The sequence below is a fragment of the Vibrio sp. 10N.239.312.D08 genome (assembly GCF_041466145.1).
Taxonomy (GTDB): domain Bacteria; phylum Pseudomonadota; class Gammaproteobacteria; order Enterobacterales; family Vibrionaceae; genus Vibrio; species Vibrio crassostreae_C.
Map to the genome: position 1 here is coordinate 1 of NZ_JBFSSD010000007.1, position 115343 is coordinate 115343.

Here is a 115343-nt window from a genome sequence, read left to right on the forward strand (position 1 = left end):
CGCTTGTACGGTGGTGTGAGAGGACGGAGGCCGTGAGGCCTCCTCCTACTCGATTAATAGATATGTGAGCTTAGTATTTCTAAGTTCTATCCATTCTGAACATTTTCCAGAAATACGTTGAATGATTAGTCAGCGTTACGCTCTGCGAACTTCTCCAGGCCTAAAACCAATGCAATCGCAGCAAACATCATCACAATCGCCATGACCAACTGAGAAGGCTGAGAGGTTACCGCTTCAAAATCAAACGGTGATAGGTTTTCTTGAATCAGAGGAACTTGTTCACCTTTTGAGTTTGTGCGCCAGCTGATGGTCTCTTTCCAAGGCCAGATCTTAGGCAGCGTACCGATCATCAAACCGGTTAAGAATACCAATGTGAAGTCGCGGAATGAACGCAATAGCCAAGACAGTACATGTGAGAAAGTCAGCAGTCCGATCACACAGCCCGCAAGGAATAGCGCAAGTACATCGACTTGAAATGATTTAACGGCGCCAAGCACGGGGCCATACATGCCAATCAGGAGCAGAATAAAGCTGCCTGAAATACCGGGTAAAATCATCGCGCAGATAGCAATCGCACCCGCAATCAATACGTTGATGCTGGTTGGCTCCATTTGCAGCGGCTTAAGCACGGTAATGCTATAAGCGAAAGCAACGCCAAGCAGCAAAAACACGAAGCGAATCATATCGCGTTTCTCTACTTGCTTAAGAATATGGAAAACCGACACCAAGATCAGGCCGAAGAAGAAAGACCACAGTGGAACAGGGTGGGTGACTAATAACCAAGAAATCAATTTTGCGAATGTCGCAATGCTCGTGAATACGCCCGCGAACAGTGAAATTAGGAAGAAACCATTGATGTGATTAAACGCGGCTTTGAAGCCTTCGAGTTTCCATAAGCCAAGTACGCTAGGGTTAATTCTGCGAATGCTTTCTAGCAGCGTATCGTAGATACCAGTGATGAATGCGATGGTTCCGCCCGACACGCCAGGTACAACGTCTGCTGCGCCCATTGCCATGCCTTTGAAAAAAGTACTTAAGTAGTTCATTGCTTCATAGAGTTGAGGATGATTTTGTGCAGTATACAAACTTTAGTGTAAAAAAAGTATGAATATGCTTTTGGGGAAGGGCTTTTATTACTCTATTAATTGTAAGGCAATAAGTTGAAGTGAATATTTGCCTAACATTTAGATAACAACCACTTAGTGATTTGTCATTAAGAGCAGAGATGAAACTGATCCCTTATCGATATTGCATCTTGGTTGCATTATGCAAATGCACTTTGCAATTCGCATGACAAATTCATGGTTTTTATGCGGTGCAGGGCTTATAAAACGTCGAATAAAAGTTGGCACGCTAACTGCATTATATACATTGACCCTTCTTAAGCCGAGGGTCACCTAGCCAACTGACGTTGTTAGTGAACTTATGATTTGTTCACAAATATATAGAGCCAATCGCGATTATTGCGGTTGGCTATTTTTTTGCTTGTCATTTGGTGATTGTCTTTTTTCATTTCCCGTTCCTACACTTTTAGGCTCTAAACTTCAGATGAAAAAAAGCCAGCCACCGTCGGTGACCAGCTTATGTTTTCTCGAATTTCGAATCCGTTTAGTAACCCATTAACTGCAACAAATTCTCTGCTGTGCTTATCGCTTCTTTACGGTTAGCGATGTTGAGCTTCTGATAAAGATTTCGAATGTGAGTTTTGATCGTGGTGCCTGCTACATCCAGTTCTTGAGCGATTTGCTCGTTACTGAAGCCAGAGTAGATCAAGCCCAGTACCTGCCATTCACGCTGGGTGAGTGGGCTGGTACGTACAAGTTCAGGAATGTTTGGGTGATTAACCAAGTTTTCAACAAAGTCTTCATCAAAGTGAACTGAGCGGCTGCGTTGGGTCGCGGAAATATCTTTCATGATTTGTTGTGCGCGGTGACGTTCTAAATCACCTAAGCCTGGCTTGTTGCTCAACTTATCCAAGATATGCCCGATAGTCCCACCGTCTACCAAGAAGTTACCGACCATACCGGTTTGGTTAGTCATATGAAGCGCTTCTTCGAGTAGTATTCGTGCGCTGTCTTCATCGTTAATTTGTGTACGTAACACGGCTTCAACGATCAAGTTGCGGTTGGTGTCTGTAATCAGGTGCGAACGCTGGGCTTCACTCTTAAGGAAGGTCAGCGCTTCTTCTGCGTCTTCATACTGCTCAAGGATGATGTGAGCACGAACGATGTTTCGCCACTGAAGTTGGCAGAAGTGGTTACTTGCCGATTCAGGTCGAACAGCCACACTCAGCCAATCACGGATAGCTTCTTTATCGCCTTTTACTTGCCAGAACAGAATCAAAGAAAGAGAAGCATTTGCCGTCCAATCTACGTGGTAAGTCGATTGACGCAATAGGTGCTGAATCTGGTCGATAAATTTCGACGCTTTATCAATCTCACCACGGCTCAATGAAATACGAGCCAACATAGAATAGCTGTGCAGGTGTTTACTCGGAGAGTGGTGACCAAGGATATCTAAGCCTTTGTAGCAACACTCTTCCGCTTCATCTAGTCGGTTCCAACACCAGAAGATCTGAGCGCGAACACGCAGCAAGAATTCGTGCAGAGGTACGTATTGCAGCTGATGTTCTTCAATCAATTTGAATGCACTGTCTTGTAGCTCAAATGCAGCTTGAACATAACCTTGAGCAATCAAGATTTCGCTTTGTTGCAGAATCGCCCACAGGGCCTGATGGTAAACCTGATACTGACGTGCCAGTTTTTCTGTTTGTTGCATCATCGGTAGCGCACGGCTTAGGTTACCCATTACGTGATTCACTTCGCCCACAACCGAGGTTGCGACAATGCGGCTACGATAAACGGTGGTGTTCAACTGACTCAACGAAAGCTCAGCCAATTCCAATGCTTTCTCAGGCTCATTGCTGTTGATGGCAACTTGTGCGCGTAAGGCGTTGTATTGGCCTTGCTGCTGAGTATCGAGTTCAATGTTTCGCGCTTGATATTGAGTCTCAGCCTCTTCCAACAAAGTACCCACTTGGTCATAACGGTGCTGACTTTGTGCAAGCCAAGCGCGCAACATCGAAAGCTTTGGCTCACTGTATAGTTGATCTGTGGTTAGCTGTTTGATCGCCATTTCTAATGACGAAAGCTCACCTTGGTTGAACATCGGCCAACCGTGCTCAGTCAGGATTTGAATGATCAGTTCTGGATCTTCAGCGCGCTGTGCGTGACGTAGTGCTTGGTGTGGTGTGTTTTGCTTGATCCACGCTTTTGCAGCACTTCGATGCAGTTCAGCTTCTTGCTGAGGAATTCGAGCTTGGCGCTCGTGGGCGAGGAACTCACCAAATAGATTATGGAAGCGGTACCAGTTTTTCTCGCCCTCAAGAGGGTAGATGAACAAACCAAATCGGTTAAGTGATTCGATCATACCGAGCGCGTCTTCACGTTGTGTTAGTGCGCAAACAAGCTCGTCGTTGAAGTGATCAAGCACTGAACACTGCATCAAGAACTGTCGGGTTTCTTTGTCTAGCAGGTCGAATACTTCTTCAACCAAGTAGTCCCAAAGATGGGCGTGGTTAAAGTGAGAGAACGACTCCGCGGACTGTGCAAGAGTGCGTTTTTGGTGTTGTGCTTGTAGCGCGATAAGTTGCAGTGCAGAAGGCCAACCTTCTACATAACTACAAATGCTATCTGCCGTGGTGTCATCAATGCCGTCGGCTACGCGTTGGTTGAAAAAGCGTGTGGTTTCTTCGGTATCAAACGCCAACGAGTCATTACCTAATTCGATCATTAAGTCACGAACGCGCAGGTTTGCTGTACCAAGTGGTGGCGTACCACGACTGGTGACAACCAACGTTAGGTTATCGGGCATGTGTTTGAGGAAGAAGCGCATGGCTTCGTGGATGTCGTCATTGTTGACCAAGTGATAGTCATCCAACACCAGAAAGCACTCGTGATGGAATTCCGACATCTCGGCAAATACTTCACTTAATAAAGAATGCAGCGATGAAAACTGTCGCTTTTCTGCCAGTTTTTGGGCATTCGGACAGGCATTTTGAGTCGCTTTATTAAGTGATTGAAGTAGGTAGTTGATAAAGCGGAAGGCATCATTGTCGCTATCATCAATGCTGTACCAACCCACATTAGGTTTATCTACCAACCATTGTGCAGCCATGGTGGTTTTGCCGTAGCCCGCTGGAGAGCGGAACAACACAAGCTTATAGCAATCTGCATTGTGAAGCAGATCGAGAACCCTAGGTCGTAGGATTGCATTATGTAAGCGGCCGGGACGAGTCAGTTTCGAAGGGATCCACATATCGAAGTTTTACACCTATTCCGTGGCTATGTTCTGGAATATCCCAATCTATCGTTGAGTGCACTCCAATGACATGAGCCTAATTACTTAAGTCTTTACTCATATTACGTGAAGCCAAACGTTACCGACTACGATCCTCCTCAGAAACCTTGCACTCCTGCATGTTTTTGGGTGTCTACGCCCTTTATTTGAGACTTTGCTCACGTTGCGGGTTGGTTTGTGAATGTGACTTCGTTCATCCCTACACGGGAATCAATGCAAAAGATGAGAGTTGGAAATTATTTTCGTGATCTGAAACTCAGATTTGGCAATGACTTTAAATGGGTTAAATAAAAGTCACATCAATTGAAGTTAAGTTATCGAACGGGAGCTTGTGATCTTAGTCACTCCAAGTTTTTGTTCGCAGTCAGAACATGAGAGTCAGATCACTAACCCTAAGTCGGTACGCCCCCTACGCCCTCCCATCTACTCCTAGTCAGTTGCATTAGCGGGAGGATGTTTAGTTTATGGTGACCATGCACGATATGTCACAGATGAATTAGAACTATTAAAAGCGAGATTTCTGAAATGAAACCAACTCAGCAAAAAACTTTCGATAAAGTGTCATTCCAAGAGAGTGTTAAGAAACATTTATCTGCAACCTACGCAACAACGATTGAAAACGCAGATAGCCGCGCATGGTACCTAGCAATGGGGCGTGCGCTAGCAGAACTCACAACATTTGATCTGTTAGAAACTGAAAATGACGAAAAAATTAAGAACGCGAAGAGCGTTAACTACCTTTCATTAGAGTTTTTGATTGGTCGTTTAACCGGTAATAACCTGATCAGCATGGGTCTGTATGAACAGATCACTCATGCAATGGAAGAGCTAGGTCAAAACCTAACTGATCTTCTAGAAGAAGAGCGCGACCCATCACTAGGTAATGGTGGTCTTGGTCGTCTAGCTGCTTGTTTCATGGATTCTTGTGCCGCTCAAGAATACCCAACAGTAGGCTACGGTCTTCACTACGAATACGGTTTATTCAAGCAGTCTTTCCAAGACGGTCGCCAACAAGAAGCACCTGACGCATGGCGCGGTGTTGAAGGTTACCCATGGGAAGTGGCTCGTCCAGAACTAGCACAACACATTGGTTTTTACGGTCATGTAGAAGTTGAATTCATCGACGGTAAAGAAGTACGTACTTGGGTTCCAGGTATGGAAGTGAAAGCAATGCCTTGGGATCTACCTATCGTAGGTTACGAGTCAAACACGGTTTACCCATTGCGTCTTTGGGAATGTCAGGCAATTGCACCATTCTCACTAGCAAGCTTTAACAACGGTGACTACTTCGAAGCGCAACACTCGCTAATCGATGCAGGTAACATCACTAAAGTACTTTATCCGAACGACAACCACGAGAAAGGCAAGACTCTGCGCCTAATGCAGCAGTACTTCCACTCAGCAGCGTCTGTTCGCGATATTCTACGTCGTCACGAAGCAGCAGGTTTCTCTCTAGAAGATCTGCCTAAGCAAGAAACGATTCAGCTTAACGATACGCACCCAACGATTGCGATTCCTGAGCTAATGCGCATCTTGATTGACGAGAAAGGTCTATCTTGGGACCAAGCATGGGAAATCAGTGCTCATACGTTCGCATACACGAACCACACACTACTTCCTGAAGCACTAGAGACTTGGTCTGAATCACTGATCAACCGTCTTCTTCCACGTCACATGGAAATCATTTTTGAAATCAACCACCGCTTCATGCAAGAAGTTCGCAAGATGTGGCCTGGTGATGGTGAGAAGCAAGCGAAGCTTTCTATCATCCAAGAAGGTTTCCACCGCATGGTTCGCATGGCAAACCTATGTGTGATTGGTTCTTACAAAGTAAACGGTGTAGCTGCGCTTCACTCACAACTGGTTAAGAAAGACTTGTTCCCTGAGTTCAACGAAATCTTCCCAGGTAAACTGACTAACGTAACGAACGGCATCACGCCACGTCGTTGGTTGAAGTTCTGTAACCCAGGTCTATCTACGCTAATCACGGGTAAGATCGGCACTGAATGGCCAGCAAAACTTGAGCAGCTAGAAGGCATCGCTAAGTTTGCAACAGACGCGAAATTCCAAAAAGAATTCATGGCTGTTAAGAAAGAAAACAAACAGCGCCTAGCTGATTGGGTTCAAGAGAACATGGGTATCGAGCTAGATACTAACGCTATCTTTGACGTTCAAATCAAACGTCTTCACGAATACAAGCGTCAGCACCTAGATTTGCTACACATTCTATCTCTGTACCACCGTATTCTTAACGAACCTGGTTTCGAGTGTGAGCCACGCGTATGTTTCTTCGCAGCGAAAGCAGCACCGGGTTACCACCTAGCGAAAGAGATCATCTTCGCGGTTAACAAGATTGCAGAGAAGATCAACAACGACCCTCGCATCGGTAACAAACTGAAAGTGGTATTCATTCCTGACTACCGTGTAAGCATGGCTGAAATCATCATCCCTGCAGCAGACGTTTCTCAGCAAATCTCACTAGCGGGTAAAGAAGCATCTGGTACGGGCAACATGAAGATGGCTCTAAACGGCGCGCTAACTATCGGTACGATGGATGGTGCAAACGTTGAGATTCGTGAAGAAGTGGGTGATGAAAACATCTACATCTTCGGCCTAGACGTTGATGGTGTTCAAGCTCTGAAAGCTCAAGGCTACAACCCATACGACTACTACAATGCAGACCCACTACTGAAAGCATCTCTAGACCTACTGACTGGCGATGAGTTCACTCCAGGTCAACCAGGCCTTCTACGTGCAACGTTTGATAGCCTGCTAGACGGTGGTGACCCTTACCTATGTCTTGCTGACTTCGCATCTTACGTGAAAGCGCACGAAGACATGGGCACGCAATACAAAGACCAAGCAGGTTGGGCTAAGAAAGCAATTCTTAACACAGCATTGGTTGGTAAGTTCACATCAGACCGCTCTATCCGCGACTACGTGAACAACATCTGGAAACTTGAAGCGGTTAACCGTTAATACTTCCAAAGTAGCCAAGGCAGTTTCTGCCTTGGCTCAATTAGCTTGTGAGCAAACGAAAGGCTTAAAGGTTTCGTTTATAAACAAGCTGCTTACAAACCGATTGTCACAAGCTAATTGATTAGTAAAAATTAAATTAACAACCCTACAAAATAGAAAGCGTCAGAACGTTTTCGGAGAGAGCGATGAAAGAACAGACCGTATTAAAACAAGTCGCAGAAATGGCAAACATTGCCGACAGTTACGTTAGTGCGTGGGGCGATGAAGCACAAGTATCAGACGAGACGATCACGTCTCTATTGGCTTCGTTGGGCTACGATACAAGCAGCGATGATGCACTGCTTAAGTCAGCAGAAAGAAAACACAAAAAAGATGTACTAGACCCAGTTCTTGTCTTGCGTGACGGTGAGCCAGTAGAAGTGGCGCTTAATCTAGGTGTAAGTGCTCGTGAAAGTGAGTTCAGCTGGCGCTTAGAAACCGAGCAAGGAGAGGTACTTGAAGGCTATCTTCAATCTCAAGTCATTCGTGACGAGCGTGCCGAGGGTGGCCCTTTAGTGTTTGCATTGCCAAGTGATTTGGCATGGGGTTATCACAAGCTCATTGTGAGCCGTAAGCGCCGTAAGAAGCCTTACGAGATGACACTGATTATTACGCCAAAAGCGTGTTTCAAGCAGTCACCAATCGAGCAAGGCAAAAAGCTTTGGGGACCCAGTGTTCAACTTTATACCCTAAGAACTCAGCATAACTGGGGTATTGGTGATTTCGGAGACCTAAAACAGCTTGTTGCGGATATCGCTTCTCGTGGTGGTGACTTCGTTGGTCTAAACCCAATTCACTCATTGTTCCCTGCGAACCCTGAAGGTGCGAGCCCATATAGCCCATCTTCTCGTCGCTGGTTGAACATCTTATACATTGATGTGAGTTCAGTTCCTGAATTTGCACTAAGTGCAGAAGCACAACAAACAGTCGGCAGCGCAGAGTTCCAACAGCGTCTACAAAAAGCGCGTGAAGCACACTGGGTAAACTACACCGAAGTGTCTGAGCTTAAGATGAGCATCTTGCCTCTGCTATTCGCAGAATTTAAGACTCGTCATCTAGACAAAAACAGCGACCGTGCACAAGCGTTCTTAGCCTTCGTAGAAGAGGGTGGCGATAGCCTGATGCATCAAGCGGCGTTTGATGCTCTACATGGTGAACTGCATGCAGAAGATTCTGGCATGTGGGGATGGCCGGTATTCCCTGAGAAGTACCGTACATTCGACAGCCCAGCGACACAGAAATACATCAAAGAGAACTTAGAAAACGTTCATCTGTACATGTACCTGCAATGGCTAGCAGATTGCCAGATCAACGATGCACAGTCTCTTGCAGAAGAGAAGGGCATGGCTGTTGGCCTGTACCGTGACTTAGCGGTAGGTGTTGCAGATTCAGGCAGCGAGACTTGGGCTGACGAAGGCAACCTAGTGATGGATGCGAGCATTGGTGCTCCACCTGATATTCTTGGTCCTTTGGGTCAGAACTGGGGTCTACCTCCGTTAAACCCAGAAGTGCTTCAAGAAACAAGCTACGACGCTTACATCAAGCTACTTCGTGCGAACATGAAGCACTGTGGTGCACTGCGTATCGACCACGTTTTAGGTCTACTGCGCTTGTGGTGGATTCCAAAGGGTGAGAACGCAACTAAGGGCGCGTACATCTACTACCCAGTACAAGATATGCTGTCTATTCTGGCGCTTGAATCTCACCGTTACCAATGTAGCGTTATCGGTGAAGATTTAGGAACGGTACCGGATGAGATTGTCGACATCCTTGCAGATGCTGGCGTGCACTCTTACAAAGTGTTCTTCTTCGAAACATCAGAAGATGACGGTGGTTTCATCTCACCAAAACACTACGCATCACAATCGATGGCGGCACTGTGTACTCACGATATGCCAACGCTTCGTGGCTTCTGGCACTGTGATGACCTGAAAATGGGCCAAGAGATTGGCTTATACCCAGATGAAGAACAATTAGAAACCTTGTTCGATGACCGCCTAGAGTGCAAGCAAGGTATCTTAGATTCAGTAGCATGGCATGGTTTCCTACCAGAAGGTGTGGGCCGCGATGCGAGCCAAGTACCGATGGACTCTTACCTTGCTGAGGCACTTCAACTGCACGTAGCAGCTGGTGGTTCAACACTACTGAGCGTTCAGCTAGAAGATTGGCTAGAGATGGACAAGCCAGTAAACATTCCTGGAACGGTTGATGAATACCCTAACTGGCGTCGTAAACTATCAATGAACTTGGACGAAATATTTGCTCACGAAGGCGTTAATCGTATCGCTTCTAAGCTGACTGACGTTCGAGAAAAAGCCGGTAAGTAATGACGTGAGTGACTTGAAATTAGGTGGTTTTTTGCTTACGCCGTACGAAACTACAACCTCGGTCACTCAATAATGAATGCTCATCTGGTAGAATAAACCGTCGTTATATTGCCCGCACTAATAGCGGGCATTTTTGTATTATGTTTTTTGGATGTTTGGTTAGGGAGAAACGTTTTGGAACTAAGTTCGATTTCAAAGCAAAAACAAATATATACCCAACTATCACAGGCTTGTTTCACAGACCCATTCGCGTTTTTAGGGCCATACCTACCTTCTGAGCAAGGTGCATTACGTGTGTGGATTCCTGGGGCAGATAAAGTAGAGTTGATTGTTGGAAAGGAACCTCGTATTGAGTTAGCGCGAGAGGGTGAAAGTGGTTTCATTCTTAAGCAAGAGAGAGACTTACGTTTTACTCACTATAAGCTTGCGGTTGATTGGGCTGGCGTAGAACAGATCATCGATGATCCTTACCAGTACCACGATCTGTACGCGAGTTATGAAGATCTTCATACACCGAAAGATATGTATCATCACATGGGGGCTCAGTTTATTACGCTAGAGCGTGATGGACAGACGATTTCAGGTACGCGTTTCTTGGTGTACGCACCGCATGCAACTGCGGTAAGCTTGGTGGGTAACTTCAACGCTTGGGATGGTCGCCGCCACCCAATGCAACGCCTAGATTACGGTATGTGGGGCTTATTCATTCCTGAACTGGAAGAAGGCGCTCAATACAAGTTTGAATTAAAAGGACCAAATGGCGAAGGCTTACCACACAAAGCTGACCCATGGGGTTTCTACTCTGAGCAATACCCATCGTTCTCATCTGTAACTTACGATCACGCTCGTTACCAGTGGCAAGATACTCAATGGCAAAATCGCCCGGTAACGCAAAAGCGCAAAGAAGCGCTTTCGTTCTATGAATTGCATGCAGGTTCTTGGAAGCGTAACGCTGAAGGTGAATTCTTAAATTATCGCGAGCTTGCGGCAGAGCTGATCCCATACCTAACGGATCTTGGCTACACGCACGTTGAACTAATGCCAGTTTCAGAACATCCATTCTACGGTTCTTGGGGCTATCAGCCTGTAGGTCTATTTGCACCGACTAGCCGTTTTGGCTCTCCAGATGATTTCAAATACTTCGTCGATCAATGTCACCAAGCGGGTCTTGGCGTTGTTCTGGACTGGGTTCCTGCTCACTTCCCAAGTGATGATCACGGCCTAGCAAACTTCGATGGTACGCCATTATTCCATGATCCAGATCCACGTCGTGGTTGGCATCAAGATTGGAACTCGTACATTTACGATTTAGGCAAAGAGCATGTTCGTCGTTTCTTAGTTTCTAATGCACTGTACTGGTTCGAGCAATTCCACATTGATGGCATCCGTGTTGATGCGGTTGCTTCGATGTTGTACCTCGACTATTCGCGTAGCCATGACCAATGGATCCCGAATGCGGATGGCGGCAACGAAAACTACGACGCTATCGCAACCCTTAAGTGGATGAACGAAGAAGTGTATAAACACTTTCCGAATGCGATGACGATTGCTGAAGAATCAACGGCTTTCCCTGGTGTTTCAGCACCGACTTTTATGGGCGGCTTAGGCTTTGGCTTTAAGTGGAACATGGGTTGGATGCACGACAGCTTGTCTTACATTCAAGAAGACCCAATCAACCGTAAATATCACCACGATACGATTACCTTCCCACTGGTTTACGCACACAGTGAGAATTATGTATTGTCTCTGTCTCACGATGAGGTGGTTTACGGTAAAGGTTCTATCCACAACAAGATGCCTGGTGATGAATGGCAGCAAACGGCAAACCTACGTGCTTATATGGGTTACATGTATGCGCAACCAGGTAAGAAGCTGAACTTCATGGGTGCAGAATTTGGTCAGACGGCTGAATGGAACCATGACGACCAGCTGCAATGGTTTTTGCTGGATTACGAGCGTCATCAAGGTGTTCAGCGTTTAACGAAAGACCTGAACAATCTGTACCGCTCTGAAGCTGCAATGCACGATCTTGATTTTGATCCGAAAGGCTTTGAATGGCGTCTACAGGACTCTGCTGAAGCGAGCATTCTTGCGCACGAGCGCATCAGTGAATCTGGTGAGCGAGTATTGATAGTGTCTAACTTTACGCCAGTGCCTCACGAGCATTTCCGCTTAGGTGTTCCTGCAAAAGGTGAATACGCATTGTTGTTGAATACAGACTCTGTCGACTATGCAGGCAGCGGTTTTGAAGTGAAGCAGACTGCTGAGATTGAATCTGTAGAGAGCGAAGGGCTAGACACATCGATTGAGCTGCGTTTGCCGCCGTTATCGACCGTTTTTTACAAGCTAAATTAGGTCTATAAGTTGAGCAGGTCATCGCTGCTCACTTTTCTGAAAGTCTAAAAAAGGGAACCCTAGGGTTCCCTTTTTCTATTTCAGTAAGCTGGTTAGCGTTACTTGAAGTTGGTGAGATAGAACATTGAGCGTCCTACGACAGTCTCAAGGATTCGAACGGTATCAAGCCCAAAGCTATTAAACATTATCTCGCGGAATTGACCATCTGAACTGATGTTAAACTGTTCAGGGCTCTTGACCTGGGAGGCATGGAAAAACATCAATTTGATCACGAATCGAAATTGATCATTATCTAAAGCGTTTTGCCAAGATTGAATGAATACTTCTTCCGATGAGAACTCTAGATTCTCTATAACAATTGATAGCATGTGTTGGTGTAACGCTGATCGGATAGCGCGGGTCGATGGATAATAGCCCTGAAGCGTCGTCAAACTAATGCCAATTTCTTGAGCAATCCTTGCATAAGTTAGTGCTTCATGTCCTTCAGCCAGAAAAAGGTTTAGTACGATCTCATCGTAGTGCTTTTGATTTTCTAGTTTCTGTACTTGAGTAATTCGAGCCATTACAAATCTCTACTGATTGTAACATTCTGTAAACGAGTATATTAAGAGCTTATGAATTAAATCTCAAACTCCAAGGGTAAATAACTGGTCAATTTATCGTTAAATATAGTCAGTATTGTGTCATTGGTTCAATTATCAATCAGATTTTGGCATAAACAAAAACACCGCCCTATTGAGCGGTGTGTTATTTAAAGTCTTTGTTTATCTATGCTAATTCAGATGACTAGAACGGATACCAAAATAACTGCGGCTCTAGAATGCGTTTCGCAATGGCTAACACCACGATAAAAGCGATGACACCTAAACAAACAAAGTCGATACGTTTCAAAGGTGCATAGCTATACCAAGTGCGTGCTTTGTGTCGACCAAAACCTCGTAATGTCATTGCGTTAGAGATCTCGTCTGCGCGGTCCAAGCTAGAGAAAATGAGCGGGCCTAGAACCTTAGCTACATTTTTGATTCGAGTAATTAGGGGCGCTTTCTTTGAGAGCTCTACACCACGAGCTTGCTGTGCATGCATGATATTGATGAAGTCTTTTTTAACTTCTGGCAAGTAACGCAGTGTTAAGCTGACCGCATAGGCGATCTTGTAGGGAACACCGATACGGTTGAGGCTCGCTGCAAACTCAGTTGGATGCGTTGTGAAGACAAAAATCAACGCTATCGGGAACATGCTCATGTATTTGAGCGTCACAGTAACCAAGTAAAACAGAGTCTCTTGGCTCAACGAGTAGTTACCCGGCAATGTCAGCAATAAGGTTTCGCTGCCGATGAGCTCAGTACCTTGCTGTGGAGCCAATAGATACATGAACAGAGCATTTAGGCTTAATACACTCGCCGTTCCTAATAACAAAGGCTTATACACGCGTACAGGCACATTGGTCAGCTTTAGCAGGTATAAACCAGTCACAATTAGCAGTGCAATCAATCTTAGGTCGAACGTAGTTAATACCACGGTTACCCAAGCTAAGAAGAGTGCAAATTTGGTGATGCCGTTAAGTGCATGAAGCGGTGATTTTGTATCAATGTAATTGATGCCAAATTTTACTTTTGATGCGTTCATTGAGCGCTTTTCTCGTAGTCGATGAAGTACTGCATGAATGCGTTGGTGTCGTCGATTTTCATCATAGTCGCGAGTTCATAAATGCTGGTGGTACAAAGATTTGCGCGTTCTAACAGCGATGGCTGACTGAATACTTCCGTCATCGCGGCATTGGCAATCAGCTTGCTGTCAGCAATGACAATTGAGCGTGTGGTGTACTCTAGAACAAGGTGCATGTCGTGTGAAATGATCACGACGGTGATACCTAACTCGCGGTTAAGCTTTTGGATAAACGCCAGCATTGAGGTGTAGTTGCGGTAATCTTGACCCGCTGTTGGTTCATCCAAGATCAGAAGCTCTGGCTCCAATACTAAGATCGAAGCGATCGTTACGCGTTTTTTCTGACCGTAGCTTAGCGCTTCGATTGGCCAGTGGCGGAACTTGCTCAAGCCACACAGCTCAAGAACGTTTTCCACCTTCTCTTTGATTTCCTGCTCTGCAACCCCACGATTACGCAGACCGAATGCAACTTCATCAAAAATCATATGATGAGAGATCATATGATTTGGGTTCTGCATCACGACACCGACTTTCTGGCTTCTTTCAAAGATAGAAAGCTCAGATAGGTCTTCACCATTTAGATAGGAAGAGCCTGAATCGGCATCGATCACACCCATGATGAGTTTAGTGATGGTAGATTTGCCTGAACCGTTTTTGCCTAAGATTGAAACGAACTCACCCTTACCAATCTTAAAGCTGACATCTTCGAGAGCGTTCTTTTCACCATCGTAAGAGTAAGTCAGGCCGTGGACCTCAAGCAAAGGTTGGTACTGCTTCTCGGCAACTGGAGTCGGGCGCTCTGCAAACCAAGCCTGAACCGCAGGGCGGAATCTTTTGTAATCGAGAGCTTTGAGGTTTGATAGCTTATCTTCACTGGTCAAAGGTGCTTTCGCTGCCTTCAGAGCAGATAAATAAAGTGGTTCACGAATACCGTGTGTTTCAAGCAGTTCAGAAGCTAAGATTTCATCGGGTGTCATGTCCGCGACAATTTCACCGCGCTCCATCAAGATCACTCGATCGATATCGCGATGTAGTACATCTTCAAGGCGATGCTCGATGATGACTATAGTCTTGTTGGTTTCTTTATGAAGTTGGTCGATGATTTCGATAGTCGCTTTACCCGTTTTCGGGTCAAGGCTAGCCAAAGGTTCATCAAACAACAGGATGTCAACGTCATCAACTAAGATGCCCGCTAATGACACGCGTTGTTTCTGGCCGCCGGATAAATCATGTGGCGAGCGATCAAGCATATCTGCTAAGTCGACCATTTTTGCTGTCGACTTAACCAGAGGGTACATATCAATGTTCGACACTAACTGATTTTCCAGTGCGAATGCGATGTCTTCGCCAATACTCAAACCGACAAATTGGCTATCAGTATCTTGTAATACTGTGCCAACCTGCTCGGTATAGTCGTGCATAGAAAAATCAGAAATGTTCTTACCGTTGATCTCTAGAGAGCCAGTCACCTCACCTTTGATAGCATGAGGAATCAGACCGTTAAGGCATTGACCTAGGGTAGATTTACCACTACCGCTTGGTCCAATAATGACGATTTTCTCTCCTTTCTCTATCCTTAGATTGATATTTTTTAGCGTCGGTTTATCCAGCGACTCATATCTAAAAGAGAAGTTCGAAAATGCTATAGTCATTATCGCTTATGCCTCAGTCAGGTTACGGCTTTGTTTGTTGCGTTTAGCGACTGATTTTAGGATCAGTAAGCCAACAACAGCGATCAGAACGGTGTTACCCGCAGCAATGATAGAGAGTTGAGTGAAGACTTTAGTAACCGGTTCTGCATAAAGGATGGTATCTAGGAATGCAGAGCAGCCGTAACCAACCACATTACCGGCAAGGGCAAGTACCACAAACAGCGCGAAGTCCTTCATAGGCAACTCACCTTGCTGAAGGCGGTTCTTGGTCAACATCGGGAATAAGCCGATAACCATGCCTACGATACCTGAGCCTAAAACCCAAGTTAACCACACACCCCAGCCTGCGAACAGATCCGTTACCCAGTGACCGATAAAGCCAACTAAGAAGCCAACAATAGGGCCGAACAAAACAGAAAACAGTGCTAGAACTGCCATTGCTGGTTTCAATGTCGTGTTAGCAAACACTGGGACACCAAACATAGGTAAACCACCAATGCCGTACAGTGCCGCGCCAATGGCGATAACGACCACTGTTTTAGCTGAAAAGTTCATAGATAACCTCGAATTCTGAAAAATAAAGCAAAATAAAGAATAAATATTCGCCATTATTAATATGCGTCTCAATGAGAACGTTTTTTGGGCAAATATAAAAAATAAGGCGCGCATTATACAGTAGAACCCTTCCATAAGGGAAGATAAGTGTCTAGATGTCTAAAATTCCACTTTAGTAGGCTAATGTGGCGTAAAAAGCACAACTTTATGGTTAATCAAGCAACAAAAAAGCCAGAGCGAGTCTGACTTTTTCATTCGTCTTAACAATGTGTTAAGCGGGTTCGTCATGTACCTTTGATCGTTTAGTGGTCTAGGTATAGATAGTTTTGCCAACTCTTCATGCGAATAAGGACCTTGCGCATGATTGAAACGTGGGTGAAGCTGTCAGAATAAACGGCAACTTCAACCGCGGTACCCATAGGTAAATGGTAGTCAGACAGGTCATCAGTGATGCTCAATTTAACAAACACACGACCACTAGTACGCAACGCATCAGTACCTAGAAGCGCGCCTCTAGCTTGGAATTGGCTCTCACCAATAGCTGGAATCACTTCATCAATACGTCCTTTAAATATTTTTCCTGGCAATGCTCTAAACAGGAACTCAGCTTCGTAACCCGGTTGTAGGCGTTGTAAGGAGTTCTGTCTAAATGCAGCGGTATAGAACTGAGCTTCAGTGTGAACAAACGTCATCACGGGAGCTAAAGGAAGTGGTACTGCCATTACACCTGGGCGTAATGCTAGTTGCGTAACGTATCCGTCAGTGGGAGCTCGAACCACGGTTTGTTCTAAATCAAACTGAGCTTTACGTAATTCAGCTAATAAGCTTAAAACCGCTGTATTCTCGCCACCTATTTCAGAGTCCAAGGCGATCTTTGTTTGTTCTAGGTTTGCATCTGCAACTTTCACGGCCGCTTCCGATGCTTTGTAAGCTTGTCTGCGAGTATCCAATTGCTGCTCGGTAAAAGCGCCACTGTCGTAACCGCGCTTGTAACGAGAAAACTCACGTTGAGCTTTATCTCTTTCCGCGATGGCTTTGATTTTTGCAGCCTCAGCTTCAGCCACTTCAGATTCCATTCCAAGCGCACCTTGGCTTGCTTCCTTTACTTTAGCTTCTAATCTTGCAACTTCAGCTTCGAATGGAACTGGGTCGATTTTGAAAAGAATATCCCCTTCCTTCAGAGGTTTGTTTGCCTCTACTGGCACTTCGATAACTTTACCCCTAACGCCTGAAACGACTGGCGTTGTTGAGTAAACTTGATTACCAATTTGCGTGAAAGGGTGGTTGTAGTTCATCAGTAGGATCAAAGTACCTATGATGACGACACCACCAAGAACGGCGGTAGGCACGGTCCATTTATTGAGCGGTATATTGAACACCTTGAAAATGGTGATACAAAGCGCCGCATAGGTCATTATCAGCAGTAAATCCATTACTTAGCCTCCTGATCTTGAACGTTGTTTGTCTCTTTCTCTGGACTGCTTTGCTCAGCACCTGCTTGCTTGAGCTGTGCGATTTCTTCCTGAAGAGTACTCACTTGATCGATGAGAATATCGACGCGATGATGAATATCGTGTTGTTCTTCTTCTAATTTAGCGAAGCCCCAACCACGATCTTTGCGCCATAATGTTGCCCAAATCCAAAGAAATGGCCAAATAGTATGTAAGGTGAATAGGCTAACCCAGCCTGAGACGTGAATAGCATCTTGATGAGGGTGATTGCGTTCTTTCGCAATTTCATAGGGAATATCGTGAATAACGATGATGCCGTAAAAGATTACTAATGCTACGAAAATAAGTAAGCCGAGCGCAAAGTAGTCTAAAAACATAACAGATCCTTGTAATGTTAGATATTAGTTATAAATATACTACGCTATCATCCAAGTAATTGTTATAAAAATGATTTACCGAGTTGAAAATAATGTGTTGTCGCTTCTAATGCGAATAAAAGCATTGATGAATCTTATGAAATCTCATCGCGTTTGAAGAGGCTATTTCGGCTTTCTGGTTGGTATTTAAGCTGAAATGATGACAGTTAAGATTCTGAATGACGGGCATAACCACAAGGGACAAATACGGATGTATATAGGTGAATTGGCGGCCATTGGCGCTGCAATTGTGTGGGCATGTGCGACATGGATCTATGGGCAATTTGGACATCGCTTCTCTGCGATGCAATTTAACATTGTTAAGGGTGTAGTGGCGTCAGGGATGATGTTGCTGGTGATGCCTCTTATTCCGATGCCGGAGTTTGAACTGAGTACCAACCATTTTCTGATATTGGCAATTTCAGGTGTGATTGGCATTGCGATTGGAGATAGCGCCTATTTTGCGGCGTTGAAAAGAATCGGTGCCAATAAGACGCTGTTACTGGAATCTTTAGCCCCGCCTCTTTCTGGTGTGCTGGCATTAATGTTCTTGGGCGCTGTATTGACAGTGCAAAGTTGGCTCGGTGTCGTGATTACAACACTAGCGGTGACCTTCGTTGTCTTCCAGCCATCAAAATCGGCGAGCGGTGAATCGAATAACAAAGCGCAGTGGGGTGGCATTGGTTATGGGCTTGTGGCGAGTGTCTGTCAGGCATCTGGTGTGGTTATTTCTCATTACGCGTTAGTGGCGGGTGATATTCCACCATTGTTAGGTGCTTTGATTCGCCTGACGATTGGCGTGTTTGCTGTGATGCTGATTATCCCTTTCGTTGAAAAGAAGCCGTATTCATCGATAAAAAGAGATTTATGGGAAATGACCAAGCTCGATAAACTGTGGTTACTAGGAGCAATCTTTGTCGGGACGTTTCTCGCTCTATGGCTTCAACAAGTGGCGTTGAAGAATGCTAACCCTGCGATTGCACAAACGTTGATAGCGACCAGCCCGGTCTTTATTTTGGTGATTTATGCGCTGAAAGGGGAGAAGGTGTCAAAGCAAAGCGTCATCGGGACGCTTGCTGCCCTTGCTGGAATATCTCTGTTCTTTTATCAATAAGATGCAGGCTTACCTACAGACCTACAGACCTACAGACCTATATGCCACTACTCTGTACACACTTGATTACGGCCGTTGGCTTTAGCTCGGTATAGCGCTTTATCCGCACGGTAGAAGGTGCGTTGAGTATTCTCTCCGTCACGATGCAAAGTGATACCAATACTCACGGTCAAACCACGCTCCCCAAGTATTTCATGCCATCCAAATTGGAAGATGCGCTCTCGATAATTTTCAGAGTGCATTTCTGCCTTCGGAAGATCAGTGTTCTCTAGAATGACGAGGAACTCTTCTCCACCAAATCTGACACATGACGCGCCTCTAAACTTAAAGTATGAACGTAGCTCTTGAGACACACTAACAATCGCTTTATCGCCCACTAAGTGACTCAGTTCATCATTGATAGACTTGAAGTGGTCAATATCAATAACCATCAGTGCGAAAGAGGTATCGTGCAACAACATGTCTTTCAATTTCACATCTAACCAGCGACGGTTGTGTAACCCTGTTAATGGATCGGTGAATACGTCTTGTTGAAGCTGAGCCACCGCATTCTTGTGTTGTTCCGTTGTCTCTTTCAGCTCTTTGTTCTCTTGTTCAGAGAGAATGAGTTTGAGTTGTAATTCAAAACGGGACAGGCGGCGTAGTTGGCTTGCACCGAGTTCACTGATCGGGATCTGCTTCATCAGATCGGTTTCAATTCGGTAGCCTTTTTTCTCATAGCTTAGCGCTTCTTGAAAACGCCCTTGATTCATACACACATCACTCAGCGAATCGTAGAATCGTTTTGCAAGTACTGGCGACGAGTAGGCTTTCACGCGTTTGTCTGTGCTCGACAAAATCATGCTCGCGTAGTCTTGCTTGCCGGTTGCACTTAGGCAATGTGAGAGCTCTAGACGAGTCATGGTTGCAAGCCAGCTTGCTTGAGTGCTGTTGGCTGGGTATTGAACCTTAGACAGACAGCGTAGCGCTTCATGGTGTTTTTTCTTAGCGCGCAGCACCTTTGCTTGGTAAAGCAGTATTTGAGCTGTGAGCAACTTGTCACTGACCAAAATACTCAGTTCTTCGCACTCATTCAGTAAATCGCTGGCTGCTGTAATGCGATTGAGTAGAAGTAGGCTTGCTACCATATGCAGCTTGAATTTGAGGCGAAGTGAGCGACTGCTTATCGCATGGTCTATGCTGCTGATTTTTTGGTAGTAACGAAGTGCTCTGTTGTGATCGCCATAGGAATCACACAGGTTGCCCATGCCTAAAATAGCTAATACATACTCATCGATATGACCGTGTTCAACCGCGATAGTCGATGAACTGACGAATTCATTGAGTGCTGAGGTGTAATCACCAGTTTCAACTAAGCGGTCACTTAAACTGGTTTTGACTGTCAGAATATCTTCGATATCGGCAGGAAGGTGGAGCAGATCGAGTGCTCGTCTCAACTCTTCGATACTGGTTTGATTTTGTTGTAACTCGGCACGGTATTCAGAGCTAATGATATAGCAGTGCGCTTGCTCTGTTTGCGTTGTCGAAACGTGCTGACGAATGTGGTTCCAGAAGATGATCGCTTCTTCACCTGATACTGATGAAGGGTCTAAACCGGCGTCTGTGATCTTGCTTAATAGAGTTTCCATTATTCTATTACCTCAGCATCGTCTTCTTCTAATTGTTCAAGCGTGAACGGGAACGTCAAAATATCATTGAGGCTGACGGTCGGTTTCGAACCCTTTAGTCCTTTTCTATGCCATGGATAGATATCAAGCATGGTGCTGAGAGTTTGGAAGGTTTGCTCTGCGGCTTCGCCTTTTTCGGAAAGCATAAGGGCCACACGTTCAGAACTTAGCCTTGCGATGAAGTCATTCTGGTTACATAAAGCATGAGCAATCTCGGTACAGACATCTAAGTAATCAGTATCGACATGATGGAACATAATGATGCTGTGGTTTGAACGTTTAAGCTCTGTCTTGAACAGCACCAACTTTTCCCACCAAAAGGTTTCAGAGACAACGTAAGAGAGGTGCTTTTCAGGATCGTACTCGTGCTGACCGCGAATACGATTAATCAGTTTTCGTGCTCTCTGTTCAAGTTGGCGTTTTGAACTGCGTGCTTTGTCCAAACCGACACGTGTCGTTTGCTCTTTGAGCATGCCGATAGAATATTGACGGTACTTTTTAAAGGCGACGAGCGCGGCTTGGAAGTCTTGGTTTTCTTCCGCCACCAAGGATTGTTGGTAACAGATTTGGCTCAGCAACTCGCCATTATCGAACTCGTTTGCGGATTGTTCTGCGAGCCTCAGTAATTCCGCCGCTTGTTCTGGTCTTTTTCTCAGGAGCTCCAATCTAGCTCGGCTGATGTATGAGTGCGCCTTCATCCAAACTAGGTTGTGTTCAACTGCCAGATTGTGCGCTTTGGCCGTGGCGCGCTCCGCGTCATCTAAGCGTTCAAGACCAAGTAGGGCAAGGCCTCGAAAGTCCCATACCTCTGCATGCCAAGTGTTATCTTTATGGTCTTTTAATGCTTCTTCTGCACCGTCCAATACCGACAGCATTTCAACATAGTTGTTGAGCAGGTAGTAATCCCACGCAAGCAGTATTCTGGCTTTACCCTCTAACCAACCAATGCGGCTGTTGTTAGCAACTTTAACGGCAAGCTGGTGGGTAGAACGTGCAAGTTTATATTCGTGGGTCATCCGCCAAATATTGCCAAGGCCAATGAGGCATTCAATTTGAATTTCGACTTCATCAACCAACGCGGACTGCTCTAAAGCATTGATCCAGAAATGTTGGGCGGAATAGTACTTGGCTTGTCCCCAGAACTGGAGCGCGTGTAAATGGAGGATTTCAGGGAGAAAAAGGTCGGTATCTAATCGGCTTTGGCGCTTGTAGGCTTCCTTGATGTATTTTAAACCTTTTTGGTAATCCATCAGGCTCCAGCTACATCTTGCCATTAACATTAATGACTGGATGGCACCCTCTTCAAACAGAACTTGCTCTGATCGGACTAGGCACTGTTGGGCAATCTCTAGGATCACCGATGGCTCAGAGTCGACACGAGTTTTGAGTTTTTCTAATTCTGTTTCAAGAAGGTACTGATTTTTGTCCAAGACTTACATCCATGATTATCGAACATATTGATAACACAATCATTATAAGAGTGTAATTTGAGATAAGCACCAATTATCTTTCGTAGAGCGTCAAAGGAACATCGATCTTTTCTAATTATGGGTGTTACCTCATGTTGTCGCTTTAAAATCAATGAGTTCCCGAATAATTACCTAGAGGCTTTGTTGCTATGAAAGTAGTTGCTTTAGAGTTAATGGCAGCTCCCCTACGCCTAAGCGTTGTGCTGCCGTGAGCCCTTGCTTATCTTGGTAGCACAGATTGTGCCAAGCTCTAAATATGTCGAGCAATGGAAGAATGCCCCCAGGACGAAGCTTACGTCTGGGCTCATTAATAAAGCTATCAAATAACAACTGAAAGCGCTGTTGATAGAACTTAGTTTGTTGAATTGAGGCTGTGTTAAACCACTGTTTTGGTTCTGGATTGTTACCGGTTAGGTAGCAGATACCTTTCTGGTTATCACCCTGATTGGCAATAGCCCAGCGATCTCGCCACCAACTCATGTGAACGATGTCGATCTTTTCAAAACTTTGGTCGTCTTGCCAGCCTGAATCTTCTTCGACATACATGAGGTCAATATTTTGACTCTGAATGCGCGGCAAACATACACTTAAAGCGGCAGATCTTAGTAATGGATCTTGTGGCATATAGATGGCGACATGCTTGTCTTCGTTACACATATCCAACACATGTAAGAAGTGAGCATAAGAGGTATAAGGCGGTCGAATGAGAGCGCCTTTTGAAGGGTAACTAAATGTGGTGAGGTTACCCATAGGGTCCTCAACGTTACCTCTCGCAAGAATCACTTGGTACTGCTGTTCAATGCGCTCTTTTAGTTTGTCAGAGGGCTGAGGCAGTTCGAGATTTGCTTCTGAAGAGTGCTCTTTGGATACAAATCGTGCCACATCATCATAAGGGTTATGGTCGACGTTTCCTGATGGTTCTTCATTTTGAGAGTAGTTAACGTGTTGGCAAAGTATATAGCCAGAATGCGCCTCGCCCGTCGCTATCCACACCACACCGTTGTTACTTTGTGGTTGCAGACGCTGGTAGTGAGATGCGAACTCGTAATCTTTCGCATGGTTAACCCATCGTGCATCGATCATCGCTAATTTACGACGACAACGGCTCGCGATATGGTCAACATGATCATAGAAAGTCTTTGGGTTGATCTCTAATTTTCGGCAGATTTCACGTACGGAATAGCCCATGAACAGTAAGCCCATGAGGTTCTCTTGAAATTGGAGTTTTTTATTGGATCCAGACCATTTATCAACGAAGGTTGTTTGGCAGTCTTTGCATCGATAACGCTGCCTGTCGCCACTGTAGCCGAAGGCATGATAAAGATGTTTATGGGTATGAACCGATAAGCCGAAGTTATCGCAATCATCATTACGACAAGCAGGGAGCCCGTCGCTGTGAAGTTGTCTTAGGCGATGAAGTTCGCTTAACACTTCACGATTGTTAAGTAAGGGGGGGAAAGCTCCACATTCACGACAAACCATCGCTGGACGCTTAGGGTTCGCGTGTTGCAAAACATACCGTTTCGCATCGCTCAAGCCAAAGTTGTCACACGCCAATGTTTTACAAAAGTTGAGTTGCAAACCATCCGCATCTTTTGGCAGCTTGTCGTTAGACACGATCTCCCCCTCGGGATTATTTGAGCAGCCAAGCGAGCCTGGCTGCGGGGTAACGCTTTTCAATGTATCTTTTATCAAATCGTTAGATGTTGATTGCTGTCTCTAGAGCAACTTTCATCATGTCGTTGAAAGACTTTTGACGCTCTTCAGAACTTAGTTTTTCACCACGGATGATGTGGTCAGATACTGTTAGGATAGTTAGTGCTTTAGCACCAAGGTCTGCAGCAACGCCGTAGATACCAGCCGCTTCCATATCAACACCTAGGATGCCTAGCTTTTCCATTTTTTCGAAAAGGTCAGCTTCTGGAGTGTAGAAAAGGTCTGCAGAGAATACGTTACCAACTTTAACTGGAACTTCTTGTGCACGAGCTTGGTTTACTGCTTCTTCTAGAAGACCGAAATCAGCGATAGCAGCGAAGTCGTGGTTGTTGAAACGAATGCGGTTTACTTTTGAGTCAGTAGATGCACCCATGCCGATAACAACGTCCATTAGTTTAACGTCGTCACGTACCGCGCCACAGCTACCTACACGAATAACGTTTTTCACGCCGAACTCAGCGATTAGCTCGTGTACGTAGATGCAGCATGATGGGATACCCATACCGTGGCCCATTACAGAAACTTTCTTACCTTTGTAAGTGCCTGTGTAGCCAAACATGTTGCGAACGTCACAAACTTGCTTCACGTCATCAAGGAATGTTTCTGCAATGTATTTTGCGCGAAGCGGGTCGCCCGGCATAAGTACTGTTTCTGCGAAATCACCAGCTTGAGCATTAATATGAGGTGTAGCCATGGTCGTTCTCCAAAGTTTAAACGGTAATTATAGGAACAGGATTTAATCAATTACCGATTCTGTTGAATTGAATTCGTTTTGTTGAGGCAATATTAGCGAGTTAGAACGTGGCTCCATGAGACTTTAGTCACAAAATAGGTCTGCCATTATAGTTTTATTAATGTTGATAACCAAATATGTTGAAAGCGTAAAGGCAATCGATTTTGTATGGGTAAATTGCAAGTGAATGAGAAGAAAAGGCTTACATATAAACTTGTTGCCTATTAGTTTCGAGACAACAATACGTTGTAGAGACGTTTGATCAGAGATAATCTAAACTTTGATAAAAGACAAACCAAGGATTTGTATGTCGTATTGCGTTAACTCGACGCCTTTGCAGTCAATGAAAACACGACTCCACAGGGCGGCGTCGCTTGTTGTAAGAACTACTTTGCTTGCCAGCGGGATAGCTTCATCGTGGGTGTCTGCTGCAACCTTTGAATTGCCACCAACGGAAAGCCGCATTGTGGGCAGAATCCAGCAGCATGAAGTGGCGGCGGGCGAAACCTTGGCCATCATTGCCAAGCAATACGATATTGGTTTTCTCTCTTTAATGGCAGCCAACAAAGGGGTGGATCCTTTTCTTCCCGCGGAAGGCTATGTGTTAAGCATTCCAAGCCGCTTGATTTTGCCTGACACCCCAAGAAAGGGGATTGTCATCAATCTTGCTGAGTTAAGGTTGTATTACTTTGAGCCTGAGAAAAATCAGGTGCATGTTTTCCCTGTCGGCATCGGTCGAGTGGGGCGTGATACTCCCGAGATGATCACCAAGATAAGCCAAAAAAGACCGAATCCAACATGGACGCCACCAAATTCAATCCGCAACGAGTATCTTGAAAAGGGCATTGAATTACCGAGAGTGGTTCCTGCCGGGCCGGAAAATCCATTGGGAGAGTACGCTTTGAGGCTTGCTTATGGCGCTGGCGACTATTTGATCCATGGTACAAACAAAGATTTCGGGATAGGTTTACGAGTTAGCTCTGGTTGTATCCGAATGGAACCTAAAGACATTGAGTGGCTGTTTGAGCAAGTGAACCGTGGTGAACAGGTCACCATTATCAATGAGCCGATTAAGGTGTCATTAGAGCCTGATAGAAGTGTGTTTGTAGAAGCGCACGAGCCATTAACTCGAAGTGATGGTTCAAAGAAATCATTACAGATCCCTGTGGAACTAAAATGGTGGCTTGAAGACGCAGAACTGCCAAATTCAAAGGCGAAAGCGGTTATCTTTGCTCAAAACGGCGTACCTGTAGAGATAGCACCACCTGTGATTGAGTTTTAATTCGATTGCCTCTTCTGCAACAAGGGGCGGTTTTATCTTGTTTACTCGCATTAGTGTCACCCAAAAAAAGCACCACATCCGATAAGAAGTGGTGCTGTCTATATACTGCTTTTTGCGACTTATTTAATCTACAGCTTAATCGCGATTAGATCTCAAACTACTTAGTGTAAGACTCAGCGATGTTGTCGATGCGTTCGTTAGCACGATCCGCTTCTTCTTTCGCTGCCATAGCGGCTGCTTCTGCTTCTTGAGCCTTCATTTCTGCGGCTGCTTTGTCACTCTTAAGTGCTTCAACTTCGCTTGTAAGTTGAGCCACTTGGTTAGTTAGTTGATCCATTTCTGACACTGCAGCTTCTTCTGGTTCTGAAGAACAACCGGCTAAAATGAAAACTGATGCTGCAGCTGCGATTAACGTCTTATTCATAAGAACTCCTTGCTTATTTATCATCAAAAGATGCGCTATACATTCTTTATCATATAGTCGCTTCATTAATGATTGTAGCGACTAATTTTTTAACTGCAAAAACAATAACTAAAGAAATTGCTAAATTTTTGAGGTAATTAGCTAAGTATCACGTTGTGTCTCATTTATGAGATGAAGGATTTAGAGACGACTTGAAGGTGTTTTTGGAGAGCTATCCCTTTGCTAGCAATGCATACGTTGTTCTAGCTAAAGATAGATAAAGGGATAAATTTACTGTGATCTCTATCCTTATAAAGTACTTTCGCGGTATCATGTCACGTTAAATTAATTTTATTCAATACCATCATGACTGGAGAGTCCTTTGCACTTTAAAGATTTAGGCTTAGATAACCGCTTACTGAAGAACTTAAAACATTACGACTTCAAGAAGGCGACAGAGATCCAATCAAAAGCGATCCCTGTTGCTATTGCTGGTAAGGATCTATTGGCTTCATCAAAAACGGGATCAGGAAAAACATTGGCGTTTGTGTTGCCAATGATACATAAAGCATTAAAAACAAAAGCGTTTTCTGCTAAAGATCCTCGTGGTGTAATTTTGGCTCCTACTCGTGAGCTAGCGAAGCAAGTTTACGGCGAACTGCGTAGCATGCTTGGTGGTCTGTCTTATGAAGCGGCGCTTATCTTAGGTGGTGAGAACTTTAACGACCAAGTTAAAGCACTGCGTAAGTACCCTCGTTTTATCGTTGCGACTCCAGGCCGTCTTGCTGACCACCTAGAACATCGTTCATTGTTCCTAGATGGTGTTGAAACGCTAATCCTTGATGAAGCGGACCGTATGCTTGATCTGGGTTTCGCTCCAGAACTTCGTCGCATTGCCAATGCAGCTAAACACCGTCGTCGTCAAACGTTGATGTTCTCTGCAACGTTAGATCACGCTGAAGTAAATGGCATTGCAAATGAAATGCTAGACGCACCTAAGCGTATCTCTGTTGGTGTTTCTAACGAGCAACACTTAGATATCACACAGAAATTCTACTTATGTGATCACCTAGATCACAAAGAAGCGATTTTAGACCGTGTACTGGAAGAAGCTGAATACCGTCAGGTAATGATCTTCACAGCAACACGCGCTGATACTGACCGTTTAACAGATAAGTTGAACGAGAAGAAGCTTAAAGCGGTAGCACTGAGTGGTAACCTAAACCAAACGCAACGTAATGCTATTATGAGCCAGTTCGAGCGTGCGGTTTACAAGATCTTGGTAACTACCGATGTTGCTTCACGTGGTATTGATATTCCAAACGTGAGCCACGTTATCAACTTTGATATGCCTAAGCACACCGAAGAGTACGTGCACCGTGTAGGTCGTACTGGCCGTGCGGGTAACAAAGGCGATGCGATTTCTTTGGTTGGTCCAAAAGACTGGGACAGCTTCAAGCGTGTTGAACTTTACCTTCAACAAGATTTGACCTTCTCTGTACTTGAAGGCCTAAAAGGTAAATTCAAAGGCATTAAGCCACGTAAACCTGCGTTTGCTAAAGGCGGTCCTGCTAAGAAGAAGACCAACACTCAAGCGAAGAAAACGCCGAAGAAACCAGTTAAGCGCGATAAGAGCTTCCACCAAAATGTGGCCGTGGGTGATACCGTGTTTATCCCTAAGAAGAAAGTCGCACCAAAAGTGGACGACGAATAATCACCAGCCAGTTTTAAAGCGTTTGCTAGTAAAACTGACATAAATAAAAACCGCCAATATTAGGCGGTTTTTTTGTATCTCGACCTTGGCTCAGCCATTACTTTTCGATATTTAGTTAGAAATTGAACGTCGAGAACGAATACGCCAAGATGTGGTCGGCAATGTATTTGTGTGTGGCGGTGGTTGGGTGCGTCACGCCCCAGAATACATAACTGTCTGAACCATAGGTGGCACAGTCATTGGTTAAGCTGTGGCTTCGCAAGTAGTCCGCGGCTGAGCTTCGATTGATATTAAGACAAGCATCACTCGCGTTTCGAAAGCCATGTTGTTCTGGGTTATCGGTAATGCTGGCGAACAACGCACTTGCATCGAACAACACCACGTTTTTCCCCATACCTTGGTAATACTCGGCTTGAGCTTTGATGAACTGGTTGAATTCTAAGATCTTGCCACGAACTTTTATTATCTCTTGTTCGGTAGAGTATTTGAATTGAGGGGCTTTGGTTGCATCGGGTAAGGTGAACAGCAGGATATTGTTCGCACCAGATTCTGTTAAGCGGATCAGCGCGCTGCTAAAGTCAGCCTTTACATCGGCGACTTCTCGGTTGTAATTCATGAAGTCATTGAGGCCAAACTCTAAAGTAAACAGTGAGTTTTCCGGACGATAGTTTTTGGCGACTTTCATGTAGGTCAGATAAGAGGTGACTTGATCATAAACACCAGTCAATGCCACGTATTGGTTGGTACCTGAGGCGCCACCCACAGCCCAGTTATACAGAGGGACATCTTTCGCTTTTGCTAAATACTCCGTCCAGACTAAACCATTCGAAAAGTGCCCTAAAAACCACGAATCTGCGTTCGGAAAAACCCATTGTGAGCCATTAAATAGATTACCAGTGTCGGACAGGCTATCACCAAAGGTGACAATACGATTGATGCTACTGGCTTGAAAAGCGTTGTCGTTGGTCCAGATTGAGTGGTTGTAAGAGAAGCGATTATCTGCGGCAAAGTAGGTGATGTCAGCGGCGTCATGTTGGATGTCGAGCGTCTGTTCGCAACGTTGTTTAATTTCCGATTGCGGGGCATCGCTGTAGAACATGTTTTTGAATGAAACGGAAGACCACCAATATCCGTTGATCGTGTAGTAATCACCATTCTCTTTCTTTGCCCACTTCCAGTCGGTGGCTGGGGAGTCATGAGAGGCATCGGTTCGATACCAACATCTAACATATGAATAGGTCTCTGAGCCTTGTGCACTGAGTACTTGTGCAGATGTAATCGATTCAGGTGTTGGTATTGAGTCTTCAGCGGCATAAGCGCCAAAAGGCAGGGCTAACGTGAGTATTAAAGCCGTATTTTTCATCACTGTATTCTCTTTTATATTTAGATGAGCCAAACAGAAACGCTGTTGCTTGATAAGTGGATAAGTGGATAAGTAAATAACTGGTAAGACCTATATCTAAAATCAATAATTAGCGTCAATATATTCAGGGTTGTGGTGTGTCGTTAATGGAATAAGCCTCAAGTTATCAACGAGTTTTGGTTGAAAAATACCTGTTTCCAAACGGTTATTTGTCGAATAATTTTGGTTTATTGAGAATGTTGAATTGATATTTGAGTCGGGATATTGAAAGAACAATCTCATCAACCTTAGTTAAATGTTAATTTAATCAATTGCTTATGTTTTTTTCTCCTGATTCTGTTTGCCTGATGTTCATCGCACCTGTTTAATTCAAGTTCGCCATCACAAATATCAAGTCGTTACATTCTGTTTTATAAAATCATCATCTACGGTTCTTTTACTCATCAGAGGTCTAATCTGTTTAAGGAAAGAGCATTGAAAAAGATATTAATTTGGACGATAGCCTGCCTATCCAGTTTTGGCGTATATGCCGGAACGAGCGCATCAGCATTAGAAGCCAGCGGATACACTGAAACGAAATACCCCATTATGTTGGTACATGGTCTGTTTGGTTTCGATACATTAGCGGGCGTTGACTATTTCTATGGCGTACCTGAATCCCTAACCAAAGATGGCGCGAACGTATATGTCGCTCAGGTCTCTGCAACCAACAGTTCAGAGGTCCGTGGTGAACAGTTACTCAGCCAAGTTGAAACGCTGTTAGCTGCAACAGGAGCAAGTAAGGTGAATCTGGTTGGTCATAGCCACGGTGGGCCTACGGCTCGTTATGTTGCGTCAGTTCGACCTGATCTTGTTGCTTCAGTGACCAGTATTGGCGGTGTGCATAAAGGTTCTAAGGTCGCTGATCTCGTTCGAGGGAACGTATCTGAAGGCTCTGTCACAGAAGGTATCGCGGTTAAATTAGCAGGTGGATTAACGACACTGATTAACCTTTTATCTGGTGGAACGGATCTCGACCAAGACGGCCTCGCTTCTCTTGAAGCATTGACCACAGAAGGCTCGCTAGCCTTCAACCAGTTTTACCCTGAGGGCGTTCCGACGTCTGAGTGTGGCGATGGTGAGTGGCAAGCAAGTAACGGCGTTTATTACTATTCATGGACAGGGTCTTCCACTTTTACCAACCTTCTTGATCCTACCGACGGAGCGATGACAATCCTAGGCTTAGCCTTCAACGAACCTAATGATGGCTTAGTAGGAGCATGCAGCGCGCATTTGGGCAAAGTGATTGGTGATGATTACAAAATGAACCACCTAGATGAGATTAATGGGTTATTGGGAATTCACCACTTGTTTGAGACAGATCCTGTAACTCTATATCGTCAGCATGCCAATCGATTGAAGTTGGCTGGCTTGTAGTCTGCAAAGCCGTTTAACAAGAAAACAAGGGAAGTATGATGAAAAAGACCGCCATTTTGTCGATAACCACGATAGCCCTGATGAGCACAGCGGCGGTCTTTTTATATCTAAATAATCAAGATACACATACTGACGACGAACAACGCGTCTCCTCATTGAAAGTCACCTCTCAGCAAGATACCGACATCGATAACGCATCAGCAAAAGACATGATGGAATATTTCGTGTCAGGTAATGCAGAATTAACCCTTGAAGATATTCGAGACAACGTGGCGAAACACCACGAACAAGCATCAACAACCGTGGTTGATGAAGCACTGTTTGCCAAATATCTTGAGTATAAGTCGGCACTGACATCGTTGGACGTGCAGTTCGGTACCACATCCATTTCCGCTGATGATCTACGTGCACTCAATCAAGCGCTCCTTGACCTCCAAGCTCAGTTTTTCAGTGAGAGCGAGATAAGTATTCTGTTTACGCACGACAACAGAATGAGAGAAATCGCCTTAGAAAAGTTACTTCTGAAACAGGAGGGATTAGAGGATGAAGAATACCAACAAAGACTCGAATCCTATCTATCTGAGCAACCTGATTATGTTCAGTCGAGTCACCAGAATCAGGTGTTACTCCAACAGCTCTCTAGCTCTGAAGGTCTCGATGAACAGGGTAAATACTTAAAGAGAAGCGAACTTGTCGGTGAAGAAGCAACCCAGAGACTTGAAGCACTTGATAAACAAAGAGCGGCCTTTGAAGACTCGTTAGAGGTCTACTTCGCAGAACGAAATGATGTCTTGAAAGATTCATTCCTATCAAAAACCGAACAACAAGAGAAGATTGCGCAACTTAGGACTGAACATTTCCTACCAGAACAGCTTAGAAGGGTAGAAGCGATTGAAAGAATTCGAGCGGCTGAATCTCGTCAGTAGTGTCTAAAAGCGAAAAACCAGCCATGATGGCTGGCTTTTTGTTTATCGGCGAGTTCTAAAGAGCATACAGCCTGAATCTGTTTGCCTTGAACTTCGTACCTTGAAGCCTATACCTTAAAGTAATCCAACTGCTGCTTCTGTTGTTCTGCTAGGTTAGAAAGCTCGTGGCTTGCTGCAGCGGCTTGAGTAATGCCGGTAACGTTTTGGCTTACTAGGCTGTAGATGTTTGAGATGTTACGGTTGATGTCTGAGGTTACTTGGCTTTGCTCTTCGGCGGCAGAGGCAACCTGAGTGTTAATCTCAGTCATGTCCGTTACCGAGTTAGCAATGCCTGAAAGCGCCGCGCTTACTTCACCTGCAAGAGTTTGGTTGTGTTCCAGCATAGATAATGAGCTGCTCATGCTTTCATTCGCGTTACCGGATTGAACCTGCAAACCTTCTATGATGGTTTGGATCTCTTTGGTTGAATCTTGTGTACGTGCCGCTAGCATTCGAACTTCATCAGCAACCACTGCGAAACCACGACCGCTTTCACCTGCACGAGCGGCTTCGATTGCTGCGTTAAGCGCCAGCAGGTTAGTTTGTTCAGAGATACTTTGAATTACCTCAATCACTTTACCAATCTGTTCAGAGTGCTCTTTTAGCGTGCCCACAACATTTGCGGCTTCGCTTAGCTGAATCGCCATCTGTTCGTTAGCTTTGTTGCTTTCATTAAACAAGCTCATGCTGTGTGTCGCCATTTCGTCAGCTTGCTTAGACGCTGAGTCGGCTTGTACTGCGTTCTCATTAACGTGTGCTGCTGTGCTTTCCAATTGGTTCACAGCAGAAGCAACTTGCTCCACCTCTTGCTTCTCTTGGTCTGAGTTAACGCTGGACTGTGTCATTACAGCCGCTAGCTCTGTCGACGCAGAAGCCACTTCGATACTGATTCGAGACAGCGAGCTTACCGTGTCACGCAGCTGTTCAACAGACTGGTTTACGTCTTGCGCTAGGCGTGAGATTTCGTTGTCGCCATACTCTTCTGCTTTAACTAACAAGTTACCTTTTGCTACTTCCCGCATCGTTTCTTGAATGTTGCTGATCGGCTTAACAATGATACCAGCCAGCGTCCAACTGATAATTAGAGCTACAGACAGGATCACCAACAGTGCAATGGTCGCAGTAGTCAGCGTGCTAGCGTGTTGCTGGCCGTTGATGTCGACCTCTTGAGTGGCAAGCAAGTTCAGCTTTTTAGACAGAGTATTGATCGCTTGCACCATTTCATTACCCGCATGTCGGTATTGGTCGATTGCGATCTGGTAGCGGTTTTCAAAATCTGAAGATAGTGATGCATCGCCGTGTTTCGCTCTTAATAGCGGAAGCATGGTGGTACGAGAAAAATCGACATAGTGATTCATCGCTTTGTTCATCGCGGCCACTTCATCTTGCATGCCTGGCACTGTGTCTAATGAATTCAGTAGGCGAGTATTCTGATCGCGTTTTTGGTTTAGTGTTTCAACCAATGTTTTTACGTCATCAGCATTGAATAGACTGTAAATCGCTTTGATGCGCATGCCATAGTTGTTGTCGACGATTTCGCTAAGTTCTTCTTTATGTAAGATTAACTGGTCGGTTGCTACTGACACATCTTTGAATGCACTTTCTAGTTTTTCACCACCGATAATGACACCGGCTAAAAGTAAGACAACGGAAAATAGTACGGGTATAAGAATTTGTATTTTGATTGATAAGCCACTGAGAAGTTGGCGCATGTAATGTCCTTCTTTGAATAAAATAAAAAGATGAGAATTATTATTATTAGAATTAGTTGGCGATTCTAACTAATGAGACTGACAATTCAATCAGTAAAGGCTTTGATTTCGTTATATGCGATAGGTATTTGATATAGATGGTTGTTTATTGTTCTAAATGGCGATAAAGGTGGATCTTTTTATCCATCGTGTTAGGGCTAATTGATTGATAAATAGAGAAATATATTGGTTAGTATTCGATATAAATAGGGAAGGAAATCTAGCTTTTTGGTGCTCAAACGATGGTGAGACCTGCATTCACTAACTGCATCTGATGGGGGCGCGACTATCAATTCATCGAGTAGGAGAGAAATTAGCCATTAATTTGTAGTTGTCATATAGGCTTCAATTAAGTGAAACACAACTGTCACATTCGGATTCTAAAGTAGGCCTCGTTCAAGCAAAACATTACGGCAATAACGCCACTAAAGGAAATTTGTGATGAAAAAGACAGTTATCGGTGCAATCGCACTACTAGGCGCTCTAACAGTGAATACAGCTTCAGCTAAAGAAACTATCTCTGTAGTTGGCTCTAACAGTGCTTCTCCACTGGTTGAAGTTTTTGCAGAAACCTACATGAATAAAGGCGAACCAGTGTTCATCGAAATTCAAGCACCAGGTTCTTCTGCAGGCATCAAAGCAGCAAAAAATGGAAGTGCTGACCTTGGTATCTCTTCTCGTGACCTAAAAGAAGAAGAGAAAACAGCTGACCTGAAAGAGCTAGTTATCGCTCGTGACGGTATCGCAGTTGTTGTTAACCCGAACAACGAAGTATCTGCTCTTACTGCTGAGCAAATCACTTCAATCTACAAAGGCGACATCACTAACTGGAAAGATGTTGGCGGTGCTGACAAGCCAATCGTAGCAATCACTCGTGATACTGCATCAGGTACACGTGGTGCATTCGAAGACATCATGAAGCTTAAGAAGAAGATTGGCGATAAGAAAGTATCGGCTATCTCTCAACGTGCACAAGTTGCAAACGGTAACGGCGCACTTAAAGTTTCTGTAGCAAGCAACCCATACGCTATCGGCTTTATCTCTCTAGGTACAGTTGACGAATCTGTTCAAGCTCTAACTATCGACGGCGCTGCTGCGACTGTAGACAACGTTAAGAACGGTTCTTACAAAGTTGCTCGTCCATTCCTAGTTCTTTACAAAGCAGGCGCTCCAACAGCTGAAACTCAACAATTCCTAGATTGGATGGTTGCAGATGAAGCTCAAGCTATCGCTGGTAAGAAAGGCTACATCACAGTTAACTAATCTTAACTGACTCAATCTTAATTATTGCTCAGCCTGCTTTAGGCTGAGCCTTTTCTTTCAACTTTGTTTATTTCGAGCTCTTATTGAGCCACAAAGTTTGAGATTTTATATATGACCATCGCAAATAGTGAAAAGCTTATGAATACTGAAGCGACTCAAATCAACAAGCCAAGTCTACGTGCTAAGAAGCGCATCGACTGGAGAGAAAGAATCTTCCACGGCTTGTTCTTATCGAGTGCTGTAATCGGCATCGTATCACTAGCCGTTATCGCTTACTTTATCGTTGCAGAGAGTATCCCTGCATTCCAAGAGGCCGGTGTTTCTGGCATCGTTCTGGGTGTTGACTGGTTACCTCCAGCTCTATTCGGTGTTGCAACTATGATTGTTGCATCGATTGTTTCGACACTTGGAGCTGTAGTTGTTGGTGTACCAGTTGGTGTATTAACCGCTATTTTTATTGCTGAGATTGCTCCAAAGCGTCTTGCAGATATTATTCGACCAGCAGTTGAGCTTCTAGCGGGTATCCCGTCGGTAGTTTACGGCTTCTTCGGTCTAGTAATTATCGTTCCAATGATTCAGAACGTTTTCCAAGTACCAGCGGGTAACACTATCCTGGCGGGTATCATTGTTTTGGGTATCATGATTCTTCCTACCGTTATCACGGTTTCTGAAACTTCGATTCGTGCTGTACCTCGCACATACAAAGAAGGTTCACTTGCACTGGGTGCTTCGAAAATCTACACGATTTTTAAGCTACTCGTTCCTGCTGCACGTTCAGGCATTATGACTGGTGTGATTTTGGGTATCGGCCGCGCACTTGGCGAAACGATGGCAATCATCATGGTTATGGGTAACGCGCCAGCAATGCCAGAAGGCATTTTGGACTCTGCTCGTACGCTAACAGCAAACATTGCAATTGAAATGTCTTACGCAAGTGGCGTTCACGCTAACGCACTGTACGCAACAGGTGTTGTACTTCTAGTGTTCATCATGATGTTAAATGGTGCTCTACTTTATCTTAACCGTGAAAAAGCGAAGTAGGCGAGGATAAGTAATATGGATCGCGTAAAACTAAAACAAGCACGTCAAACCAAAGATAACATCCTAAAAGGTTTTATCTGGGCAGCTGCAGCTGTAACCGTTGGTTTCTTATTCTGGATTATTTGGTACATCCTATCGAACGGTCTGCAATACGTAGATTGGAACTTCATCACTGACGATTACACTCGTACTGGTGAAGAACGTGGTATTTTCCCAATGATCATTGCCACGATCTACATGGTAATCACATCGATTGCGGTAGCCGCGCCACTGGGCATCATGACGGCGATATACTTAACTGAATATGCGAAAGTAGGTAGCCGATTGGTGAAAGTGATTCGATTCTGTACTGAGTCGTTAGCTGGTATCCCATCGATCATCTTTGGTCTGTTCGGTATGACCTTCTTTGTTTCGATTCTTGGTCTTGGCTTCTCGATTCTGTCGGGTGCACTAACGCTAAGTATCCTGATTCTTCCTGTAATCATTCGTACTACAGAAGAAGCATTGATGGCAGTGCCACAAACTTACCGCGAAGGCTCATACGGCCTTGGCGCTTCAAAAATCTACACTATCTGGCGTTTGATCTTACCAAGCGCAATGCCAGGTATCTTAACTTCGGTCATTCTTAGTATTGGTCGTGTAATTGGCGAATCAGCACCTGTATTTTTAACAGCAGGTATGGTGGCACGTGTTCCTGAGTCGGTATTCGATTCTGGCCGTACACTAACGGTTCACCTATATAAGCTGACAACAGAGCTATTTACTATCGATGAGTGGAACCAAGCCTACGGCACGGCGACAGTCCTAATCGTACTGGTTCTCTTGATCAACATGGTTACAAAACTGATTGCGAGACGCTTCAACACGGCAACTTACTAAGCTCATTAGCTGGCTCATAAATAAAGCGAGCCCCCGTGATAAAGAAAGCATCAAGTTAGACACGAATTTAAGAATTTAGAGATTACGAACATGAATAAATTTGATATTGAGAACCTAGATCTGTTTTACGGCGACAACCAAGCGCTTAAATCTATCAACCTGCCAATTCCAACTCGCCAGGTTACTGCTCTGATTGGCCCGTCTGGCTGTGGTAAATCAACACTATTGCGTTGTTTGAACCGCATGAATGACCTAATTGAAGGCGTTACGATTAAGGGTAAGCTGGATATGGATGGCACTGACATCTACGGTAATATCGATGTCGCTGACCTACGTATCCGCGTAGGCATGGTATTCCAAAAGCCAAACCCGTTCCCAATGAGCATCTACGAGAACGTGGCATACGGCCTACGTGCTCAAGGTATCAAAGACAAAAAACACATCGATGAAGTGGTTGAGCGCTCGCTACGCAGTGCTGCACTGTGGGATGAAGTAAAAGACCGTCTTAAAGCGCATGCATTTGGTCTGTCTGGTGGTCAACAACAGCGTCTATGTATCGCACGTACCATTGCAATGGAACCAGATGTAATCCTGATGGATGAACCAACATCGGCTCTAGACCCAATCGCGACACACAAGATTGAAGAATTGATGGAAGATCTGAAGAAAGACTTCACTATCGTTATCGTAACGCACTCAATGCAGCAAGCGCGTCGTATCTCAGACCGCACGGCTTTCTTCCTAATGGGAGAGCTTGTAGAGCATAACGAAACCAGCGTTATCTTCAGTGAACCAAAAGATGATCGTACTAAAGGTTACGTAAACGGTGACTTCGGTTAATCGACGATTTACGTGTGGTATTTAAGCGATTAGATACCTTTACACACTAACTGAAACGCAGGTTAGATAATCGAATAGAACAACAGAATTATCACTATAACTATAAGCGATGGAAGTTTTGCCCCACTATAGGTGGGGCTTTTTTATGTGTCTAAAAAATCCCCAATGTCGATGTGATTTTGGGCAGAGAATCCCATTTTTGTCGTCCTTCTCATGCTTGTGATAATGTTAAAGGTGAAACTGCGACCCGCTTAACATCTCATTTTCACTTACATTGATTGCATATCAAGCCTTCTGTATTTTTGCTTTATTCTTAATCGCCAATGGAAGGAAGCTGTGCCTGTTAAAGCCTTTGCAAAACAAATATCTGCGACACGCGACCATCGTCTGTTGGCTGAGTCTCTTTTTGACTATCTGGTTAAGGTACTTACTCCAAAAGGGATAGGAATATTTGCTGAACCGACGCCGGAGAGCGACGCATTACCGATTTTTTCTTATGGCGACCTAACCTCATTGGCGAGCTACCCCTCTACATTTTGGCCGTGGGTCTCACAGTTTGATACCGCAGACGGGGTTTTGCCAATGGCTATCAACACCTGCAAGTGGGAACACATGAAAGTGCTTGGTGGGGAGTCGTTTATCATGATGCTCGACAACGCACCTGCCTCCAGAACTTATTTAATTGTTCAAAATTGCAATGCTGAGAAGGTTAATCAAACCTTTGACCAAGATCTTGATGTGTTACAGCTCGCGGCTGCCCGTTGGCAATGTATTCGTGCCGAAAAGAACGCGGCGCTAGAAATCAAACACAGAGACACACGTGAAGCTCAATACTTAGATGAGATAAAGTTACGTGAGCTGTTTGTAGAGAACATGAAGCTGGTTCATCAGGTCGCGCTTGAGCTTTCTAACCCTGAGTCACTCGATGCTTTGTATAAAGCATCGGTTGAGGCTGTGCGAGACAGGTTAGGGTTTGATCGTGCGATCTTCATGTTGCTTGATATGAAAAAGCGTTGTTTCAGCGGCACTTATGGCACTGACGAAGCGGGTAAAACCAACAGTGAACACCACACTCAATACGATTTGCACCAACTTGAAGCGGAATACATTGAAGCGCTGTCTGATAACCATACTAATCTAGTCATCATCGATAATGCGCCCCTGTATACAGAAGGTAAGGTGGTCGGGCAGGGGTGGAATGGCATGCTTATCTTGCATGAAGGCGACAAACCTGTCGGCTGGATCGCCATGGATAACTACATTCATCGCTCACCGATTACTAACTATCAAAAGCAGATGCTTGAGTCTTTTGGCTCTTTGCTTTCTCAAATCTATATTCGCAAGCGCCAAGAGCAGAACATACGTATGTTGCACTCGAGTATGGTTGAGCTGTCCCGATGCGATAGCGTCAGTGAAGTCTGTAAGTCCGCGGTTAGTTTTGCGATTCAACATCTAGGTATCGATCGACTGGCTGTTTTCCTAACAGACAAAAAGTGCAGTTACATGCAAGGTACTTGGGGCACTGACATCAAAGGCGATATTGTCGATGAGTCCTATTATCGCTCTGAGCTGGTGGAACGTGACATTGTAGCCGCAGCTCGTGCTTGCCCTAATCAAGTTGCCTTTGAAGAATCAGTTCCTATCTACCACGATTTCAATATTGTGGGAGTCGGTTGGACGGCAATGACCATGCTCACCACCAATACGGGTGAGCCGATTGCGTTTATCGCTGCTGATAACCTATTAACTCGCAGTCCTTTAACCTCACAGCTTCGTGAGGTAATACGTATCTTTGCTTCGAGCCTTGCTGAGGTGCTGCAAAGAACCATGGCTCAAGAAGAACTGAAAAAGCTCAATGAAACATTGGAGCAAGAAGTCAGTAAGCGTACCCAAGAGCTAGAGTTGGCGAATGAGCAATTGGATATCATTTCTAAGCTAGATCCTCTTACGCGCCTTGGAAACCGCCGTATGTTGTCGCAGGTTCTAGAAGACTTGAACGGTGACGATCAAGGTGCCTTTGCCTTACAGAACGAAATTACATTTGGCTTGATTCTTGTCGACCTCGACCACTTTGGTTTGTACAACAGTGTCTATGGTCATACTGAAGGGGATGCGGCTCTGAGGACGGTAGGTGAGATACTGAATGCCCATGTTCACAATGATAAAGAAACCTTCTGCCGGATTGGCGGAGAGGAGTTTATGTTGTTGATGATTGGCACGAATCACTCAGAGACAAAGCAACGTGCAGAGTCGATTAGAAAATGCATTGAAGAGGCAAAAATCCTGCATTGTGAAAGTAGTACCAGCCCATATTTAACGGCATCCGTTGGCTATGCCTCGATAACGTCTGACCAGCATCAGTTCGATTTTGATTTGTTGTATGGCAAGGCAGATAAAGCCTTGTATCAAGCCAAAGACTCGGGGCGAAATCGAATTGTTTCTGCCTTAAAACGTAAAAAAGTCACAGCCTCTCTTTCTTAAAATAAAGGCCGTTGATCTCAAGATGATCAACGGCCTTTGTGCTTTACTGTTCTTGATGAACAGCGTCGACTAAAGATTTTCTAGCGAACTATTATGCTTTTTACTCGCAACTCTCTTGGGCTTCTTCACCGTTTTGATTGCCAGCTCAGGGCTCCATGTTTGGGCTGGTGAACCGGCTTCACCATAAAGGCTTTGGTTTAGCTTGGTGAGTTCGGCTTCAACGGTTTGTAACGTCTCATCACTTAGATCTGTATTTTCAGATTTCCATTGCTCAAATAAGGTTCTGGTCATCACGCCATCTTTCGTTCTTAGAGCTTCAATAAGCGCTTCTGCGGTATCTGATTGACGTTCAACAGTGTGTGTTGGTGTTGTCGTTACGCCGCGGCGTGACCAGAAGTAGAATGCCAATGCTGAGCTGATTAGCCACAAAGCTGCAAATAGGGCGGTGAGATAAGGCCAGATCCCAGGGCTATCTACAGTAACAACCGTCGGGCTTACTTGTTGGGCGGGCGTAGCAGTTACTGGTGGAGTGCTTGACGTTGCGCGATCACTTGCTTTTACCGCTAACTCTAGCCCCTGCGCTTTGCTTGTTTGTTCTGATTGCAAATCGGTGTTAAACCAAGCTTGAGACACATCAGGAAGCGAGATGTTTCCTGCCTCTTTCGGAATCAAGACTTGCTTGTAAACAACGACAGAATCACCTGACTGAGTTGTGCCAAATTGCGGCTTCTCTTCATAAACACGTACCGAATTAGGGTAGGTGATATTCAGTTTTGGCAGCTGGTGTTGCGTTAAGTTGCTAGCCGTCATCGTGATGGTACGAGTTAACGAATCACCCGCTTCCATTTCAATGGTTTGGTTGTCGCCTTCTAAACCATTACTATTTCCCAGTTGATTGCCTTGGCTATCTGACCATTGTTGAATCAGTTTGAAGTTTGATGTTGGTAACCACTCACCTTGGTAGCCTTTTGGTACGTCCTTCACAGTTACATCTAAGATTTCAACGGGCGTGTCGAGCTGGAACAGACGCGTTGTACTGGAGTTGTTGGTTGAGTAAACAACGGCTCCATTCAGCTTCGGTCCATTCAGCTTAAACTGTCCGGCCTTTTGTGAAGAGATACGGAAAGACTGTTGAACTACCGTCACCTCTTGTCCATTGAGAACATCTTGAAATTGCTTCGATTCACCAATAGGTTCCACATCTAAGCCCTGCGAGCTCGGTGGCGCTATTTTAGGATCTTGCAGCCTTCTTGGGTCAGCTTTGATGATGAGTTTTACATCAAGCTCAGCCACTTCTTCTGGGTACAGCGAGTTCTTGCTGAGATTAAGCTGGAACTCTGCCATATCATGTTGAGTTGGAGCGGCTTTGTTAATTGCAACATTGATGGTGATAGGCTTGGTTTTTGCCCCTTCAATATCAAAACTCGGGATTTGCAACTTACCCAAACGCAGTGGAGCAAGGCTAATGTTCCATTCACTTGATACCGAACGGCTGCCATTGACGATTCGCATCGACGACCCAAAGTTTGGTGTGCCAACATAGAAATCCTGCTGGAGCGCTGTTAGATCTAGAGCATCAGAGGAGACCTTTTCATCGGTTGCAACTCTAAGAAGGAACACTTCATCTTTGGTGACACTGTTATGTGAAACGCTCGCCACGGCGTTTGCAGCCAATGCTGAGCAGGACGAGAAAGCTCCCAACAACAATGTTAGGAGTACGGATAAAAATGGCTTGTTTAGAAATCGCATGGTTACCACTTTTTGTTCTGGTTGTTAGGAGCACTTTTTTGTCGTGCTTGTAAAATCATTTGCGCTTTAAGCAGTTGGCTCGGGTCACGGGCGCTTTCTACTTGCTCAAGTTTTCGCATGTCAGGGTCGCTCGACAGAGGTTGATCTGAGGTTTGTGCTACAGCTTGCTGACTACTTTGCTCACCATCTTCTTTTGAAGCTTGTTGTGCGCTAGCACTTTGAGGTGTAGCGCCTTCTTGGTCACTCTGTTTCGGCTGATCACTGTTACTTTGTTGCGTGGCTTGCTTGTCGTCTTGTTTAGACTTTTCAGAGTCAGAGTGATTTTCAGGTTGGCCTTGAGCTGAGTTTTGATCTTGGCGACCACGTTGATCTTGGTTACTGCTTTGATCTTGTGACTTGCCATTGTCAGCGGAGCTTTGTTGTTGATCCTGAGAGCTTTGCGAAGAATCATTTTGCTGACCTTGCTGACCTTGCTGACCTTGCTGACCTTGCTGACCTTGCTGATTTTGGTCTTTCTGGTCTTTGGAGTCAGAATCGCCTTGCTGTTGCTGTTGCTGTTGCTGTTGCTGTTGCTGTTGCTGTTGCTGTTGCTTCTGGGCTTGTTCGACGACCTCTAAGTTCTTCTTGGCATAAGCATGCTCAGGGTTGATTTCGAGAATACGTTGATACTCTTCTATTGCTTGATCGTACTTACCTTGTTGGGCTTGGGCGTTAGCAAGGTTGTAGCGAGCATCTTCACCAGAAAGGTCTTGCAGCGTCTGCTCTGCGGCTTCGAAATCACCGGCTTTGTATTGAGCAATGCCTTTCCACTCTTGTTGGGTGAACTGTTCAGCAGCTTGTTGGAAGTCCTCGTCCTGATACAGCTGATAGCCTACTTGATCATCGGTTTTCCACGGGTTCGCAAACGCAGTATTTGGTTGGCTAAAAGAGATAACTCCAGCTAAGGCACACCAAATAACGCCTTTTCTGAAAAGCCCAAGTGCAGGTAGCAATAGGAATGGCAGTAGCCAAAAGCCATTGTTGACTCTGGTGTTGAGTGAGTTATTGGTTTTGGTTACTTCTGTCGTAGTTGCAATGCGGTCGAGGTAGTTTGCGATGTGTTCGATATCTGAATTATCAAACTGAACTTCAGCAAAGGTACCACCATAGCTGCGTGTCAGATCGCGCATGTCCTTTAAGTTGGTTCTTGCTACTACCGTCTGTCCAGAGTCGCTTTGCAGCATCGACCCCGTAGGTAACGAGATTGGCGCACCGTTTTCACTCCCTACAGCTAGAATCGACAATGTCCAATCGTTGCCAGAGAGTAGGGAGTCGATCTGCTTCTTCTCTTGGTCATCGATGTCATCAGCAATCAATACCAAATCACCTTGGTAGATCTTCGCGCGAGTCATCATATCAATCGCAAGCTTAACGGCTGATGCGGCATCACCACCTTGATAAGGCATGATATCTGGCGATAGGTTAGGCACTAGGTTTTTGATGGTGTTGATGTCTGACGTTAGCGGGCTAATGGTGTAAGCATCCCCAGCATACGCCACCATGCCTGTTAGCCCTTCCCTCCATAATGAAAGCAGATCAAGAGCCTTGTATCGCGCTTGAGTTAAGCGATTCGGCTTAATATCGGTGGCATACATTGACATCGACATGTCCATGATCACAACTCGTGCCTGCGTTTTTTCAAAGCTTGGTTGTTCGTTTTTCTCGAAGCTTGGCCCAGCTAACGCAATAACGCCGACCAGCCACCAAATACCGAAGTAAGTACTGCGATTTTTCGATGGCTTGCTTGATTCTGGCGCCAAGTAACGGGCGATGTGTGACGCGAGTAATCCTTGTTTGGACTGTGTCTTGCTCAGCCACCAAATAGCGGGCAGCACGGCAAGCGCCAAGAACCAATATGGGTAGATAAAAGTAAAGTTAGACATTGTTTCTCCTAATGGCTAACAGCATAAATGCGAAGAACATTGCCGCCGACAGTGGCCATACAAACCACTCTTGTTGCGGTCGCCAGATCTTAGTGGCGTTCGTCACGGGCTCTAACTGGTTAATGGTGTCGTAAATCGTCGCTAACTCTTTGCTGTCACGCGCTCGGAAGTACTGACCGCCGGTGCGTTTGGCAATTTCTATTAGTGTACGTTCATCCAAGTCTTGAGCAGTATTGACTTTGCGCGTCATGAAGAACTCTTTGACCATCATCTCGCCTGCACCGACGCCCACGGTGTAAATCGTTGCGTCGTATTTCTTTGCAATATCCGCCGCTTCTAATGGGTCTAATACCCCGGCGGTATTACTGCCGTCGCTGAGTAGAATCATTACACGTTGGGGCGCATCGCTATCGACAAAGGTTTTGGTGGCAAGACCAATACCATCACCAATCGCGGTTTGAGTACCAATCAGTTTTAACACCGCTTGATTGAGCTGTTGTGAAAGCGTATCTCTATCTAGCGTAAGCGGGGTCTGCAAGTAGGCGTGATCAGCAAATAACACCAGTCCAACTCGGTCGCCTTTTCGTCGCTCAATAAAGTCACTCAATACGCGTTTCACCGCCGACAAGCGGTCGATGTATTCGCCATTGAACTGCATGTCTTCTTGGCTCATCGAATAGGAGAGGTCGACAACTAACATTAAATCACGATGCTTCGGCTGAAACTCCACCGGTTCGCCATACCATACAGGGCGTGCGCTCGCCGTAACCAGCAGAAGCCAGATAATCACGGACAACGCCTTTGGTAAGCGACTGCTCGGTGTTTTGGTATTGCTGTCTTCTGGCAGAAATGGAAGCCTTAGGGCATTGCTCGATTCTGACTTTGGTGAGAACAAGTAAACGAGCAACGGCAGTGGCGCGATGAAGAACATCCACCACCAAACGAACTCGATGTTTAGCAAGTCCCTGCTTAGAAACATAGTGCTTAGAAAATCACTCATAACGACCTCGCTTTGGAGGAAGTGCTTTGCGAAGCCAAGTTTCGCAATCATTAACCAATTGCTGTTGAGCCTTTTTCTGTTCGTCGTTCATTAGGGCTACATCTTGATAGAGCGCTTGTTGCCACTGGGATTGTTTTGCTACAAATAACGGCTTCGCCAATTGCGCATCTAAGAACTTCAACCAATCATCACCAGACAAACCTGCAATTTTTTCACGAGGGAAATAGCTCAGTGCTGCTTGACGAACGATGTCTTGAGCTTTGCTCGGAGACAAGCCATCTTGGGACTGACTATTACTAAAGTAAGACAGCGCTTCTTGTTTCGCCTGTTGATTGTTTTTTCTACGTTTTAGAATGAAAAACACCAAGGCAATCAGGAAAATGGCTGTGATAATGACTGCCCACCAACCCCACGCCAAAGGCCACCAAGTCGGGGCGTCTGGCGCAATCACCGGACTTAAATCTAAGGGCTGTTTCATGACTGAGCTCCTGATATCTGGCTCATGAGTGACTGCGCACTCGACAGCGAGCTATAAGGTATCGCGAGAGATAACCCCATCTGTTGCAGCTGCTGTTTCTTAAGCGAAAAAGCATGGTTAAGCTTTTGCTTTTCTTTATTAGAAGAGAAATTAAACCATTGAGTTTTGCTGCCATCGGTGACCTGTTTAGAGCCTTTATAGGTGGTTTCACCTTGCTCTAGCGGGTCGTAGAAATGCACAAGACGTACTCTGTTGTGTCGGCGAATTTGACTGATAAGTGAGTAGTCACTTTCTTGGTAACGCACAAAGTCACTGAGCATAATAATATCGCTTCCTTTAGGGCAAAGCTGGTGAAGAGATTTCAGTCCATGCTCTAAGGTCGTGTCATTATGATTGTCGTGATTAGTCAGTGCCGTATTATTGATTTCTATGACTTTTTGCAAAATACGCAGTGGAGCATGGTTGCTTGCACTTGGCTTAATCTCAATGACCTCTTTGCCAGTATCGATCACCGCGCTAATTCGATCTTTTTGAGCCACAGTAAGCCAGCACAGTTGGCTAGCAAAGTGTGCAAGTTGAACCGATTTCAGCAACAAGGTTGAGCCGAAAATCATACTGCTTGATAGATCCAAGAATAAAATGACAGGCTGTTCTCGTTCTTCAGAGAAAAGTTTGGTATGCGCTTTGCCCGTTCTGGCTGTTACACGCCAATCAATGCTGCGAATGTCATCTCCCGCTTGATATTGACGAACTTCAGAGAAATTCATCCCGCGACCTTTACGGTTGCTCTCGTGTTGGCCGTTAAGCTGTGACCAAAGGCTCTTGGCGGGAGGCAACCAGCGAACAGACTGCGCTTTGTATTGCAGCAGCTCATCCAGATTTAACGTGACGCCGTCACTATGGTTGGGTAGTTGATTATTCATGCGCGTATCCCTATGCGCTGCCAACCAATGAAATAAGGTGTGCGATCACTTGGTTTGCGGTGACACCTTCAGCTTGTGCGTGGTAGCTGCGCAGTAGACGGTGGCGTAACACAGGGAATGCCATCGCTTGAACGTCTTGTGGCGTGACGTAATCTCGTCCTGCAAGCCAAGCGTGAGCGCGGGCACAACGGTCTAACGCAATGGTTGCACGAGGGCTGACACCCATGTCTAACCATTGATCAAGTTGGTCACTGTATTGCTTAGGTTGGCGAGTCGCCATAACCAGTCTGATGATGTACTGCTCAATGGTGTCTGCCATGTGAATGTTGAGCACTTCTTGGCGCGCTTCAAAGATCGTTTGCTGAGATATCTGTTGTGGCTGAGCTGATTCGTTACCTTGAGCCTCACCACGGTTGAGTCGTAAGATCTCAAGCTCGCTTTCCATATCTGGGTATTCAACCTCTAGGTGAAGCAAGAATCGGTCTAACTGAGCTTCCGGTAGCGGGTAAGTCCCTTCTTGTTCAATTGGGTTCTGTGTTGCCATTACCAAGAACAACTCAGGCAGCGCATAGGTTTTTCGACCGGCAGTTACTTGTTTCTCTGCCATTGCTTCCAGCATTGCCGCTTGAACTTTCGCCGGAGCTCGGTTGATCTCATCCGCTAGAATCAATGAGTTGAAAATCGGGCCTGATTGGAAGGTGAACTCCCCAGTCTCAGAACGGAAGATGTCGGTACCCGTCAAATCAGCAGGTAACAGATCGGGAGTGAATTGAATGCGGTGGAAGTGACCCTCAACACAATCAGCCAATGATTTTACTGCGCGAGTTTTTGCTAAGCCGGGAGGTCCTTCAACGAGGATATGACCATCCGCTAAAAGGGCGATCATCAGTTGCTTAACGAGCTCTTTTTGACCAATGATTTGAGACTCTAGATAGTTTTGAAGGACTTCGAAATTTGTTTTGTGCATTTTGGACTCTCTGGGTATCCATTTGATTTTTATTTTGAGTATTGGTCACTGATTTCGAGGAAAAAGTTCCAGTACATTTGCGTAATTTATTTTTTCAAAATTGGAAATATTTACAAGTGGTTAGCTAAAAAAATCGTTAGGTTGTGATTATTACTATATCAATTGGTTTTTATATACAAAAGCTCGGCGGTGGGGAGTGGTTTGAGTTCGGTTGGGTCTCAGGGGGTGAGAACTAAAATTGACTCTCGACAATGCGGTATTTGCTTAGTTAATTCATGATCAAGGTGAATATTTCTAATTGTTACATCATATTTGCAGTTTTTTGAGAAGAAAGTCTCTAGTTTTATTGGTTGTGGCCGATACATCACTCAGATTGTGCATTGCTTGTTGGAGTGCACTAAAAAAGTCCTGTTCAGGGTATACCAATAACGAGCGATTCTTTTTAAAGGTCCAAATATGTTTAAAACTAACTCTCTGAGTATCAAGCAAAAAGTTGTACTTGGAATTACCTTTGCGGTTCTTGCATCGACAGTGATTGTCGGCGCAATGGCACAACAACAAGCAAGAGATGTATTAAGTCATCGATTGATCGATATTGAACTTCCAGGAATGCTAGAGCGAATCAATGGTGAAATTGACCGAGAAGTCTCTCAGCTATTACTAGCGGCGGAGCAAATTGCTTCAAATGAATTTATTTCTGATGCTATCGAATCGACCGATCGCGATCCGGCACTAGAAAATAAACTGGTTAAACAGCTGAACAATGTTCGTAACCAGTATCAGTTGAACGATGCATCAGTGGCGAACCGTCAAACGGCTTACTACTGGAACCAAAATGGTTTCCTGCGTCAGTTAAATCAACAGCAAGATGGTTGGTTCTTTGGCTTTACGCAATCTGGACAGCCGACCATGGTGAGCATGTTCCAAGAAGCCAATGGCGAAGTGAAGATGTTTGCTAACTATCAACAACCTTCTGGTTTGGCGATGTCTGGTCTATCAAAGTCGATGGATGACATGGTTAACCTGCTGAACGGCTTTAAGATTGAAAATACCGGCTTCGTATTCTTAACCGATAGCCAAGGTGATGTTCAAATTCACCGTGAGCGTTCTCGCAGTGACTCTTCACTTCAACAACTTTACGGTCCTAAAGCAAGCCAACTACTGAACAAGTCGGGTTTTAACCTGATTACTACAGAAAGCCAAGGCCAAGAGCTGTTCGTGGCGAGCTTGTATGTGTCTTCAATGGACTGGTTCGTTATTGGTGTGGTACCAACCGGTGAAGTGTTTGCTGAGCTTGATGCGACTGCGCAGAAGATGCTGATCATGACTGCGGTTGTGGCGTTAGTCTTTATCCTAATGGGCGTAGTTCTGGCGAACAGCATTACTCAACCGATCAAGCTTTTGGCTAAGCGTTTCGGCGACTTAGGTGAAGGCGACGGTGACCTTGCACAGCGTATCGAAGTGAAAGGCAACGATGAAATTGCACAGCTTTCAAAAGGCTTCAACGGATTCATTGAAAAGATTCACGAGTCGATGAAAGAGGTGTGTTCGACAAGCCAAGCGCTTCAAGTGGCGGCAGAGAGTGTTTCTAACAAAGCCCACATCACCCACGACAACAGCCAAGAACAGCGCGACCAAACGCTTCAAGTGGTGGCTGCCATTAACCAAATGGGTATGACCATCAGCGAGATTGCATCGAACGCGGCAACCGCAGCAGAAACGGCAACTCAAGCTTCAGGCAATACGGAAGTAGGCCGCTCTGTGGTGAACAAAGCAAAAGACGCGATCAGTCGTTTGGCGCAAGATATTGAAAGCACAGGTCAGGTAGTAGAGCAACTGGCTTCTACAACTCAAGACATCGGCTCTATTCTGGGTGTTATCCGTGATATTTCAGAGCAAACTAACTTACTTGCACTGAACGCTGCGATTGAAGCCGCACGTGCCGGTGAACAAGGTCGCGGTTTTGCTGTCGTAGCAGATGAAGTACGTAACCTAGCAAGCCGTACTGCAGATTCAACGGAAGAGATTCAGAAGATGATCAACCAACTGCAAAGCGATGCTAAAGATGCGGTAACGGCAATGAGTGCGGGTAAGGTGATTACCCTTGAAGGTGTATCGGCTTCGGATGAAGCGGTAGACGTGCTGAGTGGCATTTCAGACCGTATCGTTGATATCACAGACCGTAACACTCAAGTGGCAACGGCAACGGAAGAGCAATCAACCGTAGTTCACACCATTAACCAGAACATTGAAGAGATTAACGCAATCAACGAAGTGACAACGAGCACGGCTGAGCAACTTGCTGAAGCGAGCCAAGAGCTTCGTGATCTATCGTCTCGTCTAGATAAGATGGTTGGTTCATTTAAGCTTTAATTCTTTCAAGCTGTAACATGACTTAGAAAGGGATATAGACGAAGAGCTGGGGTCATTTCATCGTGAATCCGGCTCTTTTTATTAGTGCGCTAATTTGCCTCTAACTGCCTTTAGCTTGATCTGGTTTCGGGCTTTGCTTTTAATCACCCTAGCATCATAGGGCGTAAATGAGTAAAATCTGGTTAGGTTTAATATTTAGGTAAGTATCATGAGCGATTTTGAAAAAGAACTAGAGCAGATGACTCAAGAGATGGGCGATGAGCCTGAGGTGAAACTGCCATCACTTGAAGAGCAAAAAGCAATTGTTGCTGAGTTCAAGCGACTAGAAGCGGAAGGCAAACTGACACCTGAAGTGTTAGAGAAGCATTTTGGCCAGTTCAACAAACAGAATGATACGCCAATTCACTAAGTTGATTTAGACAGGTTTCATGTCTGAAAGAAGTGATATTAGCGGTTGAGCTGATAGCCTAACTAACAGATAAAGGTCTAGCGATTGCTAGGCCTTTTTTATTGCCGCTAACGAAAGACCGAGTAGCTGACTCATGAACTATTCAATGTAAGTGATACCGTCTCCAGCACATAAAAAAATCCCCCTTACTGAGTAAGAGGGATTCGATATGGGCAGTTATATCCTAAAAGGCTAAGCGATTAGTCTGTGCCGTATTCTTTGTACAAACGACGACATGCGCGGCCATCGCTGTGGAACAGGTGACAACGGTGCGCTGGAATACCAATCGCCAACTTGTCACCTGATTCGATTTTCAACGTGTCTGGCTGGCGATAGATAACATCAGCGTCGGCACTTTCAAGGTTTAGGTAAACCTGAGTTTCGTTACCTAGTTTCTCTACCATCATCACGTCAGCTTCAATCGTCGCGTCACCTGATTCAGCAGACATCAAGTGTTCAGGACGAATACCCAGAGACATACGGTCACCAGCATTGACAGTCGTACCATCAACTGGGATCCAGAAAGTCATACCGTTAGAAAGTTGAACTTGTACGCGTTCTGCTTCCGCTTGTTCAATGTGTACCGACATGAAGTTCATCTTCGGTGAACCAATAAAGCCAGCAACGAAACGGTTTTGAGGGTAGTGGTAAAGGTCAAGCGGCTTACCGACTTGAGATACATAACCACCATCAAGAACAACGATCTTATCCGCCATTGTCATCGCTTCCACTTGGTCGTGGGTAACGTAGATCATGGTACAACCCAGTTGACGCTGTAGCTTGGTGATTTGTGAACGCATTTGAACACGTAGTGCTGCATCTAGGTTTGATAGAGGCTCATCAAGTAGGAATACGTTTGGTTGAGAAACCAGAGTACGACCAATAGCAACACGTTGACGTTGACCACCAGAAAGCGCTTTAGGTTGACGCTCAAGAAGGTGACCAAGCTGAAGAATTTCTGCAGCATGTTCAACACGCTTGTCGATCTCAGCTTTATTTGCGTTTGCTAGCTTAAGACCGAAAGACATGTTGTCGTATAGGTTAAGGTGAGGGTAAAGCGCGTACGATTGGAATACCATACCTACGCCACGCTTTGACGGTTCAACGTCATTCATGCGTTGGTCGCCAATGTACAAATCACCAGACGTAATGTCTTCTAGACCTGCGATACAACGTAATAGCGTCGATTTACCACAACCTGATGGTCCAACGAATACTACGAATTCACCTTCGTTGATGTCTAAGGTTACGTCCTTAGAAATCTGTACATCACCATATGATTTATAAACGTTTTTTAACGTGACACTCGCCATCTAGCTTGTCCTCGATCGATCAAATTTTAAGTTTTACTGCTTATCATTATAAGAAATTTTTGGGTCAGCAGTAACTGTAGGAATTGGTAAGTATTGAATGAGTAAGAAAAAAGTGGGTGAGACTTGGCTTCTTTAACCAAGCCCACCCGTCATAGCCAAACTGATGCCCATTTCCCCCACATCCAGCTAAACCTCCCCCGTGATTCAATCACAGATTTAGCTCGATGCTAATATAAGACACCAGCGGGCAGTGAAGCCAACTAAATGAATAATGCGTCAACGCATAACACTTGCCGGTAAAGGGTTCTTACTATCCACTCTTGGATGAATGCAGTTTCGGTGAAATGGCGTAAGGGTACATCCTCCCAATCGAAAATTAATTAGGGGGAGTAGGAGGGGAGGAGTAGATATACGGGGTTATTAATAATTGGCGATCCAGTTCAAATAAATCCACCACGTAACGGTGATGTTGATCACGATGAGTATACGTTTTGTGATTGCAGTCTCTAATCTGACCGGATGGCGATCACGAATTTAAGCCATAATAGCTAGGGCGTAGTGGCTAGGATGATGAGCTAGGGTCTGTTTTCTCAGATCATAACCTCCGAAAACTGGCTCGTCTTGGTAGATGTGCCCTACGTATAAATATAAAAAGGATATTCACATGAAAAACGCTCTAAGCGCTGTAGCTCTAGGTACAATAGTTGCTCTGGGTTCTTTTGGTGCAAATGCTGCTATCGAAGAAGGACAACTAACAATCTGGGTAGGTGGTGACAAAGCTTATGAAGGCATGGCTGAAGTAGGTAAACGCTTCGAAGAAGATACTGGTGTTAAAGTAACCGTCGCTTTCCCTGACAAGCTAGAAGAGAAATTCCCTCAAGTAGCAGCAGCTGGCGATGGCCCAGACATGATCTTCTACGCACATGACCGTTTTGGCGGCTATGCAGAAGCGGGACTTCTTGTTGATATCAAACCTTCTAAAGAAACTAAAGAAGGTATCGTAGACTTCGCATGGGACGCTGTTTCATACGAAGGTAAAACAATCGCATACCCTGTTGCTGTTGAGTCAGTTTCGCTAATTTATAACAAAGCGCTTGTTCCTAACCCACCTAAGTCTTGGGAAGAAATCCCAGCACTTGATGCTGAACTTAAAAAAGACGGCAAGAAAGCGATCATGTGGCCTCTACGTGGCGGCGCTTACTTCACATGGCCTCTACTTGCAGCTGACGGCGGTTACGCATTCAAACAGACTGCAGAAGGTTACGACATTAAAGATGCGGGCGTAGCGACTGACGGTGTTCAGAAGTCTCTAGGTTTCATCGAGAAGATGGTACAAGACAAAGTTATATCTGCAGACATGGATTACTCAGTAGCTGAGTCTGAATTCGTTGCAGGTAACGTTGCAATGACAATCAACGGCCCTTGGGGTTGGGAAAACATCAAGAAAGCTGGCGTAGATTACGGCGTAACAACACTACCTAAGTTCAACGGTAAAGCGTCTAAACCTTTCGTTGGTGTATGGGCAGGTGGTATCAGCACTGCGTCTCCAAACCGCGACCTAGCTGTTGAGTTCATGGAAAACTACCTACTAACAGATGAAGGTATGAAGAGCCTGAACGACGACAAGCCACTAGGCGCTGTTGCTCTTAACTCTTTCCAACGTCAACTAGACAGCGATACTCGTATTGCAGCAACAATGGACAACGCGATGAACGGTGAAATCATGCCTAACATCCCTCAGTTCACAACATTCTGGTACAGCATGGAAGAAGCGATCGGCAACGTAGTTGACGGCCGTCAATCAGTAGACCAAGCACTAAAAGCTGCTGAAGGTCGTATGGTTAAGTAACACCCAGGCACTACCTTTTAAGGAGAGGGTAACCTCTCCTTACTTTTCTATTTTTTTATCTATATCGCTAGCAGGTTCCTCTATGCAGTCAGTTCAAGGTACAGATGCTATCCCAGCACCATCAAGCCTTCCAGGCAGTAAAAGCGTCTTCATTAAATGGGGGTTGCTTGGTAGCGTTGGCTTAATAAACGGCTACGCTACAATTCTAATGTATTCTCGCGGTGAGCTCGCTTTTGCGCTGCTTACAGTGATCTTAACGGCTTTGGCACTTTACATTTTTGGTAGTAAAAAAACTTACGCCCACCGTTATATTTACCCAGGTATTGCCGGAATGATCTTGTTCATTCTTTTCCCATTGGCATACACCGTAGGGCTTGCGTTTACTAACTACAGCGCGAAAAACCAACTTTCTCTAGAGCGTACTCAAACCGTTCTTTTAGACCGTTCTTTCCAAAGCGGTGAGAGCTACCCATTTACTTTGTACAAGACAGATGACGGTCACCAGATCGTTGTAAAAGATGGCGATCAACTGTTAGCGACTGACGTATTTTCTCTAGACAAAATGACAGAAACAGAGATGGACCTATCTGTTATTGAGTCTGCGCAAGGTGAAAAAGAGAAGATCAAAGCGATCATTCAAAACCGAGCAGCAATCAGTGGTGTTGATTTCAATCTACCTGACGGTGGTGACATCCGCATGAGTGGCTTACGTAAGTTTGCTTCTGTTGCTCCGCTTTACACGCTACAAGACGATGAAGAAACGTTAATCAACAATGAAACGGGTGAAGTTCTCAAGCCAAATATGGATGTGGGTTTCTACCAGCCTGTTGATGCAAATGGTGAGTTTACGGGTAATACCATCTCTCCAGGTTTCGTGGTTAGCATTGGTACGCATAACTTTGAGCGTGTATGGAAAGATGACGGCATTAAAGAACCGTTTATCAGCATCTTTATTTGGACGGTTATCTTCTCGGTATGTACCGTAGCGTTCACGCTAGTTATCGGCCTTGTATTGGCTAACATCGTGCAATGGGAAGAGTTGAAAGGTCGTTCTATTTATCGTGTTCTACTGATTCTGCCTTACGCCGTCCCCGCGTTTATCTCGATTCTTATCTTTAAGGGTCTATTCAACCAAAGCTTTGGTGAGATCAACATGGTGCTCGAGAATATCTTCGGCTTAAGCCCGAACTGGTTCTCAGACCCTATCTTAGCGAAAACCATGGTGTTGATGGTTAACACATGGCTAGGTTTCCCTTACATGATGATTCTATGTATGGGTCTGCTTAAAGCGATTCCTGATGATTTATACGAAGCGTCAGCAATCGATGGTGCGAACTTCCTTGATAACTTCAAGCGCATTACGTTCCCATTGATGATTAAACCGCTTACACCGCTATTGATTGCAGCGTTTGCCTTTAACTTCAACAACTTCGTAATGATTCAACTATTGACGAACGGTGGCCCGAACATGATTGGTACTTCTGAGCCAGCGGGTTACACAGACTTGCTTGTAAGCTACACGTACCGAATTGCATTCGAAGGCGGCGGCGGTCAAGACTTCGGTCTAGCAAGTGCTATCGCAACGCTTATCTTCCTATTGGTTGGTGCACTAGCGTTACTAAACCTTCGTTTCACTAAACTGTCTCAAGATTAAGGAGCACGACAATGGCTATGGTACAAGGTAAAGGCCTTAAATACCGAGTGTGGGCAACGCATGCAGTGTTGTGGTGCTTCTTGGCAATGATTATCTTCCCACTACTGATGATCATCGCGATCTCGTTCCGTGAAGGTAACTTCGCAACCGGTAGTTTGATTCCAGATAACCCATCATTGGAACACTGGAAGTTAGCATTGGGTATGTCAGTAACGAACGCAGATGGCTCGGTAACGTCACCTCCGTTCCCTGTGCTAACTTGGTTATGGAACTCAGTGAAGGTTGCAGGTATCACATCGATTCTGATTGTGACACTGTCTACGACATCGGCTTACGCGTTTGCTCGTATGCGCTTTAAAGGTAAGAACACAATCCTGAAAGCGATGATGATTTTCCAAATGTTCCCAGCAGTATTGGCTCTAGTAGCAATCTACGCGCTGTTTGACAAACTTGGTCAATACATTCCGTTCTTAGGCTTGAACACACACGGTGGTCTAATCTTCTCTTACCTAGGTGGTATTGCACTGCACGTATGGACGATTAAGGGTTACTTTGAGACGATTGATAACTCTCTGGAAGAGGCAGCAGCCCTTGATGGTGCAACGCCTTGGCAAGCATTCAGACTGGTTCTACTACCGCTGTCTGTGCCAATCCTAGCGGTTGTGTTTATCCTATCTTTCATCGCGACAGTGGGTGAGGTGCCAGTAGCGTCTATCCTACTTACAGATGTGAACTCTTACACGCTAGCAGTAGGTATGCAGCAGTACCTATACCCTCAGAACTACCTATGGGGTGACTTTGCGGCAGCGGCTGTACTATCAGCACTTCCGATTACTATCGTGTTCTTACTTGCTCAACGTTGGTTAGTTGGTGGTTTGACGGCAGGTGGTGTAAAAGGATAAACTGTACTCTATAAGAAAGAAAAAGAGCGACCGTTAGGTCGCTCTATATTGGCATTTTTATTACATCATTTGGTTTGGCCGCCGATCAGTAATAAAAATAACCCTCAGGTTACGCATAGCTGGCTACTAATCAGGTTCCTTACGCTATTAATGATTAGTGGTTTTTGTAACTCTAACCCAGGTATTTACTTGGGTTTTTTTATGCCTGCTACTTTTTGTTTTTTGTGTCAGCGTTACTCGTTAACTATCGCGCTCATATCTACTTTAAAACCCAAAGTTTCGAGTTACTTCTCTCCTAAATACCGACCACTTCATTTTGGTTACTTGTAGAAATGAACTAGTCTCACAAATCAGACACTCAGTATAAGTGGCTGTTGTACTATTGATATGTTGTGAATATTCCAATGCGTGATACTTCAATGATTTGTATGCAACAAAACCTGAAATTGCACTGAAAATGTATGGGTAAGCGAGAGGTAGTTACAGAATATTCAAGTGACATTCATGAGGGTTATGGAGGTAGGTTTATTTATGCTTCTGGTTTTTGGTGGGACTTAGAAGTTAGAACTCTTTACTAGAAGGAGCACAACCTAAGTGTTGCAATAGCACATAGATGCTTTCTTGATCGAGTGCCACGCGACGAAATAGATCGGCAAATGTCGGATCTCCACCGAAACACGTTTGGATATAGTGGTTGATTTCATTGCTGTCGTAGCCTTCGACGTACAAAGTTCTAACCCATTGGTACTCAACAGCCTTTAAATTGTTCAGTGTAGACTCGCTAAGAGTGGGGCGTATGACGCTCAAGAGTGGCTCCAAGAAATTCAAATGCATCTATTATGATTGGCGGTATTTAATCAGAGCAAAATGACGACTTTATTACAGTCAAAATAAATCAGTGAACAAGTGCCGATTCATTTCAACCTTTGGCTGGGTATCACGCTCTTATCGTCTGTATTGGGTGTGCAGCGGATTTGGCTGTGTAGAGCACGAAGGTATCAAATAGATCAATGCCAAGCAGGCGCTTGACATTGTAATAAGGTTTTGTAGGGGGAGGGCAGCTGGTGGACCTTACTTAAGGTACTTCACGTGAGCTTCCATCTCTTCACCAATCTGTTTTCGCATGTTCATTAGGCGAATAGCCGAATCTCGTAATTCGATGTCTTCTGGCGTCTCTGGTATCCACTCTGGCACTTTAGTCGGATTACCATTCTCATCGACAGCGACCATAATAACGATACAGTGAGTTGTTAGGCGGTTATTGAGCTCTTTAGGGTCGCTTGCTTGCACGTCGATAGCGATATGCATTGAAGATGAACCTGTGTAAATGACCTTTGCACTTACTTCCACAAGGTTGCCTACATGAATTGGGGCAACGAATCGAATTCCGCCTGCATAGGCTGTTATACAGTATTTACCGCTCCAACCTGCGGAACAAGCGTAGGCTGCTAAATCGATCCATTTCATTGCTGCGCCACCATGAACTTTACCACCAAAGTTCACATCCCCGGGTTCAGCTAAAAAACGCAGAGTAACGTCTCGTTTACCATCTTGTCGGCTATTGTTACTGCTCATCTATCTTCCTTCATTATTATGCTGCATAACATGCTTGTTACTTGCTAATAACAATATACATAAGATGATAGAAATTAAAGCGGATAATCTCACGGTTAAGACTATTTTTTTCAAACGGATGACGAACCGATGAATATTGATGGTTATTGAGTTTCAAGGTGAGAGATAAACACGGAAAGACAATCGAGAGTAAGCTAAAAGAAAGGGTAGATTGCAAAAAAAACACCTAGCGTAATGCTAGGTGTTTCTAAGCCTTTAGGTACTCATGTCGGTACCTTTTATTGTTTGCCAACTAACCGTTGCTTGTTTGGTTTAGTTAAAGTGACTTTATCGCAATTACCACTAAAGTGGTAGTTAAAACTATTTATTCTTCAGCTCACTTTTACTCTTTTATGAAGTATAGATCCTTCGCGTAGATATTTCCTTTCGGATTGTTGTTAGGGAAGCCTTTGAGTGTATTTCGCACTAATCGAGTGTGATTGTAATGATATAAAGGTATAACTGCTGAAGAATAGTTGAGTAACGACTCATCGTGCTGATATAAAGTAAAGCGTTTAGACTAATCTTCCGTTTTACTCGCTTGCTGTAAGGGCTCATCATAGTATGGATTACAGTAGCCACTCTCATTTGCTGTGTGAAACGTGAGTTTGAATTTTTACCCTAATGTGAGCGTTGGGTAATGCGTTTAGCTTTGTTGAGGGAGAGGAGCCTCAAGCCTTGGTTTTCTTCTGATTTGAGCAAGGATGACACCTGAAATCACCATCACACCACCAATGATGTGGAACTGGTTAATCTCTTCACCAAGCCATGTCGCGGCTAATACGATCGCAACAACCGGAAGCAAATTCATGAACATCGCACTTGAGTCAGCACCAATGGTGTCAATTGCTTTCACCCACATCCAAGGCGCTAAAATCGAAGCGGCAACCGCGGCGTAAGCTATCAATGGGATCGCTTGTTGCGGTGGTAACAGTTGTTCGCTGGTAAGCCAAAGTGGCGTAAGCATCGCGACAGCAAACAGACCCTGAATGTAAATCACCACCCAGCTACTGATGGGCATTTTCCAGCGTTTCAATAGCACACAGTAAGAAGCATAAACAAAGGCCGCAATCAGCATATAGCCATCGCCTTGAGTCAATTCTTGATGCATGAAGAACAAAGGGTCGCCTTTGCCTAACATCAGAGCTAAGCCTGACAGTGACAACACACCGCCAACAATACTTAAACTAGAAATGGACTTGTGCAACAAAGGAACGCTTAGAAATACACTGATCAACGGGACTAGAGACGTGATCAATGCCATGTTGGAAGCGGTTGTGGTTAAGCCGGCGTAGTAACCTAGAGATTGGTTCAACACCATGCCCAAAAAGCCGAGGAACGCTAATTTCGATAGGTTTGGCTTAATGACAGCCCACTGCTTCATCACCGGGCGAATACAGAAAGGCGTGAGAATTAACATCGCAAAAAACCAGCGGTAAAAACTCATCGCGCTAGGTTCTATGGTGTTTGCAGCAAGCTTGTTGACGATTGCATTGGCGCCCCAGATACAGACTGTAAAAAATGGTAATAGGTAATGCATGTGAATTCCGTGGCGAATGAGTTGATGCGGCTAGTTTGACAGGTCGTTATACTTACAAGTATCTTTATAAAGACATTAAGCGCGATAGGAAGACAAGTTTGAAAAAACACTCCAGAAACCTTCATCCATCCTTATTAATTGATAAGGCACCATCCAACGTATTTATGAATTTTGAAGCGTTTCTTTCGAACACTGAAACCCGAGTTCATAGCCACTCATGGGGACAGGTTCAATTGATCAGTGGTGGTATATTAGAGATGGAAGCGGAAAGCACTCGATTTCTAGCGCCACCACATCTAGCGATTTGGGTACCGGCCGGGGTGATGCATTGCAGTTATAACCGTAAGCCTTTGGACTACTGTTCACTAAATATCGCCCCAGAACTCACGCAACACCTGCCAGATAAAACCAGCCTTATAAAGATCACGCCGATTGTGTCTTCTATTATCGATGATTTTCGCGATCGTGGGATCAATGTTGCGGAAACCGAGCAAGACCAAAGGCTCGTTCAGGTACTGCTTGACCAACTTGCGCAGCGTGAGGTTGAACACCACTTCTTGCCTTCAACCGATAATAAGTATCTAGCGCCAATATTGGCTTCTGTTGAAGAGAACCCAACCGATGAAGTGACGCTGAAAGATTGGGCTGAACGTGTCCACACCACGGAAAGAACCCTTTCTCGCCACTGCCAGACCGAGCTTGGAATGAGCTTTACCGAGTGGCGACTGCGAGTGCGCTACCTATACTCAATGGACTTGTTGAGAAACGGCCAATCGGTTAAAGAGGTCGCTCTTACATTGGGTTATAACCAAGCAAGCCCATTTATCACCATGTTCAAACGTTACGCGAACCAAACGCCAGAGCAGTACAAGAACCGTTTGTTATAGCTAGCTTAGCTCGTGTTGCAAAAAGAACGGATGTTTTCACTAGTTAGTGAGTAGAGAGAACATAAGTGATTAGATAAACCATAAGTGAATACGTGCAGTATGAGCTTATGGAATCGCACCTAACAGCCCGTATATTTCGCTCTGTTGTTCGGTGACATCCTCATAGTCTTGGTTCAATAGAGCGCTGTTGCTGCCCACTTTGAACAGTATGTACGTTTCTCCGTCGACCTCGAACCAATTGAAGGTTCCATGCTGGTTATACGTGGTCATTGTTTTGTTTATCTTCATGAGATATATATCAGCAGCGCAAAACATGCAGACGTACATAAGCCAAAGAAAGAAAAGAAAAACCACGAGCCTAATACTGTTTTTTCTTTTCCTACCTCTTCATTACTTTGCTGCCAACCAAGTTCACGAACCTGAGCCTTGGTAAGGTTTAAGTCTAGTTTCTCTATGTATCTGTTGAGTTCGTCATTGTGTACTGAGCTAATCATGTTCTATCTCCTCTAAGCATTTGATTGGTATTTTAGGGGAGCTCAGTGTTTGGTTAAATTAGAAATTTTGTAACAAGCGTTTAGATAAATAGAACATGATGAATATCAAGAAGCCTCCGTGGTGGAGGCTTTGGATGAAAGTGGTTTATTCCATGGTTATCGCTATTTATTTGTTGTCAGTAATGCACTCTCTAATACCCCGTCAACTCCATATAGCCAGACCCGGAATGAGAACCTTTAATCACGATTGGCCCCTCCCAATAAGGCACCGACAGCGGCATTTTGGCATTTGGATTGAGTGCCGAGACGGTCAGTTCTATTTGCTGGCTTGGAATCGAAACTTGCCACTCTGTTGGGTAGTCACGCCCGTCGATTTTAGTTTGCCTGATGGCGGTTAAGCTGATGTCTTGCTGCTTAATCGTGATGCCGGAGCCATCTTGATTCATCAACCTCGCATGGGAATAACTGGCTTTGCCTGTTGTTGAGTTTCGAAGTTGAAATACCACCAAGCTGGTTTCATCACTCAGCCTTAGCGCAAACCAATCCCAACCTTGTTGCGAGTCGAGTAAAAACTGAGAGCTCCATTCTCTGTCTATCCAACCTTTACCAGACACCTGATGCGTGATGCCATCAATGGTTACTTCGCCCGATACATCGATGAATGGTTGGCTGTAGTAATAGGAAGCCACTTTACCATCGCTACTTTTAGTGCTGTAGCCTTGTTCGCCTTGCTTTTGATATGGCGCGTTGTTGGTTAACTTAAGCGAGTATCCAAATTGACCCGAGTTAGCGACCAATGTAGCTGGGAACAGGTCATCGGTCGTCGACGTCCATTGCCAGTCATCGAGATAAACACGAAACGGCGAAGTGCTTACACCTGCTAGTTCAGCTTGATCGCGAGACCATTTCTCATCGGCGTAGTGCTTGTCTTTAGTGGTGACAGCGCTGTGTGCCATGTAGATTTGCTGACTTTGCCACGTGGTTTGCTTGGTGCTATTGCCACTTTCCTGTGGTGCAGCCGCAAAGCGAAACTGTGTCCATTGCACGCCTAACGTATTGCCTTCTTCATCAATCAAGTTTGCGGTTAAATACCACCATTCATGACGAAAATCAGGGTGTGCTTGATGGTCGGCAGGGAAGGCGATGTCGATACCTTTAACTACCGGTGTGAATTGATCAGTCTCTTTTTGTGTTTCATCGTCGGTTTGTTTTCCAGTGCCAAGTATTGAGCCCATATTTTGAGCTGATGGTTGAGTGGATTCATCGCACCCTAAAAGGAGCAAGATGCCAAGTGTGAGAACGAAAACTCTCATTGTTCGATTCATCACAACACCTCACTCTGTAAACTGGATACCACGGGTTTGCTGACCAAACGCCACAGTGGAATCAAGGTCGCAATCACTGCCACTAAAATGGTGATGGTTGCGATGCTGAGTGCATCACTCCAATTCCATACGTAATTTAAGCTCCAACCAAAGGCGCGTAGGGTAACGATGTCCGTCAACACATAACCGACCATAGCGCCGAGTGGTAAAGCGATAACCAGAGTGAAGGCGACCAGAACAAAGATTTGCCCGACCACCATTGCCATCAATTTTTTCTGACTAACACCGAGTGCATACAGCCTTGCAATGGCGGCTTTACGTGCATCGAGCAACATGAAACAGGCGCAGAACAACCCTATCACCGCCACCATTAAAGTGACGCCATTAAGCGCCCGAGTGATAGCAAAGGTTTGTGAGAAGATATCTAAAGCGATCGATTTGATCTGTGCTTGATCGTAAAGCTGACTTGGGTGCAGATTGAGTTGTTGGCGTAGCTGTTCGTACACCACTTGTGGGTCGCCAGAGACTTTGATTCCCAAGCTGGTGGGTAAGTCAGTAAATCCGCTTTCGAGCCATAAATTAGGTGCAAGCAACACTTCGCCATTCGGTGAGCCGTAATCATGGAAAATCGCCCCGACGATGAGTGTTTTGTCTTGGATCGCGTCGAGCTTGAGTCGGCTTCCAAGGGACAAGCCGAGCTTCACTGCCGTAGGCTCGCTGATCGCCACGAATTCACCTTGGTAAAAGCGCGTCCAGAAATCATCAAGGTGGGATTGGAACACCATGGTTTGCTCAAGTGTGTCTTTGTCTTTGGTACCGAGCAAAGTCGGTAAGCCCTGCAAGTTATCATCGACGTAGTATTGCTTATAAACGGTTTCAACATTTTCAAACTGCTCTAACGCACGTTCCACATTCGCGATTTCACCTTGGGCAGGGCTAACGTAAATATCAGCATGTAAGCGCTGTTCAAGCCATTGCTTTAAGGTGGATTCAAAGCTGCCGACTAAGGTATTCATTCCTACATTGGCGGTGACGGCGAGAAGCAACGCCATCATGGCAAGGGAGAGAGGGGAGATAAGTTCACGCAGTTCAGCAAACAGATATTGTATTAACCCAGATCGAGTACGTTTTTCGCTCCAGTTCGCTAGCACGCTGAGCGTTTTGGGCAGGTACAAAGGAATAGACACCACTAACACACCGAGCCATGCCATGGTGAAGCGATGATGTTCGCTCAGCCATAACCCTGCTAACGCGACAATGGTTAATACTGACCCGATAACAAACAGCTGATTTTCGTTAGACGCTTCCGGCGCTTGATAGAAACCACCATGGGAAGAGAGGGGTTGTCGTACCCGCTGTTTAAAGTGCTGCCAACACGCGACAAGCGTTGCGGCCAGCGTGAGTAGCAGTGCCTGCACTAACCATTGCCACTGCCATGTGCCGGGAAGCAGTGTTGCACCATAAAGTTGCTCAAGCGTTATCGCTACGGTTGGGTGTAGCCAATGGCTGAGTTGAATGCCGAGAATGAAACCAAGCGACGCGCCCATTGTGACTAAAAGAACCAGCTCGACTAGCAGAGCTGAAAATACGATGCTTGGCGCAATCCCAGCTTGTTGAATTTGCACCAACAGCCGATTACGTTTCAGCAAACTGTACTTCACGCCATTGTAAGCGATGAACAGGCCAACCAAAAACGCCAACAAACTCATGGCGGTGAGGTTGAGGGGAAAGCTATCGGTAATTGAACCGAGATCCGTGCTTTGGTTGTTGGAAATCCATTGCCCCTGTTTGCCGATAAGGCTTTGCCATTTATCCTGAGTATTGCTGTTCGTGTCGCTCTTAGTGTCAAAAATAGCGATGTAGCTCAGTTGCCCTTGCTTGTTAAGCAGTTGCTGAGCGAACCCAATATCCATCAACATTCTGCTACCGAGCTGCCATTCATCTGGTAGCACTACCACTTGAGTGAGCACTTCATCCAAAGTGAGTGCGTCTACTTCGTCCAAACTCTGGTGCTGAGATTGGCTAATCATCACAATGGGTTCTCCCGCTAAGAGTTGCGGCAAAGGTAAGGCATTGTCGAACAGGGAAATGTTTGGCTCTTTGGCTTGAGTATTGCTTTTTTCGTCGATGCGAGCGTGACGAGATCTTGAAGTGAGGGCGGCGATCAACTCACTGCCTTGTACCGACCAACGACGACCTTGCTCGTCTCTCACTCGTCCTTCAATCACGGGTAGTGCTGCGCTTAATCCATTCTGTCTTAGCTTGAAGTAGAGCGATTCTGGTAAATAGTTTTGCCCTGCTGGTGGAATGATCAGGTTCTGCGCTTGGGCGCTAAGTTGTTCGGTCGATTCTGCATAACTGCGCTTGGCATTGAGGTTGATGGCTTGCACTGCGACAAACAAGGTGACCGCTAGCACAATGCCGATCAGAATCGCTGCGGCTTGCAATGGTGATTGACGATAGTGCGCCGCGAATAGATTCAGAGTCAGTTTGGTATGTGTGAGCTGGTTCTGAGCGAAGCCAGTTTGCTTCATTGAATGACTCACAACGTTGCTGCTCTTGGGGTTAGATCCGCGTTCCTTAAACAACCATCATCTAACACCAATTTTGTCTGCATAAAGCTGGCACATTCTGGGCTGTGCGTAACCAAAAGCACGGCAGTGTTGCCTTGAGTGGTAATTTTACTCAGCAGCTTCATAACCTCTAACCCTGCTTTGTGGTCGAGGTTGCCTGTGGGTTCGTCGGCAAGCAATAGTTTGGGTTTGTGAGCTAAAGCGCGTGCGATGGCGACTCGTTGTTGCTGACCGCCAGAGAGTGCAGATACGTGTCTTTCGAGTAGCTCGCTGATACCCAATGCATCAACTAAATAGTCGCACCAGTCGCTCCATTTCTGTTGATTTAAATGGAGAGGAAACGCGATGTTTTGTTTTACGTTGAGTGGCGTTAATAAGTTGAACTGCTGAAAGATAACGCCTAGTTTTTGATGGCGGAATCGGCTCCACTGTGGATCTTTCCAATTTGATGTGTTCTCGCCATCAAGCCACAATTCTCCACCGGATAGAGGTTCAAACCCCGCAATAATGTTAAGCAGAGTACTCTTTCCACTGCCACTCGCCCCAGTCAAAGCCACGCTTGCTCCTGTCGCCAAAGCGAAGTCGACATTGTCCAACACGCTATGAGTGTCTTTACCATCAACAAAGCTTTTGTTGGCATGTGTGAGTGTGACAATAGGGCTTTCCATTTCCTTTCCTTATAACCAAAACTAACCATCAAAAGGTGCCGTTACTTGTGGCAATTATTGAAGCGACAAGCTCTATAAAACTGTAGACAACAATTTCAAAAAATAGAGCGATTTATATCGAATTATTAATAACTTGTACTGCGAAAAGAGGGAAATAGATCAGTGTGAGAAGGAATACAGGTGTTAGTGGGAGTTTTGAGTCACCTAGGAGGCTTTTGGGGCTGTTTATAGATAATAAATATCTATGTTAAAAATTGTCCCAATTCCAATTCGTTTTAAAAGAAAACGCCCCCGATTGGTTGAAGCCAATCAGGGTTAGTAAGGCCCAAGAAAATCTAGTTACTTGGACTTTATTGCGAGGATTAATTTTGCTAAGGCACCTAACAAAGCAGCGATAGCGAAAACCAATTCAGGGTTATTCATATTACTACCTATAAAGAAGCTCTCGCCTTATGTGAGAGATTCTTCGTATTATCAACATGCATGTGATGGAAGGCAAGATAAAGAAATGGGGCTACCTGTGGATAACTATATGATTTATTGGGTTTTACTAAAAGGGGGGGAGGCGGTGTAGCCTTCAAGTTGCAAAGTACTTGCTTACAATAGTAATGAGTGTGTCAAAGAGTCTGCTTTTACTTCTATTTTTCAACGTCAATTAATATGGATCGTACTCAACTTTCCGTAATCAACGACCTAACCACGCTCTAAGCGTCGTTAAGTCGTTATTGGTTGAGGTCAGGGGTTAATTGAGCGCTTCAATCAGAGTGATTTCGCGTTTGATTTGCTTACTCTCTTGCTCAGTCGCCTGCGCCAGTTTCTTTTCGCGTGTGGTTATGGCTGCTTGTTTGGCTTCGTCAGATTTGAACATCAGTTCTTTTACGTTGATAGAAGCGATGTTTGTGTAGCGGCCATCGTCACTGGTTGGGATTGATATGGTTTTATCATTAATCAATGATTTTACGATCTCACGCTGTTCATTGTAACGACTCTCTAAACCAGAAAGTGCCCATCGTTGTTGAGGCTTACCCTCATACTGGCCGTTCTTTTCTTCTTTAAGATACTTGATAGTCATGTTACGAATCGTGCCTGCTTCTTCTCCATACTCTGCTTCCGTATCAAAGAGTACAGGGAATGATTCACCTTCTAGCACGCCGCCTTTCTTGGTTAGATGACCCATTCGATAGCTATTCATACCAATACGGATCTCTGTTTGATCAGTAACCGGTGTGCCATCAGCAAACGCGAGGTTGGTGATGCGGGTACCTGCAGGTTGAGTGAGGTCGATGGTATAAGTCACGCCCGCGAAGAAGTCATTGGTCGAATATTTTGAAGCTCTACGTTCAGGGTTAAAGCTGTAGGTCACATCGCCAGGTTGTACTGAGTTGAAGTAGCCTGCAGACCATTCCATGTAGGTTCTTAACTCTTTGCCTGTCATCTGATAGACAGTGATTTCGCCACCTGCGTATTGGTAGTTGTACGCGATGTCTTTGGCTTTGATTGGGCCAACATCGAGCTCTGCATTGTCGTTGTCTATTTGAAGTGCAATGACATTGGCTTTGGGTGCATAGAAGAAGCTCGCTTCTTGGAATAGCGCACTGATGCCTGTGTCTTGAACATGGACTTGAGGGATACCGCGGATTTCGTTTTCTGGGACTAAATCAACGCCGGTAAGTTGAGCGACAGGTCTGTTCGCCATTTCTCGGAGTTGTTTGTGGTAAGGCTGGTATAACTCGTCCATATTCTCATCAGAGTCGATACCTTTAATTTTATAGGTGAAGCTGTCTTTGTTGACGAGAGTGAATGTGCCATCGCGCTCTTCAAATTGAAGATCGATACGAGATAGGGCGCGGCCATATCTGTCGGGTTCAGTAATAATAACGCCATTTACAACGGCTTTATCGATGCGAGTGTGCATGTGGCCAGCGACGATGGCATCAAGCTCTGGGTTTGCATTGGCAATGTCGGTGACACCGGTGTCGGCAATGTCATTCTCGTTCTCAATTCCCATATGGGCAACCAATATGATGGCATCCACTTTATCATCAATCTCTTTGACGATTTTCTTCACTTCCAAGGTTGGATTAGTGAAAGTGACGCCTTCTAAACGGTTGGTACCTTGCGCAAAGACCTCCGTCATTGGGGTATCCATTCCGATCACGCCGATCTTAATGCTACCGCGTTCTAGGATGGTGTAACCAGGCAGGAATGGGTTTCCGTTTTTGTTCTTGATGTTGCCACCGAGAGACTGCCCTTTAAATTGGGTAACGGCCCTGTTGAGGGTTTTGAGGCCAAAGTCGAATTCGTGGTTACCTAAAACCCACACATCGTATTTCATGTGATTAAAGCCAAGCATCATTGGATCAACGGGCTCGTCTTTGAAGGTTTCTACGAAGTTGCCTTGGATGGTATCGCCAGCGTCGACAAGGATAATGTTAGATTGCTCTTTGCGGATCTCACCAACTTTGGTCGCGATTTGGCTCAAGCTACCACGAGTGTTGAGTTTATCTGCCGCGTAATCCCACGCCATAAAATGACCGTGGATATCTGAAGTACCCAGTATCGTGACATCGTGTATATCGCCATCAGCTGCAAAGGTGGGAAAGGCTAGAGAGAGTAGGATGGCGCTTGATAGTATGTGTCTTTTCATAATTATGTTCACATCGTGGTTTTAAGTATGACGCTACCATATAGAATCGAGGTTATCTTATGGGTGATCAGTATCATATTTCTAATGATATAACTAATTGATGTTTCAAATAAATGTGATTCATGACCATCTCGTAACCACTTAAGTTATGGAGAAATGCACCACAACTCTTCGCTATCTTTTCAATCTTCGATTTCTTTAATCAAACTTCCTAAGCGATGGTGTATTAACAAGCACGCTTGTAAGCTGTTGAACGTCTTGCCTGTTGAAATAAACAAGGTATATATCGTCCAACTCTCACTTACTGTGGCAGTAAGATGATCTTGCCCTCTAGGCGTGTGGTTTTCGATTCAATGAGATCAATCGCGGTTTGCACTTCATCGAATGGTAGATAGCGGTCAACGTCGAGCTGAATGTCGTTTGTGATGAAGTGATCTAGCATGGTCGTGAACTTATCACGGCGAACATCTTTACCTTCTGCTTCCTCCCAATAACGCAAGAAGAAGGTGCTGAAATCGATGTGTTGGTTTTTCGCGTACTCAAAGAAGCGTGGCTCGTAAAAATCCAACGACAGCGTCCCATAGTTGATAAAGCGCCCGTTGTTGCCAAGGGTGTGAACAAGATCGGTTCCGGGTGAGCCGCCAATCGCATCAAAGGCAACGGTTGGCATAGGCAAGCCTAATGCCTTAATTTGAGAAACTAGATCAGCGTTCGCATCTATCACCCAACAGGAAGTAGCAGGGTATTGTGTCTGCTGTGATGTAACGACAATGATGTTGAAGCCGAGTGATGCTGATAACTGGGAGAAGATCTTACCGATGGCTGAACTGCCCGCGTTGATGATCAACACATCCTCTTGGGTCAGCTTGGCTATTTCTGTCGTTAGCACCCATGCGGTTAGCGCATTAATGTACAACTGACAGGCGTAGCCATTGTCTAAATGTTGAGGAATTTGGAACAGATCATCTGGTGATACATCGACATAGTTCTGCCATGTTCCACTGGTTGCCACAAGCACTCGTTGATTCACTATAAACTCAGCACTGCTGGATTCTACAATCCTTCCTACCGCTTCAAATCCCGGTACTCTCGGCGGCTGATGGCTATGTTTGTATTGGCCCACACCATAAATCGACAACAGATCACTAGGGTTGATGTTAGTCGCTTCAATTTGTACGCGAACTTTATCTTTGTCTAGTACCCCTAAAGCGACATGTTCTAACTTGAGAGATTCTTTTGGCTGACCGAAACGGAACTGGCTAATTCGGGTATTTTGCTTAGTGTCAGTCATAGTTTGGGCACCTTTATGGATTATGAGTACTGCATTGATTTTAAGTGTAGCGTGTTCATAAACAACCTTGGGTCACTAATATTGCTTAACATAGCTGGCGTCGGTAAACAGTCGTCATCAACGTAGTCGACATAGTCTGCCGCCGAATCGAAGATCAAAATATCCAAAGCCAAACGATCCAAGCCATATCGGCCTCGGTGGATCATATCCGCTGAAAACACCAATAAGTCACCTGCGGCTAACGGTATCTGCTTACCACCAGAGATGTCATCGCTGCTCACTTTGCCGTTTTCTTCTTGGCGAACATTGTACTCTTCTTCGTTATCCCAACGTTTGTGCGTGCCGGGGATAAGTTCCATGCCGGGCTCATCAAAAAGGGGCACTCGCAGATGCAATACTTGGGTTTCCATGATGACTTTCATCTGGTCATCAATGTCGTAGTCGTATTGACAGTCACGATGCCAGAAGTCTTTTTGCTGCGGGTTTACTGGGTTGAAGAACAGCTGTGTATTCATGAATGCCGGCTTGTTCGGAATCACCGCATCAACCACATCCATCACTTGTTTCGAGCTTATGAAGTCGAAAAGCACGCTTCTATCGTCGGCAGGCAAATACTCGCTTCCCGTAATTAAAGACGAGTTAAATGCTTCTTCTTTATAGAATTCTTCGTTGTCTGCTTTCCATGATTCATGAAATTTCAGCACGACTTTTCTAAGCGATGCAATTTGAGCTTCATTGAAATAATTTCTGATAACAAAGTAACCATGTTCGTCGTAACGGTCACTTAATTGTTGGCTGTTTTCTACCACTGACTACCTTCGTTCATTCTTTGCTGTATAATAGCTAAGGTCAACAGCCCTAGAGATTTCTTGGGCGCATAATGCCAGACAGTCGTCATTCAACCAAGTAACGAGTGCAGAAGCCTGTAGATTCAGTGATGCGATAAAACTCTATGGGGGCGAGTGTTACATGCCTATCCATATCATGAACTCATGCGATAAAAATCTCCGCATATGTGATCTACCCCCTTTTTTTATAAAATAAAAAGATTCACATGGTGAATGTTTTTGTGGTTTGCATGATTATTGACCATGTTGAAATTTGGTTGCGTATGGAAGATAGAAAATCATGGATGGTTTTTCGCTGGATATGAGAACACTTAATTTTATTATTATTTTGTTCTCTTTCATTTACTGTATTGGCTTGTTGTTATTTCAATTCACTCAACAGTCCATTAAAGGGCTTTCAATCTTTTCCATTTCAATATTTGTTATCGGAACTGGGCCGTTGATGTTGAGCCTAAGAGGGGAGTTCCCTGATTGGGTCACCGTTATTGGTGCCAATATGGTCATTGCGCTTGGTTTTCATCTCGCCTTGTATAGCTTATGTCTGTTTCGAGAATACTCTCTCAAATGCACCTACCTCAGTAGTCTAATGATGTTGGCTCTTTTGCCATGTTTTATTTACTTCACGTTCTATGAGCCTTCCATAAAGGCTCGAATTATCCTCATTAGTTTATATCTGGCTTTTGTGACTCTTTGCACTGCCTTTGCGGTATTAAAGGGCCGGCGTGATGACTTGACTCTAGGTATTCGGATGATGGCCTTGTCATTTACGATATATGGCGGGTTTATGGTTTTTCGAGTTGTGGTGACACTATTTTCCGCTGAGCTTCAGGATTTCATGGCGGCCACTCTCATTCATCAACTTGCCTTTTTAGTGAGCATCGTTCTTATTGTGTCGATGAGCTTTACAATGCTTTGGCTGATTAACGCAAGGTTGCTTAGTTCTATTCACGAGCTGTCCTACAGCGATCCTCTAACGGTACTGGGAAACCGCAGAGCATTAGATGAGATGGTTCCAGTTATCATGAAGCAGGCGGAAACTGCACCTGTTAGTGCCATTATGATGGATATTGATAATTTTAAGTCGATCAATGACCAACACGGACACATTGTAGGTGACCTCGTGATCAAGTCTTTTGCTGAAATGGTTCAAAGTGCAATCAAAACATCGCCAACAGCCAGTGCGTTTCGTTTTGGCGGAGACGAGATAATGATTTTATTGCCCAATGTTAATTTCCTACAAGCACAGGCTATTGCTTGTAAGCTGCGATTATCTATTTCAGATATCTCAGCCGTGCAAGGGAATGAGATGTTTCTGACGTCGAGTTTCGGTGTCGCTCAGCTTCACCCACATGAGAATTGGGATGGGTTTATTAGTCGAGCCGACAAAGCGTTATATCAAGCGAAAACAAACGGTCGCAATATGACTTCAATTTGTCCTAGTCATATTAACGAGATCGTCACTGCCACATCACCAATACCGCTGCAATAGAGAGTAAGATGAGTGCAAGAATGTCTTTGCGTGCGATGCTTTGTCCTAACCAGAAGTAGGATATCAACACCATGAAGATCACTTCGACTTGTCCAAGCGTCTTTACGTACGGAACGGCTTGAAGTGACATTGCGCTAAACCAACCCAGAGAACCGATAACACTCGCTAGGCTTGTCATTACGACCAGTTTCGACTTCTTGAATATCAGGCGCAGCGTGTCGCGTTCTCTGAAAAAGAGATACGTACAGATAATCACTGTCTGAAGGGAAATGACGAGGAACAGCACCCAAGCAGCGCTATGAGGGAACGGCAACCCTATGCTCAAACTTGCTTCCCGTACCCAAAGAGACGTTAAAGCAAAGGCGGTGCTACACGCCATACCTAATAAGAACACTTTTGGGGACAAGCTTCGCCAGCCAGAAGCGCTACTCATGATTAGCACGCCTAAAGTACCAATAAGTACGCCGACCCAACCTGTTAGTGTCAAAGCAGTACCAAAAAACAATACGGATAGCACCGCAGACACGGGGGCTTCACACTTGGCTAATCCTGCGCCTATCGCATAGTTTTCTAGCTTGAACAGCATCACCATTAAGCCGGTCGCGAGGATCTGCATGATGGCGGCAGCAACAATATAGAAAACAAACTCACCCGAAAAATCCGGTGCGGAGACTGGCTGCCATTGATAGAGGGTGTAGAGGTAAATAAGGGCGATTGGGCCAGCCCAAATAAAACGCGCCAACGTCACGCCAGCCACGCTCATGGTGCCACTTAATTTACTTTGAAAGGCATTGCGCCAAGATTGGCTAAAGGCAGCAAGGAGAGTAAAGGCTATCCAACTAAAAGACATGACGCGTCCATGTGTTATGTAATTTGCTGATTATATTAACAAATAAAACCAATATAAGAAGCGACTTGTTCTTTTAATAAGCAATAGTCAGTTGCGTGAATCGCTCGGTTTTGAAGAATATTCGGTCTTTAAAACTTGCGCTGTAAACCTTAACGGCTTCATTTACTTGTCACTCGACATCAATCGATTGTTTAGAAAATCGCTTCTTTTCTGTTCTTGAAGTAGAACAGCGCGCTGATCAAAAAGAACAGTAAGGTGAAGTAATAGAAAAAAGAAGACAGTGAGGCCAAGAAGGCAAGGTTCTGTTCTATTTCTTGTTCGGTGTAGCCCTGAGACACCAACTTATAGTAGTAAGCGTACAAGATACCGATCAGACCGTATCCGAGGTTAAACATCAAACCTTTGAAACTAAGAACGGTGGCTCTGTTGTGTGATTCGGTCTTTTTATTCAGGTGGTAGCTGATGAAAATGTTCATCGTCATGATGATAAAGATTAATACTAGTGCCGGAATGACTCCGTAAATCGACCAACCTAAACTGATCCAGTAATAAGTCGCCATGCTTGCCAATCCCATAACCACAATGAAGGTTTTAGCCTCCATACTCTCTGCTAATCTTCGGCTTTGTCCTGCCAATATAATCTTAAGCAAGCTGATACCCGCACCAATAAAACCAAAGTAGATAATTGGAATATCAATGGCCAGATAGTATTGGCTGTTCATGGTTAGGAACATGCGTGAGGTGTGTTCGAATAGGCTGTAGTAGAGCAAGATGAACAGCACGTAAGGCGTAGCGAATACCCATTTACCTGCATCGATCGTCAATTTAAGACTTGAGATGGTGGTTGCCAATTTGGTTTGGTCGCTTGGCATCAGCTTTTTCTCTTCGCGCATATTAATCGCGGCATAGATAGCGATCATCGCTACAAATAGGGTGGCGAACACAGGAATACGCATCAGATCTTTGGTGCTTTCTGGTTCGGCTAGTCCAAGGAAATGAAAGATGTTCGTCATAAAATTCACGTCGTACATCGCCGCACCAATTAGTGTGACAAAGATACCGACCGTTGAGGCGACACGAAGCTGGATTTGCAGCACTCGCGGCCACAACTCTTCATTACCTTGTTCTTTTAAGGTGTCGTAAGCCAATGCCTCGTCGGCGCCGCTGGCCAGTGCCATCGCTAAGCCACTGAGAATCCGGTTAATCAGAAAGACTATGAACACCAAGTCGGGGTTTCCGGTTGGCACTAAGGCGATCATTGCGATCTCAACAAACATCACAATCGAAGACAGCACCACCAGTTTCTTGCGGCCTAAGGTATCGGCGAATGCACCCGACGGTACTTCAGCAAGCATAATGGTGGCCGCCCAAACTACATTGAGCATCGCGAATTGAGACAGGGTTAACCCGTAATCTAAATAAAGTAGTGTGAATATAGGGTAGTAAAAACGCGCAAAGTAGCTGCTTCTAAACATCAAGAAGTAGCGGACATTGGGAATTTTAAGGATCTCTTTGAGCGTCATGATAATTTCAGTAATTTAGATAACACATTATTATGTATAACCCTTTTACTCTTTTAAATCATGGAATTGTTGCCAAATCCCTAAAATATCTGGTTTGGGTGATCTTCGAACTCATTGTTCATAGTGGGTTATAGGTTTCTCGTCTTCAAATCACTTTCCCCTATTCATTTAGTTTGTGGTGCCGTTTCACTTGTTCGACTGATTTTGGTGCAAGATCGAACTTCTACAACGTCGCTCTCGTATTTACATCTTATTGTATGATTTAATTATTGGTAATAACGATACGCAATGAATCCAATGTAATTGAGGAAGCGAGCATGATCTTAGAGTCATTCAGTCTGGAAGGTAAAGTAGCGATAGTGACGGGCTGTAACACGGGGCTTGGGCAAGGTATTGCATTAGGCCTAGCGGAAGCCGGTTGTAAGGTTGTCGGTGTTAACCGAACAGAGCCTGAAGAGACTATTGAGAAAATGAGTGCAGCAGGTCATTCGTTCCTAAACGTGAGTGCTGATCTTCTCGAGCAAGCGTGCATTCCAGGGGTTATAGAGCGCACTTTGGCTGAGTTTGGCCAAGTCGACATTCTCGTGAACAATGCAGGAATTATTCGCCGCCAAGATGCTATTGAGTTCTCAGAGCAAGATTGGGATGACGTAATGAACGTGAACACCAAGACGGTGTTCTTTATGTCTCAGGCTGTTGCAAAGCAATTTAAGGCTCAAGGTACTGGCGGAAAGATCATTAACATTGCATCGATGCTCTCATTCCAAGGTGGCATTCGAGTTCCTTCCTATACGGCTTCAAAAAGTGCTGTGATGGGCGTGACACGTGCGATGGCGAACGAATGGGCGCGCGATAATATCAACGTGAATGCGATAGCCCCCGGTTATATGGAAACGAACAATACTCAAGCTCTGCGTGAAGATGCTGAGCGTAATCAAGCGATTCTTGAGCGTATTCCGGCTGAACGTTGGGGTAAACCGCAAGATATCGCAGGTCCTTGTGTGTTCTTAGCATCATCAGCATCGGATTACATTAATGGCTATACCATTGCTGTTGACGGTGGTTGGTTAGCACGCTAATTAGTTTTTTATTCTAAATTTTGAGTTTGCAGCAATCTTGCAGGAGAAGATAAATGAAAATCGCTTTAATGATGGAAAACAGTCAAGCAGGCAAAAATGCTATGGTATCAGCTGAACTAGAGTCAGTTGCTGGTGGTTTTGGTCACGATGTCTTCAACCTAGGAATGACAGACGAGAACGATCACCACTTAACGTATATTCATCTAGGTATTATGGCGAGCATTCTGATTAACTCAAAGGCTGTTGACTTTGTTGTGACAGGATGTGGCACTGGCCAAGGTGCTTTGATGTCACTGAACCTGCATCCGGGGGTGGTTTGTGGTTACTGCCTAGAGCCATCAGATGCTTTCTTGTTTAACCAAATTAACAACGGTAATGCTCTCGCTCTCGCTTTTGCTAAAGGCTTTGGCTGGGCAGGTGAACTCAACATTCGTTATATCTTTGAAAAAGCGTTCACAGGCGAGCGTGGTAATGGGTATCCACTAGAGCGTGCAGAACCACAGCAACGTAATGCAGCAATTTTGAATGAAGTGAAAGCGGCGGTGGTAAAAGATAACTTTATTGATTCTCTGAGAGCCATCGACCAAGATCTAGTGAAAACAGCGGTTGGCAGCGAACGTTTCCAACAATGCTTCTTTGAGCATTGCCAAAACCAAGAAATCGCTGATTATGTTCGTTCACTTTTAGATTAATTAGAGCGTTTAGTTCTGATAGAGCCAGCCTTGTTCGGCTGGCTTTTTGATGAATAATTAAAGCAATGTAATGAGACAAACAGTAATCAACTGGCTAAATTGCGATTCGTGTTTTCCTGCATCTACTCTTCATCTTCGGTTTCTTTGGAAGCATTTGAGGCACAGCCTTTCTCTAGCCAGTTATCGAGCACGCGTTGCAGTGCCTTCAAAGAGGTTGGCTTCTCTAAGCGACCATCCATCAGTTTGCTGATCATATCTAACTCGTGTTGTCCTGATTCGCCAGACAAAGCAATGATTGGTGTTTGAGGTGAGCGTGCCTTGATGATTTGGCTTGCGTCAAAACCATTCATTATCGGCATTTGTACGTCCATTAAGATCAAATCGACCTTGTGTGTTTTGAACAGCTCGACGGCATTCTCACCGTTTTTGGCTTGCAAGCTATTTACACCAAGTCGACTCAGGTACATCTGAACAAGCGTGCGTTGTACTTCTTTATCATCGACGATAAGCACGGTTGGAGCCAAATGGTTCTTTGGGGTTAGCGCACTTGTTGGTTCTGAACTTTGCGTTTCTGCTTGGTTATCTGGCTTAGCTTCAGCGTTGGTTTTGTTTTCAGTTGAAGTTTGATTGTGCTTCCAATCATTGAAGTAAGGCGTACGAAGTGCGTCTGCTTTGGGGGCATTGGGTACCACCGGGAAGTACAGGTGGAACTCAGTAAACTCCCCAAGTTTAGAGTGGCACTCAACTCGGCCGCCAAATGAACGCATTACACGTTGGCAATAGCCAAGCCCTAGGCCGCTACCACCGCTTTTTTGGTAAGAGAAGAAGTCATCAAAGATCTTATGCGTAATGGCTTCGTCAATGCCTGGGCCGGTATCTCGGAATATCAGAACGTTCTCGTAAGGTCCTGTGTTGGTGCTGATCTCAATTTGGCTTTCTGGATAAGAATCAAAGTAATAGATTGCATTGCGTATCAGGTTGAAAATGACGAAGTTGAATAAGGTTTCATTGAGTTTTGCTACAAAATCAGCGTGTTGTGGTAAACGAATGCGTTCAATGATCTTTTCATTCTCAAAACCATAGTGGCTTACGGCTTGATCCACGGCTTTGTGGATAGAGGTCATGGTCACAGGTCCGTGTTCAGGCGTACTGTCACTGACTTCGCGCAGGATGATATCAATCAGTTGTCGCCCGCGTTGAATCGCCGCTTGGCCATTCTCAATATCCTTTAGGATTTGTTTCGCTGGGGCTTGGTTATCAATGTGCTGTTTTAACACCTCAAAATGCAGCTGCACTTGAGCCAGCGGGTTACGCATTTCGTGTGCGATAGAATTAGCTAGAGCGCGACTTTGGCGAATGCGTCTATCGGCTTCAATGGTGCTTTGTACACGAGTTAACAAGGTTTGCAGGGCAGAGATCTCTTCGTTAGAGAACATCTTATCGTTGCTCTTGTGTGACGAGACCAATAAGTGTGTGACCGATTTCCCCTGACCAAATAAAGGCATCACCAAAGCGGTGTCGTTTGAACTCATCTTGTCATACAGGGCTTTAATCGATCGCTTGGCTGGCGCGGTGTAATCAAGCTCCTGAGACAGCTCATCAAACACTAAAACGGACTTGTTGGTAGACAGGTAATCTTCGTAGAAGGTTTCGTTGTAGTTGCTGTTCACCAGACGCAGTTTGTCTTCTGGGATCTGCAGTAGGCTACCTAGTCGACGCATGGCATCATCAATCGACAGCTTAAAATCGTCTTCTAGTGAGAGGATCTGCTGTACTGGCGTTTTCTTGTTTCCGTAGACAAAGAAGGAGGCGTAGTGGCTTACGCGTTTGTAGAGAACATGCCAAGTGATGCCGATAATCGCACAGATTGGGATAGCAACAAGCCATTGACTGTCGTCTGTCAGCGGGATAAATATCGCGCCAAAAGGGATCACCAAAATAGCACAAACCAACATCGCATTTAGGCTCATGTACGCCAGGTATTTCACGCTGTAGAAGCGCGAGGTCAGCAGGGCATAGCCAACGAACAACATTTCACTTATCGACAAAGCTGGTGGCAGCCAAGTGAGCGAGAAATCACGTAAGAAGTAGGTCATGCCTAGGTGGATTGTCGCAGTCGACAGCATGAAGACTAAAATGCCGGCGATCATGTAGTTGGTTTTGGCTAAGGTCAGCTTGCTGCTGTTGGCGCGCATGGCCACAAGGTTGAGTAGTGTCAGCACTACAAAGCTTATCATTCCAATGAAGAAGTACGGCGTATGCGGGCCAAACTCAATCACGAACTGGCTTGGGCCAGCAATGGTGACGTGTTCAACGGTTAACCCCGGACTTAAATTGATAAAGAAGGAGTAGACGGTTAAGGTAACGAAAATGGCTTGTTGCCACACATGAACCTTACCATTACGTTGTTCGGCGGCGAGCTTACACGAGAAGTAATAGGCAAAGGCAAACGCAAAGAAAGAGGCGAGGTTGGCAAACTTTGCGGCGAACACAGCGGCCGAGGCCCCAAGTTCGGGTAATAAGTCGGTATGGAAATAAGCGTTACTACTGATCCACGCAACAATGCAGATCGAGTACGCGATGTAAGGGGCATGGTGTGTCCCCGCGATCACTTCGTTCTTCTGTTTCAGGCGATAGCAGTAATAGAACAACCACATGACAACCACTGCTACGGTTGCAAGCAGGGTGATTGCTTTTGCATAGATGATCGCCTCAAGGCCGAAATCAAACATGTTCATCCTTTTTTACCGAGCTAGTTTTTCCTGCCGAGCATGGATTTTCTAATGACTTTCTACTCTCTCGCACTGCGCGTTTGTAGCTCCGAAAATCGACATTATTGAACGCTTTTACCATCATCTCGAAATTCCAGAACCCACGATAAATTGTTGTGCCATCATCATTTAATTCGCAATACCCAGCATGGAAGTACGCATTGGAATCAATGGTTTGATAAAACTGAAGCATGAAAGGTTGCTCGATAATAGTGAAGCCAATCTTATAGCCTATTTGGTGTAACACACTCATCAGCTCTTTTTGAGCAAGGTAGAGGAAATAGAGCTGTTGTTGGGTATTGCCACTGACTGTCAGACGCAACACTTCACATAGGGCATTTTGATCGGACAATTGTAACTGGAATTGTTGGTCAAATTCTGGGAGAGAGTAACATTTTGACAGTGTAGGCGGTGTGAAAAGTTGTAACCTTGCGAGTTCATCGTAGCCGTAATTGGGTAAACAGTATTGCCATTGCTCATTGCTGAATGGCGGTGCGTAACTTAGCCAAGTGTCATTCTTAGACCAGTCTTGAATCAGCGTAGAGGAAACCAGTGTCGGAAAGCCTTCATCGACTGGATGTTTGAGCAGAATAAAATGCTTACCTGCCTGAGAAAGGTGTAATAAAGGCAGCATCTCAAACCATTTCTCACCCTTGATGAACACCTCAAGATTGCTTAAAGCAATGGCATCGCTGATTGGCATTCCTTGTGGGTGACTCGGTGTTTGTACCAAAAGTGGCTCATGTTCTATCTGTTCGATGATCGCACCGTAATAAGCACTGTCGTTGATAGGGAGGTCGACATGAGAAATGGAGCTTGGATTTAATGGAGATTTTGCTTTGATCGCAGCAATTTCACACTCACACCAGAAATCTAGCCAATGCATATAGCACTGCCCTACGGCCTGCTCTAGAAGAGAAATCTCTGCAGATAGTGTATTTGGATAGCGCAGAATCAGATCGCGGTAGTCCATCACCTCAAACAATACAGAGTAGCTTTTGTTTTGATGCTCTGGGAAAAGCAATTCTAACTGGCTTCTACGATATTCAGTCACGTTTTGAAAAAGCTCAGTGCGCTGTTGTGGCTGATAAGTGCTGATGACGAGCTCTATCAGCGCTCGCTGTTTTATTTCGATAGACAGACTGCTAGCCAACAGTGAGCCTAAAGACGACGTTAATTTCATGTTTAACCTAGCCTAGGTTTATATAATTATTTTTATTTGATCTGCACTATCTATAGGACACTGATTTTAGGTATGTGTTTGAAGTTACGTTACTTTGAGAGAGCCAATCGTAACTTTACTTGTGTCTATGGTGTGAGAAGTAAGTTGCATAATCGGGCGAGATTTTACTACTTGCACTCACCCTTAACAATAAAGATTTGCCATATTTGAATAAATTCACAGGTGAATAAAATACATTATTATCAACAACTTGTAGGGTTGGATCACAGTTTTAAAATCAGACATGATTAAGCCGAGCATAAACTTTTGGATTTATAAAATAATTTCAAATATCTATTTTTTGAACCAATATCATAATTCACATCAAGATGAGCTCATCTTATCAATCGTGGCAGGAATGTTTTTGGTGTTAAATATGTAATTAACTGATTGATTGTATCTTTCTTATATTCGCTTATTCCTTCGCTACCCATTTTAATGATTTAAATATCAGGTGGATAAACGCAGGGCTCCAGTGCTCGGTTTGTTTTCCTGACAATCTCCTGTGTTTATAGACCAGTTACACCATAATCTCTGATGAAGTGATGACATTCGAGGTTTAAGCTTGCCTGCATATGAAACATTATTGCGAGTAATCCCTCGTAAATGATTGAGGTAGAGAGAATTTATGAAGAAAGTACGATTAACATCATTACTTGGAATAGCAACCTTGTTTAGTGTTGTGGCGTTAGCTGGGTGTAGTCAGAAATCAGAGGTACCAACTCAACCACAAGAGAATGCGAACCCTATCTGCAGCACTAAAAACCTGACGGGTGGTTGGTCGCAAAGTGAGATCACACCGGAAGCTAAGCAAGCTTTAAATGCAGTTCTTGGCCAAATGAACACTTCAGCTGAGCTCAAACAGATCCTTAGTGTTCGAACTCAGGTTGTCGCGGGTTTGAATTACGCTATTGAGTTTGAAATGGATAATGGTGAAGTGTGGAACACCATCGTTTACCGTTCTCTACAAGGTGACATCGAAATGACGCAACCTGCACAGAAAGGTCTTCTGTGCTCATAGCCTAGATGCGCCAGTGTCTTGTGAGATAGGCTGATAACAAATAAAAATGGCTCCGTGTTGGGAGCCATTTTTGTTTTTAAGAAGACTGATCCACTGAACGATTTTTAATCGGCCAGCTCGGGCTCAGCTAACTCCTGAACACAAGCGCGGCTGATGTCTTCATCAATGTAGGCCATACCAAGTTTATTGAGGTAGTCCATGCGATCGGCAGTGCGAAGCTCGATGTCTGGGCCTGCAATGTTATTGGCTTGATAAATTTCAGTGAGGTGAGACATGAATTGCTCGCCAACACTCATCATCAATAGGCTCATTGCGCCTACGTCCGGTCTTACTTTGGCGCGTTGCTGTTCCGATAGGTTTACCGCTAATACGATAGGCTGCTCTTCACCTTCGAAGCGAACGCCTCGCTCACGAACGGTTTGTTGAGCCCAGTAGTACGCCAGTTCTTTGCTCTGAGTGAGAAACACTGGCTCAACCGATTCGGTGTAGTTGTTGCCGATGGTCGCCATGGTTTTTGAAGCTGCTTCGTTGAGCGCTTTGTCTCCAGAACGTTTTAGGCCTTGGCCTTGAATAGAAGCCAATAAAGCTGAAGATGTGCCGTGATACCAAGTATCACCCGTCGCGAAACCATTCTCTGATAACAGTGTTTTTGCATCTTGTAGGTGTGTAGGTATTGAAGTCATAGGCACTCTCAACAAATAGGAATATGAACAAATATGTATACAGTTAGCTTAAACAGAAGTTGTTCGGTTAACCGTGGTGTGGAACACAAATCTGAGGCTTTGAGATAAAGCTGGCAGTACAAGCTTTATCTCAAAGCCTTCCCCCGGATCTTACCTAAGTAAGAGAGAAGGACGGGGGAGGCTTTAGCGTTAGCGGTTAATCAAATTGATTAGACGTATTCGCTTCACCCGCGGCTTTTAGTGCATTCTCACCCGCGAAGTATTCTTTGTGATCATCACCGATGTCTGAACCAGACATGTTTTGGTGTTTAACACAAGCGATGCCTTGGCGTATCTCTTTGCGCTGAACATTTGCAACATAGCCCAGCATGCCTTGGTCACCGAAGTATTCTTTTGCAAGGTTGTCGGTTGACAGCGCTGCAGTGTGGTAAGTCGGTAGAGTAATCAAGTGATGGAAGATACCCGCTTCACGAGATGCATCCGCTTGGAATGTGCGAATCTTGTCATCAGCTCGTTTAGACAATTCAGTTTCGTCATATTCAGCACTCATTAGGCTAGCACGGTCGTAAGCTGAAACATCTTTACCTTCTGCTACCATCGCATCGTATGCTTGTTGGCGGAAGTTTAGCGTCCAGTTGAATGATGGAGAGTTGTTGTAAACCAGCTTCGCATTAGGGTGAACTTCACGTACGCCGTCCATCATCTCTTTGATTTGACCGATGTGTGGCTTCTCAGTCTCAATCCATAGTAGGTCAGCACCCGCGTTGATTGCTTCAATACAGTCGAATACACAACGGTCTTCACCAGTACCTTGGCGGAATTGGTATAAGCCTGAAGGTAGACGCTTAGGTCGAACTAGCTTGCCGTCACGGTTAAAGCAAACGTCGCCTTCTGCCATATCTGCAACATCGATCTCTTCAACATCTAGGTATGAGTTGTAGATATCACCTTGGTCGCCCGGCTCTTTCACTACTGCGATTTCTTTTGTTAGGCCAGCACCTTGAGAATCGGTACGAGCAACAATAACGCCGTTGTCGATGCCTAGTTCAAGGAAAGCGTAACGAAGTGCGCGAAGTTTTGCGTGGAAGTCAGCGTGTGGAACCGTTACTTTGCCGTCTTGGTGACCACATTGCTTCTCATCGGCAACTTGGTTTTCAATTTGTAGACAACATGCGCCTGCTTCAATCATCTGCTTAGCCATTAGGTAGGTCGCTTCTGCGTTACCAAAACCTGCATCGATATCGGCGATGATTGGCACCACGTGTGTTACGTGATTGTCGATTTTGTCTTGGATAAGGTCTTGTTGGTTAACGTCGCCCGCTTCACGTGCAGCGTCTAGCTCACGGAATAAACCACCCAGTTCACGTGCATCAGCTTGGCGCAGGAATGTGTATAGTTCTTCTACTAGGCCTGCAACCGATGTTTTCTCATGCATAGATTGGTCTGGAAGTGGACCAAAGTCTGAGCGAAGTGCTGCAACCATCCAGCCTGATAGGTATAGGTAGCGTCGGTCTGTCTTGCCATCAAAGTGCTTCTTAATAGAAATCAACTTTTGTTGGCCGATAAAACCATGCCAGCAGCCTAAAGACTGAGTGTATTGAGAACTGTCTTTATCGTAAGCCTCCATATCCGCACGCATGATATCTGCCGTGTATTGCGCGATATCTAGACCTGTTTTGAATTTGTTTTGAGCTCGCATACGAGCAGCAGATTCAGCATTGATTGCATCCCATGGAGCACCTGCAGCGCTTTTTGCAACTTCTATCATTTCGATATCTTGTGTAATTTGCGACATAACTATTCCTTAGTTTCACGTGGGGTATGGTTGCCAAATTGGCTTGGATTAAAACTTTGCTATGGACAAAGAATAACCACTCATGTGATAATTTTGTTAATTTATAGTTATTATATTCGGTATTTTTCTTATGAATATTGCTCGTATAGACCTTAATTTGCTTGTGTATTTAGACATGTTGCTACGTGAAAGAAACGTTACACGAGCAGCAAATCAATTGGGTATTACTCAACCAGCCATGAGTAATGGCCTTCGCCGATTGCGTGATCTGTTTGAAGACCCGCTATTAGTGAGAACAAGTGAAGGGATGATACCGACCGAACGCGCGCACAAGTTGCAGCCACTGATTCGAAACATCTTGGCGAATGTAGAGAAGACACTGCAGCCGACCACAGAGTTTAATGCAGAAGACAGTGAACGCGTGTTTCGTATCATGGCGAGTGACTATGCAGAGTCGACCATTATTCAGCCGCTATTAAAAAAACTGAGCGAGATAGCACCGAAAATACGACTGGATATAATGACGCCAAGTGATGTGAGCTATCAGGATGTAGAGCAAGGTACCGTTGATATAATTATCAACCGATTTGACGATATTCCTCAGTCGTTTCACCAGATGAGCCTTTGGCACGACGGGTTTTCTTGTCTATTTAGTTGTGACAACCCGATAGCCGACAATTTCGATATTTTGTCTTATTTAAAGGCGCAACATATTTGGGTAAGTAAGACTGGTATGGGAACGGGAGTCGGGATAAACCCAAGCGAAGCACAAAAGCTTGGTTGGATAGATGAAGCACTAATGCGCATTGGTAAAACCCGTAACATCACGGTGTTTACGCGACACTACTTGTCGGCGATTCTCTTCGCACAACAGAAGAACCTGATCCTGACTATTCCTACCAAAGCCGCTCAACTGCAGCGCAATAACCCTAGATTGTTGATCAAGCCTGCGCCATTTGCGATTGAACCCTTTGAGGTGAAGATGGCGTGGAGTCCATTGTTACAAACCAATCCAGACCACCAGTGGATGCGTCGTTTGATTAAAAGTGTCGCTAACGAAATCGAGAGTGGAGTAACGGAATAACACAGTTTTTAGGGTATTTTTTATATGAATATCCAATATAACCGGCATAAATTAGCTAAATTCATGTCCGTTAAGTAAGTTTAAGTCAGTAAAGTAAATTTGAGCTAGTCACGAAAATTTATTGAGTAGCCATAAATTAGTTTGAGAGAGATTTTATGAGCAGTCGTATTCAACAGGGAAGCTTGAACATTGATAGCACCCTCTACCAATTACTTAATGAGCAGGTGATTCCTGGAACAGGCATTGTCGCTGAAGACTTTTGGCAATCATTTGCAACCATCCTTGAAGATTTGGCTCCAAAAAATCGCGCATTGCTTATCAAGCGTGAAGATCTTCAACATCAAATTGACGTTTGGCATCAAGAGCGTGCTGGGCAAACGCTCGATCCTGTGGAGTACAAACAGTTCTTACAGCAGATCGGTTATTTGGTTCCTGAAGGCGATGACTTTCAAGTGACGACAGCGAGCGTAGAGCCTGAGATCGCAACACAAGCAGGGCCGCAGCTTGTGGTGCCAATCATGAACGCACGTTTTGCACTTAACGCAGCCAATGCGCGTTGGGGCAGCCTATATGATGCGCTCTACGGAACGGACGTGATCAGTGAAAGTGATGGCGCGGAAAAGGACGGAAGCTTTAACCCAGCCCGTGGCGCTAAAGTAGTGACTTATGCTCGCGAGTTCCTTGATGACGCAGCGCCATTAAACGGTGTCTCTCATAAAGACGTGACCAAATACAGCATCAGTAACGCTAGCATCGGCAATAAGCTCATAGCGACACTCGATAACGGCGAAGAAGTCACTCTCATTGATAGCGACCAGTTCATTGGCTATCAAGGTGACGCAAGTTCCCCTTCGTGCATTCTTCTTAAACACAATAATCTGCACATCGAAATTCAAATTGACCCAAGCGCACCGATTGGTAGCGTTGATGTGGCGGGTATTAAAGATGTGTTGGTCGAAGCTGCCCTAACAACCATTATGGATTGCGAAGACTCGGTTGCTGCAGTTGATGGTGAAGACAAAGCATTGGCTTACCGTAACTGGTTAGGCTTGATGAAAGGTGATCTGCAAGAATCACTAGAGAAAAACGGCAAAACTATTGTTCGTAACCTTAATCCCGATCGCCAATACACCAGCGTGACGGGTGGTGAGATTTCACTAAAAGGCCGCAGCATGTTGTTCATCCGTAATGTCGGTCACTTGATGACTAACCCTGCGATTATTGATGCCGAAGGTAATGAAGTGCCTGAAGGCATTATGGATGGCATGATCACTTCGTTAATTGCGATGCATGATTTAAAAGGCAACAGCGCGTACCAAAACTCGACTGCGAACAGTATCAACATCGTAAAACCTAAGATGCATGGCCCTGAAGAAGTCGCCTTTACTAATGAATTGTTTGGCCGTATTGAAGATGCATTAGGGCTAGATCGATTCACGATAAAAGTCGGCATCATGGACGAAGAGCGTCGTACTTCGGTTAACCTTAAAGAATGTATTCGTGCAGCTAAAGATCGTGTTGTGTTTATCAACACAGGTTTCTTAGACCGAACGGGTGATGAGATTCACACCAGTATGGAAGCGGGGCCTTTTGCTCCTAAAACACAGCTGAAAACCATGACTTGGATTGGCGCATACGAAGATCAAAACGTTGATCTTGGCTTAGCTTGTGGCCTGCAAGGTAAAGCCCAGATTGGTAAAGGTATGTGGCCAGAGCCGGATAATATGGCGAAGATGATGGACGCGAAAATCGGACATCCACAAGCGGGTGCCAATACCGCTTGGGTTCCTTCTCCAACCGCCGCGACTTTGCACGCGCTGCACTATCATAAGGTGAGTGTACCAAGCCGTCAGAAAGAGCTTCGTGAGCGAGTGAGAGCCAATGTCGATGATATTCTTACTATCCCGTTACTGGGCGATCAAAAGCTTACCGCGCAAGATATTCAAAGTGAACTGGATAACAACACCCAAGGTATTTTGGGTTATGTGGTTCGTTGGATTGACCAAGGCGTTGGTTGTTCGAAGGTACCTGATATTAACGATGTAGGGTTAATGGAAGACCGAGCGACGCTGCGTATTTCAAGCCAGCATATTGCGAACTGGTTACGTCACGGCATTTGCGAGGAAGCTCAGGTAATGAAAACCATGAAGCGTATGGCCGCAGTGGTGGATGAGCAAAACGCTGGCGACCCGAGTTACCGTAACATGGCGCCTGATTTTGAAAACAGCATTGCATTTTCAGCGGCGTGTCAGTTGGTATTCGAAGGCTGTGCTCAGCCGAGCGGTTACACCGAGCCAGTGCTGCACGCGATGCGTCTAAAACTGAAAGCACAGGAATAGCGAAGCAACCGAATAACAAAAATAGAGAATGTAAAATACTAAAAAAAGCCCCCCCCCTTTAACCGAGCCCAAGGTGCCGCGCTTTTATAGCGCGGCTTTTTTTTGATTCATTTTTGTGAAGGGAAAGGTGGAAAGTGGGTCAGGTTAGTGATCACTAAGACTTAATTATTTCCGAGCCCTAATCACTGCCAGAACTTAGTTACTACCAACCTTATTTTCCGCCAAAGCAAAGATACTTAATGTCCATGTACTCATCGATGCCTTCTTTCGCACCTTCACGGCCAATACCTGATTGTTTCACGCCACCGAAAGGCGCGACTTCGGTTGAGATCAGGCCATCATTAATACCCACCATACCGTACTCAAGTGCCTCTGCGATGTTCCATACTCGATGAATGTTCTGACTGTAGAAGTACGACGCTAATCCATAAATGGTATCGTTGGCCATCTCGATAAGCTCTTCGTCCGTGTCGAATTTCATCACAGGCGCGACTGGGCCAAATATCTCTTGTTGAACGATGTCCATGCTGTGTTTTACATCTTTAAGAACAACAGGCTGAATGAAAAGCCCATTAAGCTCCTGAGTTGGCGTTACAGGCGCAGCACCTTGTTCAATCGCTCGGTTTATCAAAGCTTGGATGTTGTTCTTCGCATTCAGGCTGACAACAGGTCCAATCGTGACACCCTCATCTAAACCGTTACCAATCTTAAGCTGCTGAACCGCTTGATCGAATTTAGCCACAAACTCATCGTACACTTTACTGTGAACGTAGAATCGGTTCGCACAGACACATGTTTGACCTGCATTACGGAACTTCGACGCCATTGCGCCTTGAACGGCCGCGTCGATGTCAGCATCGTCAAACACAATAAAAGGTGCATTGCCACCAAGCTCCATAGAGGTGCGTTTGATGCCTTTTGCAGCTTGAGCCATCAAAATGCTGCCCACACGGGTCGACCCAGTGAAAGAGATTTTTTTGATCAACGGATGCGAAGTGAATAGGTTGCCCACTTGTTCAGGGCTTTCACCAAGAACGACTTGAAGTAGATCCTTAGGGATACCCGCTTGATAAGCCAGTTCAACCACAGCAAACGCAGAAAGCGGTGTCTCATCCGAAGGTTTCACGACAAAGCTACAACCCGCAGCTAAGGCAGGAGCCGCTTTACGAGTGATCATTGCAATCGGGAAGTTCCATGGCGTAATCGCACATGCGACACCAATAGGCTGCTTGATGGTCACCAAGCGTTTGCCAGCGACTGTGCTAGGAATGGAATCCCCATAAGTGCGCTTTGCTTCTTCTGCAAACCACTCAATGAAGCTCGCGCCATACACCACTTCGCCTGTCGCTTCGGCTAACGGCTTACCCTGTTCCATTGTCATGATTCGAGCAAGGTCATCTTTGTTTTCAAGGATCAGCTGGTGCCAACGATGAAGCAGTGCAGCACGAGATTTAGCAGGAATTTTTGCCCACTCTTTCTGTGCTAAATGAGCTCGTTCAATCGCGCTCGCTAACTCTGTTTTTGATGATACCGGTGCGTGCCCGATGAGTTCACCCGTTGCTGGGTTTGTGACTGCAACTGCGTTGTTCGCTTCTGTCACCATAAAAGAGAGTAAGTGCTGGTTATCAATGTTTAGCATCGTGATTCCTTTGTCGTGATTACTTTAGACGTGTTGCTGATGTGCGGGTTGGCGAGTGTTCAGATCACTTCGACCAAATGTTGATTAGTCGCAGATTGTCGTTGTTAATTCGATAGTTTTGAAGACCTTGTTTGCGCAAGCATTGTTTACCAAATCATGTCTATCAAAGTAGGTTTTTCGAAATCCATGATCAGCTAAGTCATGGACTTCGAAATTCTCTAAGAAAGTGTTTACTGCTGACTCCAATTATCAGCTTCGATTTTCGCCAGCGCTTTTGCTGCTTTTTGAAGTGCGGGCAAGAATTTTATTGCTTCATCCGGTTTCACTCGAATCACAGGCGCTTGTATCGCTAGGCCTAGGTTTGATTGACCTGTTGGTGATGGGATCAGCACTGCGATACAGACTAAGCCTGGTAAAAACTCTTCGTCATCAATAGCAAAACCTTGGATTTTCGCTTCTTCAATGTCTTTCTCTAGAGTCGAATAGTCGGTAATCGTGTTTACTGTGTATTGAGTCAGCGGCACATTTTCAATTAATCGTCTGCGCTGCGACTTAGACATATGAGCTAAAAACAGTTTTCCAGTAGCCGAGCAGTGCACGGGAACGCGAGAGCCGGGGTGCAGGTGAAAGCGAAGGGGGGCTTCAGTTTCGGCACGATCGAGATAGATGATTTCGCCACTTGAAAGAGCGGTCAGGTTACAACTCTCACCGACTTCTGCTCTCAGGTTCTCAAGGATAGTGCGTCGCGCGCTGTGCATGGTGCTATTCAAAAGTAGGTTTTCGGCAAGTTTTCTGAGTCGAATACCTGAGCTGTAGTGCTTTTCGTCGCCATCTCTTTGAATGATGCCCGCCGCTTCTAACTGTTGAAGCATTCGGTGCAGCGTGGGTTTTGGCAATCCGGTCTCTTCGACTAAACCTTGCAGAGAAATAAACTCGTCTTTTTGCGCTATCACCTCTAATAGTGCAAAAAGTCGGAGGGTCGGTGTATCCCCTTGAACTTGCGGTGTTTCTGTTTGCATACAGTGATTCATCCTTGCGATATGTCTATGCCTAAGAGTGTACATACTAAATCATTATTCTTCAATTATCTGAATAAAATTTGACCTTTTTTGTTATTCCAATAATATAAACATAAATTATGGAACAAATAATCTCAATAAATGGAATTTAAAGATGAAGGCGATTGAACGGATTATTGATAAAGCTCATTTAGATCGTAAGCGCGTTGTTTTGAGTGAAGCGGAGGACCCGCGAGTGCTAGCTGCTGCAAGAATAGCAATCGACAAACAGCTCGCTCACATCACACTTGTGGGCGATGAATCGGCGATCATCGCTGCTGCAGAACTTCACCACATTAACCTCGCTGGCATTCATATTGTTTCTCCACAGGCGTCGTCACTCAAAGAAGTGCTCGCTGAGCGGCTGTATACATTAAGAAAAGCTAAAGGCATGACTTATGATGACGCCCTAGAGCTGGTTCAAGATCCACTTGTTTTTGCCAATTTGATGGTAAGGGAAGGACTGGTAGACGGCACAGTTAATGGCGCTGTTTATACCACGTCTGATGTGGTGCGAGCTGCGCTGCAGATTATCGGCCCTGCACCGGACAGCGAATTGGTGTCAAGTTTCTTCTTGATGATGCTGTGTGAGCCTTTCCATAATCTTAAAGGCGGTATGATTTTCAGCGATTGTGGTTTGGTGATTAACCCCACTGAAACCGAGCTGGCATCGATTGCCGTGGCCGCATCAAACAGTGCTCAAACGCTACTGATGGAAGAGCCTAAAGTCGCGATGCTGTCGTTTTCGACCAACGGGAGTGCCAAACACGAATCGGTCGATAAGGTTCGTAATGCTGCTCAACTCGTGAAACAACGTTGTCCCGGAATCGCCGTCGATCAGGACGTTCAACTCGATGCGGCGATTGTCACTGAAATAGCGGCGAAAAAGTTGCCTGATTCAGAGGTCAAAGGTCAATCTAACGTGTTGATATTTCCTAACTTAGAAGCCGGTAATATCGGTTATAAGCTTGCGGAAAGGCTAGGTGGGGCTGTTGCGATTGGCCCGTTGCTGCAAGGGCTGAATCAACCAGCGAATGACTTGTCCAGAGGCTGTAGTGCCGAAGATATCTTTAATGTCATTGCCGTTACCGCGGTACAAGCGCAGCAAGGGAAAGCATCTGACTCTAAGGCTGACTCTGAAGCTGATGTTGAAGAAAGAGAAGAGTCGGAGTTTGAATTCCGGTATTAACACTCGTTGCTTAAACTAATGCGGAATCTTGCACTCATATTTACCCCCAAATAACCTAATTAGGATAGCTAATGGAGTTACCTGTTTTACTCGCCATTCTTGCCACCATTGCGGTAGGTACTTATTTCCAAACTGTCACTGGATTTGGTCTCGGTATCATTGTGATTGGGCTAACGGTCAGCCTTAATTTGGTATCCCTACCCGTTATAGCCGCTGTGGTCAGTATTGTGACCTTGTTCAATTGCTTGGTGGCGTTGATGGGTAAGCCACTGCTTGGGGAACTCAAGATTCTGGTGGTGTTAGTCATCGGTATTATTCCCGGCGTATCGATGGGCGTGTACTTGCTGGACGCGTTGAGCGAGTCGGCAACCCAAATCCTACGAGGGCTATTGGGTGCCATGGTGTTGTTCGCTGGTTTGAGCTTTATGTTTAAACCTAAAACTAGAACGGTCCGTTCGACAACCGTATCTTTCCTTGTCTCAGGATTTAGCTCTGGGTTAGCGGGGGGATTATTTGGGATGGCAGGTCCACCGATTGTTTATCATCTCTATCGGCAACCTTTTTCGCTCGATCTGGTGCGAAGCACACTGCTGATGGTTTTCGCTTGTACGTCGATGTCCCGTACGGTCAATGTCTATGCGGCGGGCGACATGGAACAGAGCATATTGTGGTTATCCGCTATTGCTGTTCCTCTGGTGGCGCTTGTCACAATGTTTGCTCGGCGTTTCCCATCGCCGTTGTCTAATGATCAACTCAGAAAGCTGGTGTTTACGGTGTTAATGCTGATAGGCGGATATTTGATGGCTGTCTCTGCATGGTCGTTGTTTGGCTCCTCGTAAAACCATTCTCGACAAAGGAGGCTAGTGATTCGCTAGCCTAAGCTTCCCTGTTTAAACACGCTTTAGCATCTCAAATATGCTCCTAGATAGCCCAAACAAGCAGCTCTCTTGTACATCTAAGGTGATGTTGCTGCGATAGTACGGGCTTAAATCGACGCCCATTCCCACGCCATGAATCTCAATACCGTTTTTGGTCGACTCGCGCTCAATCACCTGTTTGAGGTGGTTATCTAAATAGAACTGATCGTTGGCGGTACTGGTAGCGGTATCCATCGGGCAGCCGTCTGAGAACACAATCAAAACCTTTCGCTGGGCGGTGTGCTGCTGCAATCGATGACTCGCGAACTGAACCGCTTCGCCATCAATCCCTTCTTTAAAGATGTCGGCTTTACGAAGACTCGCAATGCCAAGTCGAGAACGTCTCCAATGGGTATCAAAATCCTTAAACACGATGTGCCGAACTTCGTTTAAGCGGCCCGGGTGCTTTGGTTGGCCTTGTTTAAGCCACTGCCGATAGACCTTGCCACCGTTCCAGTTATTGGTCGTAAAGCCAATAATCTCGAAAGGGATGTTGGCCAGTCCAACGGATTTGAGAATTGTATCAATCAGTAGGCTTAGCTTGTGACTGTGCTTTTGCATTGAGCCAGAGCAGTCCATCAAAAATGTGGTGGCACATTGATGAGATGTACCGATGTCAGGTTGATAAAAGACAGTGCTATCCAATGGCGATGTGACGAGCTTGGTGATGGTGGTGGCGTTAACAATGCCTTCTTCTAAATGGTCCTGACGTCGGTTCCTCTGTGGTGTGGCAACAAAGCTAGTAAGCATAGCGGCTAAACGGCGAGTGTTGACTTGTCTCGCCATGATGTCATCGGTTAGCTTTTGTCTCAGTTCGAGTAATAGGGTACGCCTGACGAGTTTGTCTGCGGCGATGACTTGATCAAATTCTGAATTAAAGACCTGATAATTGGCGCCCGACAACTCGAATACCTTGCTACTGCCTGTGATGTCGGTATTGACGTCTTGATCTTGAATGTCACCATCAACAATCAAGGCAAGCTGTGCAAGGATCTTGATGTCTTCTTCAACGGTTGGTGTGGGTGAGTTATTACTCTCTTGTTCTTGGTTGATGAGTTCTTGCGCTAAAGAGGCCAGTTCATTGGCGCAGTGAGCAAACTGTTGTTGGTCGGCTCGATGTGCCTTCAAGCGCTTCAGGCTGCTTCCGAATATAGGTACGATGCCCGCACGAGTTGATTCAACGGTTTCAGCAATCGGCTCAGAAACTGGAACACCGGTTAAGCGGGTGTGGATAACCTGCATCAATGTGAACAGCAGCATGCCAATTCGTGATTCAGTAAAGCCATTTTGATGGTACTGATCGCTCCAATACGCAAAGTTGAACTGAATGCTCTTAGTCACACCTTTTAGGTAAGACGGGACTTGTGATTCTATTCGTATTTGTTCGCAGAAATCATATAACAGACGTTCGACTTCGTTTTTTGGTCGTAATGAATAGTGAAGATCAGTATCTGACAACAATAGTCTCAGTGCCGATGAATCGATCTTGCCTTGCATTGAGAGCTTGCTGTTTGTTAAATCATGGCGAGAAACAAAGGTGAGATCGTTGGTGTGTGCAGACTGATAATAGCAGGGGCTATTACCGTTATAGAGACGCTCTCCCCGATAATTCAGGTTCAATTCACCACTGATCGCTCTAGCGACAGACACACCAAGGTCGAGGATCTTTTTCTGCTGAGAAGAAACATTGGCCATGGTTTACGACTCCGACTGCGCATAACTCTGAGTAGGCGTTTCTAGGGCCTCACCAAAGCAGCGGAAGTAATATTCGCTTACCAACTCTTTCTCTTCATCTTCACAACGGTTTAGGAATGAAAGCCTAAATGCCGTGGCTACGTTATCGAATATTCGGATATTTTCGGCCCATGTGATCACGGTTCTCGGAGACATTACCGTCGACAGATCGCCTGCTCTAAAACCATTTCGTGTTAACCCAGCAGTTGCGATCATTTTCTCAACTAACTGCTGACCGATTTCACTGTTCATCTCTGGGCGCTTGGATAACACGATCTTAGTTTCATGTTGTGGATCTAAATAGTTAAGCGTGGCGATGATGTTCCATCGGTCAAGTTGGCTATGGTTAAGCACCTGAGTACCGGAATACAAACCCGAGAAATTACCCAAACCAAGTGTGTTACAGGTAGCAAATAGGCGGAAAGAAGGGTGAGGCGTGATCACTCGGTTTTGCTCTAAAGAGGTGTATTTGCCGTCTTGCTCTAAGAGTTGTTGAATCACAAACATTACATCAGGTCGTCCTGCATCGTATTCGTCTAATACCAGAGCTATGGGTTGCTGGATACTCTGTGGAAGAATGCCTTCTTTAAATTCTGTCACCTGCATTCCATCTTTAATGGCGATGCTGTCCTTTCCTATGAAATCCAATCGGCTTAAGTGCCCGTCTAGGTTGATCCTCAAACACGGCCAGTTCAATCTCGCGGCGATTTGTTCAATGTGAGATGACTTGCCCGTTCCGTGTGTGCCTTGAATCAGCGTGCGACGATTGGAGGTGAACCCTGCCAATATAGCCAGCGTCACTTCGGGGTCAAAACAGTAATTAGGATCGACTCTCGGCACATATTCACCCGGATGTTCAAATGACATCACCGTTAGGTTACTGTCGATGCCAAAGCGCTCTCTCACGCTTACCGGCTGCGTTGGTACCAATTCCGCCTCTTTCATCATATTTCCCTCTATATAGCTCATCACTTGTCGCTACTATCGCGATATGTCATCGATTATTAACAGCTCCAGTTAAGTTAACGACACTTTTTGTACGAAAAACTACCAATAATGCGATCCAGTTTTATTAATTAGAATGAATTGTTCCAATTTAATATAAAAAGTTGACGTGCAAAAATTCTACTACTAAGGTGAAAATGAATTCGAAAAAGAGACAATTCATTCCGAAAAATGAAATTTTGGTTAACTCAAGGAGAATGGAAGAATGAGCGAGCAAGAAAAACGTACGGTTGTTTCCGGCACAGTAACAATGACACCATCAGAAGCGTTCGTTGAAACTATGGTTGCTAATGATGTTACCGATATGTTCGGCATCATGGGGTCGGCATTTATGGACGCAATGGATATCTTTGCTCCTGCTGGCATTCGATTGGTCCCAGTAGTACACGAGCAAGGCGCTGCCCATATGGCAGATGGTTACTCTCGTGTATCTGGTCGCCATGGCGTGGTTATCGGGCAAAATGGCCCAGGTATCAGTAACTGTGTAACAGCAATTGCAGCTGCGTTCTGGGCACATAGCCCGGTCGTAATTGTGACGCCAGAGACAGGCACTAAAACAATGGGCTTAGGTGGTTTCCAAGAATGTAACCAGCTTCCAATGTTCCAAGAGTTTACTAAGTATCAAGGACACGTAACGCACCCAGATCGTATGGCGGAATACACAGGACGATGCTTCGACCGTGCGATGAGCGAAATGGGTCCAACTCAGCTAAATATTCCTCGTGACTACTTCTACGGTGAAACTCAAACCGAGATCCCTCAACCAGCGCGTTTAGACCGAGGTCCTGGTGGTGAGAAATCTCTGAATGAAGCAGCAGACTTGATAGCTGAAGCGAAATTCCCAGTCATCATTTCCGGTGGCGGCGTGGTCATGGCTGATGCAGTTCAAGAGTGTGCGGCATTAGCAGAACGACTAGGTGCACCTGTAGTGAACAGCTACCTACACAATGACTCTTTCCCTGCTAGTCATCCATTATGGTGTGGTCCTCTAGGCTACCAAGGTTCGAAAGCAGCAATGAAATTGATGGCTCAAGCGGATGTGGTTATCGCTTTGGGTACACGTCTTGGTCCATTTGGTACCTTGCCTCAACATGGCATGGACTACTGGCCGAAGAACGCGAAAATCATTCAGATTGATGCAGACAACAAGATGCTTGGCCTCGTGAAGAAGATCTCTGTTGGTATCTGTGGCGATGCAAAAGCAGCGGCAGTGGCATTAGCTGAAAGACTAGAAGGTCGCGCACTGTTATGTGATGACAATAAAGGCGCTCGTCAAGACACGGTCGCAACAGAGAAAGCACTTTGGGAAAAAGAGCTTGATGAGTGGGCACACGAACGTGACTCGTTCAGCTTGGATATGATTGAAGAAAACTCACACGAGACTCCGTTCTCTGGTGGTGAATACCTTCACCCGCGCCAAGTATTGCGTGAGCTAGAAAAAGCGATGCCAGAAGACGTAATGGTCTCAACCGATATCGGTAACATCAACTCGGTGGCAAACAGCTACTTACGCTTTGAAAAACCACGTAGTTTCTTTGCGGCAATGAGTTTTGGTAACTGTGGTTACGCGTTCCCGACCATCATTGGCGCGAAAGCAGCAGCACCTCATCGCCCAGCTATCTCTTATGCAGGCGACGGTGCGTGGGGCATGAGCCTGATGGAAACCATGACATGTGTTCGTCATAACATTCCAGTGACAGCCGTGGTATTCCACAACCGTCAATGGGGTGCAGAGAAGAAGAACCAAGTCGACTTCTACAACCGACGCTTTGTTGCCGGTGAGCTAGATAACCAAAGCTTTGCTGAAATCGCACGAGCAATGGGCGCTGAAGGTATCACGGTTGATAAGCTAGAAGATGTAGGTCCAACCTTGCAAAAAGCCATCGACATGCAGATGAACGAAGGCAAAACAACCATCATTGAAATCATGTGTACTCAGGAGTTGGGCGACCCGTTCCGCCGAGATGCACTATCAACACCGGTTCGTTTCCTAGATAAATACAAAGATTACGTATAAGTCGTAGGAAGTTTGTCCGGCCACGGTATTTTCGAGAGTGTTAGAGAAAGTGCAATCGAGAATGTGGTCGGGCAATATTAACGGGTATTGGCAATGTACTTAAGTGAATACCGGCAACCCGTATTTCAATAATCCTTAGTCAAACGTTAGAACATGAATTAAATGGCTGTTGTACATATAAGTGGTTTTAGTTATATAAACTTTGTCGTTCCTTATTAATCGACCCTTAGCTAATTGCTCCTTAGTTAATGGTTTTATAACTGTTAGTTATTGATGAGGATATATGACCATTGATAAAGACATATACCTATTGTCATTTTTAAAATCATTCGTAACGATACTGATTAACCATGATAGTTAATTTTTAATTGTAATAAATTTAAATTAAGTGACCTATTACATGCATGCTGTGAACAATAAACGTTATATAAGCTCACTCGAAGAGCTGTATAAAATAATTAATTCATTAATGAATGAATGCAGTGACCAACGTGGTTTGATGTATAACGTGTGTGATTATGAAAATAATAATCTAATGCCAAGTTTAGGCCGTTCCAATCGTAAGAACATACGCCGTGTCGAACAAGAGCTTCTCTCGACCGTGAGAGTTTACGGTGGTCACTCGCTGAGTTCTAACGACATAAATGACTGGTTATTGATGTGTTTAGCCAAAAAGCAGGGCTTTCCCACCCGTTTACTGGAATGGACCGATAACCTGTTAAATGCGCTTTGGTCGGTGTGTCACAGCCAAAGTAAAGACTGCATAAACATAATTAAAGCTATTGATTATCAGCGGGTTAGTGTTTTTAGCTCGCCGTGTAATATCAACAAAACTCAGATATTTAATGTGGCGGATTGCGATCAGCAAGAGCCGCGCAAGGACAAGTGGTATTCCATTCACCCATTTAAGGAAGGTGGCAATGATGCCATTCAGCCTCTGTACGATGAGAAAGAATATTCAAACGGTCTAGTGTCCGTTCATATTCTTCCATCAGTAAAAGTAAACCTGATAAAGGAGTTAATATCCATGAACGTTTTAAATGAACCGACTGATTATATCGAAGAGAAGCTAACCGATATAAAAAATGAAGCCCATATAGATAACAATCAAGTTATTAATAAAGGTGAGGGGAATATTGAATTACAAGTGAATACCCATAACCGTAAACTTGAGCAGTATGGCCGAAAGTACCATCAAGATTTTGACTTCGACTAAAGTCTAATATGTCTAATTATTTTATTTAGACCTCGTATAAATCTAGTGAGTGACTGTGTAAATAAAATTAGAACACTAATTAATTTATAAAAAGATGAAATCTGTGAGCTTAAAGATTGTTTATAAAGTAACTCGAAGTTAGAGTGATGAACCTTGTTATCAAGTTGTTAAATTTTCACAGATCTAGTTTAAACACTCTAATAAAAAAGTGGCGCAAAGCTACTGAAATCTAAACCAATAACGAAAACATAAAGGATTCTGGAATATGAATATGCAAACCAATGCAACGACATTCGTGCTGGAAAACCAAGTCGACACCGCCTTTTTACAGTCTTTTAGTGATGCGTGGAATAACCATGATATTGAAGCGCTAATGTCGTTTATGACCGAAGACTGTGTCTTCCACACCGTGGCAGGAGAAGGCGAACTTGGAAACACTATCGAAGGGTACGAAGCCGTTCGCAATAGCTTTGAATTGGTTTGGCAGAACTTTCCAGATGCAGCTTGGATCGACCCTGTCCACTTTGTGTGTGGTGACCGCGCGGTAAGTGAATCAACGTTCTCTGCGACTAACCCTGATGGCACTGTCATCGAAGCTCGTATGGTTGATGTGTTTACCCTGAAAGATGGAAAAATCAGCGTAAAAATCTAAGTCCTGACGATAAACCGATTCTCACTGAGATGTTAAATCTAGCCAAAGAAAATGGTCGTGGCGTTTACACCTATCGATGGTTAAATCCGCTGTCGAGCAAAGTGGAAACTAAGCACACTTACTATCGAGTTATCGACAATAAGCTAGTAGGGGTCGGTTATTACACAAATTCAAACAAGACGTAAAAATGAATATTCTATGATCATAAGTCTATTTAAATTAATGGCTTACGACTCTTTTTACCCCTAAAAATAGGAGTGTGTAAAAAAGCAATTTAGTAAAATTCACACTGTGAAATTTTTGTTGTGAAATTGTGAAAAAAATACAAGTAGTATGAAAAACATGGAAACCACACAGTAAAGAACAATTTTGAAAAGGGTCTATTGGGATGTTTGACCTAAATGAAATTTAAAGCCGTACGAGGGATAGACTATGAATATGCTGACACTAGACAAAACAGAACTTCACAGAAACCATTCAACATTTATTGCTGAAGCTGTCTTTGCCGTCGAAATGGTGAAAGCAGACAAGCAACTCGAAAAACAGAAAATGGCGAAACAGTTGCTTGATACTTTATTTCCTCTTGAGGCGGGTTCACACGAAGACGCGGTGAGCTACGAGATTGATTACCGACATGTTCAGGTTTACTTCAAAAACGGTGAGCACACCGGCCTAAAACGCGCTAAACACTTTGTAGCTTACACAGGTGATAAATCTAAGCCTTCAGCAATCCTATTCCGTGATGAAAGCGGTACGCACGTTGAAGTGACAATCGGCGCTCGTAAAGGCACAGGCCGTCTGGAGTTGGTTGATATTCAAGATATCCAATTAGAGACGTGCACTACGTTTGGTCAAACTGAGGCCAGCCGTTCTTCTGGCATCCGTCACTGGGTGAGCCTAGTGAAGGGCGATGAAAGCGGCCGCCCGAATGCATCAAGTGAAGACAAAGAGTTCACTGCGAAAAATGGTGAAGACTATAACCTAGGTTTTTGCTTCGCAATCTAACGAACTGTCTTTGAAATGTGCAGTGCTGATCTGTGAGACGCAGCGCTGACATTTGAGCACTGATTTCTCTTTTACCTTTGGTAACTTTCCCCGCCCCTATAGCGGGGCTTTTTTATTAGAGCTATAAGTAAATTGGGTGATTATTAAAATTATCTGCAAAAAGTTTGGATGTGACGTTACAGTGTGTGATTTTGATTTAAGTTGTTGTATTTAAATAATTTTGTTCTTTTGTTTTATTCTGTTTTTATTAGGTTAACTATCATTGTCAACGGTGGTTTGGGCGACTATTGAGCGAAATCTCAGTCAAAATGCTTTGAGCTGTGCTATAATACGCGCCTTGGGATTGAGCCAGTAAGTCCATTTATCACTAACTATTGTGATTTTTATTGCCTTTTATTTAGGCGATGCGGCGAGCCAATCAAGTAGTAGTTGGATATGGAGAGCGTCCTTATATTCGTTGAATCGGATATGCGAACATCATAATTTATGAGTTTTAAATCAAAAAAGTACAGTATTGATTCTACTGACTATCAAGTTGGTCAAGACAACGTCAGTAAATGGGGCATGGATGTCCATAACACAGTTTTCGTAGCCTCAGTTGGCTTATCTCTTCTCTTCATCATCACTCTTCTTGCTCTTCCTCCTGCAGATGCTAAAGCTGCAATTGATTCTATTAAGGGTGCTGTTCTATCAAAGTTTGACTTCCTGTTTATGTGGGGAGCTAACATCATGCTAGCGTTTGCTGTTGTTCTTGCTTTTTCACCGTTGGGTAAAATCCGTTTAGGTGGCGAAGACGCGACGGCGGACTATTCAATGTCATCTTGGATTGCGATGTTATTCGCAGCAGGTATGGGTATTGGACTTATCTTCTGGGGTGTTGCAGAGCCAACTGCGTTCTTCACTAACTGGTTCGGAACGCCATTAGACGCAGAACCTTTCACAGCCGCTGGTCGTGAACTGGCGCTAGGCGCAACCGTATTCCACTGGGGTTTTCATGCATGGGCTATCTATGGCATGACGGCGCTTTGTCTGGCGTACTTTGTTTATAACAAAGGCTTACCGCTATCAATGCGTTCTGTGTTTTACCCAATTCTGGGTGAGCGTGTGTGGGGCAAAACTGGTGATGTAATCGATGTACTAACCGTACTGGTTACTCTGTTTGGCCTTGCGACTTCATTGGGCTTAGGTGGTACACAAGCAGCAAGTGGTATTAGCCACGTGTTCGGCTTGGAAAACAACATCTTCCTTCAGCAATCTATCATCGTTCTGATCATGGGCTTGGCGATCATCTCTGTACTACGTGGTATGGACGGTGGTGTTAAGTTCCTAAGTAACCTGAACATGGTTATTGCATTCATATTCCTTGGTCTTATCGCTGTATTGAACTTCACAACTGTGCTTGATTCAATGGCAACGGCGGCAACGGGCTATGTGAAAAATATCGTAGCTTTGAGCCAAAGTGCGGGTCGTGAAGACACAACATGGCTGCATGGTTGGACTGTGTTCTACTGGGCATGGTGGGTAGCGTATGCACCTTTCTTCGGTATGTTCGTAGCGCGTATTTCTAAAGGCCGTACGGTTCGTGAATTCCTACTTTGCGTATTGATTATCCCAACATTGGTAACGTCGGCTTGGATGTCGATCTTCGGTGGCGTAGCTATCGAGCAAGTAATTAACCATGTGGGGCAACTTGGCCTCGACCAAGGCATTACAGACGTATCTCTAAGCTTGTTTTACATGCTAGATGCTTACTCGTTCGGTAGCATTCTGTCTGTTCTCGCAGTCGCGCTGATCATCGTGTTCTTCGTTACAACGTTGGACTCAGGCTCTATCGTTATCGATGGCATGACAGCGGGTGGTAAACTAGAAGTGCCAGTGAAACAGAAAGTGGTTTGGGCGGTTATCTCAGGCGCTATCGCAATGGTAATGCTGTGGATTGGTGGTACTCAATCAATCCAAGCTCTGCAATCTATTACGATTATTGCAGCACTGCCGTTTACGATCATTCTTTTGATTGGTTGTGTGAGCTTGTTGAAAGGCCTACTGACAGAAGTCGGTAAAGGGCAAGAAACCGTAACTCAAACTACAAAATAAATCGTGAATTAAGTAAGTCGCTAGATAGAGATTTACTTTACTCAGCATGATTCAAAGCTCTCTTGTACTTGGTGCAAGAGAGTTTTTTATGCCTAGGAAGAAATCAGAGACCAGATAAAAAAGAGCCACAAGTGAATCATCACTTGTGGCTCTTTTCGTTCTTAGTTCTAGGTGCTCGGTTCTAGTTATTAGCGGGTATGAGCTTATGCGTTCAATTCGTGCTGAATAACGTAATCCAAAGCACCAACAACAGCAGCAACTTGAGCATCATTACACTCTTCGTCTGTTACTTTGTCACTGTCTGGGTAAACCTCTGTGGTTGTACCGTACTTACAGTCAGTCACGCCGCCACATAAGCCAAGCTTCTTCATTGGGTAGTTGATCACGCCGTGTTGAGTGACGTCTGAACCAATGATCTTGCCTTCGTCATCCGCAGGCGCAATGTGGGTTACTTTTTCAACTGAAGCGATGACAGCAGCTTGGAATTCAGGTTGTGGGTTTTCAGTATCGCCAACAGTGTAGAAACCGTCTGGGATCATACCTTCGATGTACTCAATGCCATCACGAGCTGCGAGTGCAGGTCGGAATTCAGTTTCATCAGAGTCAGTCGTCTCATGCAGGTCAACGTGAACCAATACTTCTGGCAGAGACGCTACTAGAGCTCGTAGGTTTGCTGATTCTTCTGCTGGCGTACCGTCGTAGAAAGAGCGGTTTGGATCAACAGCATTTGGATTCCAGCGGTTGATCACTTCGTAGCCCCAAGGGCTCACACAAGGTGCGACAACAATGTTGAAGTGCGCCGTGTATTTTTCTGCTTGAGTCGCAGCGAATTTGATCGCGCCATGCACGCCACTGGTTTCGTAACCGTGAACACCACCTGTTACCAGAATCGTCGGCTTTGACTCGTCCCAGTTTTTGCTCTTGATAGCGAAGAGTGGGAAGCGAGCTTCGTCGTAGCTCAGTGCGCCGTATTGTTCGATGTCAAAGCGGTCTGCAAGTGCTTTAATCTTTGGTACAACTTCTTGCTGGTATTCACGCTTAACCGTTCGTTGAGCTAACCATGCTTCACGTTCTGCTTGTTGCCATTTTTGCCCTGGCTTACCAATCGGGTAGGTAGATTCACTTTTCATCAATACTTTTTCTTTTATGTTCGTGAAAGATTAAGACAGATTATTCCTGTCTAACAGAGACAGCAATAGAAAACACAACTTGTGACTTTATTTTTTACAGACTCATAACTTTGATGAGTGAATTGATGGTGTTACATTTTATTGATGGTTCAATTCTTTATAAAGAGACAACAAAATGGCTGGAGCAAGTTTACTAACACTGTTAGATGACATTGCAACCGTGTTGGATGATGTCGCATTGATGTCTAAGGTAGCCGCTAAAAAAACCGCAGGCGTATTAGGTGACGATTTAGCCCTTAACGCCCAGCAGGTATCCGGTGTTTCTGCTGAAAGAGAAATCCCAGTGGTATGGGCGGTCGCCAAAGGCTCATTTAAAAACAAGCTGATTTTGGTTCCGGCAGCACTATTGATCAGTGCATTCATTCCTTGGTTGATCATGCCACTACTGGTGATTGGTGGTCTGTTTCTTTGTTTTGAAGGGGCAGAGAAAATCTTAGAAAAGCTTTTTCCTCATGCTCATCAACACGAAGAGAAAGATGAGGAAAGCAGCTCGGGTGAATCTTTTGAAGAGTATGAGAAGAGAAAGGTAGCAGGCGCGATTCGGACTGACTTTATCTTATCTGCGGAAATCATTGTAATTGCGCTGGGTACCGTAACGGGTACAAGTATCGTGACTCAGATTCTTGTGGTGAGTTTGATAGCGGTTGTGATGACGATTGGTGTTTATGGCTTAGTGGCAGGGATCGTTAAGCTGGATGATTTAGGTTTCTATCTCCAACGCACATCAAATGGGAGTGCCATTAAAACCCGATTGGGTAATGGGTTAGTCGCATTTGCACCAAAGCTAATGAAGATGCTTGCGGTTGTCGGCACGGCTGCGATGTTCTTGGTTGGCGGCGGTATTGTGGTACACAACGTTCCAGCAATTCATCACTTAATTGAACCGATTATTATGGACTTCAGTGGACATACGATTGCGACTGCGGTGGTACCAACGCTATTAAATGGTGTGATTGGGGTTTTATCTGGATTGATTGTCGTTGCTATTTGGACAGCTATCGGAAAAATTCGCGGTAAGTAATCGTTAAATTACTGCTGGGAATAAGACAGTCTTTCATCGAAACAAAAAAGGGTCACCATAATTACTATGGTGACCCTTTTCGCTAAATGGAGGGTGTTTATTTAACAGCCCAAGTGCTTATTTTACAGACCAAGCAATCGCCTCGCCGCCACGGATTGGCACAACAATGTCTGAACCGAAAGGCATTGTCTCAGATACATTCCACTCTTCTTTTACTAGAGTGATGGTGTCTGTGTTACGTGGGATACCGTAGAAGTCAGGGCCATTGTGGCTCGCGAAACCTTCTAGGTTCTCAAGCTTACCTTCTAGCTCGAATACTTCTGTGTACAGCTCTACTGCAGCGTGCGCAGTGTAAGAACCCGCACAACCACATGCTGATTCTTTAGCGCCTTTCGCGTGTGGTGCTGAGTCTGTACCCAAGAAGAACTTCTTGCTGCCGCTTGTTGCCGCTTCGATAAGCGCTAATTGGTGAGTGTTACGTTTAAGGATTGGTAAGCAGTAGAAGTGTGGCTTAATGCCGCCAACCAACATGTGGTTGCGGTTGTAAAGCAGGTGGTGAGCGGTGATAGTCGCAGCAACGTTGTCGTTCGCGTTCTTCACGAAAGTCGCAGCATCTGCAGTTGTGATGTGCTCTAGAACAATCTTCAGGTTAGGGAAGTCGTTCACAATCGGTGCAAGTACTGTGTCCAGGAACTGCTTCTCACGGTCAAAGATATCAACATCGTGAGTCGTTACTTCACCGTGTACCAAAAGTAGCATGCCAACTTCCTGCATTGCTTCTAGTACGTGGTAGATGTTCTTAGCAGAAGTTACGCCTGAATCAGAGTTTGTTGTTGCGCCAGCAGGGTATAGCTTCGCTGCTACAACAGCGCCAGATTCTTTCGCTTTACGAATTTCATCAGGTGTTGTGTTGTCTGTTAGGTAAAGTGCCATCAGAGGCTGGAATTGCTCGCTTGGCTGCTCTGCCATGATGCGCTCACGGTAAGCTAAGGCCATTTCGGTATCGGTTACCGGTGGGATGGTGTTTGGCATGATTAACGCTCGACCATTGTAGCGGCTGATATCGCGCACTGTATCTTTTAATACTTCGCCATCGCGTAGATGAACGTGCCAGTCGTCAGGACGAGTAATCGTAAGTTGTGTCATTGAAGGCTCCCACCATTTGAAGTGTTATGTAGTTGGAGCCTAAACTCGGCGAAATCTGTGAAAGCAATCGCTTACGTTTAGGCGACAGGATGATAGTGGAAAAGCACTTTCATTTCATCCTATTTTTAACTCTTCAGGGCTAGGAGCTTGTTTTTATGCCGTTTTAATTCAGTATTTATTTTTGGATACGGGTTAGCGAGTCGCCACCCAGAGTCCATGGATCATCCCTGGCACCCAGAAGAAGAAAGTCAGGATGATGTTAATCAATAGGTCTTTACCTGCGCCACGAGCGAAGAACACGCCAACAGGCGGAAGTAGTACACATAAGATGATAATGACGAGTTTGTTCATGATAAATCCTTTTTATTCAATGAAAGTTCAATGCGATAACCGTGTTCACATTATAGAACGTATGGAGAGTGTTATTGCATTGCTGCCTTAATGTATCAAGATAGAAAGCTAAACATCTCAAGATACTAGCTTAGTATCAAGTGTTTAATGCCTGCCAGTTTATCTATTTATAACCATTTGTTAGCATTGGGACAAACAACAAAACATTGGAATCGTTATGTCGCAGTCACCTATAGATCGAAAGGCTTCAGAGCAAGCTCCTTCCTTATCTCAAATCAACGTGTTTCCGGTTAAATCAGTAGGTGGGATTGCACTCTCTTCTGCTTGGGTCGAAAAACAGGGCCTTACCTTCGACAGACGTTTTATGTTGGCGTTGGCTGACGGATCAATGGTGACGGCGCGTAAGTACCCTAAAATGGTCAAGGTGTCTTCTAGCTTGCAGCCAGACGGCTTGATTTTTACTTATGAAGGTAAAGAGCCGCTGCGTCTGAAATATGCAAACTTCAAGATGCAAGAAGCGCCTGCAACGGTGTGGAAAGATAGCTTCACTGCGTATACCACCAACGACGAGGCGGATGATTGGTTCAGCGATGTGCTTGGTGTTCGCGTAGAACTGCTGTTCTGTGGTGAGCAATCTAATCGTGTTCGAGAAAAGCTTGGTCAGAATGTCAGTTTCGCCGATGGTTACCCGATGTTAATCATCAGCCAAGCTTCGCTTGATGAGTTGAATCGCCGTAGTCCTGAAACGCATTCCATGGATCAGTTCCGCACCAATTTTGTCGTCTCAAACACTGAAGCGTTTGCTGAAGATGGTTGGAAGCGCATTCGAATTGGTGAGGTTGAATTCGAAGCGGTGAAGCCTTGTGAGCGCTGTATCCTAACGACAGTCGATGTTGAGAGCGGCGAATTCAGAGCAACAAAAGAGCCACTCAATACCTTTTCTACGTTCAGAGCCAATGAACGTGGTGGCGTTTTCTTTGGTCAGAACCTTGTGGCGAAAAATGAAGGTCTGGTGAAAGCGGGTGACGTTGTTGAGGTACTTGAAACCAAAGAGAAAGAACACTACGAAGACTCTTGGGTCGAGTCACTGCACTTAACTTGCGTCGAGCGTGAAGAGATCGCTCGCGACTTCACAACCTTTTGGCTAGAGCCAGCGAAAGAGAACAATTTATTACCAAGCTATCAGCCGGGGCAGCATCTACCGATTGAAATGGTGATTAATGGCGAGAAAGTGTCTCGTCGTTACACGTTATCTTCTAGCCCTTCACGCGCAGGTCGTTTGGCGATTTCCGTGAAGCGAGTGGACGATGGTCAAATCTCAAACTGGCTCAATGACCACTTCCAAGTCGGTGACACGCTAGTTGCTCAGAATCCAGATGGCGCATTCTACTTAGAAGATAACCCAACACATCCATTACTGCTGTTATCAGCGGGAAGCGGCATCACCCCTATGTTGTCGATGCTTCGTTACTTAGCCGACCATGGTCAGATTGATGATGTGGTGTTCTATCACCAATGCAGCAGTGAAGAAGATATCCCTTATCAAGCTGAGATTGATAAGATCGCTCGCGAACATGCTGGTCTAAGTGTGATTTATTCACTAAGCCAACCAACGAAAGAGTGGGATGGTTTGTCAGGTCGTTTGAGTGTGTCTCATGTCGCCAAAATTGAGGACCTTCATAAGCGCCAAGCATTCGTGTGTGGCCCTGACGGCTTTATGGATAATGCCAAGAAATTGCTGATTCAAATGGGGCTGAATCCTCAGCATTATCATCAAGAAGCGTTTGGTGTTGCTCAATCAACGGAAGAAGCGGTGAAGCAACTGCAGTTGAGCGTTAACGGCTACCTGTTCGAAGGCAACAACCAATCAACACTACTAGAGCAAGCTGAGTCGGCAGGTGTGTCTATCGCATCAAGCTGTCGCGCGGGTTTCTGTGGTGCTTGTAAAGTGACCCTTGAGTCTGGGCAAGTTCATCAACCTGATGTACCGGCGTTGCAAGATCATGAACGCAACATGGGGCAAATACTGGCGTGTTGCAGTGTGCCTCAAACTGATATCGAAGTTGTAGACTAACTCGGTAGGTCGGAAGGCCAGAAAGAAAAGCACATTGAATAGAAAAGGCCGGAAGTTCACTGAAATGAACTTCCGGCCTTTTTGATTCTAAGATTAATTCAAACAATTAATCGTAGATCGTTGGGATCGGTTGACGCTTGTGCTGTGTTGCTTTGTAGATGCCTACTAAGCGGTCTGACACGTCTTGAGGGACTTCTTTACCTTCAAGGAAATCATCGATTTGGTCGTAAGAAAGGTTCAATGCTGCTTCGTCGGCTTTCTGTGGATCAAGCTCTTCTAGGTCGGCAGTAGGCACTTTCTTAACCAATAGCTCTGGCGCACCTAGCGTTGCTGCAAGTTCACGAACTTGACGCTTGTTCAGGCCAAACAAAGGCGCTAAATCACATGCGCCGTCACCGTGCTTGGTGTAGAAGCCAGTGATATTTTCAGCTGAGTGGTCAGTACCGATGACAAGACCGCCAACGTAACCTGCAATTTCGTATTGTGCGATCATGCGAGCTCGAGCTTTCACATTGCCTTTCACAAAGTCGATTTTTGCTGAATCTGTTGGTAGTAGGCCTGTGCCCTCTAGAGCAATGTGAGATGCAGCGTGAAGCCCATCAACACCCGCTTTAATGTTTACAGAAACAGATTGAGAAGGCTGAATGAAAGACAGCGCAAGTTGCGCTTCGTCTTCATCTTTTTGTTCACCGTAAGGCAGGCGAACCGCGATGAATTGGTAGTCGTTGCTACCAGCGTTTTCATTTAGGCTATCAACGGCCATTTGTGCTAAACGGCCACAAGTTGTCGAATCCACACCGCCACTGATACCAAGGATCAGAGACTTGCAGCCTGACTGCTGAAGTTTCGTTTTAATAAAGTCCACACGACGAGTCACTTCGAAGTGAGGGTCAATTGAAGGTAGTACGCGCATTTCGTCACGAATTAACTGTTCCATTCGTATTCCTTTCCTGCAAGCAAATTAAAAATCTAGTGTTATCATACCTAAATCATCCGATTTAAAAACCTCTTTGCACAAGCTTAGAAAGAGAAGGTAGTAATAAACAATGGAAAAAATAGCCATTTTCGGTAGTGCGTTTAATCCACCGAGCTTAGGGCACAAAAGTGTGATTGATTCGTTGGCTCACTTTGACAAAATTCTACTCGTTCCAAGTATTGCCCATGCTTGGGGAAAAGAGATGCTAGACTTTGATATGAGATGTCAGTTAGTTAACGCATTTATTAGCGATCTTTCACTGGATCAAGTGGAGCTTTCTTTGATCGAAAAGAGCCTATTTACCCCAGGTGAAAGCGTCACGACTTATGCAGTGCTCAGTGAACTTCAAAAGTTACATCGTGACGCTGAACTGACGTTTGTTATTGGCCCAGATAACTTCTTTAAGTTCTCATCTTTCTATAAATCAGATGAGATTACCGAGCAGTGGTCTGTAATGGCTTGCCCTGAAAAAGTGAAAATTCGCAGCACAGACATACGTAATGCACTGATAAGTGGAAGCGATGTTGCAAAACTGAGTACAAAGTCAGTTACAAAGATGTTGCAAGATAGTGGACTGTATCAGATAATGTAAGTTCACTAATCAAGAGGTCAGAGGACTATGCTAAAGATCGCGATACCAGCGACGTTGATCATGGCAGCATGTAGTATGCCTGCGTATGCTGAGTGTGATTTTTTTAGCTTAGATTCAATCATGCTGACTTCTGATGAAGATGACAATTGTCTAGATTTCTCGACCAGCATTGAGTCTTTTGGCCAACGTATGATGGAAATCAGTGGGCTGAGCGATGATGAACCGGAAAGCACACCGGACTATTGGTCTGACTGGGTTCTTCAAACCAAAGACTCGCCATTGCTGACACAAAGCATTGAGTCAAACTATGTTGGCTTGGGTATGTGGTTTCCAGAAGACCTTGAAGATGAGCAGTATGATATGTCGACTGAAGAGTGGTTGATGAATCATGGTCTTCAACTCAGCATCGGTTTTGGCGAGAAAGTCGAAGGGCAGCCGCGTATGCGCTTTGATTATCGTTGGCACGACTCACGTGACGCCGACCTAATGATGCAGGTTGAGTTGCCATTTTAGACAGGCAGATACACAGATAGATTGCTATCTACGTCTAAATAGTAAGAATTAAAAAAGCCGCAAAAACTCAGTTTTTGCGGCTTTTTAGTATCTGGCTTGCGAGTTTTAATACCAGCACTCACTTTCCGGCAAGCTATAAATCTTCACCAAAAACAAGCATACACAGTTGCTCGAACTCTTCTTCTTTACCTGAGAACAGATCATCAATCACAAGTGAACGTTTTTGACCTGACTGCATGCGCTTCTTCGCTTCTCGCATCACCATCACCAGAGTGTGCTCTTGTGGCAGGTTTGAATCATCAATGTTCCATTGATTGAATCGCTGAGAAAGAGCACTTTCGCAAAGCAGTGGTTTAAACGACAACACTTCTTGCTTCAAGACAGAAAGCATATCTTTAAACGCTTGTTCCGTATTATTGGCATTGGAAGCACGAGCTTTGGTTTGTTCTAGCTTTTCTAGTAGTGCCGAAGAGAGGTTCGTTTGCGTGATGTAACCCGCTTGTCTTGGGAATGAATCCGTCAAACGAACAGAAAAATCGACACGGTTAACCTGAGTGTTTGGAAAGTAGGTCAGTGACGTTAGGCAGTCGTATGGAATCCAGACGCTTTGTCCTGGTTCAACGGCATACTCTTGTTTGCCTAACTTAATCAAAACCAAGCCACTTTGAACCGATACAAGGCTATGTTTAAGTACTTTCTTGCGTGGTGTGATCACCAAGTGTGAAAAGTAAGCCGATGTATATTCAATAGCGAAGTTCATAGATAGTACCTTAATTTTGGGGCGTCAAGATTACCGTTAATCTTAAAGAATGCCAACAATAACAGGGGATTTTCAATGTTTCTGGTCTGACCTTGTCAAAAGTATGGGCTCTGTAGCTGCGAGAAGTCAAAACAACGCGTAGAATGAGCCAGCTTTTTATTATATGAATTAAAAAATGACCTCTCCAACCGATCCATATGTTGATATTCGTCCTTACGGCGATGATGAAATTCCAGCGGCACTAAACCGTCTTATTAATGATGAAGAATTTATCAGTGCAATCTTGCACTACCGTTTTTCAAACCATGCGTCTTGGTTCAAAGCATTAATGAGCCCGATTTTGCGTGTGTACTTAAAAATGAAGTGGAGCAAGCTGACTAGCGTTGAATCCATTCAGATTGAAGTGAAAAAGTACTTACGCGACACGTTAGCGAAAACCACTAACGGTGTGACGTACACTGGTATCGAGTCACTGGATGCGAACCAAGCTTATCTGTTTGTATCAAACCATCGTGACATTGCTATGGATCCTGCGTTAGTAAATTACGCTCTGCATCAAAATAATCATCAGACTTGTCGTATCGCTATCGGAGACAACCTGTTGAAAAAGCCATGTGCGACTGAATTGATGCGTTTAAACAAGAGCTTCATCGTAAAGCGTTCTTTGAAAGGACCGCGTGAGATGATGAAAGCGCTAGGGCAGTTGTCTTCTTACATTAAGCACTCTCTAGAAACGGGCAACTCAATCTGGATCGCTCAAAAGGAAGGTCGTGCGAAAGACGGTAACGATTTTACTGAGCCAGCAATTTTGAAAATGTTCCACGTTGAAGGACGTAAGCAAAAAATTGCTTTCCCTGAATACGTGAAGTCATTGAAGATTGTTCCTGTGGCTATTTCTTACGAGAACGACCCATGTGACACGGCTAAAGCGATAGAGCTTTTCGAAAAAGACGTAAACGGCAGTTACGAAAAGGGTGAGTTTGAAGATATCGAAAGTATCATTCAAGGCATCATCGGTGATAAAGGACGCGTTCACGTTGGTTTCGGTCAGGTTATCGACCAAGATTTTGATACGCCTGAAGCGCTTGCTGAAGAGATCGATCGTCAGATCCACGATAACTACAAACTGTTCCCAGTAAACTTGCTTGCAGCAGAAAAAGAAGATGAGTCGATTACAGCGGCCGTTAAACAAGAGTTTGAAGCTAAACTGTCGAGCCTGCCACAAGGTGCGCGTCAGTACTTGATCGATAGCTACGCCAACCCAGTGAAGAACATTGGTTAACGAGCGTTAGTTAGCTTGCTAGTTGATTAGCAACTTGATTGAATTGAAAAAGGAGCCTTGGGCTCCTTTTTTGTTTCTGAATCACCATTTGTTGCGGCGATCGAGCATTAACGTATTAGAGCATTAGAGCATTAGAGCATTAGCCTGAATTAGCGAGCGACTGCACCACCGAGATCTAGATTGGTTGGCCATTTGGTTACGGTGTTGCCGCCCAGATAGATGTTGCCTTTGACTGTCATGGTCTCGGGGAATGTTGTAATCCCAGAACCACCTATATAAAGGTCGCCGTCAATCACGATCCCGTTGGGTAACTCGGTTAAAGGAGTGCGGATCACGCTCAGATCGCCTTTTACTCTAAAGCCATTCGGTAGCCTTTCCAGTGGAGTGTCGGTGAGGTTGATAAAGCCGCCCACTCTTACACCTCTTGGCCAGCTGGTGATTTGGCTGCCAATCAAGTCGACGTAACCTTTTATCTTAACCCCGCTCGGGACTCGAGCGAGTTGGCTGTTAGAGCCTTTAAGGCTGCCGTTCACTTCTAACCCTTTGGGTAGGCGTGTGATCGCAGTATTCTCTATATTGAGATTACCATCTACCACCAAGCCAGTTGGAAGTGATGTATAAGGCTTATTTCGTAGATATAAGTTTCCGTAATTATCGAGATGGTTCAATATTTGATAGTGATCGAGTGGTTCAGCACTGACATTTGTTATGGTTAAGGAACCAATAATAAGTGCAATTATTCTGAGCATAACAGGCTTCTTATTACGATAGACGTTTACACTATAATGGAAAAATTAATCTCGCATAGTGTTTTACCCATTTGGCGGTAGATTAACGAGGAATGGAGCAAAGATGATAGGTAAATTAATGATTAGAGTAAATATACGAATTATTAAGGTCTTTCTGATAGCCGCTTCAGTGTTTGGTTCAATGTCTGCGAGTGCCAACAAAGTAATTTCAACGCCCGGTAAAGCTGCGGTGGTGGTGACACAAGGCGGTCAACAGCAACGAGTTTGTTATTACGATGACAAGGCTTATAGCATTGGGGCAGTGTTAGAGGTGGGGGGCGTAGTGATTCAGTGCGCTGCAGAAAACGATTTTGAGCAAAATGGGTCACTGGCTTGGGTTCAATTAAAAAAAGACGAGTAATTCACTCGTCTTTTAATAAGCATATAAATGCTTATATTAACGCGCTAGAGAGCGAGTCTTAAGTTCAAAAATAATCTTCTCAGCGCTAACTTCAAATTTAAAGCGAGCGTGCAACTCTGTGCTTTCTTCAGTCATCTCTGATGCTTCGAACTCAACGTTGCTAGACACTTGTTTAGCAAGTTCAACATACTTAGCAAACTCAGCTTCAATCAGTGCTTTTGAGTTTCCGTAAACCGTTACTTCAGCAACATCGTCGCCTTCTTTAATGATGAACCCGATTTCGCCTGCACAGCCGCAAGCCTCACATACATCGTTGTTACCAATATCTTGGCTCATAAATAATCCTCTTACAAAGTCTGAGGTTATTCTAACGAGCAATTTGAACTGTATCTACAAAAATTAAAACCTTTGAACTAATTTATACTGGTATGCTATGTTGTTTGTTAAGGTGTTTGATGAATATCTATATTCGCGCCGCCAAATATGTATGTGATTTACCTCACGTTTTGTTGAAAAGGAATGTTATTAATATGTCAGAATATCATTCACTTAGTTGCGCCAGAAATGATTTTATAAGACTATCTATCGCTTGATAGGTATTTATACAATGAATTTTTCGTTGGGTATTTCATATTCTAAGTCGTTATTTAAACTTATCGACTTAGGATTGTAAGGTGATTTTCGAAGAATAATTAGACAAAGTGTCCAAAGAGGCATCACTGTAAAATTGTTCGTACATAGTATTTGTGTGAATTTAGTTATAAATACTTGCGAAAAAATACCTTGCTCACATAATGCTGATAACGATTTTCATTCTGACTTCATTTGATTGAGTTAGATGGATTTACAAAGAGAAGAGCCTGAATATGCCAAAGCGTAGTAAAGAAGATACAGAAATCACGATCCAGAAAATCATGGATGCCGTTGTAGACCAGCTACTAAGATTGGGTTACGACAAGATGTCATACACGACGTTGAGTCAACAAACGGGTGTTTCTCGTACAGGTATAAGTCATCACTTTCCAAAGAAAACGGATTTTACTGCTGCTCTAGACGGTCGTATTTTCAAGATGTTCGTGGAACACATTGACTTCGAAAATGGCCTTGACGCATTTTCAGCTAGCTGGGTTGCAGCACTTGAAGACGCTGAGTTCCTAGCAATCTTACGTTTACTTTTCCATCATATCGTTACTGCTGAGAGCGCGCATGAGTTCGCTGCAAACGGTATTGATCGTCTATACAAGCTGACTGAAACTCAGTTTGGCGATACTAGCGGTAAAGAGCTAGAGTGGCTGATTGGTAAATCATTGATTCGTATGAGCCAATAATCAGCACTCAATAAAAGAAGCTCCTACGGGGGCTTTTTTTGTGCTTGCAGTTTCACTTCTTGTACGTTTTTCTCTCAATCCCACATCGATGTCGCAGTCTTGTTGATTGATGCTGAATGATGTTATTTCCTTTCTTTTTATATGCTTACGCTCGCGGCTTGTTTTACTCTTCAGTGTTAAAAGCTAAGTAACCCTAACGGGTAGTGTTCATTTCTAGAGCCTCAAATGCTCAAGGTGAGTCGTTTTGGTGCTTGCTGCTGTGGTTATTAATAAAATTGAGTTTAAGCCGAGATAGTGGCTGTGAGCCAATAAAAAGCCCCGAACAAATCGAGGCTTAGGATTACGTCATTGTTATCAAGAACGAATACTCAAAACGAGTCGCTCCTTAATCGGACTTATTGTGCGGGGTGAACCTGAGGGAAGCTCATGGTTGGGTGTTTTTCTACGATACTTTTGTAACCATACACATCTTCTATCATCGAAGGTTTCAGTGCATCCCAAGGCTTGCCATCACACACCAAATTGCCATCTTTCAATACCACCAATCGATCGGAATACTGCGCGGCTAAGTTGAGATCATGCAAAACCACGATAACCGCGGCATTGTGGTTATCGGCTAATTCTCTCGCAATCTTTAAGGTGTTGTGCTGGTGGGCAAGATCCAGTGCAGAGGTTGGTTCATCAAGCATCAAAATACATTGGTCACCAGAGTGGTGAAGCTGAGTTAACACTCGAGCCAAGTGCACTCGCTGCTTTTCACCGCCTGATAGCGAAGGATAAAGTCTTTCACTCAGGTGAGTCACATCAGCAACATCCATTTTTTGGCTAGCAATGCTGGTCAGCTTCTTGTTGGATTCTTGCAGAGGAATCCCACCAAGCTCGACAACTTCATGTGCCAAGAATGGGAAGGTCAATGTGCTGTGTTGAGGAAGCATAGCAAGGTGCTTCGCTAACTTGTGAGAAGGCCACTTGTCTTTGCTGTGTCCAAAGTATTGAATATCGCCGTTGCTTGATATCTCTTGGCATAAAGCTTTAAGCAGCGTGCTTTTACCTGCGCCATTTGGCCCAAGCAGTGTAGTTACCTTTCCCGCTTCAATCTCAATAGAAACGCCATCTAATATCACTTTACTGCCGAACTTCACTTCGATATCGGTCGCTTTTAAAGCTGAAGGAAACATTAAAGGATTCTCCCTTTCTGTTGAAATAGTAGATATAAGAAGAATGGGGCACCGATAATCGCAGTGACAATACCTACAGGTAGCTCTGCCGGAGCAAGTACCACACGTGAGAACATGTCTGCGGCGGTTAGCAGCAGTGCGCCTAGTACCGCTGATAGTGGCAACAGAACTCGATGATCTGGGCCTGCCAACATGCGACCTAAATGTGGGATAACCAATCCAATAAAACCAATCATGCCAGACAGGCTAACTGTGATACCAACGCCCGCAGCCGTCAGTAGAATCAGCTTTCGTTTCAGCTTTTGAACTGGGATACCAAGGTGTTGCGCTTCTGACTCGCCCAGTAATAGAGCATTTAGAGACATCGCTTGGCGGTAGAAAACAACAAACAAGCCAACGAGCGTGACAGCTGCCAGCAAAATTCCTGACCACTTAGCGCCCGCCAATGAACCCATCGACCACAATGAAAGATCGCGCAGCATTTGGTCATCAGCAATGAAATTCAAGAAGCCAATACCTGCGCCAGAGAGCGCACTGATCGCCACACCCGCCAACAACATGATGGTGACAGAGGTGCCGAATTTACCTGTACCCAGCTTATACACCAGCAGCGTGGTTAAAGCGCCGCCAAGAAAAGCGAACACAGGAACCGCAGCAAAGTTCATGAAAGCAGGGTATTGAAGCGATAGCTCAGAGAACAAAACGATAGCCAGTGCAGCACCTAATGCTGCGCCCGCAGACACACCTATGATGCCAGGTTCTGCAAGTGGGTTTCGAAACAAACCCTGCATCACTGCACCACACAAGGCGAGGATCGCACCAATCAGCATGCACAAGATGGTTCTAGGTAAGCGGATCTCTTGAATCACTAAGTTGATGTGAGGTGCTAAGTCATTGTTTGGTTTAATTAAGCTTGTGGCGCTGTCCGCTAAGCTAATGTTCATTGGCCCAACAGTGATCGAGTACAGCGCGACAAAAGCTAGGGTTGCACCTAGAGCTAACATCGACGTTTTCAGTGGGACGGAGCGTAACAACATAAAGGGCCTCAATATCTATCGCTAACTTCGACCTCCTTCAACAACAGCGTGAGTCAGTTGGTGAGGGAAGCGAATTAGCGATAGCAGAAATAGGGTGGTTGAGTTATAGCGGGTAGATAAGTGCGTTTAGACGCTTTGCTTCAGAGAGGCTTTCTAGGCCAAGCCCGCCAACCAAAGCACTGCCATTTACGGTAATGATTTGCTTGTTCATACCTGCAGGCGTTGCCGCTAGCATAGGCAGTGATTTCAGGATGGCATCTGCGCCGCCCATTTTTTGATAACTACGGCCGCTTACTAAAATGACATCAGGTT

At 44.9% G+C, this 115343-nt stretch carries 92 protein-coding genes and 2 pseudogenes (1 of these 94 running past the window's edge); 40 read left to right on the forward strand and 54 right to left on the reverse strand.

Annotation, left to right across the window (positions count from 1 at the left end; translation table 11 throughout):
- Positions 1-125: 125 nt before the first annotated feature.
- Complete coding sequence (locus AB6D58_RS05450) at positions 126-1046, reverse strand: DUF368 domain-containing protein (protein ID WP_017068934.1); 921 nt, start codon at positions 1044-1046, stop codon at positions 126-128.
- 562 nt (positions 1047-1608) lie between these two features.
- Complete coding sequence (malT, locus tag AB6D58_RS05455; RefSeq protein ID WP_017061867.1) at positions 1609-4317, reverse strand: HTH-type transcriptional regulator MalT; 2709 nt, start codon at positions 4315-4317, stop codon at positions 1609-1611.
- Positions 4318-4884: 567 nt separating this feature from the next.
- Between malT and AB6D58_RS05460 the strand changes: the two genes are divergently transcribed.
- From AB6D58_RS05460 to glgB, 3 genes are all read left to right on the forward strand, one after another.
- Positions 4885-7338 (forward strand): glycogen/starch/alpha-glucan phosphorylase, encoded by a 2454-nt coding sequence (locus AB6D58_RS05460; protein ID WP_069597239.1) that lies wholly within the window; start codon positions 4885-4887, stop codon positions 7336-7338.
- Positions 7339-7523: 185 nt separating this feature from the next.
- The gene (gene malQ / locus AB6D58_RS05465) at positions 7524-9704 is read left to right on the forward strand and encodes a 4-alpha-glucanotransferase (RefSeq protein WP_372156655.1); all 2181 of its coding nucleotides are present in this window, start codon (positions 7524-7526) and stop codon (positions 9702-9704) included.
- A gap of 174 nt (positions 9705-9878) precedes the next feature.
- Positions 9879-12059, forward strand: a complete 2181-nt coding sequence (glgB, locus tag AB6D58_RS05470) for a 1,4-alpha-glucan branching protein GlgB (protein WP_017064240.1) — start codon at positions 9879-9881, stop codon at positions 12057-12059.
- Between the two features lie 98 nt (positions 12060-12157).
- Here glgB and AB6D58_RS05475 read toward each other — a convergent pair whose 3' ends face one another.
- From AB6D58_RS05475 to AB6D58_RS05500, 6 genes are all read right to left on the reverse strand, one after another.
- On the reverse strand, positions 12158-12622 hold the full coding sequence (locus tag AB6D58_RS05475) for a TetR/AcrR family transcriptional regulator (RefSeq protein WP_136981740.1): 465 nt from the start codon (positions 12620-12622) through the stop codon (positions 12158-12160).
- A 223-nt stretch (positions 12623-12845) separates the two neighbouring features.
- Positions 12846-13685 (reverse strand): energy-coupling factor transporter transmembrane protein EcfT, encoded by an 840-nt coding sequence (locus tag AB6D58_RS05480; protein ID WP_017066577.1) that lies wholly within the window; start codon positions 13683-13685, stop codon positions 12846-12848.
- Positions 13682-15376, reverse strand: coding sequence for an ABC transporter ATP-binding protein (locus AB6D58_RS05485; RefSeq protein WP_136981741.1), 1695 nt, complete (start codon positions 15374-15376; stop codon positions 13682-13684). Before AB6D58_RS05485 ends, AB6D58_RS05480 begins: the two co-directional genes overlap by 4 nt.
- 6 nt (positions 15377-15382) lie before the next feature.
- On the reverse strand, positions 15383-15931 hold the full coding sequence (locus AB6D58_RS05490; RefSeq protein ID WP_372156658.1) for an ECF-type riboflavin transporter substrate-binding protein: 549 nt from the start codon (positions 15929-15931) through the stop codon (positions 15383-15385).
- A 302-nt stretch (positions 15932-16233) separates the two neighbouring features.
- Positions 16234-17364, reverse strand: coding sequence for an HlyD family secretion protein (locus AB6D58_RS05495; RefSeq protein WP_136981742.1), 1131 nt, complete (start codon positions 17362-17364; stop codon positions 16234-16236).
- A complete protein-coding gene (locus AB6D58_RS05500; RefSeq protein WP_017064245.1) occupies positions 17364-17759 on the reverse strand; it encodes a DUF3302 domain-containing protein in 396 nt (131 codons plus the stop codon). The genes AB6D58_RS05495 and AB6D58_RS05500 overlap by 1 nt, the downstream gene beginning before the upstream one ends.
- 250 nt (positions 17760-18009) lie before the next feature.
- On the opposite strand from AB6D58_RS05500, the gene AB6D58_RS05505 reads away from it, so the two are divergent.
- The gene (locus AB6D58_RS05505) at positions 18010-18912 is read left to right on the forward strand and encodes a DMT family transporter (protein ID WP_372156661.1); all 903 of its coding nucleotides are present in this window, start codon (positions 18010-18012) and stop codon (positions 18910-18912) included.
- Positions 18913-18959: 47 nt separating this feature from the next.
- On the opposite strand, the gene AB6D58_RS05510 is transcribed toward AB6D58_RS05505, so the two are convergent.
- The 4 genes from AB6D58_RS05510 to deoD all read right to left on the reverse strand — a co-directional run bounded on the left by AB6D58_RS05510 (position 18960) and on the right by deoD (position 24458).
- Positions 18960-20540: a GGDEF domain-containing protein gene (locus tag AB6D58_RS05510; RefSeq protein ID WP_017061877.1), complete on the reverse strand. Its 1581-nt coding sequence runs from the start codon at positions 20538-20540 to the stop codon at positions 18960-18962.
- Positions 20540-22009: a hypothetical protein gene (locus tag AB6D58_RS05515; protein ID WP_372156664.1), complete on the reverse strand. Its 1470-nt coding sequence runs from the start codon at positions 22007-22009 to the stop codon at positions 20540-20542. Before AB6D58_RS05515 ends, AB6D58_RS05510 begins: the two co-directional genes overlap by 1 nt.
- A 186-nt stretch (positions 22010-22195) precedes the next feature.
- Positions 22196-23665 (reverse strand): lactate dehydrogenase, encoded by a 1470-nt coding sequence (locus AB6D58_RS05520; RefSeq protein WP_017061879.1) that lies wholly within the window; start codon positions 23663-23665, stop codon positions 22196-22198.
- Between the two features lie 82 nt (positions 23666-23747).
- Positions 23748-24458 carry a purine-nucleoside phosphorylase gene (deoD, locus tag AB6D58_RS05525; protein ID WP_017061880.1) on the reverse strand — a complete coding sequence of 237 codons (711 nt, stop codon included), beginning with the start codon at positions 24456-24458 and terminating at the stop codon, positions 23748-23750.
- Positions 24459-24804: 346 nt separating this feature from the next.
- Between deoD and AB6D58_RS05530 the strand changes: the two genes are divergently transcribed.
- Entirely contained in the window at positions 24805-25779 is a 975-nt protein-coding gene (locus AB6D58_RS05530; protein ID WP_029235199.1) for a L,D-transpeptidase family protein, read from the forward strand.
- Between the two features lie 157 nt (positions 25780-25936).
- Here AB6D58_RS05530 and AB6D58_RS05535 read toward each other — a convergent pair whose 3' ends face one another.
- The gene (locus AB6D58_RS05535; protein WP_017061882.1) at positions 25937-26203 is read right to left on the reverse strand and encodes an Lpp/OprI family alanine-zipper lipoprotein; all 267 of its coding nucleotides are present in this window, start codon (positions 26201-26203) and stop codon (positions 25937-25939) included.
- A gap of 361 nt (positions 26204-26564) precedes the next feature.
- Here AB6D58_RS05535 and AB6D58_RS05540 point away from each other — a divergent pair, with 361 nt between their 5' ends.
- Entirely contained in the window at positions 26565-27896 is a 1332-nt protein-coding gene (locus AB6D58_RS05540; protein WP_017061883.1) for a DEAD/DEAH box helicase, read from the forward strand.
- A 115-nt stretch (positions 27897-28011) separates the two neighbouring features.
- Here the strand turns inward: AB6D58_RS05540 and AB6D58_RS05545 are convergent, their stop codons facing one another.
- Positions 28012-29259, reverse strand: coding sequence for an SGNH/GDSL hydrolase family protein (locus AB6D58_RS05545; RefSeq protein WP_372156726.1), 1248 nt, complete (start codon positions 29257-29259; stop codon positions 28012-28014).
- Positions 29260-29733: 474 nt separating this feature from the next.
- Here AB6D58_RS05545 and AB6D58_RS05550 point away from each other — a divergent pair, with 474 nt between their 5' ends.
- Together AB6D58_RS05550 and AB6D58_RS05555 are read left to right on the forward strand one after the other, a co-directional pair.
- Entirely contained in the window at positions 29734-30675 is a 942-nt protein-coding gene (locus AB6D58_RS05550) for a triacylglycerol lipase (protein WP_050547032.1), read from the forward strand.
- 38 nt (positions 30676-30713) lie between these two features.
- Complete coding sequence (locus AB6D58_RS05555; protein WP_017060037.1) at positions 30714-31601, forward strand: lipase secretion chaperone; 888 nt, start codon at positions 30714-30716, stop codon at positions 31599-31601.
- A gap of 107 nt (positions 31602-31708) precedes the next feature.
- Here AB6D58_RS05555 and AB6D58_RS05560 read toward each other — a convergent pair whose 3' ends face one another.
- The gene (locus AB6D58_RS05560) at positions 31709-33352 is read right to left on the reverse strand and encodes a methyl-accepting chemotaxis protein (protein ID WP_372156666.1); all 1644 of its coding nucleotides are present in this window, start codon (positions 33350-33352) and stop codon (positions 31709-31711) included.
- Between the two features lie 480 nt (positions 33353-33832).
- Here AB6D58_RS05560 and AB6D58_RS05565 point away from each other — a divergent pair, with 480 nt between their 5' ends.
- The 5 genes from AB6D58_RS05565 (at position 33833) to AB6D58_RS05585 (ending at position 39895) form a co-directional block, all read left to right on the forward strand.
- On the forward strand, positions 33833-34654 hold the full coding sequence (locus tag AB6D58_RS05565) for a phosphate ABC transporter substrate-binding protein (RefSeq protein ID WP_017064254.1): 822 nt from the start codon (positions 33833-33835) through the stop codon (positions 34652-34654).
- 111 nt (positions 34655-34765) lie between these two features.
- Entirely contained in the window at positions 34766-35695 is a 930-nt protein-coding gene (gene pstC, locus AB6D58_RS05570) for a phosphate ABC transporter permease subunit PstC (protein ID WP_017064255.1), read from the forward strand.
- A 15-nt stretch (positions 35696-35710) separates the two neighbouring features.
- On the forward strand, positions 35711-36574 hold the full coding sequence (gene pstA, locus AB6D58_RS05575; RefSeq protein ID WP_372156668.1) for a phosphate ABC transporter permease PstA: 864 nt from the start codon (positions 35711-35713) through the stop codon (positions 36572-36574).
- Positions 36575-36664: 90 nt separating this feature from the next.
- Positions 36665-37414, forward strand: coding sequence for a phosphate ABC transporter ATP-binding protein PstB (gene pstB, locus AB6D58_RS05580; protein ID WP_004737715.1), 750 nt, complete (start codon positions 36665-36667; stop codon positions 37412-37414).
- Between the two features lie 336 nt (positions 37415-37750).
- A complete protein-coding gene (locus AB6D58_RS05585) occupies positions 37751-39895 on the forward strand; it encodes a GGDEF domain-containing protein (RefSeq protein WP_372099017.1) in 2145 nt (714 codons plus the stop codon).
- A 69-nt stretch (positions 39896-39964) separates the two neighbouring features.
- Here the strand turns inward: AB6D58_RS05585 and AB6D58_RS05590 are convergent, their stop codons facing one another.
- The 6 genes from AB6D58_RS05590 to AB6D58_RS05615 are packed head-to-tail and all read right to left on the reverse strand — an operon-like array spanning position 39965 to position 46934.
- A complete protein-coding gene (locus tag AB6D58_RS05590) occupies positions 39965-41644 on the reverse strand; it encodes a BatD family protein (protein ID WP_372156671.1) in 1680 nt (559 codons plus the stop codon).
- Between the two features lie 2 nt (positions 41645-41646).
- The gene (locus AB6D58_RS05595) at positions 41647-43566 is read right to left on the reverse strand and encodes a VWA domain-containing protein (protein ID WP_372156673.1); all 1920 of its coding nucleotides are present in this window, start codon (positions 43564-43566) and stop codon (positions 41647-41649) included.
- A complete protein-coding gene (locus AB6D58_RS05600) occupies positions 43559-44566 on the reverse strand; it encodes a VWA domain-containing protein (protein ID WP_017065686.1) in 1008 nt (335 codons plus the stop codon). The genes AB6D58_RS05595 and AB6D58_RS05600 overlap by 8 nt, the downstream gene beginning before the upstream one ends.
- Positions 44559-45044, reverse strand: coding sequence for a DUF4381 domain-containing protein (locus tag AB6D58_RS05605; protein WP_017065687.1), 486 nt, complete (start codon positions 45042-45044; stop codon positions 44559-44561). Before AB6D58_RS05605 ends, AB6D58_RS05600 begins: the two co-directional genes overlap by 8 nt.
- Positions 45041-45967, reverse strand: a complete 927-nt coding sequence (locus AB6D58_RS05610; RefSeq protein WP_372156675.1) for a DUF58 domain-containing protein — start codon at positions 45965-45967, stop codon at positions 45041-45043. Before AB6D58_RS05610 ends, AB6D58_RS05605 begins: the two co-directional genes overlap by 4 nt.
- A 10-nt stretch (positions 45968-45977) precedes the next feature.
- Positions 45978-46934, reverse strand: a complete 957-nt coding sequence (locus tag AB6D58_RS05615) for an AAA family ATPase (RefSeq protein ID WP_372156677.1) — start codon at positions 46932-46934, stop codon at positions 45978-45980.
- A gap of 456 nt (positions 46935-47390) precedes the next feature.
- On the opposite strand from AB6D58_RS05615, the gene AB6D58_RS05620 reads away from it, so the two are divergent.
- Entirely contained in the window at positions 47391-49307 is a 1917-nt protein-coding gene (locus tag AB6D58_RS05620; RefSeq protein ID WP_372156679.1) for a methyl-accepting chemotaxis protein, read from the forward strand.
- A 208-nt stretch (positions 49308-49515) separates the two neighbouring features.
- Positions 49516-49716 (forward strand): hypothetical protein, encoded by a 201-nt coding sequence (locus tag AB6D58_RS05625; protein ID WP_010431457.1) that lies wholly within the window; start codon positions 49516-49518, stop codon positions 49714-49716.
- A gap of 239 nt (positions 49717-49955) precedes the next feature.
- Here AB6D58_RS05625 and malK read toward each other — a convergent pair whose 3' ends face one another.
- Positions 49956-51068 (reverse strand): maltose/maltodextrin ABC transporter ATP-binding protein MalK, encoded by a 1113-nt coding sequence (malK, locus tag AB6D58_RS05630; RefSeq protein WP_081229370.1) that lies wholly within the window; start codon positions 51066-51068, stop codon positions 49956-49958.
- Positions 51069-51732: 664 nt separating this feature from the next.
- Between malK and malE the strand changes: the two genes are divergently transcribed.
- The 3 genes from malE (at position 51733) to malG (ending at position 55473) form a co-directional block, all read left to right on the forward strand.
- Positions 51733-52917, forward strand: a complete 1185-nt coding sequence (malE, locus tag AB6D58_RS05635) for a maltose/maltodextrin ABC transporter substrate-binding protein MalE (RefSeq protein ID WP_017060048.1) — start codon at positions 51733-51735, stop codon at positions 52915-52917.
- An 82-nt stretch (positions 52918-52999) separates the two neighbouring features.
- Positions 53000-54571: a maltose ABC transporter permease MalF gene (gene malF / locus AB6D58_RS05640; protein ID WP_372156681.1), complete on the forward strand. Its 1572-nt coding sequence runs from the start codon at positions 53000-53002 to the stop codon at positions 54569-54571.
- An 11-nt stretch (positions 54572-54582) separates the two neighbouring features.
- Positions 54583-55473 carry a maltose ABC transporter permease MalG gene (gene malG, locus AB6D58_RS05645; protein ID WP_017060050.1) on the forward strand — a complete coding sequence of 297 codons (891 nt, stop codon included), beginning with the start codon at positions 54583-54585 and terminating at the stop codon, positions 55471-55473.
- Between the two features lie 561 nt (positions 55474-56034).
- Here the strand turns inward: malG and AB6D58_RS05650 are convergent.
- The 4 genes and pseudogenes from AB6D58_RS05650 to AB6D58_RS05665 form a co-directional block, all read right to left on the reverse strand.
- Positions 56035-56307 carry a hypothetical protein gene (locus tag AB6D58_RS05650; RefSeq protein WP_019822928.1) on the reverse strand — a complete coding sequence of 91 codons (273 nt, stop codon included), beginning with the start codon at positions 56305-56307 and terminating at the stop codon, positions 56035-56037.
- 237 nt (positions 56308-56544) lie between these two features.
- A complete protein-coding gene (locus AB6D58_RS05655) occupies positions 56545-57048 on the reverse strand; it encodes an acyl-CoA thioesterase (protein WP_004737700.1) in 504 nt (167 codons plus the stop codon).
- A 382-nt stretch (positions 57049-57430) separates the two neighbouring features.
- Positions 57431-57685: pseudogene (locus tag AB6D58_RS05660) on the reverse strand (peptide ABC transporter substrate-binding protein); the annotation flags it as partial.
- A 48-nt stretch (positions 57686-57733) separates the two neighbouring features.
- Entirely contained in the window at positions 57734-58627 is an 894-nt protein-coding gene (locus AB6D58_RS05665) for a DMT family transporter (RefSeq protein WP_372102771.1), read from the reverse strand.
- Positions 58628-58725: 98 nt separating this feature from the next.
- Here AB6D58_RS05665 and AB6D58_RS05670 point away from each other — a divergent pair, with 98 nt between their 5' ends.
- The gene (locus AB6D58_RS05670; protein WP_029235520.1) at positions 58726-59514 is read left to right on the forward strand and encodes a helix-turn-helix domain-containing protein; all 789 of its coding nucleotides are present in this window, start codon (positions 58726-58728) and stop codon (positions 59512-59514) included.
- Positions 59515-59619: 105 nt separating this feature from the next.
- On the opposite strand, the gene AB6D58_RS05675 is transcribed toward AB6D58_RS05670, so the two are convergent.
- From AB6D58_RS05675 to AB6D58_RS05710, 8 genes are all read right to left on the reverse strand, one after another.
- A complete protein-coding gene (locus tag AB6D58_RS05675) occupies positions 59620-59784 on the reverse strand; it encodes a hypothetical protein (RefSeq protein WP_231718250.1) in 165 nt (54 codons plus the stop codon).
- A 14-nt stretch (positions 59785-59798) separates the two neighbouring features.
- Complete coding sequence (locus AB6D58_RS05680; RefSeq protein ID WP_372156683.1) at positions 59799-60008, reverse strand: hypothetical protein; 210 nt, start codon at positions 60006-60008, stop codon at positions 59799-59801.
- Positions 60009-60199: 191 nt separating this feature from the next.
- The gene (locus AB6D58_RS05685; RefSeq protein WP_372156729.1) at positions 60200-61321 is read right to left on the reverse strand and encodes a lipocalin-like domain-containing protein; all 1122 of its coding nucleotides are present in this window, start codon (positions 61319-61321) and stop codon (positions 60200-60202) included.
- A gap of 11 nt (positions 61322-61332) precedes the next feature.
- The gene (locus AB6D58_RS05690) at positions 61333-63867 is read right to left on the reverse strand and encodes an ABC transporter permease (protein WP_372156685.1); all 2535 of its coding nucleotides are present in this window, start codon (positions 63865-63867) and stop codon (positions 61333-61335) included.
- Between the two features lie 8 nt (positions 63868-63875).
- Positions 63876-64574, reverse strand: coding sequence for an ABC transporter ATP-binding protein (locus AB6D58_RS05695; RefSeq protein ID WP_372156687.1), 699 nt, complete (start codon positions 64572-64574; stop codon positions 63876-63878).
- Positions 64575-65316: 742 nt separating this feature from the next.
- Entirely contained in the window at positions 65317-67221 is a 1905-nt protein-coding gene (locus AB6D58_RS05700; protein WP_102321296.1) for a bifunctional UDP-sugar hydrolase/5'-nucleotidase, read from the reverse strand.
- Positions 67222-67522: 301 nt separating this feature from the next.
- Entirely contained in the window at positions 67523-68512 is a 990-nt protein-coding gene (locus tag AB6D58_RS05705) for a zinc-dependent alcohol dehydrogenase family protein (protein WP_017059992.1), read from the reverse strand.
- Positions 68513-68532: 20 nt separating this feature from the next.
- On the reverse strand, positions 68533-69321 hold the full coding sequence (locus AB6D58_RS05710) for a phytanoyl-CoA dioxygenase family protein (protein WP_017059991.1): 789 nt from the start codon (positions 69319-69321) through the stop codon (positions 68533-68535).
- Between the two features lie 319 nt (positions 69322-69640).
- Between AB6D58_RS05710 and AB6D58_RS05715 the strand changes: the two genes are divergently transcribed.
- Complete coding sequence (locus AB6D58_RS05715) at positions 69641-70849, forward strand: GGDEF domain-containing protein (protein WP_372156689.1); 1209 nt, start codon at positions 69641-69643, stop codon at positions 70847-70849.
- Here the strand turns inward: AB6D58_RS05715 and AB6D58_RS05720 are convergent.
- A complete protein-coding gene (locus tag AB6D58_RS05720) occupies positions 70818-71699 on the reverse strand; it encodes a DMT family transporter (protein ID WP_017067924.1) in 882 nt (293 codons plus the stop codon). The genes AB6D58_RS05715 and AB6D58_RS05720 overlap by 32 nt on opposite strands.
- Positions 71700-71890: 191 nt before the next feature.
- Complete coding sequence (locus tag AB6D58_RS05725) at positions 71891-73222, reverse strand: MFS transporter (RefSeq protein ID WP_372156691.1); 1332 nt, start codon at positions 73220-73222, stop codon at positions 71891-71893.
- A 317-nt stretch (positions 73223-73539) separates the two neighbouring features.
- On the opposite strand from AB6D58_RS05725, the gene kduD reads away from it, so the two are divergent.
- Together kduD and AB6D58_RS05735 are read left to right on the forward strand one after the other, a co-directional pair.
- A complete protein-coding gene (gene kduD / locus AB6D58_RS05730) occupies positions 73540-74301 on the forward strand; it encodes a 2-dehydro-3-deoxy-D-gluconate 5-dehydrogenase KduD (protein ID WP_017067926.1) in 762 nt (253 codons plus the stop codon).
- 53 nt (positions 74302-74354) lie between these two features.
- The gene (locus AB6D58_RS05735; protein ID WP_017067927.1) at positions 74355-74993 is read left to right on the forward strand and encodes an RpiB/LacA/LacB family sugar-phosphate isomerase; all 639 of its coding nucleotides are present in this window, start codon (positions 74355-74357) and stop codon (positions 74991-74993) included.
- 122 nt (positions 74994-75115) lie between these two features.
- On the opposite strand, the gene AB6D58_RS05740 is transcribed toward AB6D58_RS05735, so the two are convergent.
- The gene (locus AB6D58_RS05740; protein WP_372156693.1) at positions 75116-77725 is read right to left on the reverse strand and encodes a response regulator; all 2610 of its coding nucleotides are present in this window, start codon (positions 77723-77725) and stop codon (positions 75116-75118) included.
- Entirely contained in the window at positions 77718-78947 is a 1230-nt protein-coding gene (locus tag AB6D58_RS05745) for an acyl-homoserine-lactone synthase (protein WP_372156695.1), read from the reverse strand. Before AB6D58_RS05745 ends, AB6D58_RS05740 begins: the two co-directional genes overlap by 8 nt.
- 667 nt (positions 78948-79614) lie before the next feature.
- Here AB6D58_RS05745 and AB6D58_RS05750 point away from each other — a divergent pair.
- Positions 79615-80007 carry a cystatin domain-containing protein gene (locus AB6D58_RS05750; protein ID WP_048614685.1) on the forward strand — a complete coding sequence of 131 codons (393 nt, stop codon included), beginning with the start codon at positions 79615-79617 and terminating at the stop codon, positions 80005-80007.
- Positions 80008-80111: 104 nt separating this feature from the next.
- Here AB6D58_RS05750 and AB6D58_RS05755 read toward each other — a convergent pair whose 3' ends face one another.
- Together AB6D58_RS05755 and AB6D58_RS05760 are read right to left on the reverse strand one after the other, a co-directional pair.
- Positions 80112-80690: a hypothetical protein gene (locus tag AB6D58_RS05755; protein ID WP_372156697.1), complete on the reverse strand. Its 579-nt coding sequence runs from the start codon at positions 80688-80690 to the stop codon at positions 80112-80114.
- Positions 80691-80886: 196 nt separating this feature from the next.
- Positions 80887-82485: an isocitrate lyase gene (locus AB6D58_RS05760; protein WP_017059981.1), complete on the reverse strand. Its 1599-nt coding sequence runs from the start codon at positions 82483-82485 to the stop codon at positions 80887-80889.
- A 130-nt stretch (positions 82486-82615) separates the two neighbouring features.
- Between AB6D58_RS05760 and AB6D58_RS05765 the strand changes: the two genes are divergently transcribed.
- A complete protein-coding gene (locus AB6D58_RS05765) occupies positions 82616-83569 on the forward strand; it encodes a LysR family transcriptional regulator (RefSeq protein WP_009845781.1) in 954 nt (317 codons plus the stop codon).
- Between the two features lie 155 nt (positions 83570-83724).
- A complete protein-coding gene (locus tag AB6D58_RS05770) occupies positions 83725-85908 on the forward strand; it encodes a malate synthase G (protein WP_372156699.1) in 2184 nt (727 codons plus the stop codon).
- Positions 85909-86119: 211 nt separating this feature from the next.
- Here the strand turns inward: AB6D58_RS05770 and AB6D58_RS05775 are convergent, their stop codons facing one another.
- Together AB6D58_RS05775 and AB6D58_RS05780 are read right to left on the reverse strand one after the other, a co-directional pair.
- A complete protein-coding gene (locus AB6D58_RS05775; protein WP_372156701.1) occupies positions 86120-87547 on the reverse strand; it encodes an NAD-dependent succinate-semialdehyde dehydrogenase in 1428 nt (475 codons plus the stop codon).
- 230 nt (positions 87548-87777) lie between these two features.
- Positions 87778-88566, reverse strand: coding sequence for an IclR family transcriptional regulator (locus AB6D58_RS05780; protein WP_017065657.1), 789 nt, complete (start codon positions 88564-88566; stop codon positions 87778-87780).
- Between the two features lie 154 nt (positions 88567-88720).
- Here AB6D58_RS05780 and pta point away from each other — a divergent pair, with 154 nt between their 5' ends.
- On the forward strand, positions 88721-89794 hold the full coding sequence (pta, locus tag AB6D58_RS05785; RefSeq protein ID WP_102332700.1) for a phosphate acetyltransferase: 1074 nt from the start codon (positions 88721-88723) through the stop codon (positions 89792-89794).
- A 71-nt stretch (positions 89795-89865) separates the two neighbouring features.
- Entirely contained in the window at positions 89866-90633 is a 768-nt protein-coding gene (locus AB6D58_RS05790) for a TSUP family transporter (protein ID WP_372103889.1), read from the forward strand.
- A gap of 51 nt (positions 90634-90684) precedes the next feature.
- Here AB6D58_RS05790 and AB6D58_RS05795 read toward each other — a convergent pair whose 3' ends face one another.
- Together AB6D58_RS05795 and AB6D58_RS05800 are read right to left on the reverse strand one after the other, a co-directional pair.
- Positions 90685-92406, reverse strand: a complete 1722-nt coding sequence (locus AB6D58_RS05795; protein ID WP_372156703.1) for a cobaltochelatase CobT-related protein — start codon at positions 92404-92406, stop codon at positions 90685-90687.
- Positions 92407-92409: 3 nt separating this feature from the next.
- A complete protein-coding gene (locus AB6D58_RS05800) occupies positions 92410-93393 on the reverse strand; it encodes an AAA family ATPase (protein WP_170962451.1) in 984 nt (327 codons plus the stop codon).
- 262 nt (positions 93394-93655) lie between these two features.
- Between AB6D58_RS05800 and xsc the strand changes: the two genes are divergently transcribed.
- From xsc to AB6D58_RS05830, 6 genes and pseudogenes are all read left to right on the forward strand, one after another.
- Positions 93656-95467, forward strand: coding sequence for a sulfoacetaldehyde acetyltransferase (xsc, locus tag AB6D58_RS05805; RefSeq protein WP_372156705.1), 1812 nt, complete (start codon positions 93656-93658; stop codon positions 95465-95467).
- 400 nt (positions 95468-95867) lie between these two features.
- The gene (locus tag AB6D58_RS05810; RefSeq protein WP_372102746.1) at positions 95868-96683 is read left to right on the forward strand and encodes an FRG domain-containing protein; all 816 of its coding nucleotides are present in this window, start codon (positions 95868-95870) and stop codon (positions 96681-96683) included.
- A 265-nt stretch (positions 96684-96948) separates the two neighbouring features.
- Positions 96949-97335: a nuclear transport factor 2 family protein gene (locus AB6D58_RS05815; protein WP_017070683.1), complete on the forward strand. Its 387-nt coding sequence runs from the start codon at positions 96949-96951 to the stop codon at positions 97333-97335.
- A pseudogene (locus AB6D58_RS05820) lies at positions 97329-97520 on the forward strand (hypothetical protein); the annotation flags it as partial. The gene AB6D58_RS05815 and the pseudogene AB6D58_RS05820, both read left to right, overlap by 7 nt.
- 247 nt (positions 97521-97767) lie before the next feature.
- Positions 97768-98340 (forward strand): malate synthase, encoded by a 573-nt coding sequence (locus AB6D58_RS05825; RefSeq protein ID WP_017070684.1) that lies wholly within the window; start codon positions 97768-97770, stop codon positions 98338-98340.
- Positions 98341-98826: 486 nt separating this feature from the next.
- Entirely contained in the window at positions 98827-100434 is a 1608-nt protein-coding gene (locus AB6D58_RS05830; protein WP_136980001.1) for a BCCT family transporter, read from the forward strand.
- Positions 100435-100637: 203 nt separating this feature from the next.
- On the opposite strand, the gene AB6D58_RS05835 is transcribed toward AB6D58_RS05830, so the two are convergent.
- Positions 100638-101564 carry a M14 family metallocarboxypeptidase gene (locus tag AB6D58_RS05835; protein ID WP_017064294.1) on the reverse strand — a complete coding sequence of 309 codons (927 nt, stop codon included), beginning with the start codon at positions 101562-101564 and terminating at the stop codon, positions 100638-100640.
- Between the two features lie 175 nt (positions 101565-101739).
- Here AB6D58_RS05835 and AB6D58_RS05840 point away from each other — a divergent pair, with 175 nt between their 5' ends.
- On the forward strand, positions 101740-102645 hold the full coding sequence (locus tag AB6D58_RS05840; RefSeq protein WP_136978877.1) for a DUF808 domain-containing protein: 906 nt from the start codon (positions 101740-101742) through the stop codon (positions 102643-102645).
- A gap of 117 nt (positions 102646-102762) precedes the next feature.
- On the opposite strand, the gene pyrC is transcribed toward AB6D58_RS05840, so the two are convergent.
- The gene (pyrC, locus tag AB6D58_RS05845) at positions 102763-103791 is read right to left on the reverse strand and encodes a dihydroorotase (RefSeq protein ID WP_017070686.1); all 1029 of its coding nucleotides are present in this window, start codon (positions 103789-103791) and stop codon (positions 102763-102765) included.
- A 192-nt stretch (positions 103792-103983) separates the two neighbouring features.
- Positions 103984-104142 carry a YqaE/Pmp3 family membrane protein gene (locus tag AB6D58_RS05850; RefSeq protein WP_004731890.1) on the reverse strand — a complete coding sequence of 53 codons (159 nt, stop codon included), beginning with the start codon at positions 104140-104142 and terminating at the stop codon, positions 103984-103986.
- Positions 104143-104359: 217 nt separating this feature from the next.
- On the opposite strand from AB6D58_RS05850, the gene AB6D58_RS05855 reads away from it, so the two are divergent.
- Entirely contained in the window at positions 104360-106216 is a 1857-nt protein-coding gene (locus AB6D58_RS05855) for an MOSC N-terminal beta barrel domain-containing protein (protein WP_372156708.1), read from the forward strand.
- A 106-nt stretch (positions 106217-106322) separates the two neighbouring features.
- On the opposite strand, the gene nadE is transcribed toward AB6D58_RS05855, so the two are convergent.
- Entirely contained in the window at positions 106323-107153 is an 831-nt protein-coding gene (gene nadE / locus AB6D58_RS05860) for an ammonia-dependent NAD(+) synthetase (RefSeq protein WP_102393916.1), read from the reverse strand.
- A gap of 109 nt (positions 107154-107262) precedes the next feature.
- Between nadE and AB6D58_RS05865 the strand changes: the two genes are divergently transcribed.
- Both AB6D58_RS05865 and AB6D58_RS05870 read left to right on the forward strand, forming a co-directional pair.
- Positions 107263-107784: a nicotinate-nicotinamide nucleotide adenylyltransferase gene (locus AB6D58_RS05865; protein WP_017067959.1), complete on the forward strand. Its 522-nt coding sequence runs from the start codon at positions 107263-107265 to the stop codon at positions 107782-107784.
- A 27-nt stretch (positions 107785-107811) separates the two neighbouring features.
- Complete coding sequence (locus AB6D58_RS05870) at positions 107812-108297, forward strand: hypothetical protein (RefSeq protein WP_372156710.1); 486 nt, start codon at positions 107812-107814, stop codon at positions 108295-108297.
- Positions 108298-108430: 133 nt separating this feature from the next.
- On the opposite strand, the gene AB6D58_RS05875 is transcribed toward AB6D58_RS05870, so the two are convergent.
- On the reverse strand, positions 108431-109057 hold the full coding sequence (locus AB6D58_RS05875; RefSeq protein ID WP_017064307.1) for a hypothetical protein: 627 nt from the start codon (positions 109055-109057) through the stop codon (positions 108431-108433).
- Positions 109058-109232: 175 nt separating this feature from the next.
- Between AB6D58_RS05875 and AB6D58_RS05880 the strand changes: the two genes are divergently transcribed.
- Positions 109233-110339 carry a 1-acyl-sn-glycerol-3-phosphate acyltransferase gene (locus tag AB6D58_RS05880; RefSeq protein ID WP_017062764.1) on the forward strand — a complete coding sequence of 369 codons (1107 nt, stop codon included), beginning with the start codon at positions 109233-109235 and terminating at the stop codon, positions 110337-110339.
- Positions 110340-110488: 149 nt separating this feature from the next.
- Here AB6D58_RS05880 and AB6D58_RS05885 read toward each other — a convergent pair whose 3' ends face one another.
- Positions 110489-111088 carry a hypothetical protein gene (locus AB6D58_RS05885; protein WP_017062763.1) on the reverse strand — a complete coding sequence of 200 codons (600 nt, stop codon included), beginning with the start codon at positions 111086-111088 and terminating at the stop codon, positions 110489-110491.
- Positions 111089-111191: 103 nt separating this feature from the next.
- On the opposite strand from AB6D58_RS05885, the gene AB6D58_RS05890 reads away from it, so the two are divergent.
- Positions 111192-111488: a YnjH family protein gene (locus tag AB6D58_RS05890; RefSeq protein WP_017067955.1), complete on the forward strand. Its 297-nt coding sequence runs from the start codon at positions 111192-111194 to the stop codon at positions 111486-111488.
- 36 nt (positions 111489-111524) lie between these two features.
- Here the strand turns inward: AB6D58_RS05890 and AB6D58_RS05895 are convergent, their stop codons facing one another.
- Complete coding sequence (locus tag AB6D58_RS05895; protein ID WP_017062761.1) at positions 111525-111824, reverse strand: YfcZ/YiiS family protein; 300 nt, start codon at positions 111822-111824, stop codon at positions 111525-111527.
- Between the two features lie 530 nt (positions 111825-112354).
- On the opposite strand from AB6D58_RS05895, the gene AB6D58_RS05900 reads away from it, so the two are divergent.
- Positions 112355-112816, forward strand: a complete 462-nt coding sequence (locus AB6D58_RS05900; RefSeq protein ID WP_017062760.1) for a TetR/AcrR family transcriptional regulator — start codon at positions 112355-112357, stop codon at positions 112814-112816.
- A gap of 395 nt (positions 112817-113211) precedes the next feature.
- Here AB6D58_RS05900 and AB6D58_RS05905 read toward each other — a convergent pair whose 3' ends face one another.
- From AB6D58_RS05905 to AB6D58_RS05915, 3 genes are all read right to left on the reverse strand, one after another.
- Positions 113212-113994 carry a heme ABC transporter ATP-binding protein gene (locus tag AB6D58_RS05905; RefSeq protein ID WP_050620596.1) on the reverse strand — a complete coding sequence of 261 codons (783 nt, stop codon included), beginning with the start codon at positions 113992-113994 and terminating at the stop codon, positions 113212-113214.
- Positions 113994-115031, reverse strand: coding sequence for an iron ABC transporter permease (locus AB6D58_RS05910; RefSeq protein WP_017064312.1), 1038 nt, complete (start codon positions 115029-115031; stop codon positions 113994-113996). The genes AB6D58_RS05905 and AB6D58_RS05910 overlap by 1 nt, the downstream gene beginning before the upstream one ends.
- 103 nt (positions 115032-115134) lie before the next feature.
- Positions 115135-115343, reverse strand: the end of a protein-coding gene (locus tag AB6D58_RS05915) for a hemin ABC transporter substrate-binding protein (protein ID WP_017064313.1). 679 nt of this gene lie beyond the right edge of the window; 209 of the gene's 888 nt are visible here — the last part of the coding sequence; its start codon lies off the right edge, out of view — the gene reads right to left on this strand; the stop codon is at positions 115135-115137.

Bases quoted from the DNA above. Each gene is read 5' to 3' on its own strand.
- AB6D58_RS05450 (WP_017068934.1), bottom strand. From the start codon at position 1,046: ATGAACTACTTAAGTACTTTTTTCAAAGGCATGGCAATGGGCGCAGCA.
- malT (WP_017061867.1), bottom strand. From the start codon at position 4,317: ATGTGGATCCCTTCGAAACTGACTCGTCCCGGCCGCTTACATAATGCA.
- AB6D58_RS05460 (WP_069597239.1), top strand. From the start codon at position 4,885: ATGAAACCAACTCAGCAAAAAACTTTCGATAAAGTGTCATTCCAAGAG.
- malQ (WP_372156655.1), top strand. From the start codon at position 7,524: ATGAAAGAACAGACCGTATTAAAACAAGTCGCAGAAATGGCAAACATT.
- AB6D58_RS05475 (WP_136981740.1), bottom strand. From the start codon at position 12,622: ATGGCTCGAATTACTCAAGTACAGAAACTAGAAAATCAAAAGCACTAC.
- AB6D58_RS05480 (WP_017066577.1), bottom strand. From the start codon at position 13,685: ATGAACGCATCAAAAGTAAAATTTGGCATCAATTACATTGATACAAAA.
- AB6D58_RS05485 (WP_136981741.1), bottom strand. From the start codon at position 15,376: ATGACTATAGCATTTTCGAACTTCTCTTTTAGATATGAGTCGCTGGAT.
- AB6D58_RS05490 (WP_372156658.1), bottom strand. From the start codon at position 15,931: ATGAACTTTTCAGCTAAAACAGTGGTCGTTATCGCCATTGGCGCGGCA.
- AB6D58_RS05495 (WP_136981742.1), bottom strand. From the start codon at position 17,364: ATGGATTTACTGCTGATAATGACCTATGCGGCGCTTTGTATCACCATT.
- AB6D58_RS05500 (WP_017064245.1), bottom strand. From the start codon at position 17,759: ATGTTTTTAGACTACTTTGCGCTCGGCTTACTTATTTTCGTAGCATTA.
- AB6D58_RS05505 (WP_372156661.1), top strand. From the start codon at position 18,010: ATGTATATAGGTGAATTGGCGGCCATTGGCGCTGCAATTGTGTGGGCA.
- AB6D58_RS05510 (WP_017061877.1), bottom strand. From the start codon at position 20,540: ATGGAAACTCTATTAAGCAAGATCACAGACGCCGGTTTAGACCCTTCA.
- deoD (WP_017061880.1), bottom strand. From the start codon at position 24,458: ATGGCTACACCTCATATTAATGCTCAAGCTGGTGATTTCGCAGAAACA.
- AB6D58_RS05530 (WP_029235199.1), top strand. From the start codon at position 24,805: ATGTCGTATTGCGTTAACTCGACGCCTTTGCAGTCAATGAAAACACGA.
- AB6D58_RS05535 (WP_017061882.1), bottom strand. From the start codon at position 26,203: ATGAATAAGACGTTAATCGCAGCTGCAGCATCAGTTTTCATTTTAGCC.
- AB6D58_RS05545 (WP_372156726.1), bottom strand. From the start codon at position 29,259: ATGAAAAATACGGCTTTAATACTCACGTTAGCCCTGCCTTTTGGCGCT.
- AB6D58_RS05555 (WP_017060037.1), top strand. From the start codon at position 30,714: ATGAAAAAGACCGCCATTTTGTCGATAACCACGATAGCCCTGATGAGC.
- AB6D58_RS05560 (WP_372156666.1), bottom strand. From the start codon at position 33,352: ATGCGCCAACTTCTCAGTGGCTTATCAATCAAAATACAAATTCTTATA.
- AB6D58_RS05565 (WP_017064254.1), top strand. From the start codon at position 33,833: ATGAAAAAGACAGTTATCGGTGCAATCGCACTACTAGGCGCTCTAACA.
- pstC (WP_017064255.1), top strand. From the start codon at position 34,766: ATGACCATCGCAAATAGTGAAAAGCTTATGAATACTGAAGCGACTCAA.
- pstA (WP_372156668.1), top strand. From the start codon at position 35,711: ATGGATCGCGTAAAACTAAAACAAGCACGTCAAACCAAAGATAACATC.
- pstB (WP_004737715.1), top strand. From the start codon at position 36,665: ATGAATAAATTTGATATTGAGAACCTAGATCTGTTTTACGGCGACAAC.
- AB6D58_RS05590 (WP_372156671.1), bottom strand. From the start codon at position 41,644: ATGCGATTTCTAAACAAGCCATTTTTATCCGTACTCCTAACATTGTTG.
- AB6D58_RS05595 (WP_372156673.1), bottom strand. From the start codon at position 43,566: ATGTCTAACTTTACTTTTATCTACCCATATTGGTTCTTGGCGCTTGCC.
- AB6D58_RS05600 (WP_017065686.1), bottom strand. From the start codon at position 44,566: ATGAGTGATTTTCTAAGCACTATGTTTCTAAGCAGGGACTTGCTAAAC.
- AB6D58_RS05605 (WP_017065687.1), bottom strand. From the start codon at position 45,044: ATGAAACAGCCCTTAGATTTAAGTCCGGTGATTGCGCCAGACGCCCCG.
- AB6D58_RS05610 (WP_372156675.1), bottom strand. From the start codon at position 45,967: ATGAATAATCAACTACCCAACCATAGTGACGGCGTCACGTTAAATCTG.
- AB6D58_RS05615 (WP_372156677.1), bottom strand. From the start codon at position 46,934: ATGCACAAAACAAATTTCGAAGTCCTTCAAAACTATCTAGAGTCTCAA.
- AB6D58_RS05620 (WP_372156679.1), top strand. From the start codon at position 47,391: ATGTTTAAAACTAACTCTCTGAGTATCAAGCAAAAAGTTGTACTTGGA.
- AB6D58_RS05625 (WP_010431457.1), top strand. From the start codon at position 49,516: ATGAGCGATTTTGAAAAAGAACTAGAGCAGATGACTCAAGAGATGGGC.
- malK (WP_081229370.1), bottom strand. From the start codon at position 51,068: ATGGCGAGTGTCACGTTAAAAAACGTTTATAAATCATATGGTGATGTA.
- malE (WP_017060048.1), top strand. From the start codon at position 51,733: ATGAAAAACGCTCTAAGCGCTGTAGCTCTAGGTACAATAGTTGCTCTG.
- malF (WP_372156681.1), top strand. From the start codon at position 53,000: ATGCAGTCAGTTCAAGGTACAGATGCTATCCCAGCACCATCAAGCCTT.
- malG (WP_017060050.1), top strand. From the start codon at position 54,583: ATGGCTATGGTACAAGGTAAAGGCCTTAAATACCGAGTGTGGGCAACG.
- AB6D58_RS05650 (WP_019822928.1), bottom strand. From the start codon at position 56,307: ATGCATTTGAATTTCTTGGAGCCACTCTTGAGCGTCATACGCCCCACT.
- AB6D58_RS05655 (WP_004737700.1), bottom strand. From the start codon at position 57,048: ATGAGCAGTAACAATAGCCGACAAGATGGTAAACGAGACGTTACTCTG.
- AB6D58_RS05665 (WP_372102771.1), bottom strand. From the start codon at position 58,627: ATGCATTACCTATTACCATTTTTTACAGTCTGTATCTGGGGCGCCAAT.
- AB6D58_RS05675 (WP_231718250.1), bottom strand. From the start codon at position 59,784: ATGACCACGTATAACCAGCATGGAACCTTCAATTGGTTCGAGGTCGAC.
- AB6D58_RS05680 (WP_372156683.1), bottom strand. From the start codon at position 60,008: ATGATTAGCTCAGTACACAATGACGAACTCAACAGATACATAGAGAAA.
- AB6D58_RS05685 (WP_372156729.1), bottom strand. From the start codon at position 61,321: ATGAGAGTTTTCGTTCTCACACTTGGCATCTTGCTCCTTTTAGGGTGC.
- AB6D58_RS05690 (WP_372156685.1), bottom strand. From the start codon at position 63,867: ATGAAGCAAACTGGCTTCGCTCAGAACCAGCTCACACATACCAAACTG.
- AB6D58_RS05695 (WP_372156687.1), bottom strand. From the start codon at position 64,574: ATGGAAAGCCCTATTGTCACACTCACACATGCCAACAAAAGCTTTGTT.
- AB6D58_RS05700 (WP_102321296.1), bottom strand. From the start codon at position 67,221: ATGAAAAGACACATACTATCAAGCGCCATCCTACTCTCTCTAGCCTTT.
- AB6D58_RS05705 (WP_017059992.1), bottom strand. From the start codon at position 68,512: ATGACTGACACTAAGCAAAATACCCGAATTAGCCAGTTCCGTTTCGGT.
- AB6D58_RS05715 (WP_372156689.1), top strand. From the start codon at position 69,641: ATGGATGGTTTTTCGCTGGATATGAGAACACTTAATTTTATTATTATT.
- AB6D58_RS05720 (WP_017067924.1), bottom strand. From the start codon at position 71,699: ATGTCTTTTAGTTGGATAGCCTTTACTCTCCTTGCTGCCTTTAGCCAA.
- AB6D58_RS05725 (WP_372156691.1), bottom strand. From the start codon at position 73,222: ATGACGCTCAAAGAGATCCTTAAAATTCCCAATGTCCGCTACTTCTTG.
- kduD (WP_017067926.1), top strand. From the start codon at position 73,540: ATGATCTTAGAGTCATTCAGTCTGGAAGGTAAAGTAGCGATAGTGACG.
- AB6D58_RS05735 (WP_017067927.1), top strand. From the start codon at position 74,355: ATGAAAATCGCTTTAATGATGGAAAACAGTCAAGCAGGCAAAAATGCT.
- AB6D58_RS05740 (WP_372156693.1), bottom strand. From the start codon at position 77,725: ATGTTTGATTTCGGCCTTGAGGCGATCATCTATGCAAAAGCAATCACC.
- AB6D58_RS05745 (WP_372156695.1), bottom strand. From the start codon at position 78,947: ATGAAATTAACGTCGTCTTTAGGCTCACTGTTGGCTAGCAGTCTGTCT.
- AB6D58_RS05750 (WP_048614685.1), top strand. From the start codon at position 79,615: ATGAAGAAAGTACGATTAACATCATTACTTGGAATAGCAACCTTGTTT.
- AB6D58_RS05755 (WP_372156697.1), bottom strand. From the start codon at position 80,690: ATGACTTCAATACCTACACACCTACAAGATGCAAAAACACTGTTATCA.
- AB6D58_RS05760 (WP_017059981.1), bottom strand. From the start codon at position 82,485: ATGTCGCAAATTACACAAGATATCGAAATGATAGAAGTTGCAAAAAGC.
- AB6D58_RS05765 (WP_009845781.1), top strand. From the start codon at position 82,616: ATGAATATTGCTCGTATAGACCTTAATTTGCTTGTGTATTTAGACATG.
- AB6D58_RS05770 (WP_372156699.1), top strand. From the start codon at position 83,725: ATGAGCAGTCGTATTCAACAGGGAAGCTTGAACATTGATAGCACCCTC.
- AB6D58_RS05775 (WP_372156701.1), bottom strand. From the start codon at position 87,547: ATGCTAAACATTGATAACCAGCACTTACTCTCTTTTATGGTGACAGAA.
- AB6D58_RS05780 (WP_017065657.1), bottom strand. From the start codon at position 88,566: ATGCAAACAGAAACACCGCAAGTTCAAGGGGATACACCGACCCTCCGA.
- pta (WP_102332700.1), top strand. From the start codon at position 88,721: ATGAAGGCGATTGAACGGATTATTGATAAAGCTCATTTAGATCGTAAG.
- AB6D58_RS05790 (WP_372103889.1), top strand. From the start codon at position 89,866: ATGGAGTTACCTGTTTTACTCGCCATTCTTGCCACCATTGCGGTAGGT.
- AB6D58_RS05795 (WP_372156703.1), bottom strand. From the start codon at position 92,406: ATGGCCAATGTTTCTTCTCAGCAGAAAAAGATCCTCGACCTTGGTGTG.
- AB6D58_RS05800 (WP_170962451.1), bottom strand. From the start codon at position 93,393: ATGATGAAAGAGGCGGAATTGGTACCAACGCAGCCGGTAAGCGTGAGA.
- xsc (WP_372156705.1), top strand. From the start codon at position 93,656: ATGAGCGAGCAAGAAAAACGTACGGTTGTTTCCGGCACAGTAACAATG.
- AB6D58_RS05810 (WP_372102746.1), top strand. From the start codon at position 95,868: ATGCATGCTGTGAACAATAAACGTTATATAAGCTCACTCGAAGAGCTG.
- AB6D58_RS05815 (WP_017070683.1), top strand. From the start codon at position 96,949: ATGAATATGCAAACCAATGCAACGACATTCGTGCTGGAAAACCAAGTC.
- AB6D58_RS05825 (WP_017070684.1), top strand. From the start codon at position 97,768: ATGAATATGCTGACACTAGACAAAACAGAACTTCACAGAAACCATTCA.
- AB6D58_RS05830 (WP_136980001.1), top strand. From the start codon at position 98,827: ATGAGTTTTAAATCAAAAAAGTACAGTATTGATTCTACTGACTATCAA.
- AB6D58_RS05835 (WP_017064294.1), bottom strand. From the start codon at position 101,564: ATGAAAAGTGAATCTACCTACCCGATTGGTAAGCCAGGGCAAAAATGG.
- AB6D58_RS05840 (WP_136978877.1), top strand. From the start codon at position 101,740: ATGGCTGGAGCAAGTTTACTAACACTGTTAGATGACATTGCAACCGTG.
- pyrC (WP_017070686.1), bottom strand. From the start codon at position 103,791: ATGACACAACTTACGATTACTCGTCCTGACGACTGGCACGTTCATCTA.
- AB6D58_RS05850 (WP_004731890.1), bottom strand. From the start codon at position 104,142: ATGAACAAACTCGTCATTATCATCTTATGTGTACTACTTCCGCCTGTT.
- AB6D58_RS05855 (WP_372156708.1), top strand. From the start codon at position 104,360: ATGTCGCAGTCACCTATAGATCGAAAGGCTTCAGAGCAAGCTCCTTCC.
- nadE (WP_102393916.1), bottom strand. From the start codon at position 107,153: ATGGAACAGTTAATTCGTGACGAAATGCGCGTACTACCTTCAATTGAC.
- AB6D58_RS05865 (WP_017067959.1), top strand. From the start codon at position 107,263: ATGGAAAAAATAGCCATTTTCGGTAGTGCGTTTAATCCACCGAGCTTA.
- AB6D58_RS05870 (WP_372156710.1), top strand. From the start codon at position 107,812: ATGCTAAAGATCGCGATACCAGCGACGTTGATCATGGCAGCATGTAGT.
- AB6D58_RS05875 (WP_017064307.1), bottom strand. From the start codon at position 109,057: ATGAACTTCGCTATTGAATATACATCGGCTTACTTTTCACACTTGGTG.
- AB6D58_RS05880 (WP_017062764.1), top strand. From the start codon at position 109,233: ATGACCTCTCCAACCGATCCATATGTTGATATTCGTCCTTACGGCGAT.
- AB6D58_RS05885 (WP_017062763.1), bottom strand. From the start codon at position 111,088: ATGCTCAGAATAATTGCACTTATTATTGGTTCCTTAACCATAACAAAT.
- AB6D58_RS05890 (WP_017067955.1), top strand. From the start codon at position 111,192: ATGATAGGTAAATTAATGATTAGAGTAAATATACGAATTATTAAGGTC.
- AB6D58_RS05895 (WP_017062761.1), bottom strand. From the start codon at position 111,824: ATGAGCCAAGATATTGGTAACAACGATGTATGTGAGGCTTGCGGCTGT.
- AB6D58_RS05900 (WP_017062760.1), top strand. From the start codon at position 112,355: ATGCCAAAGCGTAGTAAAGAAGATACAGAAATCACGATCCAGAAAATC.
- AB6D58_RS05905 (WP_050620596.1), bottom strand. From the start codon at position 113,994: ATGTTTCCTTCAGCTTTAAAAGCGACCGATATCGAAGTGAAGTTCGGC.
- AB6D58_RS05910 (WP_017064312.1), bottom strand. From the start codon at position 115,031: ATGTTGTTACGCTCCGTCCCACTGAAAACGTCGATGTTAGCTCTAGGT.